This is a genomic window from Streptomyces sp. CB02400 (genome assembly GCF_001905725.1).
Lineage (GTDB): Bacteria > Actinomycetota > Actinomycetes > Streptomycetales > Streptomycetaceae > Streptomyces > Streptomyces atrovirens.
In genome coordinates, this window is the sequence record NZ_LIWB01000018.1 from 71616 (window position 1) to 185511 (window position 113896).

Below are 113896 nucleotides of genomic sequence, written 5' to 3' on the forward strand. Positions count from 1 at the left end.
CGGCACGACTGCCCGCAGCTAGGGGGGCGCAGCCCCGGCGGTGCGGCTGGCCGCGGCTAGAGGGGGGCGCAGCCCCGGCGGTGCGGCTGGTCGTGGCTGCGGCGGTACGCGGCGCGGCGGTGGGTGTTACGCGCCCGTCGGGTCCTCGCCCCTGTCCAGGGCCTTCCAGAGGTCCTCGGGGCGGTCGGGGTCGACGGACACCGGCTTGCGGCGTGGGCGTGGGGCGCCGCCCCGTTCGTAGCGGCCGGACATGGCCGGCCAGAGGCGGCCGTAGCGCAGGGCGAGCAGGCCGGCCAGCAGCAGCAGGACACCGCCCACGGCGGCCACGTACGGCCACGCCGTGTGGCTCAGGGCCTCCACGGTCGCGGACGTGTCACCCGACGCCTCCGCCGCCTTCTCGTCGAGCGCCCCGCTGTCCGACGCCCCGAACAGCGCCGCCGCCACCGTGCCCGCCCCCGACAGCGCCAGCAGCGCCGCGACGGCGAAGCGGCCGGCCCGGCGCACGGCGAACACAGCGACCAGCGCCGCCAGCCCCACGACGGCCAGGGCGGCGGGCACACCCGTCACGTCGCTGCCCTTCGCGGTCAGCGGGAACGCGCCGCCGGCCACCGTGGCGGTGCCCTCCGACCACTGCTGCCGGGTGGCGAGCAGGGCCACGGCCGCGCCCAGGGCGCCGCTCAGCAGGGCGACGGCGAGGCTGAGGCGGCCACTGCGGGCGGAGCCGGCGGCCTCGGAACGGGGGGTAGGTACAGCAGTCACGCCCTCCACTATCGCCTGAACCCCGGGCGAACCGACACCCGGGGTTCACCTCGGACGCCCCTCAGGCCGTTCCCAGCCGGTTCGCGGTGTGCACCGCGCGCAGCACCGCCGCCGCCTTGTTGCGGCACTCGGTGTCCTCCGCGACCGGGTCGGAGTCGGCCACGATCCCCGCTCCGGCCTGCACGTACGCGGTGCCGTCCCGCAGCAGGGCGGTACGGATCGCGATCGCGGTGTCGGAGTCGCCCGCGAAGTCGAGGTAGCCGACGCAGCCGCCGTACAGCCCGCGCCGGGACGGTTCGAGTTCGTCGATGATCTGCAGCGCACGGGGCTTGGGCGCCCCGGAGAGCGTGCCGGCCGGGAAGCAGGCGGTGAGCACGTCGAACGCGGTGCGGCCGGCGCCGACCCGGCCGGTGACCGTCGAGACGATGTGCATGACGTGCGAGTACCGCTCGACGGACATGAAGTCGACGACCTCGACGGAGCCGGGTTCGCAGACCCGTCCGAGGTCGTTGCGCCCGAGGTCGACGAGCATCAGGTGCTCCGCGCGCTCCTTGGGGTCGGCGAGCAGTTCGTCACCGAGGGCCTGGTCCTCCTGCGGGGTGGTGCCGCGGTGCCGGGTGCCGGCGATGGGGTGGACCATGGCGTGCCCGTCCTCGACCTTCACCAGCGCCTCGGGGGACGAGCCGACCACGTCGAAGCCGTCGAAGCGGAACAGGTACATGTACGGGGACGGGTTGGTGGCCCGCAGCACCCGGTAGACGTCGAGGGCGCTCGCCGTGCACGGCGTCTCGAACCGCTGGGAGGGGACGACCTGGAAGGCCTCCCCCGCGCGGACGCGTTCCTTGATGTCCTCCACGGCCTGCCGGAAGTCGGGGCCGCCCCACCGCGCGGTGTACTCGGGCAGCTCGGAGGGCGGCAGCACGGCGGGCGGCTGGGCCACCGCGCGGGTGAGGTCGGCCTCCATGGCGTCGAGCCGGGCCACGGCGTCGGCGTACGCCTCGTCGACGCCGGTCTCCAGGTCGTTGTGGTTGATCGCGTTGGCGATCAACCAGACGGCGCCCTCCCAGTGGTCCATGACGGCGAGGTCGCTGGTGAGCAGCATGGTCAGCTCGGGCAGCTTCAGGTCGTCCCGCTCGCCGGGGCCGACCTTCTCCAGGCGGCGCACGATGTCGTAGCCGAGGTAGCCGACCATGCCGCCGGTGAAGGGCGGCAGGCCCAGGTCGTGGGCGAGGTCGCGCGGGGTGTGCAGGGTCTGGAGGGTCGTGCGCAGCGCGGCGAGCGGGTCGCCGTCCACGGGGACGCCGACGGGCGGGGTCCCTTCCCAGTGCGCCTGTCCGGCGCGCTCGGTGAGGGTGGCGGCGCTGCGGACGCCGACGAAGGAGTAGCGGGACCAGGAGCGACCGTTCTCCGCGGACTCCAGCAGGAACGTGCCCGGGCGCTCGGCGGCGAGCTTGCGGTAGAGCGCGACCGGGGTGTCGCCGTCGGCGAGGAGCTTGCGGGTGACCGGGATGACCCGGCGGTCGGTGGCGAGCTTGCGGAACGTCTCGAGGTCCATGGCGGCAGACCTTACTGATCCGAGGCGGGGGCGTCCGCCACCGCCAGCACGTCGGCGTCGAAGCAGGTGCGGGCGCCGGTGTGGCAGGCGGCGCCCACCTGGTCGACCTTGACCAGCACGGTGTCGGCGTCGCAGTCCAGGGCGACCGACTTGACCCACTGGAAGTGGCCGGAGGTGTCGCCCTTCACCCAGTACTCCTGACGGCTGCGCGACCAGTAGGTGCAGCGGCCGGTGGTGAGCGTGCGGTGCAGCGCCTCGTCGTCCATCCAGCCCAGCATCAGCACCTCTCCGGTGTCGTACTGCTGGGCGATGGCGGGCAGGAGGCCGTCGGGGCTGCGCTTGAGCCGCGCGGCGATCTCCGGGTCGAGGCGGCTGGGCCGGGACGTGCTGCTGGTCATGCCGACCATTGTGCCGCGCCCCGGTCACCGGGCCCTGACGATGTCCACTGATTGGAAACAGTGGCGCGATGGGGGTGCCCCCAGGCCGTTCAGGCACTGGGGGAGGCGCGTTGAGGGGCGGTGGTCGGGTGACGGGTGGGCGGACTTCCCGCCCGGCCGTAGGCTGGCATGCATGTCGACCCATGCCAAGCGTGAACGACTTCTCCTGGCCGATCTGCTGGAGACCACGGGCCCGGATGCCCCCACCCTCTGCGAGGGCTGGACGGCCCGGGACCTCGCCGCCCACGTGGTGGTGCGCGAGCGCCGGCCCGACGCGGCCGGCGGCATGCTGGTCAAGCAGCTGGCGGCGCGTCTGGAGCGGGTGACGGCGGAGTTCACCGCCAAGCCGTACGAGGAGCTGATCCAGCTCATCCGGACGGGTCCGCCGCGCTTCTCACCCTTCTCGCTCAAGCAGGTCGACGAGCTGTCGAACATCGTCGAGTTCTACGTCCACACCGAGGACGTGCGCCGCGCCCAGCCCGACTGGACGCCGCGTGAGCTCGACCCGGTGTTCCAGGACGCCCTGTGGTCGCGTCTGGAGCGCTCCGCGCGGTTGATGGGCCGCGGGGTGCCGACGGGTCTGGTGCTGCGCCGTCCGGACGGCCAGACGGTGGTGGCCCACCGCGGCACCCCGGTGGTCACGGTGACCGGGGAGCCGTCCGAGCTGGTGCTGTTCGCCTACGGCCGGCAGAGCGCCGCCAAGGTCGAGCTGGACGGCGACGAGGACGCGATCGCGAAGCTGCGCGAGACCAAACAGCTCGGCATCTGATCCGCACGAAAGGCGCAGCTCGTGATCAAAGTGGCCATGACCAGTGTGTACGTCGACGACGTGGCGAAGGCGCACGCCTTCTACACCGATGTCCTCGGCTTCGAGACCCGTACCCACATGGATCTGGGCGGCGGCACGCTGTTCGTCACCGTGGGCGCGAAGGAAGGCGCCCAGCGGGACCTGGAGCTGCTGCTGGAGCCGGGGCAGGGGCCTATAGCGGAGCCGTACCGCAGGGCGGTGCGCGAGGCGGGGCTGCCCGCGATCGTGTTCTCCGTGGACGACCTCCGCGCGGAGTTCGAACGGCTCCGCGGGGAGGGCGTCCACTTCGTCCAGGACCCGCAGGAGCAGGGCCCGGTGATCGCCGCCGTCCTGGACGACACGGTCGGCAATCTCATCCAGTTGGCCCAGCCGACCGGCTGAGCCTCACCGCACCGGGTGACCGGCTCCCCGTAGCGTCTCCTTGACCTGGCCGATGCGCAGGTCGCCGAAGTGGAAGACGGAGGCGGCCAGCACCGCGTCCGCGCCCGCCGCGACCGCCGGCGGGAAGTCGGCGAGCTTTCCGGCGCCACCGGAGGCGATCACCGGGACGGTGACGTGCTTGCGGACGGCGGCGATCATCTCCAGGTCGTAGCCGTCCTTGGTGCCGTCGGCGTCCATGGAGTTGAGCAGGATCTCGCCGGCGCCCAGCTCGGCGGCCCGGTGCGCCCACTCGACGGCGTCGATGCCGGTGCCGCGACGACCGCCGTGCGTGGTGACCTCGAAGGAGCCGGATTCGGTGCGCCGGGCGTCGACCGAGAGGACGAGCACCTGCCGGCCGAAGCGTTCCGCGATCTCGCGGATGAGGTCGGGCCGGGCGATGGCCGCCGTGTTGACGCCCACCTTGTCGGCGCCCGCGCGGAGCAGCTTGTCCACGTCCTCGGTGGTGCGGACGCCGCCGCCCACGGTGAGCGGGATGAACACCTGCTCGGCGGTGCGGCGCACCACGTCGTACGTCGTCTCGCGGTTGCCCGACGAGGCGGTGATGTCCAGGAACGTCAGCTCGTCGGCGCCCTCGGCGTCGTACACCTTGGCCATCTCGACGGGGTCGCCCGCGTCGCGCAGGTTCTGGAAGTTGACGCCCTTGACGACCCGGCCGTTGTCCACGTCCAGGCAGGGGATGACTCGGACCGCCAGGGTCATGAAGTCACGGCTCCTCTGAATGCTTCGAGTTCCACTGAGACCAGCACGCGCGAGTCGACGAAGCCCTCGACCACCAGCAGGGTGGTGACCGGGCGCACCGCGTCGAACAGCTCCTTGTGGGCGCGTCCGGCCGCGTCGACGTCCCGCGCGTGGGCGAGGTGGAGGCGCGTGCGGATCACGGACTCGATGCCGAGCCCGAACTCGCCGATCGCCTCCAGCGCGCTGGTGAAGGCCACCTTGGCCTGCTCGTACGGGTCGCCCTCCCCGTACAGCACATCGCCCCGGAACGCGGTCGTGCCCGCCACCAGGACGCGGTCACCCGCCGCCACGGCACGTGCGGAGCCGAGGGTCTCCTCCCAGGGATTCGTGCCCTGCACGCGCCGTACGGCATCGGATGTCATCGGGCTGTGTCCTTTTTCAAGAGGTGGCCTCCAGGGCCTCTTCCAGGGTGAACGCCTTGGCGTACAGGGCCTTCCCGACGATGGCGCCCTCGACACCGAGCGGCACGAGGCCGGCGATGGCGCGCAGGTCGTCCAGGGAGGAGACGCCACCGGAGGCGACCACGGGGCGGTCGGTGGTGGCGCAGACGTTCTTCAGCAGCTCCAGGTTGGGGCCCTGGAGGGTGCCGTCCTTGGCGATGTCGGTGACGACGTAGCGGGCGCAGCCCTCCTTGTCGAGGCGCTCCAGCGTCTCGTAGAGGTCGCCGCCGTCGCGGGTCCAGCCGCGGCCGCGCAGCGTGGTGCCGCGTACGTCGAGACCGACGGCGATCTTGTCGCCGTGCTCGGCGATGATCCTGGCGACCCACTCGGGGGTCTCCAGGGCGGCGGTGCCGAGGTTGACGCGGGTGCAGCCGGTGGCGAGGGCGGCGGCGAGGGTGTCGTCGTCGCGGATGCCGCCGGACAGCTCCACCTTGATGTCCATCGCCCCGGCGACCTCGGCGATCAGCGCGCGGTTGTCGCCGGTGCCGAACGCGGCGTCGAGGTCGACCAGGTGCAGCCACTCGGCGCCCGAGCGCTGCCAGGCGAGGGCGGCCTCCAGGGGGGAGCCGTACGAGGTTTCCGTCCCGGACTCGCCGTGCACCAGGCGGACGGCCTGACCGTCGCGGACGTCGACGGCGGGGAGGAGTTCGAGCTTGGCCATGTCTCTACAGGGTTCCGATCCAGTTGGTGAGGAGCTGGGCACCGGCGTCGCCGGACTTCTCGGGGTGGAACTGGGTGGCCCACAGGGCGCCGTTCTCCACGGCCGCCACGAAGGGCTTGCCGTGGGTGGACCAGGTGACCAGCGGGGCGCGCATCGCCGGGTTGGTGGTCTCCAGGGTCCAGTCGTGGACGGCGTAGGAGTGCACGAAGTAGAAGCGGGCGTCCGCGTCGAGGCCGGCGAACAGCTCGGAGCCGACCGGGGCGTCGACGGTGTTCCAGCCCATGTGGGGCACGATGTCGGCCTGGAGCGGCTCGACGGAGCCGGGCCACTCGTCGAGGCCCTCGCTCTCCACGCCGTGCTCGATGCCCCGCGCGAAGAGGATCTGCATGCCGACGCAGATGCCCATCACCGGGCGCCCGCCGGAGAGCCTGCGGTCGACGATCCAGTCGCCGCGCGCCTCCTTGAGGCCCTTCATGCAGGCGGCGAAGGCGCCGACGCCGGGCACCAGCAGCCCGTCGGCGTTCATGGCCTTGTCGAAGTCGCGGGTGATCTCGACGTCGGCTCCCGCGCGGGCGAGGGCGCGCTCGGCGGAACGGACGTTGCCGAAGCCGTAGTCGAAGACCACGACCTTCTTGGTGGTGCTCAAGGGTTCACACCTCCAGCCTCAGAAGCCCCGTGCCGAGGCACATCACGGCGCCGATGGAGAGCAGCACGATGAGGCTCGTGGGCATCTTCTGCTTGACGAAGGAGATGATCCCGCCGACGAAGAACAGGCCGACGACGATCAGGACGGTGGACAGACCGTTCATGGCTTACAGCGCGCCCTTCGTGGAGGGCAGGATGCCGGCCGCGCGGGGGTCGCGCTCGGAGGCGTAGCGCAGGGCGCGGGCGAGGGCCTTGAACTGGCACTCCACGATGTGGTGCGCGTTGCGCCCGTAGGGCACGTGCACGTGCAGCGCGATCTGGGCCTGGGCGACGAAGGACTCCAGGATGTGCCGGGTCATCGTCACGTCGTACTCGCCGATCATCGGCGCCATGTTCTCGGGCTCGGTGTGCACGAGGTAGGGGCGGCCGGAGAGGTCGACGGTGACCTGGGCGAGGGACTCGTCCAGCGGGACCGTGCAGTTGCCGAAGCGGTAGATGCCCACCTTGTCGCCGAGTGCCTGCTTGAAGGCGGCGCCGAGCGCGAGGGCGGTGTCCTCGATGGTGTGGTGGGAGTCGATGTGCAGGTCGCCCTCGGTCTTCACGGTCAGGTCGAACAGACCGTGCCGGCCGAGCTGGTCGAGCATGTGGTCGTAGAAGCCGACCCCGGTGGAGATCTCGGTCTTTCCTGTGCCGTCGAGGTCGATCTCGACGAGGACGGACGTCTCCTTGGTGGTGCGTTCCACACGTCCTACGCGGGTCATGCGCTCTGCTCCTGTTCCTTCTTGAGATCACGGACCGCGTCGAGGAACGCGTCGTTTTCGGCCGGGGTGCCCGCGGTGACCCGCAGCCATCCCGGTACGCCGTTGTCCCGGACCAGGACACCCCGGTCGAGGATCTTCCGCCAGGTGGCGTGGGAGTCCTCGAACCGTCCGAACTGGACGAAGTTCGCGTCGGACTCGGTCACCTCGTAGCCGAGGGCGCGCAGTTCGGCGACGAGCCGGTCGCGCTCGGCCTTGAGCTGCTCGACGTAGCCGAGCAGTGTGTCGGTGTGCTCCAGGGCGGCCAGCGCGGTCGCCTGGGTGATCGCGGAGAGGTGGTACGGCAGCCGGACGAGCTGGACGGCGTCGACGACCGCCGGGTGCGCGGCGAGGTAGCCGAGGCGCAGGCCGGCCGCGCCGAACGCCTTCGACATGGTGCGGGAGACGACCAGGTGGGGGCGTCCGTCGAGCAGCCGCAGCAGCGAGTCGCCGTGGCTGAACTCGATGTACGCCTCGTCGACGACCACCATCGACGGCTTGGCCGCCTGGGCGGCCTCGTACAGCGCGAGGACCGTCTCCGGGGGGACCGCGTTGCCGGTGGGGTTGTTGGGGGTGGTGACGAAGACGACGTCGGGCCGGTGCTCGGCGATCGCCTTCTCGGCGGCGGCGAGGTCGATGGTGAAGTCCTCGTTGCGCGGTCCGGAGATCCAGCCGGTGCCGGTGCCGCGCGAGATGAGGCCGTGCATCGAGTACGACGGTTCGAAGCCGATCGCGGTACGGCCCGGCCCGCCGAAGGTCTGCAGCAGTTGCTGGATGACCTCGTTGGAGCCGTTGGCGGCCCACACGTTCTCGACGCCGACCGGGTGTCCGGCGGTCTTCGTCAGGTATTCGGCCAGCCTGGTGCGCAGTTCGACCGCGTCCCGGTCGGGGTAGCGGTTGAGGTGCCGGGCGGCCTCGCGGACCCGCTCGGTGATCCGCTCGACCAGCGGCTCGGGCAGCGGGTAGGGGTTCTCGTTGGTGTTCAGCCGTACGGGGACGTCCAACTGGGGAGCGCCGTAGGGGGACTTGCCGCGCAGCTCGTCCCGTACGGGGAGATCGTCGATTCCGAAGCTCACTTGTTCTCAGGCACCTTCCACCCGAACCTCGCCTTGATCGCCGCGCCGTGCGCGGGCAGGTCCTCCGCCTCCGCCAGCGTGACCACGTGGTGCGCGACCTCGGCCAGCGCGTCCTCGGTGTAGTCGACGATGTGGATGCCGCGCAGGAAGGACTGGACGGACAGGCCCGAGGAGTGGCAGGCGCAGCCGCCGGTGGGCAGGACGTGGTTGGAGCCGGCCGCGTAGTCGCCGAGGGAGACCGGGGACCAGGGGCCGACGAAGATCGCGCCCGCGTTGCGCACCCGGCCGGCGAGTGCGGCGGCGTCGGCGGTCTGGATCTCCAGGTGCTCGGCGCCGTAGGCGTCGACGACGCGCAGACCCTCGTCGAGGCCGTCGACCAGGACGATCGCGGACTGGCGGCCGGACAGGGCCGGGACGATCCGGTCGTCGATGTGCTTGCTGGCCTTGACCTGCGGTTCCAGCTCCTTCTCGACGGCGTCCGCGAGCTCCGCGGAGTCGGTGACGAGGACGGCGGCGGCCAGCGGGTCGTGCTCGGCCTGGCTGATCAGGTCGGAGGCGACGTGCACCGGGTCGGCGGTGGAGTCCGCGAGGACCGCGATCTCGGTCGGGCCCGCCTCGGCGTCGATGCCGATCATGCCGGTGAAGTAGCGCTTGGCGGCGGCGACCCAGATGTTGCCGGGGCCGGTGACCATGTTCGCGGGCGGGCAGGACCCGGTGCCGTACGCGAACATCGCGACGGCGGTGGCGCCGCCGGCCGCGTACACCTCGTCGACGCCGAGCAGGGCGCAGGCGGCGAGGATGGTCGGGTGCGGCAGGCCGCCGAAGTCGGCCTGGGCCGGGGAGGCGAGCGCGAGGGACGGGACGCCGGCCTCCTGGGCGGGCACCACGTTCATGATCACGGAGGACGGGTAGACGGCCCGGCCGCCCGGCGCGTACAGCCCCACGCGGTCGACCGGCACCCACTTCTCGGTGACCGTGCCGCCGGGCACGACCTGGGTGGTGTGCGTGGTGCGGCGCTGCTCGCGGTGGACCAGCCGGGCGCGGCGGATGGACTCCTCCAGGGCCGCGCGCACGGCCGGGTCCAGCTCTTCCAGCGCGCGCTCGATCGCGGCGGCCGGGACCCGTACCCGATCCAGCTTCACGCCGTCGAACCGCTCGGCGAAGTCGATCAGCGCCGCGTCACCCCGATGATGCACGTCCTCGCAGATGGGCCGCACCTTCTCCAGGGCGGCCGCGACGTCGAAGTCGGCTCGGGGCAGCAGGGCGCGCAGGGCGGGGCCCTCGGGGAGGGCGTCGCCGCGCAGATCGATACGAGAGATCACGTGCTCAATTCTCTCAGACCGGCACAGCGGGCCGTCCGCCCGTTCCAATGGCTGATACGTCACGCCCCCGGTGACGGTCCGCGCACATTTCCGAGATCCTCTTCACTTTCCGTGTTCGACACGTCACTTCACCGGGCATGAACGGTTGTACGAAGGGACGAACCGACGAGTAGGTGAGAAGGAGGGGAGTCACGTGACCGAGGGGGTGGGACCGGGCGGCGGAGAGCCGCCGGAGGACCTGACCGCCACGGAGGCCGGGATGTGGCAGGCCTTCCGCAACGGCAGTGTGTACGACCTGAGCAGCGGTGACACGGCCGTCGACGACCCGCACGGGGGGCATCCGTGGGGCTCCGAGCGGACGGTCCGGGCGCGCGTCGTGTGCTGGCTGCTGCTGGACGGGCCGCCCGCCCTGGCCGGCCGGGTCTCGTCGCTGAAGCTGGTCGGGGTGCAGATCAGCGGCGCGCTGGACCTGGCGGGCGGCACGGTGGTGCCGTACCTGGAGATGCGGGCCTGCCGCTTCGAGCGGGACGTGCTGCTGCCGGAGGCCCGTTTCACGACCGTGCGGATGGTGGACTGCTCGATACCGCGCCTGGAGGCGGCCCGGCTGCACACCGAGGGCGATCTGCACCTGCCGCGCTGCCGGTTCCTGGGCGGCATACGGCTCACCGACTCGCGGATCGGTACGGATCTGCTGCTCAACCAGGCGATCGTGCACCGGGACCGCAGCGGCCGCTCGATAGCGGCCGACGGGATGAACGTGGGCCAGGACCTCCAGGCGGAGATGCTGGAGTCGCACGGCGAGCTGAGTCTGCGCAGTGCGACGATCGGCGTGTCGCTGAGCCTGCGCGGGGCCCGGCTGGTCAACCCCTACACCCGGCTCGCGCTGAACGCGCCGCAGCTGACCGTGGAGCGCTCGCTGTATCTGACCCCGGCGGGGGTGGGTGCCCAGGCGCGCAGCGGGATGACACCGGCTCGCGGGACGCGGATACAGCGCTTCGAGTGCCAGGGCGGGGTGCGCCTGGACGACGGGCGGTTCGGGGACGCGGTCGACTTCGAGGGGGCCCGGTTCACCTTCACCGACGAGCAGGAGCTGTCGCTGCGCCGGGTGCAGACGCCGGAGCTGCGCTTCCTCGGGGAGCGGCCGGTGCGCGGCAGGGTCGTGCTGTCGGGGGCGAAGGTGGTCAACCTGATGGACCGGGCGGACAGCTGGCCCGGCCCCGGCCGGCTGCACATGGGCGGCTTCACCTACGAGAACCTGGTGCCGCGCGGGCCGTTCCCGCTGGCGCTGCGGCTGCGCTGGGTGGACGCGGCGAGCGCCGAGTACAACCCGGAGCCGTACGAGCGGCTGGCCGCCGTGCTGCGGGAGGGCGGGGAGGACGAGGACGCCCGCGAGGTGCTGCTCGCCAAGCAGCGCCGGCGCCGCGAGAGCCTGCCGTTGGCGGCCAAACTGTGGGGTTACATGCAGGACTGGACGGTCGCCTACGGCTACCGTCCGGGCCGGGCCGCGGTGTGGATGGCGGTGCTGTGGGCGGCCGGTTCGCTGGCCTTCGCGCGGGCCGACGCCCCGCCCCTGAAGAGCGGTGAGCACCCGGCGTGGAACCCGCCCCTGTTCACCCTGGACCTGCTGCTGCCGGTGATCGACCTCGGCCAGGTCGGCTTCTGGCAGCTGCGCGGCGGCTGGCAGTGGCTGTCGGCCGCGTTCATCCTGCTGGGCTGGATCCTGGCGACGACGGTGGCGGCGGGGGCGACACGGACACTGCGCCGTACGTGAGAACCCTGTGGCCGACGGGGGCGCGAGAAGTGCGCGCAAGGTGAAGAGCGCTCTGCTTTTTGCCGGGCCTTGACCGAACCCCGTACAACCTTCCATGACTTCCGTGTCGCCTCTGGCGCCGCTGTGACCTGCGGTCTTTCAATGGTCGACACCATGGCTCTGATGGACGCGTTCACCCGCACATCCCGGGTGCGAGGAAAGACGACGGGCGCCACGTCTCCCGCCCCCGTCGTGCTGCCCGCCGACGACGAGGTGCTGCTCGACGCACCCGACGAGGTGCTGGGCCCGGCGCTGGTCGGGGCCGCGGGCGGTGACCACACGCCCGTCGCCGAACTGCTCGCCGCCACCCGGCGCGGCGGCGCCTGGGAGCACCGCGACCGGTATGTGCGGCGGCTGGCCGCCTTCGCGCGCTCGCGCCCCGAGTGGCTGGACACCTGGCGCGCCCACGACCCGCGCGACCCCGACGGGCTGCTGGTGGACGCCCAGCGGGCGGTGGACCGCGCCTGGGACTCACCGGCCCGCGTCGAGCTGCTGCGCGGGGTGAGCCCGCTGATCACGGCCGCCGCCCGGGCGGACAACCGCGACCCGGTGCCCTGGCGGCTCGCCCTGGACCACGCCCGTGGCGCGCGCGCCGGGCACACGTACTTCGAGGAACTGTGGGAGGCGGCGGTCCGGCGGACCCCGCACCACCACGGCTGCCATGTGGCGGCCCTGCACTATCTGGCGTCCTCCTGGCACGGTTCGCACCACGAGTGCTTCACCTTCGCGGACCTGGCCGCGCAGGACGCGCCGGAGGACTCGCTCACCCAGTCGCTGCCGCTGCGGGCGGCGTTCGGCTACCTCACCGACCGCTGTGGTCCCGAAGTGCCGCGCGCCCGGCTGGAAGCGGCGGCCGACCGCGCCGTGGCCCTGTCCGCCCGGCTGCCGGCGGGCCAGTCCTGGCCGGCCGAGCTGCGCAATCTGCTGACGTACGTCCTGGTCCGGCTGGAACGCCGGCGGGACGCCCTGGAGCAGCTACGGCTGACCGGCCCGTACGCCACGTCCTTCCCCTGGGACCGGGAGGCGGACGATCCCCTCGGCCGGTTCCTGGAGGTCCGTCAGAACGTGCGCGCGGCGGTCACGACCGGCTGTCCCTAGCCGGGATCCGGCTCCCCGGCACCGGTCCCGGACCGACCGAGGAGTGAACAGGGCGGTCGGCTCCGCTTCGGCGACCATTAGGCTCTTGACCCGTGACCACCGTCCGGCTCCCGCTCTTCCCCCTGAACACGGTGCTGTTCCCGGGGCTCGTGCTTCCGCTCAACGTCTTCGAGGAGCGCTATCGCGCCATGATGCGCGAGCTGCTGAAGACCCCGGAGGACGAGCCGCGCCGGTTCGCCGTCGTGGCGATCCGCGACGGGCACGAGGTGGCGCCGAGCGCGCCCGGCCTGCCCGATCCGACGGCCGTGCCCGACCGGGGCCCGGCGGCGGGCTTCGGCACCGATCCGCTGCGCGCCTTCCACAAGGTGGCCTGTGTCGCCGACGCGGCGACGATCCGGGAACGGGCCGACGGCACCTTCGAGGTGCTGGCGACCGGTACGACCCGGGTGCGGCTGCTGTCCGTCGACGCCTCGGGGCCGTATCTGACGGCCGAGGCGGAGCCGCTGGCCGAGGATCCCGGCGACGAGGCGGGGGCGCTGGCCGAGGGGGTGCTGCGGTCCTTCCGCCAGTACCAGAAGCGGCTGGCGGGGGCGCGGGAGCGGTCGCTGACGACCGGCGCGGAGCTGCCGGACGAGCCGGGTGTCGTCTCCTACCTGGTCGCCGCCGCGATGATGCTGGACACGCCGACGAAGCAGCGGCTGCTCCAGGCGCCGGACACGGCCTCACGGCTCCGTGACGAGCTGAAACTGCTGCGCGCGGAGACGGCCGTCATCCGTCATCTGCCGTCGCTGCCGGCCGCGGAGCTGACGCGCGGTCCGACGAGTCTCAACTGACGTACGAAATCGACCGGGGTACAGGCGGGTATGGCGAAGAAGTCCAAGAAGCAGCAGCAGTCGGGAGGCACGCCCGCGACGGTGGCGCTCACCGCGGCCGGGGTGCCGTTCACGGTGCACTCCTACGAGCACGACCCGGCCCACCCGTCGTACGGCGAGGAGGCGGCCGAGGCCATGGGGGTCTCGCCGGACCGGGTCTTCAAGACACTGGTGGCGGACGTCGACGGCACGCTGACGGTGGCGGTGGTGCCGGTGGCGGGCCAACTGGACCTGAAGGCCCTGGCGTCGGCGGTGGGCGGCAAACGGGCCACGATGGCCGACCCGACCCTGGCGGAACGCACCACGGGCTACGTCCGCGGCGGCATCTCCCCCCTGGGCCAGCGCAAGAAACTCCCCACGGTGGTGGACGATTCGGCCACCCGGCACGAGACGATCTGCGTCTCAGCGGGCCGCCGCGGCCTGGAGGTAGAACTCACCCCGACCGACCTGACCACCCTGACCTCGGCGACCCTGGCACCCATCGGCCGCCCATAGCGGCGCAACCACGGGCAGTCGCGCCGTCGCCCCCACCCCCGCCCTACGCGGGCAGTCACGCCACCGCCCCACCGCTTCCGCGGGCAGTCACGCCACCGCCCCGCCATTTCCGCGGGCAGTCGTGCCGCTGGGGCGGCACGGGTGGGCGCGACGGCACCCCGCAAGCGCCGGGCCGCGCAAACACCCCCGGCCCACACCAACACCGGGGCACCCGGAAACCTACGCCCCCGGCGACACATACGGCTCAGCCGGCGGAAACTGCTCCGGATCCCGCGGCCCGAACAACCCCGTCAACCCCAGGTGCAACACCAGCGCCGCGAACGGCCACGCCAACAACGCCCCCTTCGCACTCAGCTTCAACGGCGCGTCGAACGTGACCCCCTCACCGACACTCCGAGCCTGCGCGATCACATCCTGCGCGGGACCGAGCCACACCCCCAGCCACCAGGCCAGCAACGACCCCAGCAGCCCACCGACCGCCAGCGCCACCACCAACGGCACACCCCCGCGCCGCCGCACCAGAAACACGACAAGCGCGCTCACCGCCCCGAACCCCAGCGCGAGCAGCGAGAACGTCCCGTCCACCCCGATGACCTGCTCGCCCTCGGAGTCCTTGAGGTAGACGACCCAGCTGTCGCCGATCACGTTGCCCACGTACGGCACGCGCGGCGCCAGCCACCACCACAGCACCCCGAGCAGCACCCCGCCGAGCGCCACCGCCACCGTGGTCACGGCGGCCTCACGTATCTCCGCCTTCATCCCGGGGCCGTCCTGTTCGTCCCACCAGCCGTGCCGTGGATACGCGGCGTCGCCGGCCTTCCCGTACGGGTGCGAGGCGGCCGCCTGCTCGTGGTCGTGCGGAGGCGGTGGTGGTGTCAGAGGTGCGCTCACCCTGCCATCGTGCCAGGCCCGGCTGTGCGGCGCGTCACCGGACGGCCGCCCTGCGGTACGCCCAGGTCGCGACGGCCAGCGAGAGGACACCGACGACTCCGCACACGGCGAGGTCACCGAGCACCCGCGCCCAGTCGGGGTGCGGTCCGAAGGTCCGCGCGAAGGCATCGACCCCGTACGTCGACGGCAGCAGGTCCCGGGCGAGGCGCACCGCCTCCGGCATCCGCTCCGCCGGCAGCACACCGAGCAGCAGCGCGGCCGACATGCCGAGCTGCCCCAGCAGCGTGGCCAGCTCCGCGCGGGGCGCGAGCAGGCCGAGCGCCGCGCCGAGTCCGGCGAGCGCGGCCCCGGCGAGCGGGATCACGGCGGCCAGCACCCACAGGTTCGCTAGCGGCAGCCCGAACAGCACGCACCCGAAGACCGCGGTCACCACGGTCCCCGGCACGGTGAACGAGGCGTACGCGCCCGCCGCGCCCAGCACCACCGCGGCCGGCGGCACCGGCAGGGTCGCGTAGTGGTCGAGCCCGCCGCTGGCCCGTAGCTGCCCGAAGTACTGGGCGAGCAGGTTCAGCGCGACGAAGGCGACGACCAGGACCGCCGAGCCGGCGACCACGGCCTGTGCCTCGCCGCCGCCGTCCACGACCCCGCGCATCAGGATCATGATGCCGACCGACTGGAAGGTCGCCACGAACAGCAGCGGTATCCGCGCGACCCGGGCCCGGGAGAGCTGCGCCCGGTACACGGCCGCCAGCGACGGCCACAACCGCGCCCGGGGGCCGAGTCCGGCCGGTTGCGGCGCGGCCTCCTCCACGGCCAGGGCGCCGCCCGGCACGACATCGGCGGGTACGACACTCACGTCGTGCTGCTCCCCTTCGCTCGGAGGTTCGCCCGGATCCACTGCGGCCCTGTTCCGTACGGATGACGCGGCCCGTGTGCTCACGCCTTCACCAGTCCCTGTCGTACGGCGCCGCCCAGCGCCAGGTAGACGTCCTCCAGGCTGGGCGTGGCCAGCGTGAAGTCGTCCAGCGCGGCGAAGGCGGCCCCGCCGGTGACGGTGGCGACGACCGTACGGGCCTCCTCGGGTGCCAGTCGCAGGGTCCAGCGGCGGCCCGACTCGACGACCCGGTCGCGCAGCGCGGCGACCTCGGGCACGTGCAGGGGTGCCGCCTCGCGCCACACCAGGTCGACCCGGACCTCGCCGGCGACCCGCTCCTTGAGTCCGGCCGGGCTGTCGCAGGCGATGACCCGGCCCCGGTCGAGCACGGCGACCCGGTCGAGCACGGTCTCGGCCTCGATCACGTTGTGGGTGACCAGCAGCACGGTGGTGCCGTGTCCGGCGCGGCGCCGGTCGACGGCGGACCACACGGCACGCCGGGCCACCGGGTCCATGCCGGTGGTGGGCTCGTCCAGGACGAGCAGGGGCCGCTCCCCCACCAGCGCGGCGGCGAAGCAGGCCAGCCGGCGCTGGCCGCCGGAGAGTTTCTTCAGCGGGCGCCCGGCGATCGGGGTGAGCCCCAGTTCGTCCAGGACGTCGTCCCGCTCGGCCCGCGCCCGCCGCACGTCGAGCCCGCGCAGCCGGCCGGTGGTCTCGGCGGCGAGGGACACGGTCAGTTCGTCGAGGGCGCTGGACTCCTGGCCGAGGTAGGCGAGGATGCGCGCGGCACGCTCGGGGTGGCGCACGATGTCGTGGCCGAGGATCTCGACGCTGCCGCGGTCGGGCCGCATCAGCCCGGTGAGCTGGCGTACGAGGGTGGACTTGCCGGCGCCGTTCGGCCCGAGCAGTCCGAAGATCTCACCGCGCCGGATGTCGAGCCCCACGTCGTCGGTGGCCCGGACCTCGGGCGTCGCGGGAACCCCGCGCCGGCCGCGCACCGCCGGATAGGTCTTGGTCAGCCCGCGCACCGCACACACGACATCACCACCGTGCCGGAATCCCTGTGCCGCGCGCGTACTCACAAGGCACGAGCCTACGGGGTCCAGAACCCCGCCCCACCCTCGGGTCACCCCACCACCCACAAACCCACCCCAACCACCCACCGCCCCACCGCCTCGCCGCACCGCCGAGCCGCCGAGCCGCCGAGCCGCCGAGCCGCCGAGCCGCCGAGCCGCCGAGCCGCCGAGCCGCCGAGCCAGGGCAACGCATCGGCACACGCCGGGAACACGGCCCACCTCCCAGCCCACCGAGCCGATCCAGCGCCCGCACACGCCGGGTCCGTGGCCCACCTCCCGACCCACCGAGTCGGGAGGTGGGTGGGCATAGGCCGGGGGTCCAGGGGGCGGGAGCCTCCTGGCGGGGGCGCGGGGGCGGAGCCCCCGACACGGGGCGCAGGGGCAGCCCCCCGCCTACTCCCCGGCGGGAGCCCTCTCCGTACCGGTACGAAGATCCAGCTCACGCCAGAACCCCGCCCGAATGGCGTAACGATCACGCTCGTCGATCTGATCGTCCTTGTGGGCGAGCAGCCCGAAACGCGCCGCGTACCGCAACAGCTCCCCGTCGACACGGTGCGGAATCCGGGGATACATCCCGGACAGCTTCTGGATGTGCCCCTGGTCCCCGAGCCGCTCCACCCAGCGCCGCGCGAACACCTGCCCCACCTCGAAGGGATCCCCACCGACGGTGGTGATGTCCTCCTCCCGGTCGGCCCACCGCTGCTCCGCCGTGGTCAACTGGGCGAGCGTCGGCATGGACACCGCGTCCGGCGGCTCGGCGGCCGGACGGTCGACCCAGCCCTTGTCGGAGGACCAGCGCAGAGTCGCGGAGGCGGGCTGCTGGGGCGGGTGCGGGCCGGGGCCGCGCAGCGCGGCCAGGTCCTTGGGGGTGGGTACGCCCTTCGCCGTGGCCGCCCGCTCGGCGGTGCCGTTGTGCCCGGCGGCAGCCGGGTGCCGCGGCTCCTCGACGGTCCGCTCGGCCGTCGCGCCGAGCGCGGACTCCGGCAGCGGGGCGGAGAGGATCGCGGCGATCTCGGGCCGCGGCACGGGCGGCGGGGCGCACACCCCGGTGTACTCCTTGGCCCGTACGGCCCGGGTGATCCACGCCCGGTCCAGCACCCGGCGCTCGTCGGCCTCGGCGACCAGGTCCTCGGACTGGTTGTAGTCGCCGTCGGCGGCCTGCACGGCCCACAGGTGCACGGCGACGCCGTGTTCCTTGGCGGCCATCATGCCGGGCAGCAGGTCACCGTCCCCGGTGACCAACACGATGTCGGAGCAGGCGCGATTGCGGGCCAGCTCGGTCAGCTCGGCGTGCATCGCGGCGTCGACGCCCTTCTGCGCCCAGCGGCCGTCGCTGCGGGTCAGCGCGCCGAGCCGGACGGTGACCCGGGGCATCACGCGCAGCCTGCGGTGCTCGGGCTGCGGGACGCGGTCGGGGGCGCCGTCGAACCAGTAGATGCGCAGCAGCGGCTGACGCGTGTCGGACTCGGCGCGTTCCCGCAGCCCCTGGATGAGGGCCGCGTGATCGACGGTGATGCGGGACCGCGACGGTTCCCCGGCGAGGAGACTGGCGGCGGCCCCCAGCAGATACCCGGCGTCCACCAGGACGATGCAGCGGTCCACGCGATCCACCCTCTTTCCGGGAGGTTTGCTTCGGGCTTGCTTCGAGTCTGCCCGACCACGCCGGGGTTAACGGCCCGAACTCGATCTTCGGCGTGGCGTTTCCACACTTCCTCCCCGATCACCCTGGTCACACACGGTAATTGTCCAACGTGCGCCTGTTATCGGGCTGTGTGAATCTGGTCCCGGCCCTGGCCCCTAGTCCCCCACAGGAGGCACCACCATGGCCAAGAACAAGAACCGTGACCGTAAGCAGCCGCAGGCCGAACGCGCCCAGCGGGCGGCGCAGGCGTCCACGATGGAGACGCCGGACGAGCAGCGCACCACACAGGCCGTGCCCGGCGAGGTCGGCCGGGGCAAGGGCCGGCAGAAGCGCTTCGGCCACAACTGACATCTTCGCAACGGCCCGTCGCGGCCCGGGCACATGAAGACCCGGGCGCACAAAGGCCCAGGCACATGAAGAGGGGCGCACCCACCACAGGGTGCGCCCCTCACGCGCGCCGGCCGGACGAGCCCGCTAGCCCGCCAGGCAGGACGGTCCGAGGAGGACCTTCAGATCACCGAACAGGGCCGGGTCCGGCTTCACCCGGTGCCGGTCCAGGCGCAGCACCGTCGTCTTCGTCGGCCCCTGGAGCTTGATCCGCACCTCGCTGTCGCCCTTGTGGTGGGTGAGGATCTCGCCGAGCCGGCTGACCATCGGCGGGGTCACGCGGGTGGCCGGGATGGTGAGCACCACGGGCGCGTTGGTGCCGGCGTTGGACAGGTCGGGGACCATCAGCTCCATCGCGACCAGCCGCGGCACGTCCTCCCGCTTGTCGAGCCGGCCCTTGACGAACACCACGGCGTCCTCGACGAGTTGCGTCGAGACGAGCTGGTACGTCGCCGGGAAGAACATGCACTCGATGGAGCCCGCGAGGTCCTCCACGGTGGCGATCGCCCAGGCGTTGCCCTGCTTGGTCATCTTGCGCTGGAGGCCCGAGATGATGCCGCCGATGGTGACCACCGCGCCGTCGCCGAAGTCGCCGCCGGTGAGCTGGGAGATGCCCGCGTCGGCCTTGTCGGACAGCACGTGCTCCAGGCCGAACAGCGGGTGGTCGGAGACGTAGAGCCCGAGCATCTCGCGCTCCTGGGCGAGCAGGTACGTCTTGTCCCACTCGTCGTCGGTGAAGGTGACGTCGAGGCCGAAGCCGGGCTCGCTGGTCTCCTCCTCGCCCATGCCGCCGAAGAGGTCGAACTGTCCCTCGGCCTCCTTGCGCTTGACCGCGACCACGTTGTCGATCATCGGCTCGTAGTGGGCGGTGAGGCCCTTGCGGGTGTGTCCCAGCTCGTCGAAGGCGCCGGCCTTGATCAGCGACTCCGTGGTGCGCTTGTTGCAGACGACCGCGTCGACCTTGTCGAGGTAGTCCGGGAAGGAGGTGTACTTCCCCTTGGCCTTGCGGCACTTGATGATCGACTCGACCACGTTGGTGCCGACGTTGCGCACGGCCTCCAGGCCGAAGAGGATCACGTCGTCGCCCTGGGCGGCGAAGTTGTGCACCGACTCGTTGACGTTCGGCGGGAGCACCTTGATGCCCATGCGGCGGCACTCGTTGAGGTAGATCGCCGACTTGTCCTTGTCGTCCTTCACCGAGGTGAGCAGCGCGGCCATGTACTCGGCCGGGTAGTTCGCCTTGAGGTAGGCGGTCCAGTAGGACACCAGTCCGTACGCGGCGGAGTGCGCCTTGTTGAAGGCGTAGCCGGCGAAGGGCACCAGCACGTCCCAGAGGGCCTGGATGGCCTCGTCGCTGTAGCCGTTCTTGCGGGCGCCGGCCTGGAAGATGGTGAAGTTCTTCGCCAGTTCCTCGGGCTTCTTCTTGCCCATGACGCGGCGGAGGATGTCGGCCTCGCCGAGCGAGTAGCCGGCGATGATCTGGGCGGCCTTCTGCACCTGCTCCTGGTAGACGATCAGGCCGTAGGTGACGTCCAGGACCTCGGTGAGCGGCTCCTCAAGCTCCTTGTGGATCGGGGTGATCTCCTGGAGCTTGTTCTTGCGCAGCGCGTAGTTGGTGTGCGAGTCCATGCCCATCGGGCCGGGACGGTAGAGCGCGGAGACGGCGGAGATGTCCTCGAAGTTGTCCGGCTTCATCAGCCGCAGCAGCGAGCGCATCGGTCCGCCGTCGAACTGGAAGACGCCGAGGGTGTCGCCGCGCTGGAGGAGTTCGAAGGTCTTCGGATCGTCGAGCGGCAGGCCCAGCAGGTCCAGGTCGACGCCCTTGTTGGCCTTCACCATCTTGACGGCGTCGTCCATGATGGTCAGGTTGCGCAGGCCGAGGAAGTCCATCTTCAGCAGGCCCAGCGACTCGCACTGGGGGTAGTCCCACTGCGTGATGGTCACGCCGTCGGTGTGCCGCACCCAGATGGGGGCGTGGTCGACGATGGGCTCGCTGGACATGATCACGCCGGCGGCGTGCACGCCCATCTGCCGGACCAGGCCCTCGACGCCCTTGGCGGTGTCGATGACCTTCTTCACGTCCGGCTCGTTCTCGTACATCGAGCGGATCTCGCCGGCCTCGCTGTAGCGGGGGTGCGAGGGGTCGGTGATGCCGTTCAGGTCGATGCCCTTGCCGAGGACGTCGGCGGGCATCGCCTTGGTGAGGCGGTCGCCCATCGCGTACGGGTAGCCCAGCACGCGCGCGGAGTCCTTGATGGCGTTCTTCGCCTTGATCTTGCCGTAGGTGCCGATCATGGCGACCTTGTCGGCGCCGTACTTCTCCGTCACGTACCGGATCACCTCGACGCGCCTGCGCTCGTCGAAGTCGATGTCGACGTCGGGCATGGAGACGCGCTCGGGGTTGAGGAACCGCTCGAAGATCAGTCCGTGCGGGATCGGGTCGAGGTCGGTGATGCCCATGGCGTAGGCGACGATCGAGCCGGCCGCGGAGCCACGGCCGGGGCCGACCGCGATGCCGTTGTTCTTGGCCCACATGATGAAGTCGGCGACGACGAGGAAGTACCCCGGGAACCCCATCTGGATGATGACGTCCATCTCGTAGTCGGCCTGCTTCTGGCGGTCGTCGGGGATACCGCCGGGGAAGCGGCGCTCCATGCCGCGGCGGACCTCCTCCTTGAACCAGCTCACCTCGGTGTACCCGTCCGGGATGTCGAACTTGGGCATCAGGTCGCGCTTCTCGAACATGCCCGTGGTGTCGACCATCTCGGCGATCAGCCTGGTGTTGGCGCAGCCCTGCTGCCAGGCGTCCGAGGAGTCGATGGCGTACATCTCGTCGGTGGACTTGAGGTAGTAGCCGGTGCCGTCGAACTTGAAGCGGTCGGGGTCGGAGAGGTTCTTGCCGGTCTGGATGCACAGCAGCGCGTCGTGGGCGGTCGCCTCGTGCGCGTACGTGTAGTGCGAGTCGTTGGTGACCAGGGGCGGGATGCCGAGCTTCCGGCCGATCTCCAGGAGGCCGTCGCGGACCCGGTGCTCGATCTCGATGCCGTGGTCCATCAGCTCCAGGAAGTAGCGGTCCTTGCCGAAGATGTCCTGGTAGTCGGCGGCGGCCTTGAGGGCCTCGTCGAAGTGGCCGAGGCGCAGCCGGGTCTGCACCTCGCCGGAGGGGCAGCCGGTGGAGGCCACGATCCCCTCGGACCACTGGCTGATGGTCTCCTTGTCCATCCGGGGCCACTTCTGCAGCCAGCCCTCGGCGTAGGCGTCGGAGGAGAGCCGGAAGAGGTTGTGCAGGCCGGTGCTGTTCACGGCCCACATCGTCTTGTGGGTGTAACCACCGGAACCGGAGACGTCGTCCCGCTTCTGGTGCGGCTGGCCCCACTGGATCTTGCGCTTGTTGCGCCGGGACTCGGGCGCGACATACGCCTCGATCCCGATGATCGGGGTGACTCCGGCCTTCTGCGCGGAGTGGAAGAAGTCGTACGCCCCGTGCAGGTTGCCGTGGTCGGACATGGCGATGTGCGACATGCCCATTTCATTGCAGGCGTTGAACATGTCCTTCAGCCGCGCGGCACCGTCCAGCAGCGAGTACTGGGTGTGGACGTGCAGGTGCGTGAACGGCGGCTTTGACACGGTGCGGCCTCCAAGGAAAACAGCCTGTGACGGGCAGGCGGACGGTCTGGGGGACAGCGTCGAAGTCTATGCCCAGACGCTGACACGCGGAGGCCGCCACGACGTACCTTCGAGCGGGGCGCGGGCACTCCCGCGCGCCGTCGCACGTTGGACAGGGGACGGACCAGCCGTCCCGAAACATCCCGCACCTGGAGGCACAAAGCGATGTCGGTACCGCAGCTCAACGACGAGCACCGCGGTGAGGAGATCCTCGCCGTCCTCGACACCGCCTTCGGCGAGCTCCTGGCCGCCGACCCGGCCGCGTTCCGGGTGAAGTTCCGCAAGATGGCGGCCTCGGCGTTCGCCTTCTACCGCGGGACGGCGTGCCTCTTCTACCACGATCTGGACGCCGAGAAGCGCGGCGGGCCGTACCTGGACGACCGCACCTCGCGGGTGTGGATCCACGGCGATCTCCACGCGGAGAACTTCGGCACCTACATGGACTCCAACGGCCGCCTGGTCTTCAACGTCAACGACTTCGACGAGGCCTACGTCGGCCCCTTCACCTGGGACCTCAAGCGCTTCGCGGCCTCCGTGGCGCTGATCGGCTACGCGAAGGCGCTCAGCGACGAGCAGATCACCGAGCTGGTCACGATCTACGCGGCCGCCTACCGGGAGCGGATCCACGCGCTGGCCACCGGCGCGAAGAGCGACGAGGTGCCGCCGTTCACGCTGGACACCGCCCAGGGGCCGCTGCTCGACGCGCTGCGCGACGCCCGCTCGCTGACCCGGTTCGGGCTGCTGGACTCGATGACCGACATCCGTGACTTCGAGCGCCGCTTCGCCTCCGGCGGCGGCGCGGTCGAGCTGGACGCCGCCACCCGCTACAAGGTGCTCGCCGCCTTCGACGGCTATCTGGAGACGCTGCCGGACGCCTCGCTGGCCCGTCCGGACTCCTACCGCGTGAAGGACGTCGTGGGCCGCCGCGGCATCGGCATCGGCTCGGCCGGGCTGCCGTCGTACAACATCCTCCTGGAGGGCCACAGCGACGCCCTGGAGAACGATGTGGTGATCTACATCAAGCAGGCCCAGACCCCGGCCGTCTCCCGGCACATCACGGACCAGGCGATCCAGGACTACTTCCAGCACGAGGGGCACCGCACGGTGATCTCCCAGCGCGCCCTCCAGGCGCACGCCGACCCGTGGCTGGGCTGGACCGAGCTGGACGGCGCGGGCCAGCTCGTCGCCGAGGTCTCGCCGTACGCCGTGGACCTGGACTGGGGCGACATCGACGACCCGGAGGAGATCGCCCTGGTCGTCGCCGACCTCGGCCGGGCCACGGCGACGATGCACGCGGCGGCGGACGACACCTCCGGCGAGTCCCTGGTGCCGTTCTCCACCGAGCGCGCCATCGACGCGGCGATCGCCGCCGACGAGGACTCCCTGATCCCCCTCCTGGTCGAGTTCGCGCACGACTACGGCGCCCGCGCGCGCGGCGACCACCAGATCTTCCTGGACCTGTTCCGCAACGGCCGGATTCCGGGCCTGTAACCATCCGCACATCCACAGGAACCCTTTAGGGATCCCTTACCGGAGCACGTGACACACTCGTTCCCGCCATGGACATATCCGGAACCCAGCTCAGAGCCGTACGCGCGGCGCTGTTCACGGCAGTCGTCGTGACGCTCAGCGCCGCGTCGCACGTGCTGCTGTCCGGGGTCCCGCTGCCGCTGAACACGGTGGCCGCGATCGCCGCCGCCGTGTTCCTGCTGGCGTACGCCCTGGCGGGGCGGGAGCGTTCCTTCGGGCGGATCGCCGCCCTGCTGATCCCGCTGGAGCTGGCCGCCGACACCGTCTTCACCACCGGCCAGCACGTCTGCTACGGCCGGATGGGCGGACCCGTCGCGGGCCCGTTGCGCTCCGTCGGCTTCGACGTGCTGTGCGGCGACGGCACCAGCGTGGGCGCACCGCTCGCCCGGGCCACCGGGCACGCCGCCGAGGGCGGCGACCGGCTGGCGGCCCTGCTCGCCCAGGCCGACCCGGCGACCGCCTGGGCGCTGCTCGGCGCGCACATCGGGGTCGGTCTGTTCGCCGCCGCCTGGCTGCGCCGCGGCGAGCGGGCGCTGGCCCAGCTGCTGGGCGCGGTGGCGGCCACGACCTTCCGGCCGCTGCTGCTCGCGGTCGCCGCGGTGGCCGTGCGCCGGGCCCCGGAGGTCCGCCGTCCGGCCCGCCCGGTCCGCCGTACCGCCGCGGCCCGCACCCTGCTCCTCGCGCACTCCCTGGGACGGCGCGGACCGCCGTGCTCCGTCACCTTCGCCTGAGGGCGGCCCCCGCCCCGGCGAACCCTCCGAGCACCAGCATTCCCATACGTATCCCGCACACGACACGACCGTGTGCGTCCCCCGTGGAGACATCACCATGAGCAAGCGGAACAGCCAGGCGGCGAAGTCGGCGGCCCGAGAGCGGCTGCGCGTGGAGCGCGAGCGCCAGGCGAAGAAGGCGAAGGTCAGGCGGCAGCTCATCGTCGCCGCCTCGGTGGTCGGCGTGCTGGCCGCGGCCGGCGGCATCGGCTACGCGGTCGTCCAGGCCAACCAGCCCGACTACTGGGAGTCCGCGAAGGACGCCAAGCTCGTCAAGCCGGCCAACACCAGCGGCAAGAACGGCACGACCGTCGTCATCGGCGAGTCCGACGCGAAGAAGACCCTGGAGCTGTACGAGGACCCGCGCTGCCCGGTCTGCGCCTCCTTCGAGCAGACGGTCGGCAAGACCATCGAGAAGGACGTCGAGGACGGCAAGTACAAGATCCGCTTCATAGGCGCCTCGTTCCTCGACCGCAACCTGACCGGCGAGGGCTCCAAGAACGCCCTGAGCGCCCTGGGCGCCGCGCTGAACGTCAGCCCCGACGCGTTCCTCGCCTACAAGGGCGCGCTCTACTCGGCCGAGTACCACCCCGAGGAGACGGACGACAAGTTCAAGGACGACGCGTACCTGATCAAGATCGCCAACACGGTCGACGCCCTGAAGAACAACAAGGAGTTCCAGGCGGACGTGAAGGACGGCACCTACGACAAGTGGGCGCTGGAGATGTCCGACGTGTTCGACAACAGCGAGGCCCAGGGCACGCCGACGCTGATGATGGACGGCAAGAAGCTCACCGGCTCCGACGGGCAGAACGCGCCCATGACGGTGGACGAGTTCAACACGGCGGTCGACGCGGCCCTCAAGGCCTGACCCCCGGCCGGCCGACGGCACGCCGAAGAGCGGGCGAACTTTCGCGAGTTCGCCCGCTCTTGCGTGTACCTGTCAGTAACCTGATCGGCTGTGACCAGTCGACACAGATCATCCGAGAGCGCCGTCTCCGCCACCGCGGACCCCGGCTTCCCGTCCCCGCGCCGCCGTACGGTCGTCAGGGCGGCCGCCGCCACCGCGGTGCTGGCCGGACCGCTCGCCGCCGCCCTCCCCGCACGTGCCGCGACCGCGCAGGCGCCCGCCTTCCTGCACGGCGTCGCCTCCGGCGACCCGCTGCCGGACGGCGTCCTGCTGTGGACCCGCGTGACACCGGTGCCGGAGGCGATACCCGGCTCCGGGCTCGGCCCGGACACCGAGGTGAGCTGGACCGTCGCCCGGGACAGGGCGTTCACCGACGTCGTCGCGAAGGGTTCGACCCTCGCCACCGCCGCCTCCGACCACACCGTCAAGGCGGACATCCGCGGCCTGCGTCCGGCCACCGACTACTGGTTCCGCTTCTCCGCCGACGGCACCGACTCGCCCGTCGCCCGCACCCGCACCGCCCCGGCCGCCGACGCCGCCGTGACCGGCCTGCGCTTCGGCGTGGTCTCCTGCGCCAACTGGGAGGCCGGCCACTTCGCCGCGTACCGCCACCTCGCGGCCCGCGGCGACCTGGACGCCTGGCTGCACCTGGGCGACTACGTCTACGAGTACGGCACCGGCGAGTACAGCGCCCGCGGCGAGGTCGTACGGCCGCACACGCCCGCCCACGAGATCGTCACCCTCGCCGACTACCGGCTCCGGCACGCCACGTACAAGACCGACCCCGACCTCCAGGCCCTGCACGCCAAGGCGCCGGTCGTCGCGATCTGGGACGACCACGAGTTCGCCAACGACACCTGGTCGGGCGGCGCCGAGAACCACACCGAGGGCGCGGAGGGCACCTGGGCGGCCCGCCAGGCCGCCGCCAAGCAGGCCTACTTCGAGTGGATGCCGGTACGGCCCGCGCTCGCCGGCACCACCTACCGCCGGCTCCGCTTCGGCAAGCTCGCCGATCTGTCCCTCCTCGACCTGCGGTCGTTCCGTTCCCAACAGGTCTCCCTGGGCGACGGCGAGGTCGACGACCCGGACCGCACCCTCACCGGGCGCGCCCAACTGGACTGGCTGAAGGCCGGTCTGACGGCGTCCGACACCACCTGGCGGCTGGTCGGCACCCCGGTGATGATCTCGCCGTTCGCCCTCGGCTCCCTTCCCGCGAGCCTCCTCAAGCCGCTCGCGAAGCTGCTGGGCCTGCCGCAGGAGGGGATCGCCCTCAACACCGACCAGTGGGACGGCTACACCGACGACCGCCGCGAACTCCTCGCCCATCTGCGGGCGAACGCCGTCCGCAACACGGTCTTCCTCACCGGCGACGTCCACATGGCGTGGGCCAACGACGTGCCGGTGAACGCCGGTACCTATCCGCTGTCGGCGTCGGCGGCCACGGAGTTCGTGGTCACCTCGGTCACCTCCGACAACCTCGACGACATCGTGAAGGTCCCCGAGGGCACCGTCTCCGCGCTCGCCGCACCGCTGATCCGGGCGGCCAACCGGCACGTCCACTGGGTCGACACCGACCGGCACGGCTACGGCGTACTGGACATCACCGCCGAGCGGGCGCAGATGGACTACTACGTGCTGTCCGACCGTACGGCGGCGGACGCCACGTCCGAGTGGGCCCGCTCCTACCGCACCCGCAGCGGCACGCAGAAGGTCGAACGCGTCCACGACCCGGTGTAGCCCCACTGCCCAGGGGCGATTTTCGGCCACTTCCGACCGCGTGACGCGCCAGTGAGGGCCGATCGGACCGCTACGGCGGGTGGTGCGGACGGGGAACCGAATCCGGACACACCACCCGCCCGGTGACCGAATCGATGACGTCGCGTCTTCAAACACCGGGCGCCGTAACGTTTCCGCACTCATCAGGCTCCCTGTTGCCCCTGTTTGACGGGTGACCGATTGGGCTTGATCACTCCTCTTGGCGATTAGTCATGTCCACGTAATCTCCCGGCGGCGGCCAGGAAGATCCCTGGCCCGGTCCCCACCGCATCCGCCAGGAGCTCCCATGCGCACGTTCGCCCGGATATCGTCCCTGTCGCACAGACGCCTGCTCGGTACGGCCGTCGTGGCCGGAACCCTGATGCTCACCCCGCTGTCCGCGCCCACGACGGTGGCCGCGGCCGGAACCCGGGCCGCCGAGTGCGCCGACGACACCTCCGCCACGGCACGCAAGGCCCGTCCCGGTCACGACGGGCACGCCGCCGAGCCGAACGAGATCAGCCAGGCCCGCGCCCAGGCCATGGACGCCGATCTGCGCGCCAAGCTGGACAAGCTGCGCACGGCAGGCCGGAGCAGCGCGACCACCGCCTCGGCGACCATTCCTGTCTACTTCCACGTCATCCACGACGGTGAGACCGGCAAGCTCGGCTCCGCCGACATCACCGCCCAGATGAACGTCCTGAACGCGGCCTACGCCGGCCAGGGCACCGGCAACACCGACTCGGGCTTCCAGTTCACGCTGGCCGGCACCGACTACACCGACAACGCCGCCTGGTACACCGTCGGCTACGGCTCGCCGGAGGAGAAGGCGATGAAGTCCGCCCTGCACCAGGGCGGCGCGAACGCGCTCAACTTCTACACCGCCAACATCGGCGACGGTCTCCTCGGCTGGGCCACCTTCCCCAGTTCCTACCGGTCCAGCCCGGAGATGGACGGCGTCGTCGTCCTGAACTCCTCGCTGCCGGGCGGCTCGGCCACGAACTACGACGAGGGCGACACCGCCACCCACGAGGTCGGCCACTGGATGGGCCTGTACCACACCTTCCAGGGCGGCTGTAACGGCAACGGCGACTACGTCGACGACACCGCGGCCGAGAAGAGCCCCGCCTACGAGTGCCCCGAGGGCCGCGACACCTGCACCCGCAAGACGGGCGCCGACCCGATCCACAATTTCATGGACTACACGTACGACGCCTGCATGTACCAGTTCACCGCGGGTCAGGTGACGCGCATGCAGGAGAGCTGGACCGCCTACCGCGCCGGCTGATCCGGTTCGAGCGAGTCGAGGAAGCCGAGCGCCACCCGCCAGGTGGCCTCGGCGGCCTCCTCGTCGTAGTCGGGGAGATCGGGGTCGGTGTAGAGGTGACCGGCGCCCGCGTATCGGTACACCTCGACCTCGGCACCGGCCCGGCCCATCCGCAGGTACCAGGCGGTGAGCCAGTCGTCCGTCTCGAACGGGTCCGGCTCGGCGACGTGCAACTGCACCGGCAGTTCGTCCACCGAGGCGTTCTCCGCGATGTCCGACGTGCCGTGCAGGAGCAGCAGTCCGCGCGCCTTGTCGTCGCCGAGGGCCAGCGTCTGGGCGACGGAGGCGCCGAAGGAGAACCCCGCGTACACCAGCCCCCGCTCGGAGTAGGGCGCGGCGGCCAGCACGGCCCGCTTCAGCAACTCGTCCTTGCCGATCCCGTCCTTGTACGCCATGCCGTCCTCGACCGTGTCGAACGTGCTGCCCTCGAAGAGGTCGGGCGTCCACACCTCGTGTCCGGCCGCGCGCAGCCGGTCCGCGGCCCGGTGCACCGCGGGCCGCAGGCCGTAGGTCGAGTGAAAGAGCATGATGTTCATGCGGTCCATGGTGCCAGCCCGGTGTGACGACGCCGGCTCACGGCCCTACCCGCGATCGCGCGGAAGTCACATGTTCATGCCCGCCCGGGCCGGTTAGGTTCGGGAGCATGGATGACGTGCTCCGCCCATTGATCGTGGTCGGCGGCTCGGTCGTGCTCACACTGCTGATCGGCTGGGCCACCGACCTGCTGCTGCGCAAGGCCGACGAACGCCACCACGAGACTCCGCTGTGGGGGCTGCTGCGCCGTGGCCGGATCCCCTACCAGCTCGTGCTGTTCGCGGCCCTGTTGAGAGGGTCGTACGACGAGGCGGAACTGCTGCCGGACCACGAGACCGCCATCGGCCGGACCCTGACCCTGGTGCTGATCGGGTCGGCCGCCTGGCTGGCGATCCGGATCGCGGCCGCGGTCGTCGAGACCACGTACACGCGGTACGCCAGCAGCCATCGCGAGCGCGACCCCGCGCGGGTCCGCCGGGTGCGCACCCAGGTGACGCTGATCCGGCGGGTGGTCTCGGCGATCGTCGGTGTGGTGGCGGTGGCCGCGATGCTGCTGACCTTCCCCGCGATGCGGGCGGCCGGTGCGTCGCTGCTGGCCTCGGCCGGGATCCTCGGCATCGTCGCCGGTGTGGCCGCCCAGTCCACGCTCGGCAACATGTTCGCCGGGCTGCAGATCGCCTTCGGCGACATGGTGCGCATCGGCGACACGGTGGTCGTGGACGGCGAGTGGGGCACGGTCGAGGAGATCACGCTGACCTTCCTGACCGTGCACACCTGGGACGAGCGCCGGATCACCATGCCGGTGTCGTACTTCACGTCCCAGCCGTTCGAGAACTGGTCGCGCGGGACGCCGCAGATGACGGGCACCGTCTTCTGGCACCTCGACCACTCGGCCCCGCTGGACGCGATGCGCGACAGGCTCCGCGACATCCTCCGGGAGTGCCCGGCCTGGGACGGCCGGGCCTTCAACCTGACCGTGACCGACAGCACGCCCAGCACCATGGAGGTGCGCGCCCTGGTGACGGCCAAGGACGCGGACGACATCTGGACGGTACGGGTCGAGGTCCGCGAGGGGATGATCCGCTGGCTGGGCGAGGAACACCCCTATGCCCTGCCCCGGGTCAACACGGCCGACGCGGTGCTGCCGCCCGCCCGGCGCGATCACCGCTCCGCCGACGGCGTACCGGCGGCCCGCCGCGTGCACACCCATCCGAGGGAACGCTGACCGGGTCTCAGTGGCCGCGTTCGGCGCCGCCGTTGACCTGGATGATCTGCGAGGTGACGTGTGCGGCGCCCGGGGAGGCGAGCCAGTGCAGGGTCGCGGCGACGTCCCCGGGTGTTCCGGCACGCCCGTCCAGGGTCTCCTCGATCAGCCGGGCGCGCAGTTCCTCGTCGATGCCTTCACCGAAGAAGGCGGTGTCCTCGATGTAGCCGGGGGCGACCACGTTCACGGTGATGCCGTGCGGGCCCAGTCTCCGGGCGAGGTCATGGGCGTACGGGTGCAGGCCGGCCTTGGCCGCCCCGTACGCCACCTGTCCGTGGCCCCGGTAGGCGGCGATGGAACCGATGAACAGCACGCGCCCGCCTGGTTCGGCGAGCCGGTCGCGCAGGGCCTCGGTGAGCAGTGCGGCGGTCAGCAGGTTGAGCCGGAAGTTGACCGTCCAGGAGCGGGCGACGGCGTCGAGCGGGTCGTCGCCGTCGGCCGGAGGTTCGAGGAGCCCGTTGCCTCCGGCGCTGTGGACCAGCACGTCCACGGCCCCGAACTCCCGCCCCACGAAGCCGGCGACACCGCGCACGGCCTCGGGGTCGGCGAGATCGGCGGCGTACGTCAGCGCACCCGGCACCCCGGCCCGCTCCAGCACGTCCCCCCGCCGCCCGAGCAGCAGCACCCGGTCCCCGTCGGCGGCGAACACCCGCGCGGCGGCGAGCCCGATCCCGGTACCGCCCCCACTGATCACAACATTCCGAGTCATACGAGGACTCTACGAACGAAAAGCCGCCAACGGCGCCAATCCCCCACGGAAAACGCCCATTTCTCGACAAACCGAGACGAGTAGTGCGCGGGTGGGAGGACAAGCAAAAATCAGCGCAGACTGCGCACATCCAGATGCCGCAACACCCGGTCCACGACCTCCGGATCCGCCCCCGCCTCACTCCGCGCCGCGAGCACTTCGTGCCGAGCCGCGCTCAACATCTCCCGCTGGATCCCCCGCACCCGCTTCAGCCGCCGCGCCCGCTGCCGGTGCGCCTCCCGCCGCTCGTCGTCCGCGAGGTCGGGGCTGATCCGCACCCCGATGTCGAAGGCGCTGCGCAGCATCTGCTCGGACAGCTCCTCCGGCAGGTCCTCGGCCTCCTCGATCTCGCGCAGCCTGCGCTTCGCCGCCTTCGCCGCCCGGACCGCCAGGTCGTGCTCGAGCTGCTTCTCCCGCCCGGCGTCGGCCCGCACCCCCAGCCGCCCCACCAGCCACGGCAGGCTCAGCCCCTGCACCAGCAGGGTCGCCATGATCACGCCGAACGCGATGAAGATGATCTCGCTCCGGCCGGGGAAGTCGCCCCCGGTGCCGGTCTCCAGCGGAATCGCCAGCGCCAGCGCGACGGAGGCCACCCCGCGCATCCCGGACCACCACATCACCACGGTCTCGCGCCAGCTCACCGGGATCTCCTCGGCGGTGTCCCGCGCGGCGTGCAGCCGTTTCGTCAGCCAGGTCGCCGGCAGCAGCCACAGCAGCCGGACCAGGACGACCACGCCCACGATCACCGCCGCCCAGCCGAGCAGTTCGCCCCAGTGGCCGGACGCGGTCCGCAACGCGTTGTGCAGTTCGAGCCCGACCAGCCCGAACGCGACCCCGGTGACCAGGGTGTCGACGATGTCCCAGAAGGTGTGCCCGGCCAGCCGGGTCATGACGTCGTCGGCGTCGGTGGCGTACTCGACGAGGAACAGCGCGGTGGTGAGCACGGCGAGCACGCCCGAACCGTGCAGTTCCTCGGCCGCGACGTAGGAGGCGTACGGCACGAGCAGGCTCAGCCCGATCTGCAGGGTCGCGTCACCGAGGAGATCCATCAGCTTGTTGGCGCCCCAGCCCAGGGCGAGCCCGACCGCCACCGCCACCACGGCCGACAGCACCAGGTCGAGCCCGGCCTCCCAGGCGGAGAAGCTGCCGCTGACGGCGGCGGCGATCGCCACGTTGTAGAGGACGATCGCCGTGACGTCGTTGAAGAGCCCCTCGCCCTCCAGGATCGACACCAGCCGGCGCGGCAGCCCCAGCTTCCCGGCGACGGCGGTCGCCGCGACCGGGTCGGGCGGCGCGACCAGCGCGCCGAGGGCGAAGGCGGCGGCCAGCGGCAGCCCCGGCACGACCGCGTGGGCGACGGTGGCCACGCACAGCATGGTGACGAAGACCAGCGCCACCGCGAGCAGCAGGATCGGTCTGACGTTCGCCGCGAACTGCCGCCAGGAGGTCCGTCGTACGGCGGCGTAGAGCAGGGGCGGCAGCAGCAGCGGGAGGATCAGGTCGGGCGGGATGTCGACGTTCGGCACGAACTCCAGCAGGGCCAGTACCGCCCCGAGGACCGTCATCAGCACCGGCGCCGGCAGCCCCAGCCGCTCCCCGACCGGGACACTCACCACGGCCCCGAGCAGCAGGGCGAACAGCAGGGTCAACTGATCCACGGTCACGGCTCCGGGCGGATCGACGATCGGCGGGCGGATCTCCACCCTGCCACGCCGACGCCCTCACCCGGCCGTTCGCGGCCCCCGCTACAGAACGCGCCGCATGGCCCGGTGCGGCATCCCCGCGTCCGGGAACTCGGGCCCGTACGCCTCGTAGCCCAGCCGCTCGTAGAAACCGAGGGCGTGCGTCTGCGCGTGCAGGTCGACGGCGGTGAGGCCCCGGCCGCGGGCCGCCTCCTCGATGGCCCGCACCAGCGCCGCGCCGACGCCGAGGCCCCGCGCCTCCCGCGTCACCGCGAGCCGGCCGAGCGAGCCGACCGCCGGGTCGCCGCCGTTCTTCGCCGCGGCGGCCTCGCCGTGCAGCAGCCGTCCGGTGCCGAGGGGTATGCCGTCCGCCGCGACCGCCAGCACATGGACGGCGCCGGCGTCGTAGGCGTCGTACTCGATGTCCTCGGGGACGCCCTGCTCGGCGACGAAGACCTCCTTGCGGACCGCGAAGCACGCCTCGCGGTCGGCGGACTCCTCCGCCACCCGGACCACGTAGCCGACGCTCATGCGTAGGTCTCCTCGCGGACCTGGTCCAGCGCCTGCTGGAGGTCGTCGGGGTAGTCGCAGGAGAACTCCGCCCACTGCCCGTCGCCGGGGTGCTCGAAGCCCAGGCGTACGGCGTGCAGCCACTGGCGGGTCAGGCGGAGCCGCTTGGCGAGCGTGGGGTCGGCGCCGTAGGTGAGGTCGCCGACGCAGGGGTGCCGGTGGGCGGCCATGTGGACGCGGATCTGGTGGGTGCGGCCGGTCTCCAGCTTGACGTCGAGCAGGGAGGCGGCGCGGAAGGCCTCGATGAGGTCGTAGTGCGTGACGGACGGCTTGCCCTCGGCGGTGACCGCCCACTTGTAGTCGTGCTGCGGGTGACGGCCGATGGGGGCGTCGATGGTGCCGCTGGTCGGGTCGGGGTGGCCCTGGACGAGCGTGTGGTAGCGCTTGTCGACCGTGCGCTCCTTGAACTGGCGCTTCAGTGACGTGTACGCGTACTCCGACTTGGCGACGACCATCAGGCCGGAGGTGCCGACGTCGAGGCGGTGCACGATGCCCTGGCGCTCGGCGGCGCCGGAGGTCGAGATGCGGTACCCGGCGGCGGCGAGGCCGCCGATCACCGTCGGGCCGGTCCAGCCCGGCGAGGGGTGGGCGGCGACGCCGACGGGCTTGACGATCACGACCACGTCGTCGTCGTCGTGCACGATCTCCATGCCCTCGACCGGCTCGGCGACCACCCGCACCGGCGCGGGCGCCTGCGGCATCTCCACCTCGAGCCAGGCGCCGCCGCTGACCCGCTCGGACTTGCCGACCACCGACCCGTCGACCGTGACCTTCCCCGCGGCGGCGAGCTCGGCCGCCTTGGTGCGGGAGAAGCCGAACATGCGGGAGATGGCGGCGTCGACGCGCTCGCCCTCCAGGCCGTCCGGCACGGGCAGGGTACGGATCTCGGGAATCGTGCTCACCCGTCGAGTATGCCGGACGGGTCCGACAACCCCGTACGCGCGTTCAGTCCTTGTGGACGGTGCCGTCCGGGTCGAGACCCCGGAACGACAGCAGCACGATCAGGATGCCGCCGCACACGATCGCCGAGTCCGCCAGGTTGAACACGGCGAAGTGCTTGGGCGCGATGAAGTCGACCACCGCGCCCTCGAAGACGCCCGGCGAGCGGAAGATCCGGTCGGTGAGGTTGCCGAGGGCGCCGCCGAGCAGCAGGCCCAGCGCGATCGCCCAGGGCAGGCTGTAGAGCTTGCGGGCGAGGCGGATGATCACCACGATCACGGACGCGGCGATCACCGTGAAGATCACGGTGAAGGCCTCGCCGAAACCGAAGGCCGCGCCCGCGTTGCGGATCGCCTCGAAGCGCAGCCAGTCCCCGATGATCTCGATGGGCTCGTGGTGCTCCAGCTTGGCGACCACGATCATCTTGCTGATCAGATCGAGGGCGTACGCGAACACGGCGACGGCGAACAGCACGGCGATCCGCCGCTTGCCGCGGGGCCGCTCGGCCTCCGCCGCCGTTGTCCCGGTGTCGGCCCGTTCCTGCTCCTCCCGGTCCGCGTCCGGGGTGTCCGGCGTACCGATGATGCGCTCCGCCTCTGCCACGTGAGTCCCTCAACCTAGGTACCTGACTGAAGGACGAGGGTACGGCACGCCCCGCGAGCCCGCCGATCAGTACCGTCGCTCCTGCTTCTGCTTGCACTCGACACACAGGGTGGCCCGGGGAAAGGCCTGCATACGGGCCTTTCCGATGGGGTCGCCGCAGTTCTCGCAGAGGCCGTAGGTACCGGCGTCGAGGCGCTGGAGGGCGCGCTCGAACTGGGTGAGCATCTCGCGCGCGTTCGCGGCGAGCGCGAGTTCGTGCTCGCGCGTGATGTTCTTGGTGCCGGTGTCGGCGTCGTCGTCGCCCGCGCCGTCGCCGGAGTCCCGCATCAGGCCGGCCAGCGACTGCTCGGAGGAGGTGATCTCCTCGCGCAGCCGCAGCACCTCGGACGTCAGCTCGGCCCGCGCCTCCTCGACCTCTTCCGGAGTCCAGGGCTCCTCCCCCGGACGCACCGCGAGGTCGCCCGGCTCCGCCGCGCCGATCCGGGCCTTGGGTACGGGGCTCTTCGCCGCCGTGGCCGTGCCAGGAGTCTTCTTCGCACCCACCGTCGTCACTCCCGTCTGCGCCGCGGCATCCACCGCGCCCGCGTCATCGGCCGTGCTGTGCCCGGCCACATCCTGTACGGGCCCACCGGCCCCGCTCCCCGAGGGCCCGGCCTCCCGAGAGCCCGCGGAAGCCGCCTCCCGGACGGCGCCCTTCCCCGGCACCTTCTTCCCCACCGCGCCCCCACCAGGCACCACCGCCTCGGCGGCCACCTTTTTGGCGGCCTGCTTCTTCGCCGCGGCCTTCCCGGCGGACGCCCCCTCGACAGGCGACTTCCGCGCGGTGGCCTTTTCCGCGGGTGCCTCCTCGACGGGCGGCTTCCGCGCGGTGGTCTTTTTCGCGGGTGCCTCCTCGACGGGCGGCTTCCGCGCGGTGGTCTTTTTCGCGGGTGTCCTCCTGGCCGCGATCTTTCTCGTGGGTGTTCCGGCGGGGGGCTTCGATGCCACCGGCTCGCCGTCGTGTGCTGTCCGCGCCGCCGTCTTCCCCGCCGCCTTCCTGGCGGGCGACCCCGTCTTCGTGCCCGTCGCCTTCTTCGTCGCCGCCGCGGTCCGCGTGGGTGCCTTCGCCGCCGTCGCGGCTCCGGCCGTCCCACCCGCCCTCTCGGCCCCGCCGCCGGCGGCGGCCCCGGACCTGCCGGACGGTGCCGGCTGCTGTACGGCGGTCTTCTTCGCCACCATGGCCGCGGCCCCTTCACATATTGTGATCTTGCGCGCGAATCGTGCTGGGACGATAAATCGACTCGAGTCCCGCGGCAACGGGGCGCACCGCCCGATTCCCTCGCCCCGCGGACGCCGCGCGGCGAACCTGCATGCGTTGTGCCCAGCTCCCCGCCGGGTATGCCACCGACACGGACGTCCCGGGATCCGGACGGGCGCACTTCGCCATTCGAGGTACGCCGGGTCGTACGGCGAACGGAAATCCGGTCGGCCGCTGTCCCCGCCGCGCCGTACACTGGGCGGAGCGAAAAGCGTGGATGGGGACGAGTAGCGGCGTACGCAGCCCAGAGCGACCCGGGGACGGTGTGAGCCCGGGGGCGAGCGCGACGTGAAGATCACCCCGGAGCCGCCGGAAGAAACCCCTGTACGGGGCGGTAGAACCGGCATCGCGACCCCAATGAGGGGGCTCACCGGAGCACACGACGCACCGGGGGGCCAAGGAGGGTGGTACCGCGGGAGCGCGCCGACGGCGGCGCAGGGATCGACACAGCTCTCGTCCCTCCGGACGGAAGGCAGCAAGTCCGCCGGAGGAAGCCCGCTGATGACAACGCCGACGTACCGCCAGGTACCCGCCCAGGTCGACCTGCCCGCCCTCGAGCACGCGGTGCTCGAGTTCTGGCGCGAGCAGAAGATCTTCGCCAAGAGCCTGGAGCAGTCCGAGGGCCGCCCCGAATGGGTGTTCTACGAGGGCCCGCCCACCGCCAACGGCATGCCCGGCGCCCACCACATCGAGGCCCGCGTCTTCAAGGACGTCTTCCCCCGCTTCCGCACCATGCGCGGCTACCACGTCGCCCGCAAGGCCGGCTGGGACTGCCACGGCCTCCCGGTGGAGCTGGCCGTCGAGAAGGAGCTCGGCTTCTCCGGCAAACAGGACATCGAGGCGTACGGCATCGCCGAGTTCAACGCCAGGTGCCGCGAGTCGGTGACCCGGCACACCGACGCCTTCACCGAGCTGACGACCCGCATGGGCTACTGGGTCGACCTCGACGACGCCTACCGCACCATGGACCCGGAGTACGTCGAGTCCGTCTGGTGGTCGCTGAAGGAGATCTTCGACAAGGGCCTGCTGGTCCAGGACCACCGCGTCGCCCCCTGGTGCCCCCGCTGCGGCACCGGCCTGTCCGACCACGAGCTGGCGCAGGGCTACGAGACGGTCGTCGACCCGTCCGTCTACGTCCGCTTCCCGCTCACCTCAGGACCGCTGGCCGGCGAGGCCGCGCTGGTCGTCTGGACGACGACCCCGTGGACCCTGGTCTCCAACACGGCCGTCGCCGCGCACCCCGAGGTCACCTACGTCGTCGCCACGAACGGCGAGGAGAAGCTGGTCGTCGCCGAGCCGCTGGTCGCCAAGGCCCTCGGCGAGGGCTGGGAGACCACCGGCCAGTCCTTCACCGGCGCCGAGATGGAGCGCTGGACGTACCGGCGCCCCTTCGAGCTCGTGGACTTCCCGGAGCCCGCCCACTACGTGGTGAACGCCGACTACGTCACCACCGAGGACGGCACCGGCCTCGTCCACCAGTCCCCCGCCTTCGGTGAGGACGACCTCAAGGTCTGCCGCTCCTACGGCCTGCCCGTGGTCAACCCGGTCCGCCCCGACGGCACCTTCGAGGAGGACGTCCCGCTGGTCGGCGGCGTCTTCTTCAAGAAGGCCGACGAGAAGCTCACCGCCGACCTCGACGAGCGCGGCCTGCTCTTCAAGCACATCCCGTACGAGCACAGCTACCCGCACTGCTGGCGCTGCCACACCGCGCTGCTCTACTACGCGCAGCCGTCCTGGTACATCCGCACCACCGCCATCAAGGACCGGCTGCTCCAGGAGAACGAGAACACCAACTGGTTCCCGGACACGGTCAAGAACGGCCGCTACGGCGACTGGCTGAACAACAACATCGACTGGGCCCTCTCCCGCAACCGCTACTGGGGCACCCCGCTGCCGATCTGGCGCTGCGAGGACGACCACCTCACGGTCGTCGCCTCCCGCGCGGAGCTCACCGAGCTGACCGGCACCGACCAGTCGGGGCTCGACCCGCACCGCCCGTACATCGACGAGGTCACCTTCGCGTGCGCGCAGGGCGGCTGCGGCAAGACGGCCACGCGCGTGCCGGAGGTCATCGACGCCTGGTACGACTCGGGCTCGATGCCGTTCGCGCAGTGGGGCTACCCGTACAAGAACAAGGAGCTGTTCGAGGCCCGCTACCCGGCGCAGTTCATCAGCGAGGCCATCGACCAGACCCGCGGCTGGTTCTACACGCTGATGGCGATCGGCACCCTGGTCTTCGACAAGTCGTCGTACGAGAACGTCGTCTGCCTCGGTCACATCCTCGCCGAGGACGGCCGCAAGATGTCCAAGCACCTGGGCAACATCCTGCAGCCGATCCCGTTGATGGACCAGCACGGCGCGGACGCGGTCCGCTGGTTCATGGCGGCCGGCGGTTCGCCGTGGGCGGCCCGCCGGGTGGGCCACGGCACCATCCAGGAGGTCGTCCGCAAGACGCTGCTGACGTACTGGAACACGGTCGCCTTCCAGGCCCTGTACGCCCGTACGTCGAACTGGGCGCCGTCGGCGGCCGACCCGGCCCCGGCCGACCGCCCGGTCCTGGACCGCTGGCTGCTCTCCGAACTGCACGCGCTCACCGACCAGGTGACCCAGGCGCTGGAGGGGTACGACACCCAGCGCGCCGGCAAGCTGCTCTCCGCGTTCGTCGACGACCTGTCGAACTGGTACGTCCGCCGCTCCCGGCGCCGCTTCTGGCAGGGCGACAAGGCCGCGCTGCGCACGCTGCACGAGGTAGTGGAGACGGTCACCAAGCTGATGGCCCCGCTGACCCCGTTCATCACCGAGCGGGTCTGGCAGGACCTGATCGCCCCGGTCACCCCGGGCGCCCCGGAGTCGGTGCACCTGTCCGCGTGGCCGGAGGCCGACCTGTCCGCCATCGACCCCGAGCTGTCGAAGCAGATGGTGCTGGTGCGCCGGCTCGTGGAGCTGGGCCGGGCCACCCGCGCGGAGTCGGGCGTGAAGACCCGCCAGCCGCTGAAGCGCGCGCTGATCGCGGCGGGCGGCTTCAACACCCTCGACCCCGAGCTGCACACGCAGATCACGGAGGAGCTGAACGTCGAGTCGCTGGCGTCGCTGTCCGAGGTGGGCGGCTCGCTGGTGGACACCACGGCGAAGGCCAACTTCCGTGCGCTGGGCAAGCGGTTCGGCAAGCGGGTCCAGGACGTGGCCAAGGCGGTCGCGAACGCGGACGCCGCCGCGCTCTCCCTGGCGCTGCGCGAGGGCACGGCCTCGGTGGAGGTCGACGGTGAGACGATCACCCTGGCCCCGGACGAGGTGATCATCACGGAGACCCCGCGCGAGGGCTGGTCGGTGGCGTCCGACGCCGGTGCCACGGTCGCCCTCGACCTGGAGATCACCGAGGAGCTGCGCCGCGCGGGGCTCGCGCGGGACGCGATCCGGCTGATCCAGGAGGCCCGCAAGAACAGCGGCCTCGACGTGGCCGACCGGATCGCCCTGCGCTGGACGGCGACGGAGCCGGCGACCGTCGCCGCGCTGGCGGAGCATGCGGGACTGATCGCGGACGAGGTCCTCGCCACCGACTTCGCTCAGGGTGAGGCGGACGACACGTACGGTGTCCCGTTCACCGACGAGGGGTTGTCGCTGACGTTCCGCCTGCGGAAGGCGTAGGACGTCGCTGGGGGGGCGCTGCGTCTGCCACGCGAGGTGTCCCCTGCGGCTGCGGGTAGTCCTTGGCTGGTCGCGCAGTTCCCCGCGCCCCTTAAGGGGCGCGGGTCCTCTCCCCCACACGCAAGGCCCGGGTCCGCCAAGAAAAATCTTGGCGGACCCGGGCCTTCGGCATTGCGTACGTCGGACACCGCACCCAAGCCCGAACAAACGCCGCACCCCCATGAACACGCACAGCGAAAGGGCGGGGCCCGGGTTCGTGAACCCGGGCCCCGCCCTGAACGCTGCCGACTGCTACGCCGTACTCATGGCCACAGGGCCGTCAGTTGTCGTCCTCGTCGATCAGGAAGCCGCGCATCGGCGAGGGAGCCTGACCCATCGGCGACGGGCCCTGCGGACGCACCGGCGCCATCGGCTGGGTCATCGCCGGCTGCATCTGCTGCTGACCGCCACCGTAGGAGGGGCCGCCCTGACCGCCGGGAGCGCCACCCATCGTCTGGTTGCCGCCGTAGGACGGCGCACCGGCACCGGCGGGAGCCATCGAGGGCGCCGGGGACGGCGGCAGCGACGGCGCGGAGCTGGCGGGCTGGCGCGGCGGGGCGAGCGAGTCGTCCGCCTGGGTCTCCAGCTGGCGCAGCTGCGACTCCAGGTAGGACTTCAGCCGCGTGCGGTACTCGCGCTCGAAGCCGCGCAGGTCCTCGACCTTGCGCTCCAGCGTGGCGCGGGCGGACTCCAGGGAGCCCATCGCGACGCGGTGCTTCTCCTGCGCGTCCCGCTCCAGGGCGTCCGCCTTGGCACGGGCGTCCCGCTCGAGACCCTCGGCACGCGAACGCGCCTCGCCCACGATCTTGTTGGCCTCGGAACGGGCCTCCGCGATCGCCTGGTCCGCGGTCTGCTGGGCCAGCGACAGGACGCGCGCGGCGCTGTCACCACCGGGACCGCCCTGACCGGGCATACCCGGGCCGCCCTGACCGGGCATACCGGGACCGCCCATGGGTCCGCCCATCGGGCCACCAGGACCCATCTGCCCCTGCATCGGACCGCCCTGACCCATCGGGCCCTGACCCATCGGGCCCTGGCCCATCGGCCCGTGACCCTGACCCATGGGGCCGGGACCCTGCGGGCCGCCCTGTCCGCCGGGGCCGGCGGGCAGCTGAGGAGCACCGCTCGGCAGCTGGGGCGGACCACCCATGGGGCCACCCATCTGCTGCTGCGGCGGGCCCGATATGCCGGCGGGCACCGGAGCGCCGGGACCTCGCATGCCCTGCTGGGGCATGCCCTGAGGCGGCCCCTGCTGGGGCATGCCCTGGGGCGGCCCCTGCTGTTGCTGCTGCTGGTCCTGCGGCTCAGGGGGCTTGCGCATGTTCTGCTGGTTCTGGGCAGCGGCGCGCGTGGCCGCGGCCAGCTTGGCGCGCAGGTCCTCGTTCTCGCGGAGCAGGCGCGTCAGTTCGGCTTCGACCTCGTCGAGGAAGGCATCGACCTCGTCCTCGTCATAGCCTTCTCGGAGGCGGACGGTCGTGAACTGCTTGTTCCGCACGTCCTCGGGGGTCAACGGCATCTCTTCACCTCAACGTAGTCATCGGCAGTCGGCAAGACCGTATCGTCCACAGTCACCTCGCGAGATTGCCCACGATTGAGATCAGGATGTAGACGATGATCATCAGTACGAAGAAGGACAGGTCTAGCGCCACGCCCCCGAGACGCAGCGGCGGGATGAACCGCCGCAGAAGCTTCAGCGGTGGATCGGTGACAGTGTAAGTGGCCTCCAGGACGACCACCATCGCCTTGCCGGGTTGCCATGAGCGGGCGAACTGGAACACATAATCCATGACCAAACGGAAGATCAGCACGATGAGAAACACCATCAGCGCGATGTAGATCACCTGCGCGAACACGCTCATGGCCTGCTTTTCCCTCTCCCCTGTACCGCTCTTGGTCCGGTCCTGCGTCTCAGCTCTGGTTGAAGAACCCGCCCTCTGCGATGCGGGCCTTGTCCTCCGCCGTGACATCGACGTTAGCAGGCGACAACAAGAACACCTTCTGCGTCACCCGCTCGATGCTGCCGTGAAGACCAAACACCAAACCGGCCGCAAAGTCGACAAGTCGCTTCGCGTCCGTGTCGTCCATCTCGGTCAAGTTCATGATCACCGGCGTGCCCTCACGGAAGTGTTCCCCGATGGTACGGGCCTCGTTGTAGGTCCGGGGGTGAAGCGTGGTGATCCGGTAAGGCTCTCGTTCCGACACGACCTTGGGCATGATCACCGGTGCGTTCTTCTCCAGGCTCGCGCGTTCTTGTGTGATGGATGCCACGGGCGCGATCCGCGCCGGGCGTGGCGATTCCGCGGGGAGCGAAGCGGATCGGGCGATCGGTTCGCGCGGCGCGGGAGGATGGACGACTCGTACCTCTTCGTCCCTTTGGGGCTGGTGTGAGACGTGTGGCTGGTGCGACGGCTCGTGCCGCCGGTGGTCCCGCTCGGGCTCCGGGTCGAGTTCGGGTTCGAAGTCGTCGTCTGGGTCGAATCCGCGGCCGTCGTACCCATCGTCCTCCACGAGGCCGAGGTAGACCGCCATCTTGCGCATCGCGCCGGCCATGCTCCTAGTCCTCCGCTCTGTGGTGGATCCGCTGACGACCGCCAAGTGCCCGCGATCCACTGGGTCTTTATGTCCGCTGTTCGGCGGAACTGACCATATTTTCTGCTGTGGTCCGACTTCTTGGCGACGTTACCCGAGCCCGGGGCGGACTCCGAGTACCGCACTGCCGACGCGCACATGTGTCGCTCCGGCGGCCACGGCCTGTTCGAGGTCCGCACTCATCCCTGCCGAGACCATGTTCGCAGCCGGATGGGTCCGGCGCAGGTCGGTCGACAAATCCATCAACCGCTCGAAGGCCGCCTGTTCGCGTCCCGCGTACTCCCCGGTGAGCGGGGCGACGGTCATCAGTCCGCCGAGCCTCAGCCCCTCGGACCGCGCGACCATGTCGGCCAACTCCGCGACACCTGCGGGCGCCACACCTCCGCGCTCACCCCGGCCGCTCGCGCCGGCGTCGAGCGCCACCTGGATCAGACAGCCGATCTCACGTCCGGCCCGCACGGCCTCCTTGGAGAGGGCCGTCACCAACCGGGAACGGTCGACGGACTGCACGAAATCGGCGTAACCCACCACAGAACGCACCTTGTTGGTCTGAAGTTGACCGACGAAGTGCCAGGTAAGGGGCAGGTCCGCGCATTCGGCCGCCTTGGGGGCGGCGTCCTGGTCCCGGTTCTCGGCCACATGACGCACCCCGAGTCCGGACAGGATCCGCACATCGTCCGCGGGGTAGGTCTTGGTGACCACGATCAGGGTCACCTCGTCCCGCCCGCGTCCGGCGGCGGCGCACGCGGCGGCGATCCGCTCTTCCACTTTCGCCAGGTTCGCGGCGAGTTCGTCCTTACGGTCCGTCATGTCCCATCAGTCCAGCCACACGTAGCCCGCGAGCCGCCCGGTGGCGCGGTCGCGGCGGTACGAGAAGTGATCAGCCGACTCCAGCGTGCACACCGGCGACTGCTCCCGGTCGCGCACCCCGAGCCGTTCGAGCTGCGCGTGCACGCCCGCGGCCACGTCGACCGCCGGTGTTCCCCAGCTCGTGGTGGCGTGCGCCGCCGGTTCGACGGCGGCCACCTCGTCGCGCATCGCCTCCGGCACCTCGTAGCACCGGCCGCAGACGGCGGGCCCGGTGCGGGCGACGATCCGCGCGGGGTCGGCGCCGAGTTCCGTCATGGCCCGTACGGCGGCGGGAACGACCCCGGCGGTCATGCCGGGCCGGCCCGCGTGGGCCGCGGCCACGACTCCGGCGACCGGGTCGGCCAGCAGTACCGGCACGCAGTCGGCGGTGAGCACCGCGAGGGCGAGTCCGCGCCGCGCGGTGACGATCGCGTCGACCTCGGGGGCCGGGCTCTCGCCCCAGGGTTCGTCGACCACGACCGCGTCGGCCCCGTGCACCTGGTTCATCCAGACCACCCGGGCCGGGTCCACGCCGAGCGACTTGGCGGCCAGTTCGCGGTTGACGCGTACGGCGCCGGGGTCGTCGCCGACGGCTCCGCCGAGGTTGAGCTCCTCATACGGAGCGGCGCTCACCCCGCCCCACCGGTCGGTGAAGGCGAAGTGCGCGCCGCTCACGCTCTCGCGCCGTCCTATCACTTCAGGAAGTCCGGTACGTCCAGTTCCTCGACCGGGCTGTCGTAGGTCCGCGACGGCGGGACCGGCGGCTGGACGGCCGGGATGTCGCGCACCGGCTCCGGCGCCGGCGGCTCCGGGTCCTCCTTCGGCGTGACGCTGCCGAGCGAGCCGAAGGACGGGCGGCTCTCCGGCTGCCGCGCCGGGGCGGGCTCCTCGCGCTTGGCCGAGGACGAGCCGAGGACGTTGTCCCGCTTGGCAGGCGGCTGGCCGCCGTCGAAGCCGGCCGCGATCACGGTGACCCGGACCTCGTCGCCGAGGGCGTCGTCGATCACCGCACCGAAGATGATGTTGGCCTCGGGGTGGGCCGCCTCGCTGACCAGCTGGGCGGCCTCGTTGATCTCGAACAGACCGAGGTCGGAGCCGCCGGAGATGGAGAGCAGCACGCCGCGGGCGCCGTCGATGGAGGCTTCGAGGAGCGGCGAGGAGATGGCCATCTCGGCTGCGGCCACCGCGCGGTCGTCGCCGCGGGCCGAGCCGATGCCCATGAGGGCCGACCCGGCCTCGGACATGACCGACTTGACGTCGGCGAAGTCCAGGTTGATCAGGCCGGGCGTGGTGATGAGGTCGGTGATGCCCTGGACACCGGAGAGCAGCACCTGGTCCGCCGACTTGAAGGCGTCGAGAACCGACACCTGACGGTCCGAGATGGACAGCAGCCGGTCGTTCGGGATCACGATGAGGGTGTCGACCTCTTCGCGGAGCTCGGCGATGCCGTCCTCGGCCTGGTTCGCGCGACGCCGCCCCTCGAAGGTGAACGGGCGGGTGACCACGCCGATGGTGAGGGCGCCGAGCGAGCGGGCGATGTTGGCCACGACGGGCGCGCCGCCGGTGCCCGTGCCGCCGCCCTCGCCGGCCGTCACGAAGACCATGTCGGCCCCCTTGAGGACCTCCTCGATCTCCTCGCGGTGGTCTTCCGCGGCCTTGCGGCCGACGGCCGGGTTGGCTCCGGCGCCGAGTCCGCGGGTGAGTTCACGGCCGACGTCGAGCTTGACGTCGGCGTCGCTCATCAACAGGGCTTGCGCGTCGGTGTTGATGGCGATGAACTCGACGCCCTTGAGACCGACCTCGATCATCCGGTTGATGGCATTGACACCACCGCCGCCGACACCGATGACTTTGATGACTGCGAGGTAGTTCTGCGGTGCTGCCACGTCGAAGGCCTCTCGCCTCGAGTTACGTGTCGTCCGACCGCTGAAGCACTGCTGCCCCCGCGTTCCGACGACTGATGCCGAATGGGACGGTCCGTAGCGCCGACCCGAACCCTAACGTTGAAGTTTAGGGTTACCAGTGTGTCCGTTCCCTGGAGTCTTCTGAACAGGACACTAAGTCGACAAGTGGCGCCCGTTCAACGAACACGCCGAACCTCCCGTTTTTCTTTTCACCCTATGTGATCAGCCGTAGCGCTGCCCAACCAGGGTGCTGGCCTGCGCTGATGTGCGTCAACTCCCCGCTGACGCCGGGGCCGTGGGCACGCTGACGTCGAAGTGCCGCGCGCCGGGCTCCGCTTTCATCAGTGCGGTGAGAGTACGGCTCTTCTCGGCGCCCTTCTCACTGCTTCCCCAGTCGACCGTACGGCCGTCCGTCAGTTCCAGCGAGATGTCGTCGTAGGAACGGACCTTGACGCTGCGGGTGGCGTGCGCCACGGAGGCCGGGATCGCGCCGGCCACCCGCACCGCCTCCCGGGTCAGCCGGTCCTCGCCGAAGCGGCGCAGGCTCGCCGCCGCGGAACCGCTCCTGGAAACGGTCATTTTCAGCGCCGGTACCCCTTTGGGGGCCTTGGAAACCGTGGCGAACCGGACACCCTCCTCGTCCACTTCGATGAATTTCCCGCCTTTGTGGACGAGGAGGACAGCGGTGCGTTCCGTCACTTTCAGCGTGATCCCACTCGGCCAGGAACGGACCACATCAACCGTGTCGATCCGGGGCAGTGCCTCGGAAAGCCGCGCCTCGATCGCGTCGGTGTCGACGGAGACCAGTTGTTCCCCGAGGGGGACGTCGGCGGCCTCGCGCACCTCCGCGGGCGTCAGGACCCGGGTCCCCGACACCGATACGCGCTCCACGCGCACCAGGTCCGACCCGTACAGCAGCCAGAACGCCCCGCTGCCGAGGAACACCAGGACGACGGCCGATGCGATGATCCGACGAACCTGTCGCCGTCCGAGCCGCCGGACGGGCGGCGGCGGGCCGGACGACTCCCGCTTGCGTTCACCACGCTCGGCGGTGGTCGATCCGGCCATGGCTGCCTGCCTTCCGTCAAACGCGTCTAACGATGCGCACGGGCGGCGATCGCCTCGTACACCATGCCGACGAGCAGGTCGTCGGCGTCCCGGCGGCCGAACTCGGCGGCGGCGCGGGACATCTCGTACAGCCGGTGCGGGTCGGCGAGCACGGGCAGCACGTTCTGCTGGACCCAGTCGGGCGTCAGCTCCGCGTCGTCGACCAGCAGTCCGCCGCCGGCCTTGACCACCGGCTGGGCGTTGAGCCGCTGTTCGCCGTTGCCGATGGGCAGCGGGACGTAGGCGGCCGGGAGCCCGACGGCGGAGAGTTCGGCGACGGTCATCGCGCCCGCGCGGCAGAGCATCATGTCGGCCGCGGCGTACGCGAGGTCCATCCGGTCCAGGTAACTTACCGGGATGTAGGGGGGCATGCCCGGCATCTGGTGCACCTGCGGCAGTTCGTTCTTCGGGCCGACCGCGTGCAGGATCTGGATCCCGGCCTGCTGGAGCCACGGAGCGACCTGCTGGACCACCTCGTTGAGCCGACGGGCGCCCTGCGAGCCGCCGGAGACCAGCAGCGTGGGCAGATTGGGGTCGAGCCCGAACGCGGCGCGGGCCTCGGGGCGCACGGCGGCCCGGTCCAGGGTGGAGATGGAGCGGCGCAGCGGGATGCCGATGTAACGGGAGTTGCGCAGCTTGCTGTCGGGCGTGGAGACGGCGACCTGGGCGGCGTACCGGGAGCCGATCTTGTTGGCCAGTCCGGGCCGGGCGTTGGCCTCGTGGATCACGATCGGCACGCCGAGCCGCTTGGCCGCGAGGTAGCCGGGCAGGGCGACGTAGCCGCCGAAGCCGACCACGGCGTCCGCCTTGGTGCGCTCCAGGATCTGCTCGGCCGCCTTGATGGTGCCACGCAGCCGGCCCGGAACGGTGATCAGCTCGGGGGTGGGCTTGCGCGGCAGCGGTACGGCGGGGATCAGCGCCAGTTCGTACCCGCGCTCGGGTACGAGACGGGTCTCCAGGCCGCGCTCCGTGCCCAGGGCCGTGATGCCCACGGTCGGATCCTGCCTGCGCAGGGCGTCCGCGAGGGCGAGCGCGGGCTCGATGTGGCCCGCGGTTCCTCCGCCGGCGAGTACGACATGCACCGAAATTCACCGCTCTCCGGACGAACGCGCCACCGGGGCACGCCGTCGCATCGTGTTCCATCTGCGGGGCCGCTGTGAACCCCCGTTCCGCTTTCTACCAAAGCGGGGTTGCCGCATGGCAAGCGCCATCCGTGCAGCGGGGTCCTCACGCGCGAACGCGATCAGCAGCCCGATGGCGAACATGGTCGGCAGCAGGGCGGATCCCCCGTAGGAGAACAGCGGGAGCGGGACTCCGGCGATCGGCAGCAGACCGAGCACCGCACCGATGTTGATCACGGCCTGGGCCGTGATCCAGGTGGTCACGCCTCCCGCGGCATACCTGACGAAGGGGTCCTCCGTGCGTCCGGCCACGCGGATACCCGCATAGCCTAGAGCCGCGAACAGGGCGAGCACCGACAGTGTCCCCGCCAGGCCCAGTTCCTCACCGGTGATGGCGAAGATGAAGTCCGTGTGCGCTTCGGGCAGTTGGCCCCATTTCTCCACGCTCGCACCAAGTCCGGAACCGAAAATTCCGCCGGAGGCGAGGGCGTAGATCCCGTGCACCGCCTGCCAGCAGTCGACCGGTCCCGTCTGGGGCTCGGTGGCGCCGAGGCAGGTGAGCCGGGCCATGCGGTTGGGGCTGGTGCGGATGAGGATCGCGCCGAGCAGCGCGGCGATCGACAGCACGCCGACGAACAGCCGGGTCGGCGCCCCCGCCAGCCACAGCAGGCCGAAAAGGATCGCCGTCAGGATGATCGCCGTACCCATGTCGCCGCCGAGCATGATCAGCCCGAGCAGCATGAAGGCGGCCGGGACGAGCGGCACCAGCATGTGCTTCCACTGGGACAGCAGCCGCTTGTCCTGCTTGCGGGCGAGCAGATCGGCGCCCCACAGCACCAGCGCGAGCTTGCCGAACTCGCTGGGCTGGAGCTGGAAGGAGCCGCCGAGGGCGATCCAGTTCTGGTTGCCGTTGACCGCGACCCCTATCCCCGGTACCTGCACCAGGGCCATCAGGACGACGGCGCCCGCGAGGATCGGGTAGGCCAGGGCGCGGTGCAGCTTCACCGGCATCCTGGAGGCCGCCAGCAGCAGCACGCAGCCGATCCCGGCGGCCAGCAGCTGCTTGCGGAAGAAGTAGGAGCCCGGCAGCGACATCTGCAGCGCCGTGATCTGGGAGGCCGAGTAGACCATCACCAGGCCCAGCACGGTGATCAGCGCGCTGCCGCCGAGGATCAGGTAGTACGCGGTCAGCGGCCGGTCCCAGGCCCTGCGCGCCCGGGTGACCAGGGTGCGCAGGGGGTTCTCGCGCGGGGGCCCGGGTACGACGGGTCCGCGTACGGCCCGCCGCACGGGCGGGCGGCCGGTACGGCTACCGGTCATCCGGGCCTCCGCTGTACGCCGTCGACGGTCCCACGCGTCCCTCCCAAGGTCGCCCGGCGCCAGGCGGGCCGGGGTCAGGCGCCGAGCTCGCGCACCGCCTGTGCGAACGCGTCACCGCGCTTGTTGTAGTTGGCGAACATGTCCATCGAGGCGCAGGCCGGGGCCAGCAGCACCGTGTCGCCGGGCCGGGCGAGCCGCCGCGCCTCCTGGACCGCCCGGAGCATCGCCCCAGTGTCGGTCCGGTCGAGGTCGACGACGGGTACTTCCGGGGCGTGTCGCGCGAGGGCTTCGCGGATCAGGGCACGGTCCCGGCCGATCAGTACGGCACCGCGCAGCCGCTTCGCCGAGCCGGCGACCAGTTCGTCGAAGGTGGCGCCCTTGGCGAGCCCGCCGGCGATCCACACGATCGACTCGTAGGCCGCCAACGAGGCTTCGGCGGCATGCGTGTTGGTGGCCTTGGAGTCGTCGATGTACGCGACCCCGTCCACGTCGGCGACGTGCGCGATGCGGTGGGCGTCCGGGGTGAAGGCCCGCAGGCCGTCCCGTACGGCGCTCGCGGGCACCCCGTAGGCCCGCGCGAGGGCCGCGGCGGCAAGGGCGTTGGCGATGTTGTGCGGGGCGGGCGGGGTGACGTCGGAGACCTCGGCGAGCTCCTGGGCGTTCTTCTGCCGGTTCTCGACGAAGGCGCGGTCGACCAGGATGCCCTCGACGACGCCGAGTTGGGAGGGGCCCGGCGTGCCGAGGGTGAAGCCGACGGCGCGGCAGCCCTCCTCGACGTCGGCCTCGCGGACCAGGTCCTCGGTGGCCTTGTCGGCCACGTTGTAGACGCAGGCGACGCGGTTGCCCTCGTAGATACGGCCCTTGTCCCTGGCGTACGCCTCCATGGAGCCGTGCCAGTCGAGGTGGTCGGGGGCGAGGTTGAGCACGGCCGCCGAGTGGGCGCGCAGGGAGGGCGCCCAGTGGAGCTGGTAGCTGGACAGCTCCACGGCGAGCACGTCGTACTCCTCCTCGCCGAGCACGGCGTCCAGGAGGGAGACGCCGATGTTGCCGACGGCGGCGGTGCGCAGGCCCGCCGCCTTCAGGATGGAGGCGAGCATCTGGACGGTCGTGGTCTTGCCGTTGGTGCCGGTGACCGCGAGCCAGGGGGCCGCGCCGGGCTTCCTGAGCCGCCAGGCGAGTTCGACGTCGCCCCACACCGGCACCCCGGCCGCGTCCGCCGCCGCGAACAGCGGCTTGTCCGGCTTCCAGCCGGGGGCCGTGACGATCAGCTCGGTGCCTTCCGGCAGGGTCGCCCCGTCGCCGAGGCGCACGGTGACGCCCAGCGCCTCCAGTTCGGCGGCCTGCTCACGGGCGCGCGGGTCGTCCCCGTCGTTGACGACGGTGACCTTCGCGCCGAGCCCGTGCAGCACCTTGGCCGCCGGGACGCCGGAGACGCCGAGTCCGGCGACGGTGACGTTCTTCCCCTGCCAGTCGGTCACTTGTCCGCTGCCCATCCCGCGTAGAAGAGGCCCAGTCCGACGATCACACAGATGCCCTGGATGATCCAGAAGCGGACCACCACGAGGACTTCGGACCAGCCCTTGAGTTCGAAGTGATGCTGGAGCGGTGCCATCCGGAAGACCCGCTTCCCGGTGAGCTTGAACGAGCCGACCTGGATGACCACCGACATGGTGATGAGGACGAACAGACCGCCCAGGATGGCCAGCAGCAGCTCGGTGCGGGAGCAGATCGCGAGACCCGCGAGCACACCGCCGAGCGCCAGCGAACCGGTGTCACCCATGAAGATCTTGGCCGGAGAGGTGTTCCACCACAGGAAGCCCAGGCAGGAACCCATCAGCGCGGAGGCGACGACCGCGAGGTCCAGCGGGTCGCGCACCTCGTAACAGGCGCCCGGGTTGGTCAGCGTCTCGCCGTTGGCGCAGGACTCCTGGAACTGCCAGACGCCGATGAAGGTGTAGGCGCCGAAGACGAGCACGGAGGCGCCGGTGGCGAGACCGTCCAGACCGTCGGTCAGGTTCACGCCGTTCGACATCGCCAGGATCATGAACAGCGCCCAGACGACGAACAGCACCGGGCCGATGGTCCAGCCGAAGTCCGTGATGAACGACAGCTTCGTGGAGGCCGGGGTCTGCCCGCGGGAGTCCGCGAACTGCAGCGAGAGCACCGCGAAGGCGATGCCGACGATGAGCTGGCCGGCCATCTTCGCCTTGGCCCGCAGACCCAGCGAACGCCGCTTGACGATCTTGATGTAGTCGTCCAGGAAGCCGACCAGGCCCATGCCGACCATCAGGCCCAGCACCAGCACGCCCGAGTACCTCGGCGGCTCGCCGCTGATCACCTTGCTGAGGAAGTACGCGGCGACCGTCGCCAGGATGAAGGCGATACCGCCCATGGTCGGCGTACCGCGCTTGCTGGCGTGCTCGCGCGGGCCGTCGTCACGGATGTACTGCCCGTACCCCTTGCGCGCGAGCAGCTTGATCAGCAGCGGGGTGCCGATCAGCGTCAGGAAGAGGCCAATGACTCCTGCGAACAGGATCTGATTCATCATCGGGCGGCGACCTCACCCTCGGCACCGGTCTCGAGCAGCGCCTGCGCCACGCTCTCGAGCCCGACCGAACGGGACGCCTTCACGAGTACGACATCCCCCGGGCGCAATTCGCTGCGCAACAGGTCGACCGCCGCCTGTGCGTCGGACACGTGCACCGACTCCTCACCCCACGAACCCTCGTTATATGCGCCCAGTTGCAGCCAGGCGGCTTCCCTGCCCCCGACCGCGACGAGCTTGCTGACGTTGAGCCGGACGGCGAGCCGTCCGACCGCGTCGTGCTCGGCGAGCGCCTCGTCCCCGAGCTCGGCCATCTTGCCGAGCACCGCCCACGTACGGCGTCCCTTGCCCATGGCCGCCAGCGCGCGCAGCGCTGCCTTCATGGACTCGGGGTTCGCGTTGTAGGCGTCGTTGACGACCGTCACGCCGTCCGGGCGCTCGGTGACCTCCATCCGCCAGCGGGAGAGGGAGCCCGCCTCGGAGAGCGCGGTGGCGATCTCGTCTGCGGACATGCCCAACTCGTGGGCGACGGCGGCCGCGGCGAGCGCGTTCGACACGTGATGCTCACCGTACAGGCGCATGGTCACATCGGATGCACCGGAGGGTGTGTGAAGCCTGAAGGAAGGCTGTCCGCTGTCCGTGAGTCGCACGTTCTCGGCCCGAACGTCCGCTTCGTCGGACTCTCCGAAAAGGATCACCTTCGCCTTCGTACGGGACGCCATGGCCCGTACGAGGGGGTCGTCCGCGTTGAGGACCGCGGCGCCGCCCTCCTCGGCCGGGGGCAGGGCCTCCACCAACTCGCCCTTGGCCTGGGCGATCTGCTCCCGGCCGCCGAACTCGCCGATGTGGGCGGAGCCGACGTTCAGGACCAGTCCGACCTTCGGGGGCGTCAGCCCGGTGAGGTACCGGATGTGGCCGATTCCGCGCGCTCCCATCTCCAGCACGAGGAACTTCGTCTCCTCGGTGGCGGTGAGCGCGGTGAGCGGCAGGCCGATCTCGTTGTTGAGCGAGCCGGGGGTGAAGACGGTCGGCGCCTCGCGCCGCAGGACCTGGGCGATGAGGTCCTTGGTGCTGGTCTTGCCGGCCGAGCCGGTGAGCGCGACGAGGGTGGTGCCGAGCAGGCCGACGACGTGCCGGGCGAGGGCGCCGAGGGCCGCCTGGACGTCCGCCACGACGATCGCGGGAACACCGACGGGCCGGGAGGCGAGCACGGCGACCGCGCCCGCCTCGACGACCCGCTCCGCGAAGTCGTGGCCGTCCACGCGCTCGCCGGCGAAGGCGACGAACAGGCTGCCCGGAACCGCCTCCCGCGAGTCCCGGACGACCGGTCCGGTGACCCGGACGGACGGGTCCGGTATGTCGTGCGTCTGCCCGCCGACGACTTCTGCGATCTCGGCGAGGGAGAGGGCGATCACAAGTTCATCCCTGGGTTTTCTTGATGGCTTCCCGAAGCACCTGGCGGTCGTCGAAGGGACGCACCACCCCGGCGATGTCCTGCCCCTGCTCATGGCCCTTGCCGGCGACCAGCACCGTGTCGCCGGGCCGCGCCCGTGCGACGGCGGCGGCGATCGCGGCGGCCCGGTCCTCGAAGACCTGCACCTCGCCGCGCTCGTGCGCGGGCACGGAGGCGGCGCCGTGGAGCATGGTGGCGAGGATCGCGAGGGGGTCCTCGGAGCGGGGGTTGTCGGAGGTCAGTACGGCGGTGTCGGCGAGCCGCGCGGCGGCGGCGCCCATGGGCATCCGCTTGGTCCTGTCGCGGTCGCCGCCGCACCCCAGCACGACGTGCACCCGGCCCTCGGTGACCTTGCGCAGGGCGCGCAGCACCGATTCCACGGCGTCGGTCTTGTGGGCGTAGTCCACCACCGCGAGGTACGGCTGTCCGGCGTCCACGCGCTCCAGCCGGCCCGGCACGCCCGGTACGGCGGCGACGCCGTCGGCGGCGGCCTGCGGGTCGAGTCCGGCGGCGGCGAGGGCGACGATCGCGGCGAGGGTGTTGGCCACGTTGAAGGGCCCCGGCAGCGGCGACCTGGCGCCGATCCGCTCGCCCTCGGGGCCGATCACGGTGAACGTCGAGTCCATCGGGCCGACCTCGACGTCCTCGGCGCGCCAGTCGGCGTCGGGGTGGCCCTCGGCGGAGTAGGTGACGACCGGGACGCCGGCCTCCTTGGCGAGCCTGCGGCCGTACTCGTCGTCCACGTTGACCACGCCGAGCCGGCTGCGCTCCGGCGTGAAGAGCTGCGCCTTGGCCCGGAAGTAGTCCTCCATGTCGGAGTGGAACTCCATGTGTTCCGGGCTGAGGTTGGTGAAGACGGCGATGTCGAAGACGCAGCCGTCGACCCGGCCGAGGACCAGGGCGTGGCTGGAGACCTCCATGGCGACCGCGTCGGTGCCGCGCTCGCGCATGACGGCGAACAGGGCCTGGAGGTCGGTGGCCTCGGGCGTGGTGCGCTCGGACTTGATGCGCTCGTCGCCGATGCGCATCTCGACGGTGCCGATCAGCCCCGTGCTGTGCACGGTCCTCAGACCGCCCTCGACGAGGTAGGCGGTGGTGGTCTTGCCGGAGGTGCCGGTGATGCCGAGCTGGAGCAGGTCGCGGCCCGGACGGCCGTAGATGGTGGCCGCCAGTTCGCCCATCCTCGCGCGCGGGTCGTCGACCACCAGCGCCGGCAGTCCGGCCGCGGCGACGCGCTCGGCGCCGGACGGGTCGGTCAGCACGGCGACCGCGCCGAGGCCGGCGGCCTGGGTGACGAAGTCGGCGCCGTGGACGCGGGCGCCCGGGAGGGCGGCGTACAGGTCGCCGGGGCGGACGGCGCGCGAGTCATGGGTGATGCCCGTGACGTCGGCGGCCTGTTCCGGCGTGGGGGCACCCAGCTGACCGGCGAGTTCCGCGAGGGGTGTGGCGGAGACCTGAACCGGACGGGGCGGTCCCGGATATGTCACGGGGTGGCCCTTCTGGGTGGTTTGGGACTGATCAGCGTGTGGCACGGCGGTGAGCGTACCGGGCGTACCGGCTCGGGGGCTAAGCGAGGGGCGGGGGGTGTGCTGGTTCCCGGGGTCGGGGGTGATCGTCGTCACGGGGTGGTTCCTGGTGGCTCGGTGCTCGGTACGGGTCAGGGCTTGAAGGTGACCGGGAGGTCGGCGGGGTCGGCGCCGGTCGGCGGCACCTGAAGGGTCTTCAGGGCGAACTCCATGACCTGCTTGTACACGGGTCCGCAGATCTGGCCGCCGAAGTAGCTGCCCTCGGTGGCGTTCTGGATGACGCAGTAGACGGTGATCCTGGGCTTGTCGGCGGGGGCGAAGCCGGCGAAGGACGAGGTGTAGCCGTGGTATCTGCCGGTGGCCGGATCCACGCGGTTCGCCGTACCCGTCTTCCCCGCGACCCGGTAGCCCGGGATGCGTGCCTTGGTGCCGGTGCCCTCCTCGTCGTCGACGACCGACTCCAGCATCCGGGCGAGCGTCTTCGCCGTCTTCTCGCTGACGACCCTGGTCTTCTCGGGCTCCGGGGCGGGGGTGAAGCGTCCGTCGGGGCCCGTGGAGCCGCGTACGAGGGTGGGTTCGACGCGGACGCCGCCGTTGGCGATGGTCGAGTAGACGGAGGCGGCCTGCATGGCGTTCACGGAGACGCCCTGGCCGAAAGGAATCGTGTACTGCTGCGAGGTGGACCACTCGTCCGGCGGGGCGAGGATGCCCTTGGTCTCACCGGGGAAGCCGAGCCCGGTGTGGCTGCCGAGGCCGAACTTGCGCAGGTACTTGTAGAGGACCTTGTTGGCCTGGGCCTGGGTCTTGCCGAGCTGGCCGGTGGCGAGGATGGTGCCGATGTTGCTGGACTTGGCGAGTACGCCGTTGAGCGTCAGGTACCAGGTCGGGTGGTCGATGTCGTCCTTGAAGAGCCGGTCGCCGCGGTGCAGCCGGTTGGGCACGACGACGTGGGTCCCCGGGGTGGCGGCGTTCTCCTCGAGGACGGCCGCCATCGACAGGACCTTGGCGGTGGAGCCGGGTTCGAAGGCGTCCTGGACGGCCGCGTTGCCGAGCGCGTCCGGGTCGGCCTCGGAGAGGTCGTTGGGGTCGAAGCCGGGCGCGTTGGCCATCGCGAGGACCTCGCCGGTGCGGGTGTCCTGGACGATGACGTAGCCGCGGTCGGCCGCGGACTCCTTCACCTGCTCGCTGATGGCGTTCTGCGCGGCCCACTGGATGTCGCGGTCGATGGTGAGCTCGACGTCGTTGCCGGGTACGGCCGGGGTCTCGGTGGAGCCCGCGGTCGGGACGAGACGGCCGCCGGACTGGGCGTAGCGGATCTTGCCGTCCTCGCCGGCCAGCCGCTCGTCGAGCTGGAGCTCGATGCCGCCGCCGCCCTTGCCCTCGGCGTTGACCCAGCCCAGTATCCCGGCGGCGAGTTCCCTGTTGGGGTACACCCGCTTGCTGGTGGGCACGGAGAAGACGCCGGCCAGGACGTTGGCGGTGGACTCGTCGGTCTCGGCCTTCTTGGCGAGCGCGGCCTTCAGGTCCTTGATCTGCTTCCAGGTCTGCGGGGTCTGGCGGCCGGCCAGTTTGACGTAGCGCAGGGCCTTGTTCTCCGGGCGCAGCTTCTCGACCAGGTCGTCCTGGTCCTGGCCGAGGATCGGGGCGAGGAGGGCGGCGGCCTGCTCGGGGCCGTCGGCGATCTCCAGCTCGTCCGGGGCGAACATCGTGGGGTCGGCGGTGATGTCGTAGGCGTCCTCGGTGGTCGCCAGGGTCACGCCGTGGCGGTCGGTGATCCCGCCGCGCTCGGCCTCCAGCACCTGGCCGACGTAGCGGTTGCGGTCGGCCTTGGCGGCGTAGGTGCTCGCGTCGACGGCCTGCACCTGGAACAGCCGTACGACGAAGGCGAGCAGGACCAGGGTCAGGGCGACGCCGATCAGGCGCAGCCGGGGGCGGGGGCTGCCCAGCCGGATGGCCTTCGGGGGCGCGGGGCGGGGTCCCGAAGGCCTGCGGGCCGGGCGGGCGCCGGGGCCCGGTCGCTGTCCGCCGGCCGGGCGGGCGGGCCTGGCGGGGCCGGGCACCCGGCGGCGGGGAGGCTGCCTGTCGGACACTTCCGTCACCTGCCGGGGGTCGATGAGGAGGAGGGCGTGGAGGCGGTGGGCGGCGGGACCGTCGCGGTGGCCAGCGCCTCGGGCGCGAGGACCAGGGGCGCGCGGGCGGCGGAGGCGGCACCGGGTACGCCCTTGACCTTGCCGTCGGGGCCGAGGAAGGCGGGGTCGCCGCCGGGCACCATGCCGAGTTCGCGGGCACGGCGCTGGAGGGCGTCGGGGGCGGAGTAGGCGTCGATGTCCCGCTGCAGTGCCTGTTCCTCGTCGGTGAGGTTCTTGGTCTCCCGCTGGAGGTCGTCGAGCTGGAACGCGCCCTCGCTGAGGGCGGAGTTCAGCACCAGGAGGCCGATCAGACCGCCGCCGAGGAGGGTGACGACGAGGAGGACGAAGGGGGTGCGCGCCGCCTGGGCGCGCCCGGTGGGCAGGAGATGCGTGAGCCGGGCCGCCCGCCCCTTCAGCTCGGGCCGCCCCTTCAGTTCGGGTTTCCTACTCACTCACGCTCCCCTGAGTTCGCTTTTCCCACCCGTCCGCCCGGCCGCCCGTCACCCGCCTCGTGCGCCGTCCGTGCCTCACCGTCCGTGCCTCAATCGACGTCCTCCCGGATCCGCTCGGCGCCGCGCAGCCGCGCGGGGGCCGCGCGCCGGTTCTCGGCGATCTCCTCCTCGGTGGGAAGTTCGGCACCGCGCGTGAGCAGCTTGAGCCGGGGCTGGTACTGCTCGGGGACGACCGGGAGCCCGGGCGGGGCGGTGGTCGCGGCGCCGGCCGCGAACACCTGCTTGACCAGCCGGTCCTCCAGGGAGTGGTACGACAGCACGGCGATCCGTCCGCCGACGTCGAGGGCCTTCACGGCCGCGGGGATCGCCCGCTCCAGCACCGACAGCTCGCCGTTGACCTCGATCCGCAGGGCCTGGAAGGTGCGCTTGGCCGGGTTGCCGCCGGTGCGCTTGGCGGCCTGCGGCAGCGCGTCGCGGATCAGCTCGACCAGACGGGCGCTGTTGGTGAACGGCTCCTTCTCGCGTTCGCGCACGATCGCGGAGACGATGCGCTTGGCCTGCTTCTCCTCGCCGTAGGCGCGCAGGATGCGGACGAGTTCGCCGGGCGGGTAGGTGTTGAGGACCTCGGCGGCGCTGACGCCGGTCGTCTGGTCCATGCGCATGTCGAGGGGGGCGTCCTGGGCGTAGGCGAAGCCGCGGTCGGCCTCGTCGAGCTGCATGGAGGACACCCCGAGGTCGAACAGGACGCCCCGCACGCGCGGGAGCCCGAGCCGGTCGAGGACGTCGGGGAGCTCGTCGTAGACGGCGTGCACCAGGGTGGCCCGCTCGCCGTAGGGCGCGAGCCGCTCGCCGGACAGGCGCAGGGCCTCCTTGTCGCGGTCCAGGGCGACGAGCCGCGCCTCGGGGAACCGCTGGAGCAGGGCCTCGCTGTGGCCGCCGAGCCCGAGCGTGCAGTCGACCACCACCGCTCCGGGCCGCTCCAGGGCGGGCGCCAACAGGTCCAGGCACCGCTGGAGCATCACCGGGACGTGTCGACTCTGGCTCAAGTGGCCCTCTCAGGTCCGGCACGGCGCTCACGCACCGCCGGGTTCCCGCCCTCCCCCGGTGAGGGGCGGCCGACGCCGTCAGGCGCAGGCCGGGCGGCGGCGGGAGGAGGCCGAGCCGTACGTGCGCGCCGCGCACGCGGGGAGACCCCCCGGTCGTCGCCGGGGGATCCGGGGAAAGTCAGTGCAGCGGGTGCTCTCGCCTCCCGCTTCGCGCCACTTTAGTCCACGGTCCCGCCCGGTCAATCAACCGGCCTGCGCGTCGCGGCCCGCGCGGCGGGTCAAGGGGCGGATCGGACACATCACCCGTAGGAGGGGGCTCACACCACCCCTGTGGATTACCTCACACCAAGACTCACTGACGTTCTTTGTCGCCTCTCACAACGGGCCCGATGCCCTGGTGACCAGTAACGTCATGGGTATGACGACTTCCGCATCGGTTCCCACCGGCCCCCAGAACGCCACCACCGGCCACGGCACGGTCACCGACCGTCTGGTCGACGCCAACCAGCAGTACGCGGCCGCCTTCACCGACCCCGGCATGGACGCCCGCCCGGTCCTGAACGTCGCCGTGGTGGCCTGCATGGACGCCCGCCTCGACCTGCACGCCGCGCTGGGCCTGTCGCTCGGCGACTGCCACACCATCCGCAACGCGGGCGGCGTCGTCACCGACGACGTGATCCGCTCGCTGACCATCAGCCAGCGCGCCCTGGGCACCCGCAGCGTGGTCCTCATCCACCACACCGGCTGCGGTCTGGAGTCCATCACCGAGGAGTTCCGGCACGACCTGGAGATGGAGGTGGGCCAGCGTCCCGGCTGGGCCGTGGAGGCCTTCCGGGACGTGGACCAGGACGTACGGCAGTCGATGCAGCGCGTGCGCACCTCGCCGTTCCTGCTGCACACCGACGACGTGCGCGGCTTCGTCTTCGACGTGAAGTCGGGCCGGCTGCGCGAGATCGACCCCGCCTGACCTGGCCGCCCACCCCGGAGAGAACCCGGACTCCGGACTCAGTCCGACGTCGTAAGACCTGACATATCGCTGTCAGTTGTCCACAGGCGAGTGACACGAATCGGTAACGGCGGCAACAATGCGGGAGTGGTGCCACGCGGAACTTTTCCCGCGTGGTGTCCGTGATTCGGGGTGGGCCGGTCCGCACAGCAAGGCGTCGGCCCGGGACATTTGGGGTCCCCCGCTCCTTGGGGAGCGCGGGGAAGGGCCGAGGAGGGCCGGGTGACGACCTATGACGATCGAGCGAGCCTCACTGATCTGACCGCCGTGGTGGAGCGCGTGCGGAATTCGGTGGAAGGCGTGATCGAGGGAAAGCCCGAGGTCGTACGGCTCTCGCTGACCGTGCTGCTCGCCGAGGGACATCTGCTCATCGAGGATGTCCCGGGAGTCGGCAAGACGATGCTGGCCAAGGCACTGGCGCGGTCCATCGACTGCTCGGTGCGGCGGATCCAGTTCACGCCGGACCTGCTGCCCTCGGACATCACCGGCGTGTCCATCTGGGACCAGCAGCGCCGTGACTTCGAGTTCAAGCCGGGCGCCATCTTCGCGCAGGTGGTGATCGGCGACGAGATCAACCGCGCGTCGCCGAAGACCCAGTCCGCGCTGCTGGAGTCGATGGAGGAGCGCCAGGTCACCATCGACGGCAAGACCTACGAACTGCCCAGCCCGTTCATGGTCGTGGCGACGCAGAACCCGGTCGAGATGGAGGGCACCTACCCGCTGCCGGAGGCCCAGCGCGACCGTTTCATGGCCCGCGTCTCGGTCGGCTACCCGAGCGCGGAGGCCGAGCTGCAGATGCTGGACGTGCACGGCGGCGTCTCCCCGCTGGAGGACCTCCAGCCGGTGGCGCACGCGCACGAGATCCTGAAGCTGATCGAGGCGGTGCGCGACGTGTACGTGGCCGAACCGATCCGCCGGTACGTGGTGGACCTGGTCGCCGCCACCCGCACGCACCCCGATCTCAGACTCGGCGCCTCACCGCGCGCGACCCTGCATCTGCTGCGCGCGGCGAAGGCGTCGGCGGCCCTCGGCGGCCGGGACTACGCGCTGCCGGACGATGTGCAGGCGCTCGCCGTGGCCGTCCTCGCCCACCGGCTGCTGCCCACCGCCCAGGCCCAGCTCAACCGCCGTACCTCCGAGCAGGTGGTGCAGGAGATCCTCCAGCGCACCCCGGTGCCCGCGGAGCGCACCCGAACGCCCGCGGACGCCCCGCAGCAGAGCGGCCTCGGCCGCGGCGGGCCGGGCTACGGCCAGCAGCCGCCCCGGAGGCTGTGATGACGACCGCGGGCCCCACCGCGGGCGCGGTCCACGCGGAGGGCGACCGGGGCGACCGGAGCGGCGTCAGGACGGCCCTGGCGGGACTCACCACCCGCGGGCGCTCCTTCCTGGCCGCCGGTGTGGCCGCCGCGATCTGCGCGTACGTGCTCGGGCAGAGCGATCTGCTGCGGGTCGGGCTGCTGCTGGCGGTGCTGCCGCTGGTGTGCGCGGCCGTGCTCTACCGCACCCGTTACCGGGTCGCCGGCAGCCGCCGGCTCTCCCCCGGCCGGGTGCCCGCCGGCTCCGAGGCGCGGGTGCACCTGCGGATGGAGAACGTCTCGCGGCTGCCCACGGGCCTGCTGATGCTCCAGGACCGGGTGCCCTACGTGCTCGGCCCGCGCCCGCGGTTCGTGCTGGACCGGGTGGAGGCGGGCGGGCGCCGCGAGGTGTCCTACCGGGTCCGCTCCGATCTGCGCGGCCGCTATCCGCTGGGGCCGCTGCAACTGCGGCTGTCCGACCCGTTCGGGATGTGCGAGCTGACCCGGTCCTTCTCCACGTACGACACGCTGACGGTGATCCCGCGCGTGGAACCGCTGCCGCCGGTGCGGCTGAGCGGCGAGGCGAAGGGGTACGGCGACGGGCGGCAGCGCGCGCTGGCGCTGGCCGGCGAGGACGACGTGATTCCGCGCGGCTACCGCTACGGCGACGACCTGCGCCGGGTGCACTGGCGCTCCACCGCCCGCTACGGCGAGCTGATGGTGCGCCGCGAGGAACAGCCGCAGCGCGCCCGGTGCACGGTGCTGCTCGACACCCGGGCCGTCGCCTACGCGGGTGCCGGGCCGGACTCGGCGTTCGAGTGGGCGGTGTCCGGTGCGGCCTCCGTGCTGGTGCACATGCTGGAGCGCGGCTTCTCGGTGCGGCTGCTGACCGACACCGGCACCTCGGTGCCCGGCGAGGGCTCCGACGGGTTCGCGGGGGTGAGCCAGGAGTCGGCGGACGCGGCCGGGCTGATGATGGACACCCTCGCCGTGGTGGACCACTCCGACGAGGAGGGCCTGTCCCGCGCCTACGACGTGCTGCGCGGCGGGAACGAGGGGCTGCTGGTCGCCTTCCTCGGCGACCTGGACGAGGAGCAGGCCGCGGTGCTCGCCCGGATGCGGCAGCGCGGCGGGGGCGCGCTCGCCTTCCTGCTGGACAGTGGGACCTGGCTGCGGGAACCGGCCGACGTGCCCGGCGCGTCGGACCGGCGCGGGGAGCGGCTGCGGATGCTGCGCGAGGCGGGCTGGACGGCGCTGGGCGTGCCGCCGGGCGCCTCGCTGGACGAGCTGTGGCGGCAGGCGGACCGGGAGCGTTCGGGCCTGGCCGCGGCGAGCGGTGGGGAGGGACCGTGATCAGCGGACGGGCGAGGCTGACGCTGTGCGCGTGGGCGGCCACACTGATGGCGGCGTGCGCCCTGCTGCCGCTGGTCGACCCGGCGACCTGGATCCTCCAGGCGGCGTTTCTGCTGGCGGTGCAGTCGGGCGTGGGCGCGGCGGCCCGGCGGGTGCCGCTGGCGCGTCCGCTGACGGTGGCGGCGCAGTTCCTGGTGACGCTGGTGCTGCTGACCCTGATGTTCGCGCGTGAGCACGCCTTCGCCGGGCTGATACCCGGCCCCGACGCCGTCCGCTTCTTCGCCGAGCTGCTGGAGCAGGGCGGCGACGACGTCAGCCGGTACGCGATCCCGGCGCCGCTGTCCGACGGCATCCGGCTGATGCTGGTCGGCGGCGTGCTGGTGATCGGGCTGCTGGTGGACACCCTCGCGGTGACCTTCCGCGGCGCGGCCCCGGCCGGGCTGCCGCTGCTCGCCCTGTACTCGGTGGCCGCGGGGCTGGCCGACAACGGCATCGACTGGCTGTGGTTCCTGCTGGCGGCGGCCGGCTACCTGATGCTGCTGCTCGCCGAGGGCCGGGACCGGCTCTCCCAGTGGGGGCGCGTGTTCGGCGGGGCGCCCGGCCCGGGCGGGGACTCGCCCGGCGCCGTCGCACCGGTGCGCACCGGGCGGCGGATCGGCGCGGTCGCGCTGGGCATCGCCCTGGTGGTGCCGCTCGCCCTGCCCGCGATGAACGGCGGTCTGCTGGGCCCCGCCGGTACGGGGGTCGGCTCGGGCTCCGGAGGGGGCGGCACCATCTCCGCGGTGAACCCGCTGGTGTCGCTGCGCGACTCGCTGAACCAGGACGAGGACCGACAGGTCATGTCGGTGCGCTCCGAGATGACGGACGTGTCGGACCTGTATCTGCGGATCGTCTCCCTGGACGACTTCGACGGCACCACGTGGAAGCCGTCGAAGCGGTCCATCACCACCGTCCCCGACGGCACGTTCCCGACCCCGCCGGGCCTCGGCCCCGAGGTCGCGCGCACGGAGATCGGCACGACGATCTCGACCGCCGACTCGTACGGCCAGGACTGGCTGCCGATGCCGTACCCGCCGAGCGGGGTGAGCATCCGGGGCAACTGGCGCTACGAACCCGTCGGCATGACGCTGGTCGGCGACCACGGGCAGAACACGCGCGGTCTGACGTACGAGGTGCGCAGCCTCCACGTGCGGCCCACGGCGGAGCAGCTCGCCGGCGCGCCGCAGCCGCCGCCCGCGCTGAAGCGCGAGTACACCGAGCTGCCGGACTCGCTGCCGGCCGTGGTGTCCCGCACCGCCCGCGAGGTCACCGAGGGCGCGACCAACGCCTACGACCAGGCGGTCAAGCTCCAGGAGTACTTCACGCTGTACGGCGGCTTCGAGTACGACACCGAGGTCGACGTCGGCAGCGGCTCGCAGGCGATCGCCCGCTTCCTGCGGGACAAGCAGGGCTTCTGTGTGCACTTCTCCTTCGCGATGGCGTCGATGGCCCGTTCGCTCGGCATACCGGCGCGGGTCGCGGTGGGCTTCGCGCCCGGGACCCGGCAGCCGGACGACACGATCGCGGTCACGCTGCGGGACGCGCACGCCTGGCCGGAGCTGTACTTCGAGGGTGTGGGCTGGACCCGGTTCGAGCCGACCCCGACCCGTGGTTCGACGCCGTCGTACACCGTGCAGGACACCGCGGAGAACACGGTGCCCGATCCCGCCCGGCCCTCACAGACCGCGTCCGCGGAGCCGTCGGCGGAGCCCTCGGAGAGCGAGAGCTGCACGGCGGAGCGGAGGAGGCTGGGGGCGTGCGAGAGCGAGTCGCCGCAGGCGGCCCTGCCCGCGGGCGGTGACGGGCCGAAGTGGTACGCGCTGCTGGGATGGGCGCTGGCCGGTCTCGCGGTGCTGGTGCTGCCGCTGTCGCCGATGCTGTGGCGGGCGAGGACCCGGGCGGTGCGGCTGGGCGGGCACGGCCGGTCGGAGGCGGAGGCGGTGCCGTACGTCCTGGCCGTCTGGGACGAGCTGACCGACACGGCGTGGGACTACGGCATCGCGCCGGACGAGTCGCTGACACCGCGCGGGGCGGCGGACCGGATCGTGCGGCTGGGCCGGCTCGGGCCGGGTGCGGCGGCGTCGGTGCACCGGGTGGCCGACGCGGTGGAGCAGGTCCTGTACGCGCCCCGGCCGCGGCCGGTGGTGGGGCTGGCGGAGGAGGTGCGGGGGGTTGCCGCGGGGCTGCGGGCCTCGGCCGGTGGCCGGCGGGTGCGGGCGCGGGCGGTGTTCGCTCCGCGGTCGAGTGTGCGGGTGGTGTGGGCGGTGTCGGCGTGGTGGGCCGGGGTGCGTGCGCGTCTGCTGGCGCTTCGTCCGGCCTGGCGCCGGCCGTCACGGCAGCGGGGCTGAGCCCCGCCGGCCGCGCGGGGGCCGGCCCTCGCGGTGTTGCGCGGTACCCGGCGTGAGGGCTGGGCGGGGGTCGGTCGCGCTGCCCGGCGCTTACGGGGTGCCGTCCGCGCCCGCCCGTGCCGCCCCAGCGGCACGACTGCCCGCGGGCCGCGGAGAGGCGGGTGCCGTTGCCCGCGGATCGCGGAAGGGGCGGGTGCCGTTGTCCGTGGGAACGGCGAAGGGGGCGGCCACCTCGTGGTGGTCGCCCCTTCGGCAAGTTCTCGGTCGGCTAGTGGCCGCCCTGTTCGTCACGGCGGCGTTGCCAGCGTTCCTCTATGCGGTCCATCACCGAGCGGCGTTGTCTGGCCTGGCGGCCCGCCTGTGGCGTGCCCGTCGCGCCGGCGGCCTGCTCTCCCGGCTTGGGTGCCTTGCGCCAGCCGGTCACCGCGAGAACCGCGCAGCCCAGCATCACGAGGAACCCCACCACACTGAGCCAGACCTGCTGGGCGACCATACCGGCCATGAGGAGCGCAATACCCACGAGGAAGCCCGCGACCGCCTGGTAGACCCGTCGCCGGGTGTACGTACGCAGCCCGCTTCCCTCGAGCGCCGTCGCGAACTTGGGATCTTCGGCGTACAGCGCTCGCTCCATTTGCTCGAGCATGCGCTGCTCGTGCTCCGAGAGCGGCACGGAGTCCTCCTCATCGTGCAGTCGCCGGGGCGACCCGGGGGGTCCCTTCAGGATAGGCAGGGAATCGCCCCCGTGAAACCCGCCCCTCTGCGCCAATTGGCCAACCGGTACCAGCCATCACGTCCCGGTCCGCTGAGGCTTCTCATTCCCCGGCGGCCGACCCGTCATGCCCGGCGGTCTCCCTCGATCATACGGCGCCAAGCCGCCATTCGGGGGGCCTGTGGCGCACTCCATGCGCGGCGGGGCCACCGGACGCGTCGCTGATCAGCGGCGCGTCCCGGCAGCCGCTCAGGCCTCCGGGGTCCCCCGCGTCTCACCGAGCACATGAAGTTGCGTGGCCACGGAGTGGAAGGCGGCGAGCTCGGCCGCCGCGGCCTCCAGCTTCAGCAGCGCGTCCAGGGCTCCGGGCTCGGTGTCGACGAGCACACCGGGGACGAGGTCGGCGAAGACCCGCACGCCGTGCACGGCGCCGACCGTCAGGCCCGCGCCCTCCACGAGCGCGGTGAGCCGGTCGGCGGTGAAGCGGCGCGGCACGGGGTCGCCGGTGCCCCATCGGCCGTTCGGGTCGTCGAGCGCCTGCTTGGCCTCCGTGAAGTGACCGGCGAGGGCGCGGGCGAGCACGGCGCCGCCGAGGCCCGCGGCGAGCAGGCTGAGGACGCCGTCGGGGCGCAGGGCCGCCACCGCGTTGCGGACGCCTTCGGCGGGGTCGTCGACGTACTCCAGGACGCCGTGGCACAGCACGACGTCGTAGCCGCCGCGCTCGGCCACGTCGAAGAGGCCCCGGGCGTCGCCCTGGACGCCCCGCACCCGGTCGGCGACGCCGGCCTCGGCGGCGCGGCGTTCCAGGGCGAACAGCGCGTTGGGGCTGGGGTCGACGACGGTCACCTGGTGGCCGAGGCGGGCGAGGGGCACCGCGAAGTTGCCGCTGCCGCCGCCGGTGTCGAGGACGTCCAGCGCCTGCCGTCCGGTCGCCTTGACCCGGCGTTCCAGGGCGTCCTGGAGGACCTCCCAGACCACGGCGGTACGGAGGGCGGCGCGGGGCCGCATCGGGTCCGACACGGTAGTTGACTCCTCGGCGGGGCGATCGGGTTCAGGCGGTGTCCACCCTATGGCCTGCGCCGTGGTTCCCGGCCACCTGGCTGGGGGCTAGGGGGCTGCGCGCGGTGTTTCGCCCCCTCCGCCCCTTCCCTTCCCTTCCCCGGGGGCTTCGCCCCCGGACTCCCCTCGCGCAGCCCCCCGCGCCCCTGGGAGGGGCAGGACCGGTTGGAGGACCAGCATCTGTTCGACCAGGCGGAGGAACATCGCGACGTCGCGTATCAGGTCGTCGGCGTCGCGGACGGTGGCCGCGCCCTGGATGCCGGCCTCGGCGCGGGCGCGGCGCCGGGCCCCGGAGGCGAACAGCGCGCTCCACTCGGTGAGCTCGGGCGCGATCTCGGGGAGCACTTCCCAGGCGCTCCGTATTCTGGCCCGGGCCCGGGGCGAGGTCTCGGGCCGGCCGCGGGCGGCGAGCACGGCGGCGGCGGTGCGCAGGGCGGCGAGGTGGGCCGTCGCGTAGCGCTCGTTGGGTGTCTCGAGGACGGCGGCCTCGTCGAGTCCGGCACGGGCCTGGGCGAGCAGGTCGAGGGCGGCGGGCGGGGCCGTGGCGCGGCGCAGCACGGGGTGGATGTCGCTCGCCGGGCCGTTCAGTGAGGGGGCAGGGCCGGTTGCGCGGCGCCGACGGGCGGCGGCTGCGGACGAGTGGGCCATGACGAACCTCCTGTCGTCTTTGTGACGGCTCCCCTACTAAGAGGTGCCGTATGTACACATCGTGAGGTATGCCACTGACAATCCGTTCTGACCTGGGCTTTTGCTTCGATCGACTGTTCGCGTTAGTTTTTGCACTGACCAGTCAGTTCAAAAACAGGGGGACTTGGTGGACGGTCCGTCCGGACTCGCCGTCACGGCCCGCGGCTTCGGCCTGAAGGGGCCCCGGGGATGGGCGTTCCGCGGGGTCTCGGCCGACGCGGGGCCCGGCTCGCTGATCGCGGTGGAGGGGCCGTCCGGGTCGGGCCGCACCTGCCTGCTGCTCGCCCTCACCGGCCGGATGCGGCCCACGGAGGGCCTGGCCTCCGTGGGCGGGCTGGAACTGCCCAGGCGCATGTCCGCCGTACGCCGCCGCAGCGCGCTCGCGCACGTCGCCGGGGTCACCGACCTGGACCCGGCCCTCACCGTCGGCGAGCACCTGCGGGAACAGGTCCTGCTGCAGCGCCGTTTCGGCGGCCCGCGACCGCGCCCGCGCGTCGACGACGCGCTGACCACCGCCGGTCTGGACCTCACCTCCCTCCCCAAGGCCGCGCGGACCGCCGTACGGGATCTGGAGCGGGTGGAGGCGCTGCGGCTGTCGCTCGCGCTGGCGCTGCTGGGGCGCCCCCGGCTGCTCGGTGTGGACGACACCGACCTGAAGCTCTCGTCCGCCGAACGGGACGCTGTCTGGGCCCTGCTGCGGTCCATCGCCGGCGCCGGCACCACCGTGCTGGCCGTGTGCAGCGAGGCACCGCCCGGCGCGACGCCCGTCCGCACGGGAACCGACCGGCACGACGACGAGCACGACGACGGGAAGGAGGCCGCCGATGCGATCGCCTCGACTGGCCGCTCTTGAGCTCCGCCGCTTCGGCCGGGGCAGGCTGCCGCGCGCGGCCCTGGTCGCCCTGCTGGTGCTGCCGCTGCTGTACGGCGCCCTGTACCTGTGGTCGTTCTGGGATCCGTACGGCCGTCTGGACCGGATCCCGGTGGCGCTGGTGAACGACGACAAGGGGGCCGGTGCCGACGGGAAGCGGATCACCGCGGGCGACGACATCGCCGAGGGGCTGCGCGACAGCGGCACCTTCGACTGGCGGGAGGTGAGCGCGGACGAGGCCCGGCGGGGCGTCGAGGACGGCACGTACTACCTGTCGCTGACCATGCCCGCCGACTTCAGCCGCCGTATCGCCTCCAGCTCGGGCGGCTCCCCCGAGACGAGCGCCCTCCAGGTGCGGACGAACGACGCCAACAACTACATCGTCGGGCAGATCTCCCGGACGGTCTTCGGCGAGGTGCGCCGGGCCGCGTCCACGAAGACGTCGCGCTCCTTCCTGGACCGGATCTTCGTCTCGTTCTCGGACATCCACGGCGAGACCGTGAAGGCGGCCGAGGGGGCCGACAAGCTGAGCGGCGGCATCGGGAAGGCGGAGAAGGGCTCCAAGGACCTCGCCGACGGCCTGGCGGACGCCCGCAAGGGCAGCGGGAAGCTCTCCAAGGGCCTGAAGACCCTCCACAAGGGCGCCGGCGACCTGGAGGACGGCTCGAAGAAGGTCGCGGACGGCACGCGGAGGCTCGCCGACAAGGTGAACGCGGTCGACGCCGAGGTGGGCCCGTTCCTCGAGAAGAACGAGAAGGCCATCGGCGACACCGCGCGGTTCGTCGCCGACTCGGCCGGAAAGCTCCGCGCGGACCTCGACTCCCTGGAGGAGGAGGCGCCGGCCGCCGTGAAGGACGCCCGCGCGGCGTCCGACACCATGGACGGCATCCACAAGGCGCGCTGCGAGGACCCCGTCCTGCCCGACCCCGCCTGCCCGGACCTGAAGAAGGCCAAGGACGCGGCGGCCACGGCGGCGGACGTCGCCGGCGACGTCGGTTCCCTGGTCACCGGCCACCACGACGACCTGAAGAAGCTCGACACCCACCTCGCCGCCCTGGAGAAGCAGGCCCGGACGCTCGCCGACCGCGCCCCGCACCTCTCCGAGGACCTCGACGACGCCGTCACCAGGATCAACAAGCTCGACGCCGGGGCCGGCAAGGTCGCCGCCGGCGCGAAGAAGCTGAACAAGGGACTCGGCACCGCCGAGACCGGCGCAGCGGACCTGGACAAGGGCGTCGGCGAGCTGAAGACCGGCGCGGACGATCTGAACGGCGGCCTCTACAAGCTCGTCGACGGCTCCGGCGAACTCGCCGGCGGCCTGCACGACGGTGCCGGGAAGATCCCCGACTACGACGAGCGGGACCGCGACCGGCGCACCGAGGTGATGGCCGACCCGGTCCGGCTCGTCTCCCACGACCTGCACAAGGCGCCCGACTACGGCACCGGCTTCGCCCCGTACTTCATCCCGCTGTCGCTGTGGGTGGGCGCGATGGTGGCGTACATGCTGATCGCGCCGATGAACCGGCGCGCGCTCGCGGCGGGCGCCTCCGCCTGGCGGATCGCGCTGGCGGGCTGGCTGCCGGTGGTGGCGATCGGGGTGCTGCAGACGCTGGCGCTGATGGCGGTGCTGCACTGGGCGCTCGGGCTGCAGATGGCGCGGGCGGCCGGCACGGTGGGCTTCCTGTGCCTGGTGACGGCGTGCTTCGCGGCGATCGTGCAGTGGCTGAACGCGCGCTTCGGCGCGGCCGGCCGGATCCTCGTCCTCGCGCTGCTGATGCTCCAGCTCACCTCGGCGGGCGGCACGTACCCCGTGCAGACCAGCCCCGGCTTCTTCAACGCGCTGCACCCGTTCCTGCCGATGAGCCATGTCGTCGAGGCGCTGCGGCGGCTCATCACGGGCGGCGGCCTCGGACCGGTGTGGCAGGCGTGCGCCGTGCTCGCGGCCTTCACCGCGGGCGCCCTCGCGCTCACCGCGCTGTCGGCCCGCCGCCGCCAGGTGTGGACGATGGACCGGCTGCACCCGGAGCTGACCTTGTGAACGGACGGATCGGCGTTCCTGTGACAATCAGGGCCATGGAACGCAGCAGCACCACGCCGGGCGGCAGTGCCCGTCGCGAGGCCACCCGGCAGAAGCTCTACGAGGCGGCCGTCACCCTCATCGCCGAGCAAGGTTTCTCCGCCACCACCGTGGACGAGATCGCCGAGCGGGCGGGGGTCGCGAAGGGCACGGTCTACTACAACTTCGCGAGCAAGTCGGTCCTCTTCGAGGAGCTGCTGCGGCACGGGGTCGGTCTGCTGACCGCCTCTCTGCGGGAGGCGGCCGAGCGGACGGCCGCGGAGGGCGGCGGCGGGGTCGACGCCCTGGACGCGATGATCCGCGCGGGGCTCGTCTTCATCGACCGCTACCCGGCCTTCACCCAGCTGTACGTGGCCGAGCTGTGGCGCACCAACCGGGCCTGGCAGTCCACGCTGATGGTGGTGCGGCAGCAGGCCGTGGCGGTGGTCGAGGGCGTGCTGCGCGAGGGGGTGGCGAACGGCGAGTTCAGCGAGGAGATCGACGTCCCGCTGACGGCGGCGGCGCTGGTCGGCATGGTGCTGGTGGCCGCGCTGGACTGGAAGTCCTTCCAGCCGGAGCGCTCCCTGGACGACGTGCACTCCGCCCTGTCCCGGCTGCTGCAGGGGCGGGTCAGCGGCCGCCGCTGACCCCCGGACGGACGAAAGCGCCGGTCCGGCGGTGGCCGCGTCCCCCGCGGGCCACCGTCGGACCGGCGCCTTCCTCACTCCCCCGTGCGTTCCCCCAGAACCCCGTTGCGGTCGTCCCCCGGGTTCCCCCGTGCCTCGCTCCCGCCGACGGTGCCGGCGGAAGGAGCGGATCGTGGGCCCTTACCGTTCCGGCGCCCCGTGTCGCCGGTTCCGGGACCGGGCCCCTCTCCGTGGTCTCCACTCTCCCGTTCCCGGGGGCCGGCCCCCATCCGCGCGCGTACTCAACTCGGCGGCTAGGTACGGGTACTCAGGGCTGCGCACGCGCGCCCACGGCCCGGTGCCGCCGCCCGGAGTCCGGGGGCCGGGGCGGGGCGCGGGTACTCGGGCACGGGCTGTCGGTGGCGGCGGATAAAGTCCCTGGCATGGCACGGATTGCGGTGATCGGCGCCGGGATGGGCGCGATGGCGGCCGCCGCCCGGCTGGCCGTCGCGGGCCACCGGGTGGCGGTGTACGAGCGGACGGAGACCTATGGCGGCGCGCTGCGCCGTCTGGAGCGGGACGGGTTCGCCTTCGACACCGGGCCCGGGCTGCTCCCGCTGCCGGCGGTCTACCGGGACCTGTTCGTGAAGACCGGCAAGGAGCCGCTGGAGACGTGCGTCGAGCTGGTCCAGGTCGACCCGTCGTCGCACCACGTGTTCGCGGACGGTACGCGTGTGTCGCTGCCGAACGCCTCCCGCGCGGGTGTCGTCTCCGCGCTGGAGGAGGGCCTCGGGGCGGACGCGGCCCGGCGCTGGGGGGACTTCCTGGTACGGGCCCGGGAGGCCTGGGACCGGTCGCGCAGGCCGCTGCTGGAGGAGCCGCTGTGGCCCAACTGGCAGGTGCTGGCCGAGCGTGAGCCGTATCCGGCGGTCCCGCACAGGAAGTTCCTGCGCACGCGCACGGCGGGCACGCTCGCGGAGGTCGGTGCGTGGGAGCTGCGCGATCCCCGGCTGATCGCGCTGCTGGAGAGCCACGCCCTGGCGTACGGCCTCGATCCCCGCGCCACCCCGGCGAGCGCGGCGGTGCTGCCGTACATGGAGCACGCCTTCGGCATGTGGTACGTGCGCGGCGGCATGCGGGAGCTGGCGCGGGCGGTGTACGAGCGGTGTCTGGCCCGCCGGGTGGAGTTCCGCTTCGGCGCGGAGGTCACCGGGGTGACGGAGAAGGACGGCCGGGCGGCGGGGCTGGAGCTCACCGACGGCACCGTCGCGGAGGCGGACCTCGTGGTCGCCGGGGTGGCTCCCGGGGTGCTGGAGCGGCTGGGCCGGGGGACGCGGGTACGCGGTGCCGGAGAGGTCCCGGCCCGTCGTGGGACGGCGAGCAGGGTGACGGTGGCGCTGGCGCTGCGGGGCGGGCGCCCGGAGGGGACCCCGCACCGTACGGTCGTGCACACGGAGGACCGGGAGGCCGAACTGGAGTCGCTGTCCGGTGCGCCCGGGGGCCTGCCCCCGCGGCCCACGGTCACGGTGCTGCGGCCGGACGACCCGGCGCTGGTCCCCGACGCCGGCCACGAGGCGGTCACGGTGACGTCGGTGGTGCCCGCCGGGGCCGAGGAGTCCTGGGACGCGTACGCCGAGCGTCTGATCGCCGTCGCCGAACGTGCGGTACCCGGCCTGCGCGACCGGCTGCTGTGGCACGAGGTGCGCACCCCGGCCGACATCGCCGGGGAGACCGGCGCGGAGGGCGGCGCGGTGCCGGTACCGGCGCTGGCCGCGGCGGGCGGGCGGCTGCTCCACCCGGCCAACAGCACCGGGCTGACGGGGCTGTTCACGGCCGGCGGCTGGTCCCACCCCGGCGGCGGGCTCCCGCACGCCGGGATGTCGGGGGCGCTGGTCGCCGGGCTGATCGTGGAGGGGCCGGAGTTCCGCGGGTCGCAGTGAGGGCGCTCAGTAGCGGTACTGCTCGTCGTACCCGCTGCCGTTGCCGTGCGTCTGCCCGTCGCCCTGGTACGGGTACTGCTGCTGCTCGGGCGGGAGTTCACCGCCGTACGGGTCGTCGGCGCTGCGCTGCTGCGGGACCCACAGGCCGCCGGCCGGGGTCTCGCCGCCGTAGCCCTGCTGGGCGTACGGGTCCTGCCCGTAGCCCTGCTGGGAGTACTGCTGCGGGTCGGCGTAGCCGGTGTCGTACGAGCTGTCCCCGTAGGCCGAGTTGCCGATGTACGGGTCGGAGTAGGCCGCGTACTGCTGCTGGCCCGTGGTGTCGTAGCCCTGTTGCTGTCCGTAACCGGAGTAGTCGTAGGCGTAGTTGGGGTCGGCGCCCTGGGTGGCCGCCGCGTACTGGTCCTGGGACGGGGCCGCGTACCCGGTGTCGCCGCCGTAGACGCCGTAGGAGCCTGTGTCGTCGGGCATGGGCTGCGGCTCGTAGACGGCGGTGGTCCCGTCGGCCGCCGGCTGGTCGGGGCGGGCGGCGGGGGTGAACACGTCGTCGCGGTCGTAGTCGTCGTCCGCGTGGTGGCCGGCCCGGTCGCGGGGGGCGTCGTCCTCGTCGCCGTAGCCGGCGCCGGACTCCTCCAGGCCGGAGACCTCCAGGGTCGGCTCCTGGTGCCCGCGGTCGCCGCGGCGGCCCCTGGCGGCGGCCAGCATGGGCGCGTTGACCGCCCAGCCGGCCGCGAAGCCGCGGCGGAACGACAGCGTCACATAGGTCTGGCCGACCGCGAAGGCCGCGGCGCCCAGACCGATGACGACCACGGACGGGATCAGCACACCGAGCACGACACCGAGGAAGCCGGCGAAGGCGAGCAGCCGCCAGCGCAGGCGTGCCTTGTACTGCAGCAGCACCTCACCGAGCAACCACAGCGCGACGATGCCGAACGCGATGTAGAGGACCGCCCAGCCCATGTACGCCCCTCTCCCAGTGGTCGCTACGCAGTGTGTCGTATATCCGTGCGACCGGTCTAGGCCCGCGGTGGGTGGTGCAGGCCCAGGTTCTCGTAGATTTCCAGGGTCGCCGTGGAGTTGTTGAGCGTGATGAAGTGCAGTCCGGGCACTCCCTCGGCCAGCAGCCGGGCGCAGAACTCCGTGGCGAACTCGATACCGATCGAGCGTACCGCCGCCGGATCGTCCTTCGCTGCGAGGATCCGCTCTTCGAGGGCCTCCGGGAACACGGCGTTACTGAGCTTTGGCAACCTCTCCAGCATCTTCACGCTGGTCACCGGCATGACCTCGGGAATCACCGGGGTCTCGCAGCCCGCCGCGTGCACTCGGTCACGCAGCCGCAGATAGGACTCGGGCTGGAAGAACATCTGGGTGATCGCGTAGTCGGCGCCGGCCCGGCACTTGTCGACGAAGCGGGCGACGTCGGTGTCCCAGTCGGCCGAGCGCGGGTGCATCTCCGGGAAGGCGGCGACGCCGACGCAGAAGTCGCCCGACTCCTTGATGAGCCGGACGAGTTCGGCGGCGTAGGTCAGTCCCTGCGGGTGCGGCACCCAGTCGCCCATCGGGTCGCCGGGCGGGTCGCCGCGCACGGCGAGCATGTTGCGGATCCCGGCGTCGGCGTACTGGCCGATGATGTTGCGCAGTTCGGCGATGGAGTGGTCGACCGCGGTGAGGTGGGCGACCGGGGTGAGGGTGGTGTCGGCGACGATCTGCTGGGTCTCCTTGACCGTGCCGGCGCGCGTGGAGCCGCCCGCGCCGTAGGTCACGGAGACGAAGTCCGGCGCGACCGCCTCGACCCTGCGCAGCGCGCTCCACAGGTTCCGCTCGCCCTTGGGGGTTTTCGGCGCCGAGAACTCGAACGAATACGTCGTTTTGCCGGCGGCGAGCATGTCGCGCACGGTGCGTGCGCGATCAGTCCTGGTGGATGCGGTTCCGAGGGCCATACCGGCAGGTTAGCCAGGGGGCGGCGGTCCCCCAACCGGATGCAGGATATTTGTCCGAAATGCCGACTTGTTGTCCACCCCTTGGACAAACCTGAGACGCGCGGGGGTCATCCGGCGTCCGAGGGCGCCGGATGCCGCAGCCGCTTCGCGAACTCGGCCGCCGCCGCGCCCGGGTCGTCCGCCTCGGTGACGGCCCGTACGACGACGACCCGGCGGGCACCGGCGTCCAGCACCTCGTCGAGGTTGCCGAGGTCGATGCCGCCGATGGCGAACCAGGGGCGTTCGGTGCCCAGGGCGGCGGTGTACCGGACGAGGTCCGGGCCGGGGGCGTGGCGGCCGGGCTTGGTGGGGGTGGGCCAGCAGGGGCCGGTGCAGAAGTAGTCCACGCCGGGCTGGACGGCCGCCGCGGCGGCCTCGGACTCGGCGTGGGTGGAGCGGCCGATCAGGACGTCGTCGCCGAGGATCGCGCGGGCGGCGGGGACGGGCAGGTCGCCCTGGCCGAGGTGGAGGACGTCGGCTCCGGCGGCGTGGGCGACGTCCGCGCGGTCGTTGACCGCGAGCAGCTTGCCGTGCCGGGCGCAGGCGTCGGCGAGGACCGCGAGATGCTCGAGTTCCTCGCCGGCCTCCATGCCCTTGTCCCGCAACTGCACGATGTCGACCCCGCCGGCCAGGACCGCGTCCAGGAACTCCGGAAGATCGCCCTGCCGCCTGCGGGCGTCGGTGCACAGATAGAGCCGGGCGTCGGCGAGCCGGGCGCGAGCGGTGGCGGTCACAGGAAGGTCCCCCAGGATGTCGGCGGCGTACGGACCCGGCGGGCCCGGTATGTCATGGGCGCACACCCCCGGCCGTCACGAACCGACGGAGCGCACACCGCAACGGACCCTATGCCGCCACGCCGGCAACCGCGAGACACCCCTCACCGACCACCGCACCGCCCCGAACACCACGAGACACCCATACCCGGCGCACAAGGCCGCCCCACCCGGCCCCCCTCCCGCCATCCGCCCCGGACGCCGCGCCGACACGGCTTCCCACGGCCGGGGCCCGTGCCCCGGCCGGTGGTGTTCGGTTCCGGTCGGTCGGGGGCGGTCAGACCGCGAGCGCCTGGGCGCGGCGCTTCACCTCCGTGCCGCGGTTCTCACTGAGTGCCTGGGCGGGAGTGCCCGGCAGGGAGGGGTCGGGGGTGAAGAGCCATTCCAGCATCTCTTCGTCCGTGAAGCCGTCGTCCCGCAGGAGCGTCAGAGTCCCGGTCAGGCCCTTGACGACCTTGTCCCCGTCGATGAAGGCGGCGGGCACGTGCAGCGCGCGGTTCTCACCTCGGCGTACGGCGATGAGCTGGCCCTCCTTGACCAGCTGCCGGACGCGCGTCACCTCGACACCGAGCATCTCGGCGATGTCGGGCAGGGTGAGCCAGGCGGGGACGAGAGCATCGATCTTTGCGTCAATCTCGGTCACGGGACAAGCGTGCCATCTGCCACTGACAGTCGGAAGTCAGCCCCGCCCGCCTGGGCGGACGCGCCGGGCCGGGAGCGTCACGCCGTCGCCGACTTCAGGGGCCGCGCCGGGTCCGCCAGCAGCTCCGCGTCCATCGCCGTGCCCGCCTCGATCAGCCTGCGTCCCTGCGTCAGGTCCCGGGGCCGTCCCACCGCGAGCAGCGCGACCAGGCGGGACCCCCGCAGCCAGCAGACGCTCCACGCCGCCTCGGCGGGGTCCCCGCGCCACACCGTCCGGTCGGCGTCCGCGTGGTGCCCCGCGTATTGCACGAAGCGCCCGAACTGCTCGGACCAGAAGTACGGCACCGGGTCGTAGACCACCGGCTCCCGGCCGGTGGCCGTGCCGAGGATGTTCACGGCGACCGTGCGCGGCCCCTGGAGGGCGTTGTCCCAGTGGTGGACCAGCAGACGCTCGCCGTAGCGCCCGGACGGGAAGGACGCGCAGTCGCCGACCGCGTACACGTCCGGCAGGGAGGTCGTCAGATGGCGGTCGGCGACGACCTCGCCGTGCGCCCCGAGCCCGATCCCGGAGCCCGCCAGCCAGGCGGTGGCGGGCCGGGCCCCGATGCCGACGACCACGGCGCCCGCGGGCAGCCGCGTGCCGTCGTCCAGGACCGCGGCGCCGGGTTCGACGCGCTCCACGCGCGCGTGCGTGCGCAGCGTGACGCCCGCCTCGGCGTACCAGGCGGCCATCGGGGCGGTCACCTCGGCGGGCAGCGCCTCGACGAGCGGCCGTTCCCCCGCCTCCACGACGGTGACCGCGCAGCCCGCCTCGCGGGCCGCCGTGGCGAACTCCGCGCCGATCCAGCCGGCGCCGACCACCACGATGTCGTGCTGCCGCGCGAGCACGGGACGCAGCCGCGCGACGTCGTCCAGGGTGCGCAGCAGATGCACACCGGGCACACCCTCCGCGCCCGGCAGCCGGACCGGTTCCGCACCGGTGGCGACCACCAGGACGTCGTACGGGACGGGCCCGGTCTCCGTGTCCAGTTCGTGGTCGGCGGGACGCAGGCCGAGCACCTCGCAGCCGAGCCGCAGTTCGATGCCGGCGTCCTCGAAGTCGACGTCGAAGGCGGAGTCCTCGGCCTTGCCGAGCAGCAGCGCCTTGGACAACGGCGGCCTGTCGTACGGCTGGTGGGGTTCCGCGCCGATCAGGGTCACGGTGCCGGTGAAACCCTGCTCCCGCAGGGCGAGGGCGGTCTGCACACCGGCCATGCCCGCGCCCGCCACCACCACCCGCCCCGGCTCGGACCGTCCCGGTCCCTGCGTCTGCTCGCTCACCCGATCACCTTAGACACCTGACGCGGCGTCGATCAGCCGAGCTGTTCCACCACGCTCGTCCCGCTGCCCGGCTGCGACTCCCACCGCCAGCTCTCCTCCAGCCGTACCCGTCCGTCGGGCAGTTCCACGACCGTCGACACGCAGTGCCCCGAGGAGGTCGTGCCGTCCCGCTTGAGCTGCACGTACCGGAAGTCCAGCCGGTCCCCCGCGCGGGTGCCCACCAGGTGTCCGCGTACGACGTCGCCGCCCGCGTACTCGGCCCAGACCTCGCCGTCCCGCTCGTGGTAGACGAACCGGGTGCGGGTACCGACCTGGCCGGGGGCCTGGTCGGCCACGGGGGCGAGGACGAGTCCGTCGAGCGATGGTGCCACGCGGAGGCTCCCTTACAAGCGCGGTGCCCTGAGGGCTAGGGTGGCCAACGTACAAGCACTCGCGGGAGCCCGGACGCACCGGGCTGAGAGGGAGGCTGGCGGCCTCCGACCGTACGAACCTGATCCGGGTCATGCCGGCGAAGGGAGGGGCTGGACGCCCATGTCGCCCACGCGTACCTCAGACGTCCTCGTCGTCGGGGGCGGAATCATCGGTCTGGTCACGGCCTGGCGGGCCGCGCAGCGCGGTCTCGCCACGGCCGTGGTGGACCCCGAGCCGGGCGGCGGCGCCGCCCGGGTGGCCGCCGGGATGCTGGCCGCCGTCACCGAACTGCACTACGGCGAGGAGACCCTGCTCGGTCTGAACCTCGCCTCCGCGCGGCGCTATCCCGGCTTCGCGGCCGAACTGACCGAGCTGACCGGCCACGACCTCGGCTACCGCGCGTGCGGCACGCTCGCCGTGGCACTGGACGCCGACGACCGCGCCCACCTGCGGGAACTGCACGCCCTGCAGCAGCGCTCCGGGCTGGACTCGCAGTGGCTGTCCGGGCGGGACTGCCGGCGCCTGGAGCCGATGCTCGCGCCGGGGGTGCGCGGCGGCCTGCGGGTGGACGGCGACCACCAGATCGACCCCCGGCGGCTGGCGGCCGCGCTGGTCACCGCCTGTGAACGCGCGGGCGTGACCGTCCACCGCGCGCGGGCCGAGCGGCTCGTCGTCGCGGGAGACCGCGCGACGGGCGTGGTCACGGCCGACGGCACCGAGCTGGGCGCCGGACAGGTGGTACTCGCCGCGGGCAGCCTCAGCGGGCGGCTCGCGGGCGTCCCGGCGGACGTACTGCCTCCCGTGCGTCCCGTGAAGGGGCAGGTGGTGCGGCTGACGATGCCCGCGCGGCACGGCCCCTTCCTGAACCGGACCGTGCGGGCCGTGGTGCGCGGCAGCCATGTCTATCTGGTGCCGCGCGAGAACGGCGAGCTGGTGATCGGGGCGACCAGCGAGGAGATGGGTTGGGACACCACCGTGACCGCGGGCGGCGTGTACGAGCTGCTGCGCGACGCCCACGAGCTGGTCCCCGGCATCACCGAGCTGCCGCTGACCGAGACCCTGGCCGGGCTGCGGCCCGCCTCCCCCGACAACGCGCCGCTGCTCGGCCCGACGGAGCTCGAGGGGCTGCTGCTCGCCACCGGCCACCACCGCAACGGTGTCCTGCTGACACCGGTCACCGGCGATGCCATGGCGGAGGCCCTGACCACCGGCGCCCTGCCGGAGGTGGCCCGCCCGTTCACCCCCCGGCGCTTCGGCGCCGCCGTCCGCACGGAGCAGCCCGCATGAACATCTCGGTCAACGGGGAGCGCCGGGAGTTCGCGCCCGGCACGGCTCTCGACCTCGTCGTGAAGTCGCTCACCGCGGCACCCTCGGGGGTGGCCGCCGCCCTCAACGAAACCGTCGTCCCGCGCGCGCAGTGGCCCGCCACGCCCCTCTGTGAGGGTGACCGCGTGGAAGTCCTGACCGCCGTCCAGGGAGGTTGACCATGGCCGACGATCCGTTCCTCCTCGGTGGTACGTCCTTCACGTCCCGCCTGATCATGGGCACCGGCGGGGCGCCGAGCCTCGACGTGCTGGAGCGGGCGCTGGTGGCGTCCGGGACGGAGCTGACGACCGTCGCGATGCGGCGGGTGGACCCCTCGGTGCACGGGTCCGTGCTGTCGGTGCTGGAGAAGCTGGGCATCCGGGTGCTGCCGAACACGGCGGGGTGCTTCACCGCCGGGGAGGCCGTGCTCACCGCGCGCCTCGCGCGGGAGGCGCTCGGCACGGAGATGGTCAAGCTGGAGGTCATCGCCGACGAGCGGACGCTGCTGCCGGACCCGATCGAGCTGCTGGACGCGGCGGAGACGCTGGTCGACGACGGGTTCACGGTGCTGCCGTACACCAACGACGATCCGGTGCTGGCGCGGAAGCTGGAGGAGGTGGGGTGTGCGGCGATCATGCCGTTGGGGTCGCCGATCGGGTCGGGGCTGGGGATCCGGAATCCGCACAACTTCGAGTTGATCGTGGAGCGGGCGGGGGTGCCGGTGATTCTCGATGCGGGGGCCGGGACCGCGTCGGATGTGGCGTTGGCGATGGAGTTGGGGTGTGCGGGGGTGATGCTGGCGTCGGCGGTCACCCGGGCGCAGGAGCCGGTGGTGATGGCTTCCGCCATGCGGTGTGCGGTGGAGGCGGGGCGGTTGGCTCGGCTGGCGGGGCGGATTCCTCGGCGGTGGTTCGCTACGGCGTCGTCTCCTGCGGAGGGGCTTGCTGTGCTGGATCCTGAGCGGCCTGCTTTCTAGGCGCTGCTTGCTGAGGGTGGGCGGGGGTGGGTTTCGCTTACCGGCGCTCACAGGGTGCCGCCGCGCCCACCCGTGCCGCCCCAGCGGCACGATTGCCCGCAGTTACGGCGGCGGGGGCGCCCGCAGTCACGTAGCGGGGCGATACACGTCACAGGTCCGCTTCAACGGAGGGTGAAGCGGCTGGGGGTGTCGGTGGGGGCTCGTAGACTCGGGGCGTGGATACGACCCTTCAGGACCCCCTGGTCGGGCAGGTGCTCGACGGCCGGTATCGCGTCGAGGCGCGGATCGCGGTCGGCGGGATGGCCACGGTCTACCGGGCCGTGGACACCCGTCTGGACCGCATCCTCGCGCTCAAGGTGATGCACCCCTCCCTCGCGGCCGACGGCTCGTTCGTCGAGCGGTTCATCCGCGAGGCGAAGTCGGTCGCCCGGCTGGCCCACCCGAACGTGGTGCAGGTCTTCGACCAGGGCACCGACGGGGCGTACGTCTATCTGGCGATGGAGTACATCGCCGGCTGCACCCTGCGCGACGTGCTGCGCGAGCGCGGTGCGCTCCAGCCGCGCGCCGCGCTGGACATCCTGGAGCCGGTGCTGGCCGCGCTCGGCGCCGCGCACCGGGCCGGGTTCGTGCACCGCGACATGAAGCCCGAGAACGTGTTGATAGGGGACGACGGCCGGGTCAAGGTCGCCGACTTCGGGCTGGTCCGCGCCGTGGACTCGGTGACGAACACCACGGGCACCGTACTGGGCACGGTCTCGTACCTGGCCCCCGAGCAGATCGAGAACGGCGTCGCCGACCCCCGCGTGGACGTCTACGCCTGCGGCATCCTGCTCTACGAGATGCTGACCGGCGAGAAGCCGCACGACGGCGACTCCCCCGCGATCGTGCTCTACAAGCACCTGCACGACGACGTGCCGGCCCCGTCGGCCACCGTGCCCGGCATGGCGTACGAGCTGGACGAGCTGGTCGCGTCGGCGACCGCCCGCAACCCCGAGATCCGCCCGCACGACGCGGTGGCACTGCTCGCGCGGGTCCGCGCGGGGCGCGGCCGGCTCACCGCCGAGCAGCTCGACGCGGTCCCGCCGCAGGCGCTGACCTCGGAGCACGACAACGCGGAGGACCGTACGAGCGTCATCCCGCGCTCGCTGAACGTCCCCCGCCCGCTGCCCGTCAACGAGGACGACGAGGCCGCGGGCCCCCCGCACCACACCAGCCGGTTCCGGTCCCCGCCGCCGCTGCCGCCCCGGCGCCGGGCCGCGCTGCGGCGCGGACCGATGGCGATCGTCGTGGCCGTGCTCCTGGTCCTCGGGGTCGGCACGGGGATCTGGTACATCAACTCCGGTCAGTTCACCAAGGTCCCGCCGTTGCTGGGGAAGACCGAGCAGGAGGCCAGGGACCGGCTGACGGACGCCGGGCTGGAGGCCGGCCAGGTCAAGGAGGCGTACAGCGACACCGTGGAGCGGGGCACGGTGATCAGCACCGACCCGAAGGCGGGCGCCCGTGTCCGCGGCAGCGACTCGGTGTCACTGACCCTCTCCAAGGGCCCGCAGACCGTGCGGGTGCCCGACCTCGACGGCTACCGGCTGGACAAGGCGCGGGAGCTGCTGAAGGACGAGGGCCTGGAGCCGGGCATGGTCACCCGTGAGTTCAGCGACTCCGTGCCCCAGGGCTCGGTGATCTCCACCGAGCCGGGCAAGGGCACCAAGGTCCGCGCGGACTCCGCCGTGGCGCTGACCGTGAGCAAGGGCAGCCCGGTGGACGTGCCGGACGTGACCGGCGACGACGCGGAGGACGCCCGCGCGGAGCTGGAGGGGGCCGGTCTCAAGGTGAAGATCGCCGCCGAGCGGGTCAACTCCGAGCACGACGCCGGTCGGGTGGCCCGGCAGACCCCGGGCGCGGGGCGGCAGGCCGCCGAGGGCGACACCGTGACGCTGACGCTGTCCAAGGGCCCGGAGATGATCGAGGTGCCGGACGTGATCGGCGACAGCGTGGACGAGGCCAAGCAGAAGCTGAAGGACGCCGGGTTCGGCGTGGACGAGGACCGCGGACTGCTCGGACTCTTCGGCGACACCGTCAAGGGCCAGTCCGTGGACGGCGGGGACACCGCGCCCAAGGGCTCGACGATAACCATCGAGATCCGCTGACGGACGGGACCGGCGCACATGACACCCTTGACGGGTGAAGAGTCACCTGTCCGGTCCCGCCCGCAACCCGGTCGGCGGCCATGTCCCCGTGGCCGGCGGTCTGCACTCCGTCGGCCTGTCCTACGCCCGTGAGCTGAACGCCGAGACGGTGCAGGTCTTCGTCGCCAATCCGCGCGGCTGGGCCACCCCGGCCGGCAACCCCAGGCAGGACGAGGCGTTCCGCGCGGCCTGTGCGGCCGGTTCGATCCCGGCGTACGTGCACGCCCCGTACCTGATCAACTTCGGGTCCCACACCGAGGCGACCGTCGAGCGGTCCGTGGAGTCGCTGCGGCACTCGCTGCGGCGCGGCCGGGAGATCGGCGCGCTGGGCGTGGTGGTGCACACGGGCAGCGCGACCGGCGGGCGGGAGCGGGCGGTGGCGCTGCGGCAGGTACGGGAGCACATGCTGCCGCTGCTCGACGAGCTCACCCATGACGACGACCCGTTCCTGCTGCTGGAGTCCACGGCGGGACAGGGCTCCTCGCTGTGCTCGCGGACCTGGGACTTCGGGCCGTACTTCGAGGCGCTGGACGCCCATCCGAAGCTGGGCGTCTGCCTGGACACCTGCCACATCTTCGCGGCCGGCCACGACCTGACCGGGCCGAGCGGGATGCGCCAGACGCTGGACCTGCTGGTGGACACCGTCGGCGAGGGCCGGCTGAAGCTGATCCACGCCAATGACTCCAAGGATGTGGTCGGCGCACACAAGGACCGGCACGCGAACATTGGCGCCGGACACATCGGCGAGGACCCGTTCCGGGCGCTGATGACGCACCCGGCGACCGAGGGCGTACCGCTGGTCATCGAGACGCCCGGCGGCAAGGAGGGACACGCCGCGGACGTGGAGCGGCTGAAGAAGCTCCGGGACTCCTGACGAGCTCCCCCAGGTCTACAGCTCGGGACCGTCCCCGGGCTCCTCCTGGTAGGAGTAGCGCTGCTCCGTCCAGGGGTCGCCGACGTTGTGGTAGCCGCGCTCCTCCCAGAAGCCCCGGCGGTCGGCGGTCATGTACTCCACACCGCGCACCCATTTGGGGCCCTTCCAGGCGTACAGATGGGGGACGATCAGCCGCAGCGGGAAGCCGTGCTCGGCGGTGAGCAGCTCGCCGTCCTTGTGGGTGGCGAAGAGGGCGCGCTCGGAGGTGAAGTCGGCCAGCCGGAGGTTGGAGCTGAATCCGTACTCCGCCCAGACCATCACATGGGTGACGTCCGACGCGGGCGGGGCGATGTCCACGATGGTGCGCGCCGGGATCCCGCCCCACTCGGCACCGACCATGCTGAACTTGGTGACGCAGTGCAGGTCGGCCTCGACGGTGGTGTACGGCAGGGCCGTGAACTCCTCGTGGCTCCAGCAGTGTTTCGCACCGTCGGCGGTGGCGCCGAAGACCCGGAACTCCCAGCGTTCGGGCCGGAACTTGGGGACCGGCCCGTAGTGCGTGACCGGCCAGCCCTTCTGCAGCCGCTGCCCCGGCGGGAGCTCGAACCGCGCCGCTCCTTCTGGTGTGCGCTCCCCCGATTCGCGTTCCGCCGGCTGACCCATGCCTCCATCCTGACAGACCGGTGGCGATGCCCCTGAACCGGGCCCCGCAGATTCGGTCAAACAGGTACAGAAACGACCAAGCATGCACTTACTTACTAAGTCAAGACTTACTGGACGATCTTCTCCGCCGGTGCAATCATGCGGCCCAACCTGCCAGTTCCCCCGCGCGGAAGGAGCCCATGCGATGCAGGGCGACCCCGAGGTCATCGAATTCCTGAACGAGCAGCTGACCGCCGAGCTCACGGCGATCAACCAGTACTTCCTGCACTCGAAGCTGCAGGACCACAAGGGCTGGACGAAACTCGCCGAGTACACGCGCGCCGAGTCCTTCGACGAGATGCGCCACGCCGAGGTGCTCACCGACCGCATCCTGCTGCTCGACGGCCTGCCGAACTACCAGCGGCTGTTCCACGTCCGGGTCGGGCAGACCGTGACCGAGATGTTCCAGGCCGACCGGGAGATCGAGCTGGAGGCGATCGACCGGCTGCGCCGCGGGGTGGAGGTCATGCGCAACAAGGGCGACATCACGTCGGCCAACGTCTTCGAGGCGATCCTGGCCGACGAGGAGCACCACATCGACTACCTGGAGACCCAGCTCGACCTGATCGAGAAACTGGGCGAGTCGCTGTACCTGTCGACGGTCGTCGAGCAGTCCCAGCCCGACTCATCGGGTCCGGGGACGAGCGGCTTCTCGACCCACTAGGGCGGGCCCGCCCGCCGGGACTAGGCGGCTTCCGGGAGCTTCGCCGTGAGCGGCGGCTCGCCCTGGTCGACGAGCTGCCGGCGCGGGCAGGAGCCGCGGCCGAGCAGTGCCTGGATGCGCCGTACGCAGCCGCCGCAGTCGGTGCCGGCCTTGCAGGCGGAGGCGATCTGCCGGGGCGTGCACGCTCCGGCGTCCGCGTGACTCTTCACCTGTTCCTCGGTCACACCGAAGCAACTGCAGACGAACACGCGGTTCACCTCCCGGAAAGGTACTGGGCCGAGCCGTTCCGACCCCTGGTCGGTGAGGCTAACCTAACCTTACCTGTCGCCCGAAGGGCACAAAAGTGGGGTGGGGCGCGATCCTGTGTGATACACGCCCCACCCCTCAGCCGGTGTCACCGGCCGCGCCGATCACTGGTCGCGGTACATCTCCGCGACGAGGAACGCCAGGTCCAGCGACTGGCTGCGGTTGAGCCGCGGGTCGCAGGCCGTCTCGTAGCGCTGGTGCAGATCGTCGACGAAGATCTCGTCGCCGCCGCCCACGCACTCGGTGACGTCGTCGCCGGTGAGCTCCACATGGATGCCGCCCGGGTGGGTGCCGAGCCCCTTGTGCACCTCGAAGAAGCCCTTGACCTCGTCGAGCACGTCGTCGAAGCGGCGGGTCTTGTGGCCGGAGGCCGCCTCGAAGGTGTTGCCGTGCATCGGGTCGGTCACCCAGGCCACGGTGGCGCCGGACGCGGTGACCTTCTCGACCAGCTCGGGGAGCTTGTCGCGGATCTTGTCCGCGCCCATCCGGACGATGAAGGTCAGCCGGCCGGGCTCGCGCTCGGGGTCGAGGCGCTCGATGTACTGAAGCGCCTCCTCGGCCGTGGTGCTCGGGCCGAGCTTGATGCCGATCGGGTTGCGGATCCGCGAGGCGAACTCGATGTGCGCGTGGTCGAGCTGCCGGGTGCGCTCACCGATCCACACCATGTGCCCGGAGACGTCGTAGAGCTGCCCGGTGCGCGAGTCGACGCGGGTGAGCGCGGACTCGTAGTCGAGCAGCAGCGCCTCGTGCGAGGAGAAGAACTCGACGGTCTTGAACTCCTCCGGGTCGGTGCCGCAGGCCCGCATGAAGTTCAGCGCGTTGTCGATCTCCCGGGCGAGCTGCTCGTAGCGCTGGCCGGACGGCGAGGACTTCACGAAGTCCTGGTTCCAGGCGTGCACCTGGCGCAGGTCGGCGTAGCCGCCGGTGGTGAAGGCGCGCACCAGGTTCAGCGTGGACGCCGACGCGTGGTACATGCGCTTCAGCCGCTCGGGGTCCGGGATCCGGGCCTCTTCGGTGAAGTCGAAGCCGTTGACGGAGTCGCCCCGGTAGGTGGGCAGCGTCACGCCGTCGCGGGTCTCGGTCGGCTTGGAGCGCGGCTTGGAGTACTGGCCGGCGATCCGCCCGACCTTCACGACCGGCACCGAGGCGGCGTACGTGAGTACGGCGCCCATCTGGAGCAGCGTCTTGAGCTTGTTGCGGATGTGGTCGGCGGACACGGCGTCGAAGGCCTCGGCGCAGTCGCCGCCCTGGAGGAGGAACGCCTCTCCCTTGGCGACGGACGCCATCCGGGCGCGCAGCTGGTCGCACTCGCCCGCGAAGACGAGCGGCGGATACGACTCGAGGTCCGCGATCACTGCGCGCAGAGCCTCGGTGTCGGGGTACTCGGGCTGCTGCGCCGCGGGCAGGTCTCGCCAGGTGTTGCCAGCGCTCGGGCTGGTCTTAGCGTTCACGGTCACGCCCTCAACACTACGGGGTGCTCTCGCCGCCTCCGGGCCATGCCCAGAAAGTGAGACAGGCGATACGTTCCGTGGACATGGGGTAGGGTGCGTCACATGTTCGCGCACTCGACCCAGAACTGGTGGTGGCCCGCTTCTCCGGCGGCCCACTGACTGCGCGTACGCACAGACTTCGCGAAGGCCGCCCGAGGGGCGGCCTTCGGTGTTTCCCGGGGCCGTTCCTCACGCTCATGACAGCGACGAAACGAGGAAGGCCCATCATGGACCTGGCACAGCTCCCGCACGACGACCGCCCCTTCGCCCTGCTGCGCCGCCGCACGCCGGGCCACGACCACGACGTGGTCGAGCTGCTGATCGGCCCGGTCGGCACCCGTGACCTCCTGGCCGACCTGCCCGACGAGTGCCTGGCGGTCGTCCCCTTCCGGCAGATCCGTGAGCGCGGCTTCGACGTCCGTGACGACGGCGCCCCGCTGCTGGTGCTGACGCCCGAGGAGCGGTACGAGTTCCCGCTCGCCGAGGCCCTCGACCGGCTCCCCGCGCACGACGTCCGGGTGGAGGGCGGCGGCTTCGACGTCGGCGACGAGGAGTACGCGCGGATCGTCGGGCGCGTCCTGGACGAGGAGATCGGGCGGGGCGAGGGCGCCAACTTCGTGATCCGGCGGACGTACGAGGGTGAGATCCCCGGGTTCGGACGGGCCGACGCGCTCGCGCTGTTCCGGCGCCTCCTCGAAGGGGAGCGGGGCGCGTACTGGACGTTCGTGGTGCACACCGGTGAGCGCACGCTGGTCGGGGCCAGCCCCGAGGTGCACGTCCGGGCGTCGGGCGGGACGGTCGTGATGAACCCGATCAGCGGCACCTACCGCTATCCCGCCGAGGGTCCGACCCCCGAGCACCTGCTGGAGTTCCTCGCCGACGGCAAGGAGATCGAGGAGCTGTCGATGGTCGTCGACGAGGAGCTCAAGATGATGTGCACCGTCGGCGACATGGGCGGGGTCGTGGTCGGGCCCCGGCTGAAGGAGATGGCGCACCTCGCGCACACCGAGTACGAGCTGCGCGGCCGGTCCTCGCTGGACGTGCGCGAGGTGCTGAAGGAGACCATGTTCGCGGCGACCGTCACCGGGTCACCGGTGCAGAACGCCTGCCGGGTGATCGAACGGCACGAGGTCGGCGGGCGCGGCTACTACGCGGGCGCGCTGGCCCTCATCGGCCGCGGCGAGGGCGGCGCCCAGACGCTGGACTCCCCCATTCTGATCCGTACCGCCTACATCGACCCGGCCGGCGGGCTGCGGGTGCCGGTCGGGGCCACGCTGGTGCGCGGCTCGAACCCGGCGGGCGAGGTCGCGGAGACCCACGCCAAGGCGGCCGGGGTGCTGGCCGCGCTGGGGGTGCGTCCGGGGCGCCCGCGCGAGGAGTCCGTACGGCCGAAGCTGGCCGACGACCCCCGGGTGCGGGCGGCGCTGGACGGACGGCGGGCCTCCCTGGCGCCGTTCTGGCTGCGGATGCAGGAGCGGTCGGACGAGCTGACCGGGCACGCCCTGGTCGTCGACGGGGAGGACACCTTCACCGCGATGCTCGCCCACGTGCTGCGCGCCGCCGGACTGGACGTGACCGTCCGCCGGTACGACGAGCCCGGACTGCGGGAGACGGTCCTGGCGCACGAGGGGCCGCTGGTGCTGGGCCCCGGACCGGGCGACCCGTCCGACACGGCCGACCCGAAGATGCGGTTCCTGCGCGCCCTGACCGCCGAGGTGATCCGGGAGAACCGGCACGGCGTCCTCGGCGTCTGCCTCGGCCACGAGCTGATCGCGGCCGAGCTGGGCCTGGAGACCGTGCGCAAGGAGGTGCCGTACCAGGGGGCGCAGACGGAGATCGACCTGTTCGGGCGGCCGGAGACGGTCGGCTTCTACAACAGTTTCGTGGCGCACTGCGACGAGGACACCGCGCGGGAGCTGGCCGCGCACGGCGTCGAGGTGAGCCGCGCCGCCAACGGCGAGGTGCACGCGCTGCGGGGGCCGGGCTTCGCCGGGTTGCAGTTCCACCCCGAGTCGGTGCTGACCCTCAACGGTACGGCGATCGTCCGGGAGCTGGCGGGTCAGCTCCGGGGCACCAGCACGTTCTCGGAGCGGCGGCCGGCGGTGTAGTCGAGGACGTTGTCCACCGTGGTCCCGACGATCTGCCCGACGGCGTCCACGGTGTAGTACGCCTGGTGGGAGGTGACCAGCACGTTCGGGAACGTGACGAGGCGGGCCAGGGTGTCGTCGTCGACGGCCTCCAGGGACTTGTCGAGGAAGAACAGTCCCGCCTCCGCCTCGTACACGTCCAGGCCGACGCCCGTGAAGCGGCCCTCGCGCAGCTCGGCGACGAGGGCCGCGGTGTCGATGAGGCCGCCCCGGCTGGAGTTCACCAGGATCGCGTCGTCCCGCATGGCCTTCAGGGCGTCGGCGTCGATGAGGTGCTGGGTCGCGGGCAGCAGCGGGACGTGCAGGCTGATCAGGTCGGACTCGGCGAGGAGCTGCTCCTTGGGGACGTAGGTCATGCCGAGGTCCAGGCAGGCGGGGTTCTCGGTGACGTCCCAGCCGAGCAGCCGCATGCCGAAGCCGTGGGCGATCCTGGCGAACGCCTCACCGATCTTCCCGGTGCCGAGGATGCCGGCGGTGCGGCCGTGCAGGTCGCGGCCCATCAGTCCGTCGAGCCGGAAGTCGAAGTCGCGGGTACGGATGGAGGCGCGGACGACCCGGCGGTTGACGGCCATGGCGAGCGTCCAGGCGAACTCGGCGACCGAGTACGGCGAGTAGTACGACACCCGGGCGACCGTCAGGCCGAGCCGTTCGGCGACCTCCAGGTCGATGTTGTTGAAGCCGGTGGAGCGCTGGGCGACCATCCGGGTGCCGCCGGCCGCGAGGTCGGAGAGCACCTCGGCGCCGAGGTCGCAGTTGACGCTGGTGGAGACGATCTCGTGGCCCGCGGCGATGGGGGCGGTGTCCGCGTTGAGGAAGACGTCGAGGCCGCGCACCTCGTGGTGCCCGGCGAAGGCCCGCTCGATCAGGGGCTTCTCGTCGGCCTGCACTCCGAACGCCAGGATCTCCACGGTTCCCTCCGGGGTCGTGCCGGGTCGTGTACTGCCGTACCTGCGAATATACGGGCGCCTCGGAGGGTGCGCCTGGGCCGTACGGGGCACGCCTGAAGGACCGTCTGCCCGTCCCGCCCGTCCTACTCGTCGTCGAGGCCGCGCTCTATGGCGTAGCGGACGAGTTCGACGCGGTTGTGCAGTTGGAGCTTGCCGAGGGTGTTCTGCACGTGGTTCTGCACGGTGCGGTGGGAGATGACGAGCCGTTCGGCGATCTGCTTGTAGCTGAGGCCCTTGGCGACCAGGCGCAGCACCTCGGTCTCGCGGTCGGTCAGCCGGGGCGCGCCCGGTTCGCCGTCGGCGGGGGCGGGCCCGGCCGGTTCGGAGGCGAGGCGGCGGTACTCGCCGAGGACCAGTCCGGCCAGGCCGGGGGTGAACACCGGGTCGCCGACTGCCGTACGGCGCACCGCGTCCCGCAGGTCCTCGGTGGAGGCGGACTTCAGCAGATAGCCGGTGGCGCCGGACTTGACCGCCTCCAGGACGTCGGCGTGCTCGCCGCTCGCCGAGAGCACCAGCACCCGGACGGCGGGGTTCGCGGCGACGACCTCCTTGCAGACCTGGACGCCGGGCTTGCCGGGCAGGTTCAGGTCGAGGACGAGGACGCCGGGTGCGGCGGCCTTGGCGCGGCGCACCGCCTGGTCGCCGTCGCCGGCGGTGGCGACGACCTCGAAGCCGGACTCGGACAGGTCGCGGGCGACGGCGTCGCGCCACATGGGGTGGTCGTCGACCACCATGACCCTGATCGGATCCCCGTGGTCCCCGTGGTCCTTGTGCTCCCCGGTGCTGTCCGTCATCGCTGCTCCGCCTTCCCCCGCGGGTCGTCCGCTTCCCGCTTGTCCTTGGGCACCTTCAGTTCGACCTCCGTGCCCTGCCCCGGCACCGAGATCAGGTCCGCGCTGCCGCCGAGGTCGCGCAGCCGGCCCCGGATGGACAGGGCCACGCCGAGCCGGCCCTCGCCCTCGGCCTGGGCGAGCCGGCCCTCGGGGATGCCGGGTCCGTCGTCGCGGACGGTGACGATCACCTCGTCCGGTTCGTCCTCGACCAGGATCCAGGCGCGTGCCTGCTCCCCCGCGTGCTTGCGGACGTTGTCCAGGGCGGCCCCGACGGCGGCGGCGACCTCCCGCGCGGCGACCGGTGCGAGCCGGACCGGCGCTCCGGGCTCGGCGAGGCCGACCAGGGAACCGGCGTAGGGGGCGAGCAGGGTGCGCAGGTCGACCGGCCCGCCGTCCCCCGTGTCGTCCTCGTCCACGGCCCGTACGACGGCGCCCTCGGCGGTGTCCTCCGAAGCCCGGGAGACGGGGACGAGCCCGCCGGAGACCAGGGTGCGCAGGGCGATCTCCTGCTCGCCGGCCAGCCGGCCCAGCTCGGCGGCCTCACCGCCGATCACCGCACCCCGGCGCTGCACCATGGCCAGCACCTGGAGCACGCTGTCGTGGATGTCCCGCGCGAGGCGCTCCCGCTCCCTGGTCGCGGCCTCGATCTCCAGGGCGCGGGCGAGGGTGCGCTCGGAGGCGCGGGCGACCTCGACGACGTAGCCGATGGCGATGGAGGCGACCCAGACGAGGATCACGTTGTGCACGGTGTCGCGGGCTGGGTTGCCGCGCTCGATCAGGTTGGCGACGGCGACGAGGGTGGAGGCGAGGGCCGCCCAGCGCCAGCCGCCCTTGACGGCGAAGGCGAGCACCGAGCCGGCGGTCCAGATCGACGGCAGGGTCGGGCCGCCCGCCTCGACGCGTGCGGGCGCGTCGGCGACGGGCGTGAGCAGGATGCCGACGAGCGCGATGGTCAGGTCGGCGGTGAGGAAGCGCTTGGTGCAGGCGGCGGCACTCGCGGTCCTGGGCAGGGTGGCCAGGGTCCACACCGCGAGGACGGCGAAGTAGCCGACGGCCAGCCAGGGGCGGGGGAACTCCTCGTGGGCGGTGGCGAACAGGCCGATCGCGTACACGAGGGTGAGGATCCGGTAACCGGTGAGGGCACGCCACAGCGGCTGCTCGACCGACATGCGCATGACTCGCTCGCGCCTGGCCATGTCCCCCACTCCCCCTCTGCGCCCCGTCCAGGGGCCGGACCGTCGCCCGTTCTACCGCTCCTGGCCGTCCTGCTCCATCGCGGCCCTCAGCTTCTCGGCCTGTTCCTTCTCCGCGCGGGCGAGCGCGGCCTTCGCCGCCCGCTCCGCCTCCTTCTCGGCCTTGGCCGCCTCCGAGAGCTGCCGCTTCATGGCGGTGGCGTACATGTCGACGTACTCCTGGCCGGACAGCTTCATGATTTCGTACATGACCTCGTCGGTCACCGCGCGGAGCACGAAACGGTCGTGCTCCATGCCCTGGTAGCGGCTGAAGTCCAGCGGCCTGCCGATCCGGATGCCGGGCCGCATCAGCTTCGGCATGACCTGTCCGGGCGGCTGGATCTTCTCCGTGTCGATCATGGCGACCGGGATCACGGGCGCGCCGGTGGCCAGCGCCACGCGCGCGAGGCCGCCCGGCTTGCCACGGTAGAGGCGGCCGTCGGGCGAGCGGGTGCCCTCCGGGTAGATGCCGAACAGCTCGCCGCGCTCGATGACCTCGATGCCGCTCTTGATCGCCGCCTCGCCCGCGCCGCGCGCGCCGGAGCGGTCCACCGGGAGCTGGCCCACGCCCTTGAAGAAGGCGGCCGTCAGCCGGCCCTTCACGCCCGGCGTGGTGAAGTACTCGGCCTTGGCGATGAAGGTGACCTTGCGGTCCAGTACGGACGGCAGGAAGAAGGAGTCGGAGAACGACAGGTGGTTGCTGGCCAGGATGGCCGGGCCCTCGGCGGGGATGTTCTCCCGGCCCTCCACCCAGGGCCTGAAGGCGAGCTTCAGCGGCCCTCCGATGGCGACCTTCATCGTGCCGTACAACAACCGAGTGCCTCCTGTGCGTGTTCGTCAGACCATATCCCGGAGCGCGGTCAAAGGCCCCGACGGCCCTGGTCGGTGTCAGTGCGGTCGCGTACGGTGAAGGTCCTGCAACCCGTGTGCGGCGCCTGCCGCGATCATCGTGACCTTCCTACGAACAGGAGGCCGAAGGTGCCGCTCCTGACCGGAGCCGAGCCGTTCCGCCACGAGGGCGGGGAGACCGCCGTTCTCCTCTGCCACGGCTTCACCGGTTCACCGCAGTCGCTGCGCCCCTGGGCGAAGCACCTCGCCGCCCGCGGCCTGACCGTCTCGCTGCCGCTGCTGCCCGGGCACGGCACCCGCTGGCAGGACCTCGGGGTCACCGGCTGGCAGGACTGGTACGCGGAGGTGGACCGCGAGCTGCGACTGTTGCGGGACCGCCACGAGCGGGTGTTCGTCGCCGGTCTGTCGATGGGCGGCGCGCTGGCGCTGCGGCTGGCCGCGAGGCATGGGGACACCGTGAGCGGGGTGGTGGTCGTCAACCCCGCGAACAAGGTGCACGGGGTGGCCGCGCACGCCCTTCCGGTGCTGCGCCATCTCGTCCCCGCGACGAAGGGCATCGCGAGCGACATCGCGAAGCCGCTGAACAGGGAGCTCGGCTACGACCGGGTGCCGCTGCACGCGGCGCACTCCCTGCGGAACTTCTTCCGGCTCGTCGACGGCGAGCTGCCCCGGGTCACCCAGCCGTTGCTCCTGCTGCGCAGCCCCCAGGACCATGTGGTGCCGCCCGCGGACTCGGCGCGGATCCTCGGCCGTGTGTCGTCGACGGACGTCACGGAGATCCTGCTGGAACAGAGCTACCACGTGGCGACGTTGGACTACGACGCGGAGCGGATCTTCCAGGAGAGCACCGCGTTCATCGGCCGGCTCGCACCCGGCGCCGTCAAGGAGCCCGGTCTCGGCAAGGAAGGGACGACCGCAGGTGGCTGAGCACGACTCGGACCGCGAGGACCGCGAGGACCGTGAAGGCCGTGAGCCGGAGGAGAAGGAGGTTCCCTTCGACGAGGCCGCCGCGTGGGCGGCGATCGTCGCCGGGTACGGCGAGGAGCCGCCGGACCCGCCGGGCGCCAAGCCGTTCAAGTCCGTCGAGGACCTGGCGCTGCTGGAGCCCGAGACGAACGAGGGCGAGGTGGAGGCGGAGGCGCCCCGTAAGGCCGAGGACAAGCCGGCCAAGCCGCTGGGCGGCTCCGTCTCCTTCGCCCCCGGCGTCGGCGGCCCGCGTGACTACAGCGTGGCAGAGCCCTCGGACGACGACCTCGACGAGACCGACGAGGGCCACTTCGTCCCGCCGGAGCCGCCCCCGCTGCCGGACGCCGACGTCACGTCGAAGTTCGCCTGGCTGGGAGTGCTCGGCGGCCCGATCCTGCTCCTGCTGGCGATCCTGCTCGGCTGGGAGATGACCTGGTGGCTGACCACCCTGTGCATCGGCGGCTTCCTGGGCGGCTTCGCCACACTGGTGATGCGCATGCGCACGGACGACGAGGACGACGACGATCCGGGGCGGGGCGCGGTGGTCTGACCGCTTCTGCGCGGCGGGAATCCTGTTCCACGCGACCGGGAATCCTGTTCTACGCGGCGGGAATCCGGAGGGCGGCCAGGACCGGAAGGTGGTCCGTGGCCGCCCTCAGGTCCGCCGCGCTCACCCCCGGCTGCCCGAGCGGAACCCCGCACCCCAGCACCTCGACGCCCTTGGTGGCGAAGAGGGCGTCGATCCGCCGCCGCGGTTCGTCACGGACCCAGGTGTGCTCACCGCCCCAGGGCGCCGCGGCCCAGCAGTCGGTCAGGGACTCGGTCAGCCGCCGGAAGGTCCGCCCGCCCGGCCGCTCGTTCACATCCCCGCCCACGACCGCGTGCTCGACGCCCATCCCGGCGAGCCGGTCGAGGAGCATGCCGCCCTGCTCGTACCGCTCGTTCTTCTCCAGGGAGAGATGACAGCTCAGCACGCCGATCCGGGCACCCCCGAACCGTACGACGGCGGTGGCGAACCCGCGCCGGTGCTGCCCGGGGGTGAGCGGCAGCAGCACGTCCTCGGTGCGCTCGACGGTCGCCCGCAGCGAGCAGAGCATCGCCGGCCCGGCGGCCGTGGCGCCCCCGGAGAGGATGACGAGGCCCGTCTCCGAGGCGAGCCGGGCCAGCTTCTTGCGCCAGCGGAAGAACCGCGGCGCCTCCTGGAGCAGGACGAGATCGGGAGCGCAGGCGGTGATCACCCGGGCGAGGGCGTCGGTGTCGTCGCGCATGGAACGGATGTTGTAACTGAGCACCCGGATGACGGCCGAACCGTCGGACTCGGTCCGGGAGTCGGGCAGCAGCGGAGTCGTCGCCATGCGGATCAAGATACGCCGCCCGGCGCGGCGTGACGCGGGTCGGCGCTCCACGCGCCCCAGGAGGTCGTGCCACGCGGCGGAGGAGACGGCGATCCGTTGCTCCAGTCGCTCCCCGGAATGAGGAACTACGGCCCTGGGACCCAGTGGTGCGTCGCACCGAGCGCTCTTGGGTCAGCCCGGGAGCGATCGACGAGATTCCGCCAGCCAGCGTCGGACGTCCGCCATCGCCGTGCCGTCACTGTCGATGTCGATGGCGGCGGCCAGGTCCGCGATCGACACGGCGGTGAGGGCGCGGTACCACGCCTCCTGCGCCGCCGCCATGGCACGAGCGATGGCGCACGGGCGTTCGCACTGCTCGGCGGGGACGGCCAGCGGTCCGCGTTGCCGGATCTCGGTGCACCGGTACGCCGGCTCGATGCCGTCGATGGCCTGGACCACTTCGAGCATGGTGACCGAGGCCGCAGGCCGGGTGAGGGCGTAGCCGCCGACCTGACCGGCTGTCGCGTGGACGATTCCCGCGCGGGACAGCGCTTGCAGGTGTTTGGCCAGGTAGGCCCGCGGGATGCCGTGCAGCTCCGCGAGCCTGGTGGCCTGTACCGGTTCGCGGCTCTGACTGAGGGTGACGCAACTGTGCAGTGCCCACTCCACGCCATTGGACAGCTTCATGGCGCCACCCTAACGGTTCCCGGATATTTCTTGTCCGCGTTGTGGTACAAACTCGGATAGAAAATATCCGAGATCATCTCGAAGGGTTCACGATGCATACCCAGGGCCATCCGACCGTCTCGGCGCGCTCGGCGCTCGGACTGACCGCCGTAGCACTGTTCGTCACGGCGGCCAACCTCCGGCCGGCGATCGCGGCGGTGTCACCACTGGCCGACCACATCCGCTCGGACCTGGACTTATCGGCGACCGGCCTGTCGTTGCTGACCACCGTCCCCACGCTGGCCATGGGAGTCTGCGCGCCCCTCGCCGCGCCCGTCGCCCGCCGGTTCGGGCTGCATCGCGGTGTGCTGCTGGGGCTGGCCGTCATCACCTCGGCCACCGCGGCGCGTGCCGTCGGCGCGTCCTCCTGGCTGCAACTGAGCTGCTCCGCTGCGGCCGGAGCCGGGATCGCGATAGCCCAGACCCTGCTGCCCGCCGTGGTCAAGGCCCGTTTCGCCGACCGGGTGGGTCTGGTCACCGGTATCTACACGGCCGGCCTCGGGCTCGGCGGCGCGGTCGCGGCCGGGGTCAGTGCGCCGCTGGCCGACGCGATCGGCTCCTGGCCGGGCGCCCTGGCCTCATGGGCGGTGCTCGCGCTGGCCGGCGGCGTGCTGTGGTCCGTGACCGGACGCACCCTCGGACCGGACGGCGTCGCCGCGCCGTCGGGACCGGTGACCCGCGGTCTGCCCTGGCGCAGCGCCAAGGCATGGCGCATCACCGCGCTGGCCGCGGGGAACTCCGCGCTGTACTACTGCGAACTGGCCTGGGTGGCGGCACTGTTGCAGGACGACGGTGGCCACAGCGCCGCGGGGGCCGGTCTGCTGCTGACCGTGATGATCTCCATCCAGGTCGTGTCCATGCTGGCCGTGCCGGCGCTGCTGGGTGAAGGCCGGAGCACACGCCAGGGCCTGGTGTGGACGACCACGCTGACGGCCGTCGGGTTCCTGGGCCTGGCCTTCGCCCCGGGCGCGGCGACGTGGCTGTGGATCGTCGCGTTGGGCATCGGTCACGGCGGTCTGTTCACCCTCGTCCTCACCCTGCCGGTGGTGTCCGGCCGCGACTCCGCCGAGGCCGGCCGGATCAGCGCGATGGCCTTCTTCGTCGGCTACGCCTGTGCCGCACTGGCACCGGTACTGGTGGGTGTGCTGCGCGACTCCACGGGCGACTTCCACCTCGCCTTCGGCCTGCTGGGCGGACTGGCCGCCCTGATGCTGCTTCCCATAGCCCGGATGTACGGCGGCGGCGACACGGAGGCGCAACGGTGAGGGACATACGAAGCTTCGGCCCCGGGGTCCTCGGCGTTCTGGATGCCCTCAGCGACACCTACGTCGAGATCTTCACCGCTCCGCCCTGGGCCCACCGCTCCCCGGCCGCCGCGCGGCACGACTTCCGGGAACGCCTGAAGGGGGATGCGCACCGCCCCGGATTCCGGGCCGTCGTCGCCACGGACGAGTCCGGTGCCGTGGCGGGGTTCGCCACAGGGTGGATCACCCAGGCTCCGTTCCCCACAGACCGGGCCTACGGCAAGGTGCGGCGACGCCTGGGTGCCGACCGGGTCGATGAACTGCTGATCGGTTCCTTCGAGGTCGACGAGCTGGGGGTTCGTCCCCACGCCCGCGGGACCGGTCTGGGCGGGCGACTGTTGTCCGACATCACCACCGCCGTGCCCGGCGGCCGATCCTGGTTGCTGACCTGGGGCCGGGCACATGACGCGCTCGCCTTCTACCGTCGCCGGGGGTGGGAGGAGCCCGAGGCCGTGCACGGCGAAGAGACGGACATCGTCGTGTTCCTGTCGCCGCCGTAGCGACTCCCCTCGGCCGCCGGCCTCGCAACCGTCACTCACGGGCGGCGGAGGAGGCCGGAATGCCATAGGCATCCCCTATATCCCCTACTCATATTTCGTCTTTGCCTCTCGTTGTTTTCCGGACCTACCGTGAATCAGCAATTACGCGACGGAGAGGGAGGGCGAGATGACCGAAATCGAGAACGGATCGGGAATTCGGGAACTTGCGGGAAAGCGGGCCCTGGTGACGGGTGGCTCTCGCGGAATCGGAGCCGCCGTCGTGCGCCGGCTCCTGGACGCGGGAGCCGAGGTGCTCACGACCGCCCGGTCGGCGGCGAGCACCGTACCCGAGGGCGCCCACTTCGTGGCGGCCGACGTACGGACCCGGGCGGGGATCGAAACGCTCGCCGCGACCGCGCGGGAGGTCCTGGGCGGGGTCGACATCCTGGTCGACAACGCGGGCGGTGCGCGACCGCACGAGGGCGCCACGGCCATCCCCGACGAGGAGTGGCAGAACGCGCTCGACCTGAACCTCCTGGCGGCGGTGCGGCTGGACGCGCTGCTGATACCGGGGATGCGCGAACGCCGCTCGGGGGTGATCGTGCACGTCTCCTCGGCCGCGGTGTCCACCCCGGGCCCCCTGTTCCTGCACTACACGGCGGCCAAGGCGGCGCTGGAGAACTACAGCCGGGGGCTGGCCACCGAGCTGGCCCCCTCCGGGGTCCGGGTCAACACCGTGACTCCCGGCAGGACCGCCACCCCCGGCGGCGAGGCGACGCGGGAGCAGTGGGCGCGCCTGAACGGGGACGCCGACGCGACCGGCACCACACCGCTGGGACGCGACGGCCGACCCGACGACATCGCCCACGCGGTGCTGTTCCTCGTGTCCGACCGGGCGGGCTGGCTGACCGGAAGCAATATCGTCGTGGACGGCGGCGAATTCCCCAGAGGATGACGCCGACGGGATTCCGGAAACAATTTCCGATAAATAGAACGAAGGATTCCGGCATGGGTAAATACAGCGGAAAGAACGCGGTGGTCACGGGCGGCGGCAGCGGGATCGGGTTCGCCACGGCGAGACTGCTGGTGGACGGCGGAGCACGTGTGGCGATCACCGGTCGCTCCCGGGACGCGCTCGACGCCGCGCGGGAGCGGCTCGGCGGGAACGCGGTGGCCGTCCGGGGCGATGTGGCCTCGTTGCCCGACCTGGACGCTCTGGCCGACCGTGTGAAGGACGGACTCGGCACGGTCGACGCCCTGTTCATCAACGCCGGCGTCACACTCCCGACACCCTTCGAGTCGACGACCGAGGAGGACTACGACCAGCTGTTCGCGATCAACGTCAAGGGTGCCTTCTTCACCGTGCAGAAGCTCGCCCCGCTGCTGAGCACGGGCGCCGGCGTCGTCCTCACCACCTCGGCCGCGAACGTCATGGGCCTGCCGGAGACCAGTGTCTACGCGGCCGGCAAGGCGGCCCTGCGCTCGATGGCCCGCACCCTCTCCCGCGACCTGCTGTCACGCGGGATCCGTGTCAACGCGGTCAGCCCCGGTCCCGTGGACACGGGAATCCTGGAGAGGACGATGACGGCGGAGGCCGCCGAGCAGTTCAAGACGGAGCGGGTCGCGGACAATCCCATGCGGCGTTTCGGCACGCCCGAGGAGATCGCCGGGGCGGCCGCCTTCCTCGCCTTCGACGCCACGTACACCGCCGGTGCCGAGCTCGCCGTGGACGGAGGCGCCACCCAGCTCTGAGCCGGCCGCGCCCCGCCACGGGCTCGCACCGGCCGTCAGGACACGGAGGAGAAGGAAGCGAATTCGAACTCGGGCATGGGTTCGGACACGGACTCGGGCTCGGTTCCGGGCTCGGACCAGGTCTCCTGGCGCAGGAGTTCGAGCAGAGCCGTCTCCGCCGGGCCCGCGTCCTGCCGGACCACGGCGATGACGGGCTGGGACAGAGGCGGGGACACCGGGCGCACGAGGTGCTCGTACCCCTGCGGCACCGCCGAGGCCGGGACGAGGGTCACCCCCAGCCCGTGGGCGGCCCAGCGCACGGCCGTCGCCGCCTGGGACACGCGGGCGGCCGTGGCCGGGGCCAGACCGTTGTCCCGCAACACCTTCAGCAGTACGCCGTCGAGCGTGCTGTCGCGGTCGAACCGCACCCAGGGCTCCCCGCCCAGTTCACGCAGCTCGACCCGGTCCTCGGCCAGCTGCCGGTGCCCGGCGCCCATCACCACGACGAGCTCCTCGTCGCCGAGGTGATGGGCGTCGGCGGGGCTCTGCTCGCACGCCGCCATCAGGGCGAAGTCCAGCGTGCCCCGGCGGCACAGCCGGTCCAGCTCGGCGGCGCTCGGCTCTTCGAAGACGCTGACCTCCAGCTGTGGGAAGCGGCGACGCAACGCACCCAGCGCGCGCGGCAACTGCCGTGTGCCGAAGCCCATCTGCACCGCGACCACCAGCTCACCCACCAGGTCGTCGGCACCGGCCCGCGCCGTCGCCCGCGCCCGCCGCGACGCACTGACCGCGACCTGTGCCTCCCGCAGGAACGCACGGCCGACCATGGTGGGCACCAGACCGGTCGGTGTGCGGGCGAACAGCTTCACGCCGAGTTCCCGCTCCAGGCCGCGGATCTGCTGGGACACCGACGGCTGGGCGACGTGCAGCCGCTCCGCCGCCGCCGTCACCGAGCCCTCCTCGGCTATGGCCAGGGCGTACTCGTACTGACGAAGACTCATCGGTTCCCGTCCCCTCCCCGCGGTGGACCGCCGTCCATCGCGTCGTCACCGTGAGCAACCCGGTTCCGCCGTCGGGGATTCCCTTGGGGACGGTCACGGCCGCGCCCGCCGTCCCCGGAAGGGGGCAGGCGGGCGCGGCCGTGCGTACGGGCAGGGGTGTCACATGACCGGGTCGGGCTCCCGGGCCAGGTCCGCCGCGCCCACCAGGCCCGCCTTGTTGCCGAGCTGGGCGCCGAGGACCTCGGCGACCGGGCGCCAGTTGCCGCCGACCAGCCAGCGCTTGTAGGACTTGCGGATCGGGCCGAGGACCAGTTCGCCCTCGTCGGAGAGGCCGCCGCCGACGATGAACGCGGAGGGGTCGAAGAGGGAGGCCAGGTCTGCGAGGCCGGCGCCGACCCAGCGGGCCAGCTCGCGGTAGGAGTCGACGGCCACCCGGTCGCCCTGGCGGGCGGCCATGGAGACGTGCTTGCCCTCGATGCCCTCGGGCGTGCCGTTGCCGAGGGAGAGCAGGGTCTCGGCGTTCTCGGGGGTGGCGTTGGCGCGCTGCTTGGCGTAGCGGACGAGGGCGCGGCCGGAGGCGTACTGCTCCCAGCAGCCCTGCGAGCCGCAGCCGCACAGCAGGCCGTCCGGCACCATGCGGATGTGGCCGAACTCGGCGGCCACGCCGAAGTGGCCGCGGCGCAGCTTGTTGCCGATGATCACGCCGCCGCCGAGGCCGGTGCCGAGCGTGATGCAGATGACGTTGCGGTGGCCCTTGCCCGCGCCGAACTTGTACTCGCCCCAGGCGGCGGCGTTGGCGTCGTTCTCCACGACGACCGGGAGACCCGTACGGGCCTCGACCTTCTCCTTGAGCGGCTCGTTGCGCCAGTCGATGTTGGGCGCGAAGTACACCGTCGAACGCTGGCGGTTGACGTACCCGGCCGCACCGATGCCCACGCCGACGATCTCGTGCCCCGCGCGTGCTCCCTCCACCGCGGAGGCGATGGCGTCCACGATGCCCTCGGGCGTACCCGGGGTCGGCACCTTGTGGGTCGAGAGGATGTTGCCTTCCTCGTCGACCACGCCGGCCGCGATCTTCGTGCCGCCGATGTCGACGCCGATGGTGAGTCCCATGAATCCCTCAGTTCCGGTCGAGCCCCGCTACCGCCAACGGTACCCGAGGCGCTGCCCTCGGGGCCCCGGCGTCCGTACGGTGAGCGGTCCGGCGGGGATCATGGGCGCCCCCGCCGAAGGCCCGCGGAGGGCCGCGTCAGTCCAGGTCGATGCGTTCGCCGGGGCCGGTGCCGGGGTCGTCGCCCCGGTCCCGGCGCTCGTCGAGGTCGCGGGGGTCGGACTCGCGGGCGGTCCAGCGGCGCTCCTGGTCCTGTACGGCGGAGCGGTAGGCGGCGAGGAGTTCGTTGCCGGCGGCGGCGAGGTGGTCGAAGACGTCGGGGTTGCGTTCGATGACGGGTTCGACGGCGGCCTTGGCCTGCTGGACGACCTGCCGCACCACCTGCTGCGCGGCGGGTCCGGCGACCGCGCCGAACAGCGGGGACTGCAGACCGGAGAGCTTGTCGGCGACCGCGTCGACGAGCTTCTTCAGCTCCTCGGCGGCGGAGCCGGGGGGCGGTCCGTACTGTGCGCGGCGGCGGGCCTTCTCCGCCTCGAGGTCCTCGGCGGCGGCGGTCGCCCAGGCGTCGGCGTGGGTCTCGGCATGGGTCTCGGCCGCCCGTACGTCGTCCACCGGCTTGTCGACGATCTCGTCCTCTGCGTCGTCGGACGGGGGGAGCTGTTCGCTCATGACGGACTCCTGACTACGGATGGCACCTTCGACGGTACCCGAACGGTGGCCGTCGCTTCAGTGGGTGCGCGGCCACAGTGCCGGATCCGGCCGGAAGCGGATGCGCAGCTCGTCCTCGCGCAGGGCGGCGCCGGCGACGGTGCAGCGGCGCAGCGCGGAGGGCAGCGGGACGATGCGGCGGAACGGTCCTGCGGTGACGACGATCTCGTCGCCGCGCCGGATCAGGTCGAGTTCGTCGCGGCGGGCGCCGGGGAGGGGGAGGTGCCAGATCAGGACGCCGTCGTCGGCCAGGCGGTCGGTGACCGGCCAGTCGACGGTGGCGGGGCGCGTCGTGACGCCCGGCACGGCGAGTGCGGTCAGGTCGTCGGTGCCGCGCGGGTCGCGGCCCAGGTGGGCGACGGGGCGGACGTCGTACGACTCGCGCCACTCGTCCAGGGTCTTGCGCTGCTGGGCTACGGGGCCGGCGAGCCAGCCGGCCGCCTCGCTCTCCGGCAGGACGCGGGTCGCGATCAGGGCGTCGGTGCGCAGGCCGCGCAGGGCGAGTCCGAGGGTGGCGGTGCGTACGGCGTCGGCACCGGCGGGGCCCGGTTCGGCGACCAGTCGTACGACGGTGTCGCGGTCGGCGAGCACGGCCTCGACGGCGGCGAGCTGGAGGTCCAGGCGGGCCGCCGTGCCGTACAGCCACTCGGCCGGCATGGGGACGCCGGCGAGGCGGCCGAGGACGGGGCGCAGGGCGCGGGCGGCCTGCCGTTCGGGCGGGAGGAGGCGGCGCAGGTAGCGGCGGAGTTCTTCGGGGAGGGCGAGGAGGGAGAGGGCTCGGGGGGTGGGTGGGAGGTCGACGACGAGGAGGTCGTACGACTCCGAGAGCGCGGCGTCGCGCAGGGCGCGCAGGACGGCGAGTTCCTCGGCGCCGGGGAGGAGGCTGGTCTCCTCGGGTTCCAGGCGGGAGGCGCCGAGGAGGTCCAGGGCGGAGGCGGCCCGGTCCTGGAGGGCGGCGAGGTCGGTGCGGAAGTCCGTGTCGGGGTCGACGCGCTTCACTGTGAGGCGGGGGGTGGCCTCGGTGCCCAGTACGGGGCCCAGGGTGTCCGTGCGGTCGGTGCCGAGGAGCAGGGTGCGGGCACCCTCGCGGGCTGCGGTGAGCGCGGTGGCGGCGGCGGTCGTGGTGCGGCCGCTGCCGCCGGGGCCCGTGATCAGGAGGGTGCGCATGGGGGTGAACCGTAGTGGACGCTGGGCGGGGGGTGTTGCGCAGCCCGGCGTCCGCGGGGTGCCGCTGCGCCCACCCGTGCCGCCCCAGCGGCACGACCGCCCGCAGTCACGTACGTACGGCTGCCCGCAGCTGCGGGGGTGGGCGCCGCCCCAGCGGCACGCCCGCCCGCAGTTGCGGGGGGGCTACTTCGGGCTCGACTCCACTCGCTTCTTCAGGCCTGCCAGGGCTCGGTCGATGATGACCTTCTCCGCCTTGCGCTTGATCATGCCGAGCATGGGGATCTTGACGTCGACCGTCAGGCGGTAGGTGACCTCCGTCGTGCCCGGGGCGGCCGGGGTGAGGACGTAGGAGCCGTCCAGGGAGCGGAGCATCTGGGACTTCACCAAGGTCCAGGAGACCTCGTGCTGCCCGGTCCAGGTGTACGCCAGGGTCTGGTCGTCCTTGATCGCGCCGGCGTCCATGACGAGACGCACCTGTTCGGCGCGGCCCTCGGCGTCGGTCGCGAGGACCTCGGCCTCCTTCACCTCACCGGTCCAGTCCGGATAGCGGGCGAAGTCGGCGATCACTCCCATGACGTCGGCCGCCGCCGCCTCGATCGTGATGCTCGAGCTGGTGTGTTCCGCCATCGCCGTGGCTCCTCCAGATGCGGGCCGGTAGTCGTCGTCGCCGTGCGCCGGGCACACAGCGCACGCGCGTGCAGCGGAAGGCTACCGCGCGCCCGGCCGGCGCAACTCATCCGACCTGGGACGTCGTCACCATTCCAGCCGCCAGGGCCGCCCGCTGCTCGCGAAGTGCCCCACGTTCACGCACTCGGTGGCGCCGATCCGCATCCGCCGCACCAGCGGCTGGTGGACGTGTCCGAACAGGGAGTAGCGGGGCCGGGTGCGGCGGATGGCGTCCAGCAGGGCCCGGCTGCCGCGTTCGAAGCGGCGCGCGACGGTGTCGTAGACCAGCTCGGGCACCTCCGGCGGGATGTGCGTGCACAGCACGTCGACCTCGCCCACGGCCTCGATCTTCGCCGCGTACTCCTCGTCGTCGATCTCGTACGGCGTGCGCATCGGGGTGCGCAGGCCGCCGCCGACGAAGCCGAAGGTCCGGCCGCCGATCTCCACCCGCTGCCCGTCCAGCACGGTCAGGCCGGGACCCGCGTACTCCTGCCACAGGGGCGGCACGTCGACATTGCCGTACGTCGCGTACGTCGGGGTGGGGAACGCGGCGAACAGCTCGGCGTACTGCTTGCGCACCGCCTTCTCGATCGCGGCGGCCTTGTCCATCCCGATGTCCGCCCACAGCCGGCGCTGGAACTCGCGCGCCTCCTCGAAGCGGCGGGCGGTGCGCAGCTCCACGATGAGGTCGGCGTTCTCGGTGCCGAACAGGTCGGGGAAGATGCCGCGCGAGTGGTCGGCGTAGTCCAGGAAGAGCACCAGGTCGCCCAGGCAGATCAGGGCGTCGGCGCCCTCCCCCGCGCGGGCCAGGTCGCGGGCGTTGCCGTGCACGTCACTGACCACGTGGACGCGTGTGCGCCGGTTTCCGCCTGGTGTGGATGCCATGGCGATCAAGGGTAAGCGTGTGCGGCCCGCGTGAACAACGGCGGGCCTACCTGCGGTTACTGGCTCGTCGGTGAAGGGGTGGACTACTGTGCGCAATGAAACACCAACCTGTGTGACGCAGCGAACATCTCGCCGGGACCCCCTGTCGTAGACGCCATACCGGCGGGTAACGTCCGGGCAGTCCAGTCGTGCTCGGGATTTCAACATGTGAATTCGCGAGCACCCGTCCGAGCCTTGGACCGCACCGTCGCATCGCACAACGTCGTGGCGCCGGCGCCCTAAGAGGAGCAGCAGTCTTGCGCGAGTTCAGCCTTCCGGCTTTGTACGAGGTCCCCGCGGACGGAAACCTGACCGACATCGTCCGCAGAAACGCCGCGCAGCACCCCGACGTCGCCGTCATCGCCCGCAAGGTGGGCGGGACCTGGCAGGACGTGACGGCGACCGCCTTCCTGGCGGAGGTGCGGGCGGCCGCCAAGGGCATGATCGCCGCCGGTGTGCGGCCCGGCGACCGGGTCGGCCTGATGTCCCGCACCCGCTACGAGTGGACACTGCTGGACTTCGCGATCTGGAGCGCCGGCGCGGTCACCGTGCCGGTGTACGAGACCAGCTCGCCGGAGCAGGTGGCGTGGATCCTCGGCGACTCCGGCGCCACCGCCTGCTTCGTGGAGCTCGACGCCCACGCGGCGACGGTGGAGTCCGTGCGCGACCGGCTGCCCGCGCTGAAGAACCTGTGGCAGATCGAGGCCGGCGGGATCAAGGAGCTGGGCCGGCTCGGGCAGGGCGTCGACGACGGGACGGTCGAGGAGCGCAGCTCGTTCGCGAAGGCGGACGACCCGGCGACCATCGTCTACACCTCCGGTACGACCGGACGGCCCAAGGGCTGTGTGCTCACCCACCGCAGCTTCTTCGCCGAGTGCGGCAACATCGTGGAGCGGCTGCGTCCGCTGTTCCGCACCGGCGAGTGCTCGGTGCTGCTGTTCCTGCCGCTCGCGCACGTCTTCGGGCGGCTGGTGCAGATCGCGCCCATGATGGCGCCGATCAAGCTGGGCTGCGTGCCCGACATCAAGAACCTCACCGACGAGCTGGCCGCGTTCCGCCCGACGCTGATCCTGGGCGTGCCGCGGGTCTTCGAGAAGGTCTACAACTCGGCGCGGGCCAAGGCGCAGGCCGACGGCAAGGGCAAGATCTTCGACAAGGCGGCGGACACGGCGATCGCCTACAGCCGGGCGCTGGACACGCCGTCCGGGCCGTCGCTCGGCCTGAAGATCAAGCACAAGGTGTTCGACAAGCTGGTCTACGGCAAGCTGCGCGCGGTGCTGGGCGGGCGCGGCGAGTACGCCATCTCCGGTGGCGCCCCGCTGGGTGAACGCCTGGGACACTTCTTCCGCGGCATCGGCTTCAGCGTGCTGGAGGGGTACGGGCTGACCGAGTCCTGTGCGGCCACCGCGTTCAACCCGTGGGACCGGCAGAAGATCGGCACGGTCGGCCAGCCGCTGCCCGGATCCGTCATCCGGATAGCGGACGACGGCGAGGTGCTGCTGCACGGCGAGCACCTGTTCAAGGAGTACTGGAACAACCCGGGCGCGACCGCCGAGGCGCTCGCCGACGGGTGGTTCCACACCGGGGACATCGGCACGCTGGACGAGGACGGCTATCTGCGGATCACCGGCCGCAAGAAGGAGATACTGGTGACGGCGGGCGGCAAGAACGTCGCCCCGGCGGTGATCGAGGACCGGATCCGGGCGCACGCGCTGGTCGCGGAGTGCATGGTCGTGGGGGACGGGCGGCCGTTCGTGGGGGCGCTGGTCACCATCGACGAGGAGTTCCTGGGGCGGTGGTGCGCGGAGCACGGGAAGCCGGCGGGGTCGACGGCGGGGTCGCTGAGCGAGGATCCCGATCTGCTCGCGGCGATCCAGGCCGCCGTCGATGACGGCAACTCGGCGGTTTCCAAGGCGGAGTCGGTACGGAAGTTCCGGGTTCTGCCGGCGCAGTTCACCGAGGAGTCGGGACATTTGACTCCGTCGTTGAAGCTCAAGCGGAATGTTGTCGCCAAGGACTACGCCCACGAAATCGAGGCGATTTACGCCAAGTAGGTTCTGCTTGGGCGCAGTTCGGGGTGCCACTTGAGCGCCGTGGGCGGGTGCGGGTCGGGTGTGGCTTGTCGCGCCCACGCGGCGGAGCCGCACAATGTCACAGCCCCGCGCCCCTGGGGAGCTGCCCCTGACGGCGTTCTTCAGAACAGCCCCGTCAGAGCAGCCTCTTCCGAGCAGCTTCTTCAGAGCAGCTTCTTCAGGTGCTCGGCCAATAGGTCCCAGCGCCACTTCTGTTCGACCCATTCCCTGCCGCGCTCGCCCATCCTTCGGCGGAGTTCCCCGTCGCCCAGGAGGGTGATGACGCGGTCCGCGGTCTGGTCGGGCGCGTTGCCGGGGACGACCCAGCCGGTTTCGCCTTCGAGGACCGCGTCGGGGGCGCCGCCGGAGTCGCCGGCGACGACCGGGAGGCCGGTCGCGGACGCCTCCAGGTAGACGATGCCGAGCCCTTCCACGTCCAGGCCCCCGCGCCGGGTGCGGCACGGCATCGCGAAGACGTCGCCGGCGCCGTAGTGGGCGGGCAGCTCGGACCAGGGGACGGAGCCGGTGAAGCGGACGGAGGCGGCGACGCCCGTGTCGTGCGCGAGGCGGCGCAGGTCCTTCTCGTAGGGGCCGCCGCCGACGACCAGCAGGACGGCGTCCGGTTCGGCGGCCAGGATCGCCGGCATCGCCCGGATCAGCGTGTCCTGCCCCTTGCGCGGCACCAGCCGGGAGACGCACACGACCACCGGCCGGTCGGTCAGCCCGAGCCGGGCCCGGACCTCGTCGCCGCCCGAACCGGGGTGGAAGGTCTTCTCGTCGACGCCAGGCGGCAGTTGCACCATCCGGGAGGCCGCCTCGGGGGTCAGCGCGCCGGCGATGCGGGAGCGCGTGTACTCGCCGAGGTAGGTGATCGTGTCCGTGGAGTCCCCGATACGGCGCAGGAGTTGCCGCGCGGCGGGCAGCTGGGCCCAGCCGGCCTCGTGGCCGTGGGTGGTGGCCACGATCCGCTCGGCGCCCGCCCGGCGCAGCGCCGGTGCCATCAGCCCGAGCGGTGCCGCCGCCCCGAACCACACCGAGGTGCACCCGTGCTCGCGCAGCAGCCCGACGGCCCGCCGGGTGGCGGCCGGGGTCGGCAGCAGCATCGTCGTACGGTCGCGTACGACGGTGAAGGGCTGCTCGGCGTCGAAGGCGGCGGTGGCCTCGACGCCCTCCCGGGAGCGCTTCCAGGTGGAGGCGTAGACGACGAGCCGCTCCGGGTCGAGCCGCAGCGCCATGTTGTGCAGGAACGCCTGGATGCCGCCGGGGCGGGGCGGGAAGTCGTTGGTCACGATCAGGGTCTTGTGCATCGCCGCCGACCCTACCGAACGGGGGGTGCGCCGTTCGCCGCGGCGGCGCTCTGTGGCACGTACACAGGTGTCCGGGACATCATGGCCCCTCACGACCGCGCACCGGACGGGCAGGGAGCACAGCACATGAGGACGACGGCCGTGCGGGGCTCCCTCGCCCCGCTGCTGCTTCTGTGGGGGCTGACACGGGCCGCCCTGCTGCTGTGCGTGCTGAAGGTGATCGTCTTCCCCGGGCCGGACGTGACCAGCGACGTGTCGGTCATCTACCGGGGCTGGTACGACGTCCTGCGCACCGGGACGTTCCCGCTGGACGACGTGACCTGGCAGTACCCGCCCGCCGCGGCCCTGGCGATCCTCTCCCCCGGCCTGCTGCCGTTCCTGGAGTACGCCACCGCCTTCTTCGTCCTGGCCTGTCTCGCCGACCTGGTCACCCTGTGTTTGCTGCTGTACGCCGGCCGTCGTCCCGGACGGTCGCCGCGCGGTGCCTGGGTGTGGGTGGTGGGCGTGCCGCTGCTCGGGCCGACGGTGTACGCGCGCTACGACGTGATGGTGACCGCGGTCGCCGTGGCCGCGCTGCTGGCGGCCGCCCGGTACCCCCGGCTGGCGGGGGCGCTCGCCGGTTTCGGGGCGCTGGTGAAGGTGTGGCCGGCGCTGCTGCTGCTCGCGGTGCGGCGGCGTGGTGCGTGGGTGTCGGCGGCGGTGACCGGTGCCGGTGTGGCCGGCCTGTTCGCCGTACTGATGCCGGGGGCGTTCGCGTTCCTGGCCTTTCAGCGGGACCGGGGGACGGAGGTGGAGTCGCTGGGGGCGCTCGTCTTCCATGTGGCGCGGCATCACGGCTGGGAGGGGGAGGTGCTGCTCAACTACGGCTCGGTGGAGTTCCTCGGGCCGTATGTGGGCTGGGTGAGCACGGGGGCGTTGCTGCTGAGCGGGGCCGCGCTGGGGTGGCTGGTGCTGTGGCGGGTGATGGCCGTCCGGTTCTCGGCGCACAGTGTCGCCGACGCGGCGTTCGTGGCGGTGCTTCTGTTCACGACGACGAGTCGGGTGATCAGTCCGCAGTACATGGTGTGGCTGGTGGGGCTCGGGGCGGTGTGTCTGTGCTTCCGTGAGAGCCGGATGGGGGTGGCGGTGGGGCTGGTGCTGGGGGCTTCGTTGGTGACGGTGCTGGAGTTTCCCGTGTGGTTCGCCCATGTGGTCGCCAGCGACTCGCTCGGGATCGCCCTGCTGGTTCTGCGCAACGGGCTGTTGGTGGCGGCGACGGTTGTGGCGGCGCGGGTGCTGTGGTGTGCGACGGTTCCCCGGCGGCGGTCTGTACCTACGGTTCCCGGGCCGGCCCGCGCTGCCGGGACGCCGGTCTCGTCCTGACCTCGGGCGGTGCGCGGACCAGCGCTCGCAGGTGCCCCCGCGTCGGTGCGGGCCGGGGGGTGTCCACGCAGTCCGGCGTTTACGGGGTGCCGTCGCGCCCACCCGTGCCGCCCTGGGGTACCTCCCAGGCCCTTGAGGCACTGGGGGAGGCACGACTGCCCGCGGATCGCCGGGGGCGGGGGACGGCGGCTGCCCGCGGATCGCTGGGAGTGGTGGGCAGGCCGCGGAGGTTCGGGCTTGGGCTCAGCCCAGGGTGTTTCTCATGTACTCCTGCCACTGGGCCGTGAACTCCTCGCGGGTTGTGTCGAGGACTTGGTGCATCGCGGCCTCCACCGCGCCCTCGCGGTGTTCGTGTGTGCCCACCGCGCGGTAGAACTCGTCGAGGCGGTCCTCGCCCCAGTGGTCGGCGATGAGGCGGCAGGCCAGCCAGCCGCTCTCGTAGGCGCGGGCGAGGTGGTCCGCGTCGCCGGAGAAGCCGAAGTCCTCGTCGTCCGGCAGTCCGGCGGGCATCTCGCCCCGGCCCACCGCGTAGGCGAGCTCCGGTGCGATCTCCGCGGGGGCGCGGTCGCCGTCGCGGTAGCCGACCCAGTCGGCGAATCCCTCGGACAGCCACAGCGGGGTCGCGGCGGAGGTGTGGGCGCGGGTGGCGACGTGGGTGGTCTCGTGGGTGAGGACGACCTGCCGGCCCGAGTCGCCGAGCATTCCGAAGGCGTCCGGGTTGACGATGATCCGGTCCGCCGGGGCCCGACCGTCCGCGCCGGTGGCGCCGGTGGTGACCGCCGCGATCCCCCGGTAGGAGGAGGCGGGCGAGCCCAGCAGGCCCGCCATGCCCTCCAGGTTCTCCGGGACGAGGACGACCACGCGCCGGGCCCATCGCGGGCCCCACGCGTCGGACACCGCGGGCACCGCGCGGTCGGCCAGTTCGGCGTAGTCCCGCAGCTTCTCGTCGGGCTGTCCGACGCCCAGCACCAGGCTCCGCTCGCCCCGCACGGCGCGGGCCGTGCCCTGGTCCCACAACTGCTGGCCGGACTTCTTCGCGGGCCGGTCGGAGTCGACGGACCAGCGGCCGTCGCGGTCCCGGCTCAGGCTGAGGGAGCGGGCGGTGGTGACCGGGGACCGGTCGTGGCCCTCGACGCGGTAGCTCAGGTCGGCGGAGGCGGTGGCGGTGTCACCGGTGCGGTCGAGGGCGGTGACGCGGTAGGACCAGTCCGCGAGCGGCACCGCGCGCAGGTTGGCGAACCCGGCCCGGGTGCCGGTGCGGGCGTACGCGGCGGCGTCACGGTCGAGGACGGCCTCCGCGCGGCGGTCGAGGAGGGACTGCACATCCGCGTGTACGGCGTCGACGGCAGGCCCCCCGCCGCACCCCACCAGGGAGACGAGCAGCAGACACAGCGCCATCACCGACGCACCCGACACCCGCCTTCGACCAGCCACCTTCCCGAGGGTACGGGCGCCGGGCCGGCGCGGTCAGACCCTGGTGACCGACGAGACGGGCATCATGCCGACCGGGTCGTAGCGCACCGGGGCGCCGGGATGGGGCGCGTGGATCACCTGGCCGTTGCCCATGTACATCCCGACGTGGGAGGCGTCGGAGCGGTAGACGACCAGGTCACCGGGGCGCGCCTCGGACAGGGGGATCCGTCGGCCGGCGTACCGCTGGGCCTGCGAGGTGCGCGGCAGCGCGACCCCGGCCTGGGCGTACGACCACTGGGTCAGTCCGGAGCAGTCGAAGGCGGACGGGCCCTCGGCGCCCCAGACGTAGGGCCTGCCGAGGGCGGAGCGGGCGGCGGCGACGGCGGCCGCGGCGCGGGCCGAGGCGGGCGCGCCGGACGGGCCGAGCAGGTCCGCGCGCGCGGAGCGGGTGGCGCGGTCCCAGGCGGCGCGTTCGCCGGCCGGGAGGGAGGCGAGCAGCCGGCGGGCCTCGGTGAGCTTGCGCTCGACGGTCCGTTTGTGCGCGGCGACGGCCTTGCGGCTCCTCTCCAGTGCGCCGAGCTTTCCGGCCGCCTCCGCGCGGTCCTGGGCGAGGGAGCGCAGGGCGCCCCTCAGTCTCCTCAGCTCGGCGGCCTGGTGGACGGTGATCCGGTCCAGTACGGAGGCCTTCTCGAGGTAGTCCTCCGGGTCGTCGGAGAGCAGCAGGGCGAGGGCGGGGTCGAGGCCGCCGGAGCGGTACTGGGCGCCGGCGAGCGAACCCAGCGACTCCCGCATGGTGTTGACGCGTGCCTGCTGCCGGGCGATGCCGTCCTGTGCGGTGGCGATCTGCCGGCGCAGTCCGTCGGCGCGCTCGTCGGCCTCGTTGTACGCCTCGGTCGCCTTCTCGGCCTCCCGGTAGAGGCGGTCCACCTCGGCCCGGGTGACGTCGTGCGGCGTGGCCGCGGCCGGTACGGCGGCGAGGGCGGTGGCCGCCGCGGACAGCAGACCGAGGGCGACGGTGGCGCTCCGGTCGGATCCGGACGACGGTGCGGTACGGCGATGGGACCCCACGGGAAGCCGCGCTCCTTCCGCTGGCGGACAGGGAAACGCGGCAGACAGTAGCCTCACGACGCCGGGCGAACCCTTGGCCGAGGCGACCGCACACAGTGACGCCCCGCCTGTGACCTGCGTCAGAGGCGGGGCGCGGGGAAGATCGGCGCGGCGGGGAATCCCCCGAACGGCGGCAGCTAGACGCGGACGCCGAACATGAACGGGCCGCCGATGGTGTTCATCGACTCGTAGCGCACGACGGTGCCGGTGCGCGGGGCGTGGATGATCTGGCCGTTGCCCGCGTAGAGGCCCACGTGGTGCAGGTCGTTGAAGAAGAAGACGAGGTCGCCGACCTTGAGCTGGCTCACCGAGTAGATCCTGGTGCCGTCGTTGGTCTGGGCCTCGGAGGTGCGCGAGATGCCGACGCCGGCCTGCGCGTACGCCCAGGAGGTCAGGCCGGAGCAGTCGAAGGAGGACGGGCCGGTGGCGCCGTAGACGTAGGGGGTGCCGAGCTTGCTCTGGGCGGCGGCGAAGGCGGCGGCGGCGCGGCCGGAACCGGCCGGGACGTTGACGTTGAGCGCCTCACGCTCGCTGGCGCGGGTGGCGCGGCTCTCCTCCTGGGCGAGCTGCTGCTTCTCCGCGGCGGTGAGGGTGTTGAGCAGCTTCTGCGCGGAGGAGAGCTTGCTCTGGACTTCCTTCTTCTTCTTGCCCAGTTCGGTGCGGGTGGCGGAGAGGTCCTTGAGCTTCTCGGACGCCTCGGAGCGCTGCTGGGCGAGCTCGCGCTGCTTCTCCTGGATCTCCTTGAGCGCGTCGACCTGCTGGGTGCTCAACTGGTCGAGCGTGGACGCCTTGTCGAGGTAGTCGTCCGGGTCGGCGGAGAGGAAGAGCTGGACGGAGGGGTCGATGCCGCCGCTGCGGTACTGGGCGCTGGCCATCGAACCGAGGCCGTCGCGCAGCTCGTTGAGCTCCTGCTGGCCCTTGGCGACGTTGTCCTGGATCGTGGAGATCTCCTTCTGGAGCTTCTCCTGCTTCTCCTTGGCGCCGTTGTACTTCTCGGTGGCCTGCTCGGCCTGCTCGTAGAGCTTGTCGACCTTGGCCTTGACCTCGTCCTTGCTCGGCTTCTCGCTCGGCGCGGCGTTGGCGGCCTGCGAGCTCATGACGACAGCGGCTGCGGCAGCGGTGGTGAGCACGGTGACGCGTGCGCGGCTCGGCTGCTTGGGACGACGGTGGGACGCCACGGAGACGAGCTCCTTCTCGAGAGTGATCGCGCGAGCGAGGGTTCGAAGGAAGACCCTAGTGATTCTCTTGTGATCAGTTCAAATCCCCGGACACAAAATCTCCGTTACAGCGGGTTTATTCGGTCCGAACTCACCTGCGGTGACGTCCCTTTGACGCTACGTTGCGTGACGGTTCCGTCAATTCGGGCAAAGATCCTGTACGTTGCACGGGGGACGGATGGGAATCAGATATTAGGAAAGCCTCTTGAGGAGCATCGCCGACGCGACGGGGCGTGCGCCCGCGCGGGCCACCCCGTCGGCGACCTCGCGGTCGGTGGAGGCGACGATGACGGGCCGCCCCGGTGGCTCGGCGCGCACCAGCTGGCGGATCAGCTCGTCGGCGGTGACGCCCGGCTTGGAGAACAGCACCCGCACCCCGCGCGGCGGCGCGAGCAGCACCGGCGCGACCAGTTCGGCGCCGTCGAAGACACAGGTCACCTCGGCGCCGGTCTGGGCGGCGAGCTGGGCGAGCTGGCCCAGGAGCCTGAGCCGCTGCTTCTCCAGGGGCATCTGGGGATAGCCGGTCTTGGTGACGTTGTAGCCGTCGACGACCAGATGGGCCTGCGGCAGCGCCAGCAGCTGGTCGAGGACGGCCGGGTCGTGCTCGGACAGCGCGCGGTTGGCGATGTCCTTCGGGGTCATGCGGCCGGGCTCGACGGCGTCCACGGTCTCGGCGGGCCGGACGGACACGGGGGGCAGCGCCAGCTCCCGGCGGAGCCCCTGAGCGGCGTCAAGGACGGTGTCGAGGAGCAGCCGGACCCGCATGTCCTCCACGCTGCGGCCCTCCCGGGCGGCCCGGCGGGCGGCCTCCAGCGCGGCTTCGGTCTCCCCCAGCCGGGCCTTGAGACGCCGGCTCTCGCTCTCGGCGGCCGACACCTGGGCATGCCCCTCGGCGCGCACGGTCTCCATCTCGCCCCGCAGCTTGCGCACGGCGGCCTCGCCGCGCTTGACGTCGCTGAGGGCGGAGCGCAGCTTGCGGTGCAGCGACTCGGCTTCCTTCTTCGCCGACTCCAGCTCGGTGCGCAGCCGCTCGGTCTCGGACTTGGTGTGCTCACGGGCCCGGCCGAGTTCGGCGCGCAGCCGCTCCAGCTCGGCCCGGGTCTCCTCGTCGGCGCGCTCGGCGTCGGCGCGCTGGGCCTCCTCGCCGGCGGCGGTCACCAGCTTGACCCAGCCGGCCGGACGGAGCACATAGGCCGCGGCCGCCACGTCGAGCGGGTCCGCGGCCGGGGGCGGGGAGCCGGAGTCGAGGGCGCCGGTCAGTTCCGGCTGGGCCTCTCTGAGCTTCTCCCCGATGCGCTGCCGGAACAGCGGATCGGTCTCCAGCGCCGCGGCCATGGCGTTGCCGGCGAACTTGGCACGCCGGTTCGGGGCGAAGCGCGCGTACTGCCGGAGCTGGGCGGGCAGCTCGGCGACCGTGAGCCCGCCGAAGCCGTCGGCGACGATCTGGACGACCCGGCGGCGCACTCCGTCGGGCAGCGGACGGTCGAGCACCTCGGCGGCGCCGTCCCGCGGCCCCCCGCCCGTGGTCTCCACCATCC

105 protein-coding genes, 1 pseudogene and 1 riboswitch are annotated in these 113896 nt (G+C 72.0%); of the genes and pseudogenes, 38 read left to right on the forward strand and 68 right to left on the reverse strand.

All coding sequences use genetic code 11. The features are described 5' to 3' along the window. Window positions 1-126 precede the first annotated feature (126 nt). The 3 genes from AMK33_RS32205 to hisI are packed head-to-tail and all read right to left on the reverse strand — an operon-like array spanning window position 127 to window position 2721. Window positions 127-768, reverse strand: coding sequence for a TIGR02234 family membrane protein (locus AMK33_RS32205; RefSeq protein ID WP_073936532.1), 642 nt, complete (start codon window positions 766-768; stop codon window positions 127-129). 52 nt (window positions 769-820) lie between these two features. Then, on the reverse strand, window positions 821-2314 hold the full coding sequence (locus AMK33_RS32210) for an anthranilate synthase component I (protein ID WP_073936533.1): 1494 nt from the start codon (window positions 2312-2314) through the stop codon (window positions 821-823). Window positions 2315-2325: 11 nt separating this feature from the next. Beyond that, window positions 2326-2721, reverse strand: a complete 396-nt coding sequence (hisI, locus tag AMK33_RS32215; protein ID WP_073936534.1) for a phosphoribosyl-AMP cyclohydrolase — start codon at window positions 2719-2721, stop codon at window positions 2326-2328. A 163-nt stretch (window positions 2722-2884) separates the two neighbouring features. Between hisI and AMK33_RS32220 the strand changes: the two genes are divergently transcribed. After that, window positions 2885-3520 (forward strand): TIGR03085 family metal-binding protein, encoded by a 636-nt coding sequence (locus AMK33_RS32220; RefSeq protein ID WP_073936535.1) that lies wholly within the window; start codon window positions 2885-2887, stop codon window positions 3518-3520. Between the two features lie 21 nt (window positions 3521-3541). Beyond that, a complete protein-coding gene (locus AMK33_RS32225; RefSeq protein ID WP_073936536.1) occupies window positions 3542-3940 on the forward strand; it encodes a VOC family protein in 399 nt (132 codons plus the stop codon). Between the two features lie 3 nt (window positions 3941-3943). On the opposite strand, the gene hisF is transcribed toward AMK33_RS32225, so the two are convergent. The 8 genes from hisF to hisD are packed head-to-tail and all read right to left on the reverse strand — an operon-like array spanning window position 3944 to window position 9679. After that, on the reverse strand, window positions 3944-4699 hold the full coding sequence (gene hisF, locus AMK33_RS32230; RefSeq protein WP_073936537.1) for an imidazole glycerol phosphate synthase subunit HisF: 756 nt from the start codon (window positions 4697-4699) through the stop codon (window positions 3944-3946). Then, window positions 4696-5100, reverse strand: a complete 405-nt coding sequence (locus AMK33_RS32235; RefSeq protein WP_073936538.1) for a Rid family hydrolase — start codon at window positions 5098-5100, stop codon at window positions 4696-4698. Before AMK33_RS32235 ends, hisF begins: the two co-directional genes overlap by 4 nt. Before the next feature lie 16 nt (window positions 5101-5116). Further along, window positions 5117-5839, reverse strand: a complete 723-nt coding sequence (priA, locus tag AMK33_RS32240) for a bifunctional 1-(5-phosphoribosyl)-5-((5-phosphoribosylamino)methylideneamino)imidazole-4-carboxamide isomerase/phosphoribosylanthranilate isomerase PriA (RefSeq protein WP_073936539.1) — start codon at window positions 5837-5839, stop codon at window positions 5117-5119. Between the two features lie 4 nt (window positions 5840-5843). Further along, entirely contained in the window at window positions 5844-6485 is a 642-nt protein-coding gene (gene hisH / locus AMK33_RS32245; protein WP_073936540.1) for an imidazole glycerol phosphate synthase subunit HisH, read from the reverse strand. 4 nt (window positions 6486-6489) lie between these two features. After that, window positions 6490-6648: a hypothetical protein gene (locus tag AMK33_RS43105; protein WP_030858893.1), complete on the reverse strand. Its 159-nt coding sequence runs from the start codon at window positions 6646-6648 to the stop codon at window positions 6490-6492. 3 nt (window positions 6649-6651) lie between these two features. Beyond that, window positions 6652-7245 carry an imidazoleglycerol-phosphate dehydratase HisB gene (gene hisB, locus AMK33_RS32250; protein ID WP_019525453.1) on the reverse strand — a complete coding sequence of 198 codons (594 nt, stop codon included), beginning with the start codon at window positions 7243-7245 and terminating at the stop codon, window positions 6652-6654. After that, window positions 7242-8357, reverse strand: coding sequence for a histidinol-phosphate transaminase (locus AMK33_RS32255; protein ID WP_073936541.1), 1116 nt, complete (start codon window positions 8355-8357; stop codon window positions 7242-7244). Before AMK33_RS32255 ends, hisB begins: the two co-directional genes overlap by 4 nt. Then, complete coding sequence (hisD, locus tag AMK33_RS32260; RefSeq protein ID WP_073936542.1) at window positions 8354-9679, reverse strand: histidinol dehydrogenase; 1326 nt, start codon at window positions 9677-9679, stop codon at window positions 8354-8356. Before hisD ends, AMK33_RS32255 begins: the two co-directional genes overlap by 4 nt. A 193-nt stretch (window positions 9680-9872) precedes the next feature. On the opposite strand from hisD, the gene AMK33_RS32265 reads away from it, so the two are divergent. The 4 genes and pseudogenes from AMK33_RS32265 (at window position 9873) to ybaK (ending at window position 13954) form a co-directional block, all read left to right on the forward strand. After that, window positions 9873-11450, forward strand: a complete 1578-nt coding sequence (locus AMK33_RS32265; RefSeq protein ID WP_073936543.1) for an oxidoreductase — start codon at window positions 9873-9875, stop codon at window positions 11448-11450. Window positions 11451-11591: 141 nt separating this feature from the next. Next, window positions 11592-12668 (forward strand): annotated as a pseudogene (locus AMK33_RS32270) (hypothetical protein). An 11-nt stretch (window positions 12669-12679) separates the two neighbouring features. Continuing rightward, entirely contained in the window at window positions 12680-13420 is a 741-nt protein-coding gene (locus AMK33_RS32275; protein ID WP_073936545.1) for an LON peptidase substrate-binding domain-containing protein, read from the forward strand. Between the two features lie 30 nt (window positions 13421-13450). Beyond that, on the forward strand, window positions 13451-13954 hold the full coding sequence (gene ybaK / locus AMK33_RS32280; protein ID WP_073936546.1) for a Cys-tRNA(Pro) deacylase: 504 nt from the start codon (window positions 13451-13453) through the stop codon (window positions 13952-13954). Between the two features lie 219 nt (window positions 13955-14173). Here the strand turns inward: ybaK and AMK33_RS32285 are convergent, their stop codons facing one another. The 4 genes from AMK33_RS32285 to AMK33_RS32300 form a co-directional block, all read right to left on the reverse strand. Further along, complete coding sequence (locus AMK33_RS32285) at window positions 14174-14845, reverse strand: AAA family ATPase (RefSeq protein ID WP_073936547.1); 672 nt, start codon at window positions 14843-14845, stop codon at window positions 14174-14176. A 34-nt stretch (window positions 14846-14879) separates the two neighbouring features. Continuing rightward, complete coding sequence (locus AMK33_RS32290) at window positions 14880-15701, reverse strand: ABC transporter permease (RefSeq protein WP_073936642.1); 822 nt, start codon at window positions 15699-15701, stop codon at window positions 14880-14882. Between the two features lie 80 nt (window positions 15702-15781). Further along, window positions 15782-16756, reverse strand: a complete 975-nt coding sequence (locus tag AMK33_RS32295) for an ABC transporter ATP-binding protein (protein WP_073936643.1) — start codon at window positions 16754-16756, stop codon at window positions 15782-15784. Window positions 16757-17188: 432 nt separating this feature from the next. Then, window positions 17189-18397, reverse strand: coding sequence for an NYN domain-containing protein (locus AMK33_RS32300; protein WP_073936548.1), 1209 nt, complete (start codon window positions 18395-18397; stop codon window positions 17189-17191). Window positions 18398-18617: 220 nt separating this feature from the next. Between AMK33_RS32300 and AMK33_RS43110 the strand changes: the two genes are divergently transcribed. Further along, window positions 18618-18785 carry a hypothetical protein gene (locus AMK33_RS43110; RefSeq protein ID WP_167748606.1) on the forward strand — a complete coding sequence of 56 codons (168 nt, stop codon included), beginning with the start codon at window positions 18618-18620 and terminating at the stop codon, window positions 18783-18785. A gap of 126 nt (window positions 18786-18911) precedes the next feature. On the opposite strand, the gene dnaE is transcribed toward AMK33_RS43110, so the two are convergent. Beyond that, window positions 18912-22451 (reverse strand): DNA polymerase III subunit alpha, encoded by a 3540-nt coding sequence (gene dnaE / locus AMK33_RS32305; protein ID WP_073936549.1) that lies wholly within the window; start codon window positions 22449-22451, stop codon window positions 18912-18914. 204 nt (window positions 22452-22655) lie between these two features. Here dnaE and AMK33_RS32310 point away from each other — a divergent pair, with 204 nt between their 5' ends. The 5 genes from AMK33_RS32310 (at window position 22656) to AMK33_RS32330 (ending at window position 28743) form a co-directional block, all read left to right on the forward strand. Next, entirely contained in the window at window positions 22656-23981 is a 1326-nt protein-coding gene (locus tag AMK33_RS32310; protein WP_073936550.1) for a DUF2252 domain-containing protein, read from the forward strand. A 68-nt stretch (window positions 23982-24049) separates the two neighbouring features. After that, window positions 24050-24751, forward strand: a complete 702-nt coding sequence (locus AMK33_RS32315; protein ID WP_073936551.1) for a hypothetical protein — start codon at window positions 24050-24052, stop codon at window positions 24749-24751. A 97-nt stretch (window positions 24752-24848) separates the two neighbouring features. After that, entirely contained in the window at window positions 24849-25661 is an 813-nt protein-coding gene (locus AMK33_RS32320; protein WP_073936552.1) for a DsbA family protein, read from the forward strand. Between the two features lie 90 nt (window positions 25662-25751). Then, a complete protein-coding gene (locus AMK33_RS32325; RefSeq protein ID WP_073936553.1) occupies window positions 25752-27437 on the forward strand; it encodes an alkaline phosphatase D family protein in 1686 nt (561 codons plus the stop codon). Between the two features lie 325 nt (window positions 27438-27762). Beyond that, on the forward strand, window positions 27763-28743 hold the full coding sequence (locus AMK33_RS32330) for a zinc metalloprotease (RefSeq protein ID WP_073936554.1): 981 nt from the start codon (window positions 27763-27765) through the stop codon (window positions 28741-28743). Here the strand turns inward: AMK33_RS32330 and AMK33_RS32335 are convergent. Further along, entirely contained in the window at window positions 28728-29318 is a 591-nt protein-coding gene (locus tag AMK33_RS32335) for a dienelactone hydrolase family protein (protein WP_073936644.1), read from the reverse strand. The genes AMK33_RS32330 and AMK33_RS32335 overlap by 16 nt on opposite strands. A gap of 107 nt (window positions 29319-29425) precedes the next feature. On the opposite strand from AMK33_RS32335, the gene AMK33_RS32340 reads away from it, so the two are divergent. After that, window positions 29426-30541: a mechanosensitive ion channel family protein gene (locus tag AMK33_RS32340; RefSeq protein WP_073936555.1), complete on the forward strand. Its 1116-nt coding sequence runs from the start codon at window positions 29426-29428 to the stop codon at window positions 30539-30541. Window positions 30542-30548: 7 nt separating this feature from the next. Here AMK33_RS32340 and AMK33_RS32345 read toward each other — a convergent pair whose 3' ends face one another. From AMK33_RS32345 to AMK33_RS32370, 6 genes are all read right to left on the reverse strand, one after another. Beyond that, window positions 30549-31289 (reverse strand): SDR family NAD(P)-dependent oxidoreductase, encoded by a 741-nt coding sequence (locus tag AMK33_RS32345; protein WP_073936556.1) that lies wholly within the window; start codon window positions 31287-31289, stop codon window positions 30549-30551. A 110-nt stretch (window positions 31290-31399) separates the two neighbouring features. Then, on the reverse strand, window positions 31400-32986 hold the full coding sequence (locus AMK33_RS32350; RefSeq protein ID WP_073936645.1) for a Na+/H+ antiporter: 1587 nt from the start codon (window positions 32984-32986) through the stop codon (window positions 31400-31402). An 87-nt stretch (window positions 32987-33073) separates the two neighbouring features. Beyond that, the gene (locus AMK33_RS32355; RefSeq protein WP_073936557.1) at window positions 33074-33541 is read right to left on the reverse strand and encodes a GNAT family N-acetyltransferase; all 468 of its coding nucleotides are present in this window, start codon (window positions 33539-33541) and stop codon (window positions 33074-33076) included. After that, window positions 33538-34482 carry an RluA family pseudouridine synthase gene (locus tag AMK33_RS32360; RefSeq protein WP_073936558.1) on the reverse strand — a complete coding sequence of 315 codons (945 nt, stop codon included), beginning with the start codon at window positions 34480-34482 and terminating at the stop codon, window positions 33538-33540. The genes AMK33_RS32355 and AMK33_RS32360 overlap by 4 nt, the downstream gene beginning before the upstream one ends. Before the next feature lie 43 nt (window positions 34483-34525). Further along, window positions 34526-35122: a signal peptidase II gene (gene lspA, locus AMK33_RS32365; RefSeq protein WP_073936559.1), complete on the reverse strand. Its 597-nt coding sequence runs from the start codon at window positions 35120-35122 to the stop codon at window positions 34526-34528. A 66-nt stretch (window positions 35123-35188) separates the two neighbouring features. Continuing rightward, the gene (locus AMK33_RS32370; RefSeq protein ID WP_073936560.1) at window positions 35189-36340 is read right to left on the reverse strand and encodes a TraR/DksA family transcriptional regulator; all 1152 of its coding nucleotides are present in this window, start codon (window positions 36338-36340) and stop codon (window positions 35189-35191) included. Window positions 36341-36920: 580 nt separating this feature from the next. Here AMK33_RS32370 and ileS point away from each other — a divergent pair. Next, complete coding sequence (ileS, locus tag AMK33_RS32375) at window positions 36921-40064, forward strand: isoleucine--tRNA ligase (RefSeq protein WP_073936561.1); 3144 nt, start codon at window positions 36921-36923, stop codon at window positions 40062-40064. Window positions 40065-40383: 319 nt separating this feature from the next. Here the strand turns inward: ileS and AMK33_RS32380 are convergent, their stop codons facing one another. From AMK33_RS32380 to rsmH, 16 genes are all read right to left on the reverse strand, one after another. Further along, window positions 40384-41619, reverse strand: coding sequence for a DivIVA domain-containing protein (locus AMK33_RS32380; RefSeq protein WP_073936562.1), 1236 nt, complete (start codon window positions 41617-41619; stop codon window positions 40384-40386). A 52-nt stretch (window positions 41620-41671) separates the two neighbouring features. Next, the gene (locus tag AMK33_RS32385) at window positions 41672-41962 is read right to left on the reverse strand and encodes a YggT family protein (RefSeq protein ID WP_004932337.1); all 291 of its coding nucleotides are present in this window, start codon (window positions 41960-41962) and stop codon (window positions 41672-41674) included. Window positions 41963-42011: 49 nt separating this feature from the next. After that, window positions 42012-42653, reverse strand: a complete 642-nt coding sequence (locus AMK33_RS32390) for a cell division protein SepF (protein ID WP_073936563.1) — start codon at window positions 42651-42653, stop codon at window positions 42012-42014. Window positions 42654-42782: 129 nt separating this feature from the next. Next, window positions 42783-43502 carry a YggS family pyridoxal phosphate-dependent enzyme gene (locus tag AMK33_RS32395; RefSeq protein WP_073936564.1) on the reverse strand — a complete coding sequence of 240 codons (720 nt, stop codon included), beginning with the start codon at window positions 43500-43502 and terminating at the stop codon, window positions 42783-42785. A 6-nt stretch (window positions 43503-43508) separates the two neighbouring features. Then, window positions 43509-44237, reverse strand: a complete 729-nt coding sequence (gene pgeF, locus AMK33_RS32400; RefSeq protein ID WP_073936565.1) for a peptidoglycan editing factor PgeF — start codon at window positions 44235-44237, stop codon at window positions 43509-43511. Then, window positions 44234-45427 (reverse strand): cell division protein FtsZ, encoded by a 1194-nt coding sequence (gene ftsZ / locus AMK33_RS32405; RefSeq protein WP_030858954.1) that lies wholly within the window; start codon window positions 45425-45427, stop codon window positions 44234-44236. The genes pgeF and ftsZ overlap by 4 nt, the downstream gene beginning before the upstream one ends. A 288-nt stretch (window positions 45428-45715) precedes the next feature. After that, window positions 45716-46513, reverse strand: coding sequence for a cell division protein FtsQ/DivIB (locus AMK33_RS32410; RefSeq protein ID WP_073936566.1), 798 nt, complete (start codon window positions 46511-46513; stop codon window positions 45716-45718). A 26-nt stretch (window positions 46514-46539) separates the two neighbouring features. Next, entirely contained in the window at window positions 46540-47634 is a 1095-nt protein-coding gene (gene murG / locus AMK33_RS32415; RefSeq protein WP_073936567.1) for an undecaprenyldiphospho-muramoylpentapeptide beta-N-acetylglucosaminyltransferase, read from the reverse strand. 6 nt (window positions 47635-47640) lie between these two features. After that, entirely contained in the window at window positions 47641-48993 is a 1353-nt protein-coding gene (ftsW, locus tag AMK33_RS32420) for a putative lipid II flippase FtsW (protein ID WP_073936568.1), read from the reverse strand. Window positions 48994-49067: 74 nt separating this feature from the next. Further along, entirely contained in the window at window positions 49068-50486 is a 1419-nt protein-coding gene (murD, locus tag AMK33_RS32425) for a UDP-N-acetylmuramoyl-L-alanine--D-glutamate ligase (RefSeq protein ID WP_073936569.1), read from the reverse strand. Continuing rightward, window positions 50468-51541, reverse strand: a complete 1074-nt coding sequence (gene mraY / locus AMK33_RS32430; RefSeq protein WP_030820598.1) for a phospho-N-acetylmuramoyl-pentapeptide-transferase — start codon at window positions 51539-51541, stop codon at window positions 50468-50470. The genes murD and mraY overlap by 19 nt, the downstream gene beginning before the upstream one ends. After that, window positions 51538-52953 (reverse strand): UDP-N-acetylmuramoyl-tripeptide--D-alanyl-D-alanine ligase, encoded by a 1416-nt coding sequence (locus AMK33_RS32435; protein ID WP_073936570.1) that lies wholly within the window; start codon window positions 52951-52953, stop codon window positions 51538-51540. Before AMK33_RS32435 ends, mraY begins: the two co-directional genes overlap by 4 nt. 4 nt (window positions 52954-52957) lie before the next feature. Continuing rightward, entirely contained in the window at window positions 52958-54478 is a 1521-nt protein-coding gene (locus AMK33_RS32440) for a UDP-N-acetylmuramoyl-L-alanyl-D-glutamate--2,6-diaminopimelate ligase (protein WP_073936571.1), read from the reverse strand. A gap of 170 nt (window positions 54479-54648) precedes the next feature. Next, window positions 54649-56607, reverse strand: coding sequence for a penicillin-binding transpeptidase domain-containing protein (locus tag AMK33_RS32445; RefSeq protein WP_327380210.1), 1959 nt, complete (start codon window positions 56605-56607; stop codon window positions 54649-54651). 5 nt (window positions 56608-56612) lie between these two features. Next, window positions 56613-57098 carry a septum formation initiator family protein gene (locus AMK33_RS32450; protein WP_073936573.1) on the reverse strand — a complete coding sequence of 162 codons (486 nt, stop codon included), beginning with the start codon at window positions 57096-57098 and terminating at the stop codon, window positions 56613-56615. 89 nt (window positions 57099-57187) lie between these two features. After that, window positions 57188-58144 carry a 16S rRNA (cytosine(1402)-N(4))-methyltransferase RsmH gene (gene rsmH / locus AMK33_RS32455; protein WP_073936574.1) on the reverse strand — a complete coding sequence of 319 codons (957 nt, stop codon included), beginning with the start codon at window positions 58142-58144 and terminating at the stop codon, window positions 57188-57190. A 418-nt stretch (window positions 58145-58562) separates the two neighbouring features. On the opposite strand from rsmH, the gene AMK33_RS32460 reads away from it, so the two are divergent. The 4 genes from AMK33_RS32460 to AMK33_RS32475 all read left to right on the forward strand — a co-directional run bounded on the left by AMK33_RS32460 (window position 58563) and on the right by AMK33_RS32475 (window position 64185). Next, on the forward strand, window positions 58563-59111 hold the full coding sequence (locus AMK33_RS32460; RefSeq protein ID WP_073936575.1) for a beta-class carbonic anhydrase: 549 nt from the start codon (window positions 58563-58565) through the stop codon (window positions 59109-59111). A gap of 261 nt (window positions 59112-59372) precedes the next feature. After that, window positions 59373-60425 carry an AAA family ATPase gene (locus AMK33_RS32465; RefSeq protein ID WP_073936576.1) on the forward strand — a complete coding sequence of 351 codons (1053 nt, stop codon included), beginning with the start codon at window positions 59373-59375 and terminating at the stop codon, window positions 60423-60425. Then, on the forward strand, window positions 60425-61798 hold the full coding sequence (locus AMK33_RS32470; RefSeq protein WP_073936577.1) for a DUF58 domain-containing protein: 1374 nt from the start codon (window positions 60425-60427) through the stop codon (window positions 61796-61798). Before AMK33_RS32465 ends, AMK33_RS32470 begins: the two co-directional genes overlap by 1 nt. Before the next feature lie 47 nt (window positions 61799-61845). Continuing rightward, window positions 61846-64185 carry a transglutaminase TgpA family protein gene (locus AMK33_RS32475; protein WP_201263122.1) on the forward strand — a complete coding sequence of 780 codons (2340 nt, stop codon included), beginning with the start codon at window positions 61846-61848 and terminating at the stop codon, window positions 64183-64185. A gap of 268 nt (window positions 64186-64453) precedes the next feature. On the opposite strand, the gene AMK33_RS32480 is transcribed toward AMK33_RS32475, so the two are convergent. From AMK33_RS32480 to AMK33_RS32490, 3 genes are all read right to left on the reverse strand, one after another. Next, entirely contained in the window at window positions 64454-64855 is a 402-nt protein-coding gene (locus AMK33_RS32480) for a DUF3040 domain-containing protein (protein ID WP_073936578.1), read from the reverse strand. A gap of 288 nt (window positions 64856-65143) precedes the next feature. After that, window positions 65144-65914, reverse strand: a complete 771-nt coding sequence (locus AMK33_RS32485; protein ID WP_167748607.1) for a methyltransferase — start codon at window positions 65912-65914, stop codon at window positions 65144-65146. An 87-nt stretch (window positions 65915-66001) separates the two neighbouring features. Further along, window positions 66002-66601, reverse strand: a complete 600-nt coding sequence (locus tag AMK33_RS32490) for an SAV_6107 family HEPN domain-containing protein (RefSeq protein ID WP_073936580.1) — start codon at window positions 66599-66601, stop codon at window positions 66002-66004. A 166-nt stretch (window positions 66602-66767) separates the two neighbouring features. On the opposite strand from AMK33_RS32490, the gene AMK33_RS32495 reads away from it, so the two are divergent. From AMK33_RS32495 to AMK33_RS32510, 4 genes are all read left to right on the forward strand, one after another. Continuing rightward, window positions 66768-67493, forward strand: coding sequence for an ATP-binding cassette domain-containing protein (locus AMK33_RS32495; protein ID WP_073936581.1), 726 nt, complete (start codon window positions 66768-66770; stop codon window positions 67491-67493). After that, a complete protein-coding gene (locus tag AMK33_RS32500) occupies window positions 67465-69549 on the forward strand; it encodes a YhgE/Pip domain-containing protein (RefSeq protein ID WP_073936582.1) in 2085 nt (694 codons plus the stop codon). The genes AMK33_RS32495 and AMK33_RS32500 overlap by 29 nt, the downstream gene beginning before the upstream one ends. Before the next feature lie 35 nt (window positions 69550-69584). Beyond that, entirely contained in the window at window positions 69585-70214 is a 630-nt protein-coding gene (locus tag AMK33_RS32505; RefSeq protein ID WP_073936583.1) for a TetR/AcrR family transcriptional regulator, read from the forward strand. Between the two features lie 422 nt (window positions 70215-70636). Beyond that, a complete protein-coding gene (locus tag AMK33_RS32510; protein ID WP_073936584.1) occupies window positions 70637-72133 on the forward strand; it encodes a phytoene desaturase family protein in 1497 nt (498 codons plus the stop codon). 6 nt (window positions 72134-72139) lie between these two features. Here AMK33_RS32510 and AMK33_RS32515 read toward each other — a convergent pair whose 3' ends face one another. The 6 genes from AMK33_RS32515 to AMK33_RS32540 all read right to left on the reverse strand — a co-directional run bounded on the left by AMK33_RS32515 (window position 72140) and on the right by AMK33_RS32540 (window position 77215). Further along, window positions 72140-73090, reverse strand: coding sequence for an SCO2102 family sporulation regulator (locus AMK33_RS32515; RefSeq protein WP_073936585.1), 951 nt, complete (start codon window positions 73088-73090; stop codon window positions 72140-72142). 56 nt (window positions 73091-73146) lie between these two features. Continuing rightward, window positions 73147-74070: a methylenetetrahydrofolate reductase [NAD(P)H] gene (metF, locus tag AMK33_RS32520; RefSeq protein WP_073936586.1), complete on the reverse strand. Its 924-nt coding sequence runs from the start codon at window positions 74068-74070 to the stop codon at window positions 73147-73149. Window positions 74071-74177: 107 nt separating this feature from the next. Next, complete coding sequence (thiE, locus tag AMK33_RS32525; protein WP_073936647.1) at window positions 74178-74858, reverse strand: thiamine phosphate synthase; 681 nt, start codon at window positions 74856-74858, stop codon at window positions 74178-74180. Between the two features lie 301 nt (window positions 74859-75159). Beyond that, window positions 75160-75525 carry an Rv2175c family DNA-binding protein gene (locus tag AMK33_RS32530; protein WP_073936587.1) on the reverse strand — a complete coding sequence of 122 codons (366 nt, stop codon included), beginning with the start codon at window positions 75523-75525 and terminating at the stop codon, window positions 75160-75162. A gap of 77 nt (window positions 75526-75602) precedes the next feature. Then, complete coding sequence (locus tag AMK33_RS32535; protein ID WP_201263118.1) at window positions 75603-76844, reverse strand: NAD(P)/FAD-dependent oxidoreductase; 1242 nt, start codon at window positions 76842-76844, stop codon at window positions 75603-75605. Window positions 76845-76876: 32 nt separating this feature from the next. Continuing rightward, window positions 76877-77215, reverse strand: coding sequence for a hypothetical protein (locus AMK33_RS32540; RefSeq protein WP_073936588.1), 339 nt, complete (start codon window positions 77213-77215; stop codon window positions 76877-76879). A 51-nt stretch (window positions 77216-77266) separates the two neighbouring features. Further along, window positions 77267-77378: riboswitch (TPP riboswitch) on the forward strand. Here AMK33_RS32540 and thiO point away from each other — a divergent pair. From thiO to AMK33_RS32565, 5 genes are all read left to right on the forward strand, one after another. Beyond that, window positions 77376-78542, forward strand: a complete 1167-nt coding sequence (thiO, locus tag AMK33_RS32545; RefSeq protein ID WP_073936589.1) for a glycine oxidase ThiO — start codon at window positions 77376-77378, stop codon at window positions 78540-78542. Its footprint overlaps the riboswitch before it by 3 nt. After that, a complete protein-coding gene (gene thiS, locus AMK33_RS32550; protein WP_073936590.1) occupies window positions 78539-78739 on the forward strand; it encodes a sulfur carrier protein ThiS in 201 nt (66 codons plus the stop codon). The genes thiO and thiS overlap by 4 nt, the downstream gene beginning before the upstream one ends. Window positions 78740-78741: 2 nt before the next feature. Further along, window positions 78742-79536, forward strand: a complete 795-nt coding sequence (locus tag AMK33_RS32555; protein WP_073936591.1) for a thiazole synthase — start codon at window positions 78742-78744, stop codon at window positions 79534-79536. Window positions 79537-79751: 215 nt separating this feature from the next. After that, window positions 79752-81680 (forward strand): Stk1 family PASTA domain-containing Ser/Thr kinase, encoded by a 1929-nt coding sequence (gene pknB, locus AMK33_RS32560; RefSeq protein WP_073936592.1) that lies wholly within the window; start codon window positions 79752-79754, stop codon window positions 81678-81680. A gap of 34 nt (window positions 81681-81714) precedes the next feature. Further along, complete coding sequence (locus tag AMK33_RS32565) at window positions 81715-82593, forward strand: deoxyribonuclease IV (RefSeq protein ID WP_073936593.1); 879 nt, start codon at window positions 81715-81717, stop codon at window positions 82591-82593. Between the two features lie 15 nt (window positions 82594-82608). Here AMK33_RS32565 and AMK33_RS32570 read toward each other — a convergent pair whose 3' ends face one another. Then, the gene (locus AMK33_RS32570; RefSeq protein WP_073936594.1) at window positions 82609-83256 is read right to left on the reverse strand and encodes a sulfite oxidase-like oxidoreductase; all 648 of its coding nucleotides are present in this window, start codon (window positions 83254-83256) and stop codon (window positions 82609-82611) included. A 184-nt stretch (window positions 83257-83440) separates the two neighbouring features. Between AMK33_RS32570 and bfr the strand changes: the two genes are divergently transcribed. Continuing rightward, the gene (gene bfr, locus AMK33_RS32575; RefSeq protein ID WP_073936595.1) at window positions 83441-83959 is read left to right on the forward strand and encodes a bacterioferritin; all 519 of its coding nucleotides are present in this window, start codon (window positions 83441-83443) and stop codon (window positions 83957-83959) included. Window positions 83960-83979: 20 nt separating this feature from the next. Here bfr and AMK33_RS32580 read toward each other — a convergent pair whose 3' ends face one another. After that, entirely contained in the window at window positions 83980-84216 is a 237-nt protein-coding gene (locus tag AMK33_RS32580; protein WP_201263119.1) for a (2Fe-2S)-binding protein, read from the reverse strand. A gap of 153 nt (window positions 84217-84369) precedes the next feature. Further along, window positions 84370-85722: a class II 3-deoxy-7-phosphoheptulonate synthase gene (locus tag AMK33_RS32585; protein ID WP_073936596.1), complete on the reverse strand. Its 1353-nt coding sequence runs from the start codon at window positions 85720-85722 to the stop codon at window positions 84370-84372. 96 nt (window positions 85723-85818) lie between these two features. Between AMK33_RS32585 and AMK33_RS45325 the strand changes: the two genes are divergently transcribed. Together AMK33_RS45325 and AMK33_RS32590 are read left to right on the forward strand one after the other, a co-directional pair. Further along, the gene (locus AMK33_RS45325) at window positions 85819-85875 is read left to right on the forward strand and encodes a trp operon leader peptide (protein WP_107062014.1); all 57 of its coding nucleotides are present in this window, start codon (window positions 85819-85821) and stop codon (window positions 85873-85875) included. A 107-nt stretch (window positions 85876-85982) separates the two neighbouring features. Further along, window positions 85983-87863, forward strand: a complete 1881-nt coding sequence (locus AMK33_RS32590; RefSeq protein ID WP_073936597.1) for an anthranilate synthase family protein — start codon at window positions 85983-85985, stop codon at window positions 87861-87863. On the opposite strand, the gene AMK33_RS32595 is transcribed toward AMK33_RS32590, so the two are convergent. From AMK33_RS32595 to AMK33_RS32610, 4 genes are all read right to left on the reverse strand, one after another. Next, on the reverse strand, window positions 87815-88810 hold the full coding sequence (locus AMK33_RS32595; protein WP_073936598.1) for a 2-hydroxyacid dehydrogenase: 996 nt from the start codon (window positions 88808-88810) through the stop codon (window positions 87815-87817). The genes AMK33_RS32590 and AMK33_RS32595 overlap by 49 nt on opposite strands. Before the next feature lie 122 nt (window positions 88811-88932). Next, window positions 88933-89643 (reverse strand): response regulator, encoded by a 711-nt coding sequence (locus AMK33_RS32600; protein ID WP_073936599.1) that lies wholly within the window; start codon window positions 89641-89643, stop codon window positions 88933-88935. Beyond that, a complete protein-coding gene (macS, locus tag AMK33_RS32605; protein WP_073936600.1) occupies window positions 89640-90878 on the reverse strand; it encodes a MacS family sensor histidine kinase in 1239 nt (412 codons plus the stop codon). The genes AMK33_RS32600 and macS overlap by 4 nt, the downstream gene beginning before the upstream one ends. Before the next feature lie 51 nt (window positions 90879-90929). Continuing rightward, a complete protein-coding gene (locus tag AMK33_RS32610; protein ID WP_073936650.1) occupies window positions 90930-91712 on the reverse strand; it encodes a lysophospholipid acyltransferase family protein in 783 nt (260 codons plus the stop codon). A gap of 180 nt (window positions 91713-91892) precedes the next feature. Here AMK33_RS32610 and AMK33_RS32615 point away from each other — a divergent pair, with 180 nt between their 5' ends. Both AMK33_RS32615 and AMK33_RS32620 read left to right on the forward strand, forming a co-directional pair. Continuing rightward, window positions 91893-92690, forward strand: a complete 798-nt coding sequence (locus AMK33_RS32615) for an alpha/beta hydrolase (protein ID WP_073936601.1) — start codon at window positions 91893-91895, stop codon at window positions 92688-92690. Continuing rightward, window positions 92683-93279 carry a hypothetical protein gene (locus AMK33_RS32620; RefSeq protein ID WP_073936602.1) on the forward strand — a complete coding sequence of 199 codons (597 nt, stop codon included), beginning with the start codon at window positions 92683-92685 and terminating at the stop codon, window positions 93277-93279. The genes AMK33_RS32615 and AMK33_RS32620 overlap by 8 nt, the downstream gene beginning before the upstream one ends. Window positions 93280-93328: 49 nt before the next feature. Here the strand turns inward: AMK33_RS32620 and AMK33_RS32625 are convergent, their stop codons facing one another. Then, window positions 93329-94084, reverse strand: a complete 756-nt coding sequence (locus AMK33_RS32625) for an endonuclease/exonuclease/phosphatase family protein (RefSeq protein WP_073936603.1) — start codon at window positions 94082-94084, stop codon at window positions 93329-93331. A gap of 171 nt (window positions 94085-94255) precedes the next feature. Then, window positions 94256-94750 (reverse strand): RrF2 family transcriptional regulator, encoded by a 495-nt coding sequence (locus AMK33_RS32630; protein WP_073936604.1) that lies wholly within the window; start codon window positions 94748-94750, stop codon window positions 94256-94258. Window positions 94751-94842: 92 nt separating this feature from the next. Between AMK33_RS32630 and AMK33_RS32635 the strand changes: the two genes are divergently transcribed. The 4 genes from AMK33_RS32635 to AMK33_RS32650 all read left to right on the forward strand — a co-directional run bounded on the left by AMK33_RS32635 (window position 94843) and on the right by AMK33_RS32650 (window position 98324). Beyond that, window positions 94843-96054: an MFS transporter gene (locus tag AMK33_RS32635; RefSeq protein ID WP_073936605.1), complete on the forward strand. Its 1212-nt coding sequence runs from the start codon at window positions 94843-94845 to the stop codon at window positions 96052-96054. Beyond that, a complete protein-coding gene (locus AMK33_RS32640; protein WP_073936606.1) occupies window positions 96051-96593 on the forward strand; it encodes a GNAT family N-acetyltransferase in 543 nt (180 codons plus the stop codon). The genes AMK33_RS32635 and AMK33_RS32640 overlap by 4 nt, the downstream gene beginning before the upstream one ends. Before the next feature lie 166 nt (window positions 96594-96759). Continuing rightward, on the forward strand, window positions 96760-97527 hold the full coding sequence (locus AMK33_RS32645) for an SDR family oxidoreductase (RefSeq protein ID WP_073936607.1): 768 nt from the start codon (window positions 96760-96762) through the stop codon (window positions 97525-97527). Between the two features lie 53 nt (window positions 97528-97580). Beyond that, window positions 97581-98324 (forward strand): SDR family oxidoreductase, encoded by a 744-nt coding sequence (locus AMK33_RS32650; protein ID WP_073936608.1) that lies wholly within the window; start codon window positions 97581-97583, stop codon window positions 98322-98324. A gap of 35 nt (window positions 98325-98359) precedes the next feature. Here AMK33_RS32650 and AMK33_RS32655 read toward each other — a convergent pair whose 3' ends face one another. The 6 genes from AMK33_RS32655 to AMK33_RS32680 form a co-directional block, all read right to left on the reverse strand. After that, window positions 98360-99304, reverse strand: a complete 945-nt coding sequence (locus AMK33_RS32655; RefSeq protein ID WP_079195053.1) for a LysR family transcriptional regulator — start codon at window positions 99302-99304, stop codon at window positions 98360-98362. 159 nt (window positions 99305-99463) lie between these two features. Then, window positions 99464-100417, reverse strand: coding sequence for an ROK family glucokinase (locus AMK33_RS32660; RefSeq protein ID WP_073936609.1), 954 nt, complete (start codon window positions 100415-100417; stop codon window positions 99464-99466). Window positions 100418-100553: 136 nt separating this feature from the next. Beyond that, window positions 100554-101084, reverse strand: a complete 531-nt coding sequence (locus tag AMK33_RS32665) for a DUF5304 domain-containing protein (RefSeq protein WP_073936610.1) — start codon at window positions 101082-101084, stop codon at window positions 100554-100556. A gap of 57 nt (window positions 101085-101141) precedes the next feature. Beyond that, window positions 101142-102290, reverse strand: coding sequence for an ArsA family ATPase (locus AMK33_RS32670; protein WP_073936611.1), 1149 nt, complete (start codon window positions 102288-102290; stop codon window positions 101142-101144). A gap of 183 nt (window positions 102291-102473) precedes the next feature. Next, the gene (locus tag AMK33_RS32675; RefSeq protein WP_073936612.1) at window positions 102474-102917 is read right to left on the reverse strand and encodes an SRPBCC family protein; all 444 of its coding nucleotides are present in this window, start codon (window positions 102915-102917) and stop codon (window positions 102474-102476) included. Window positions 102918-103043: 126 nt separating this feature from the next. After that, the gene (locus tag AMK33_RS32680; RefSeq protein WP_073936613.1) at window positions 103044-103841 is read right to left on the reverse strand and encodes a metallophosphoesterase family protein; all 798 of its coding nucleotides are present in this window, start codon (window positions 103839-103841) and stop codon (window positions 103044-103046) included. 296 nt (window positions 103842-104137) lie between these two features. Between AMK33_RS32680 and AMK33_RS32685 the strand changes: the two genes are divergently transcribed. Beyond that, the gene (locus tag AMK33_RS32685; RefSeq protein ID WP_073936614.1) at window positions 104138-105934 is read left to right on the forward strand and encodes an AMP-dependent synthetase/ligase; all 1797 of its coding nucleotides are present in this window, start codon (window positions 104138-104140) and stop codon (window positions 105932-105934) included. A 182-nt stretch (window positions 105935-106116) separates the two neighbouring features. On the opposite strand, the gene AMK33_RS32690 is transcribed toward AMK33_RS32685, so the two are convergent. Next, entirely contained in the window at window positions 106117-107259 is a 1143-nt protein-coding gene (locus AMK33_RS32690) for a glycosyltransferase family 4 protein (protein WP_073936615.1), read from the reverse strand. A gap of 126 nt (window positions 107260-107385) precedes the next feature. Between AMK33_RS32690 and AMK33_RS32695 the strand changes: the two genes are divergently transcribed. Then, the gene (locus AMK33_RS32695; RefSeq protein WP_073936616.1) at window positions 107386-108621 is read left to right on the forward strand and encodes a glycosyltransferase family 87 protein; all 1236 of its coding nucleotides are present in this window, start codon (window positions 107386-107388) and stop codon (window positions 108619-108621) included. 243 nt (window positions 108622-108864) lie between these two features. On the opposite strand, the gene AMK33_RS32700 is transcribed toward AMK33_RS32695, so the two are convergent. The 4 genes from AMK33_RS32700 to AMK33_RS32715 form a co-directional block, all read right to left on the reverse strand. Further along, window positions 108865-110055 carry a hypothetical protein gene (locus AMK33_RS32700; protein ID WP_383458145.1) on the reverse strand — a complete coding sequence of 397 codons (1191 nt, stop codon included), beginning with the start codon at window positions 110053-110055 and terminating at the stop codon, window positions 108865-108867. 33 nt (window positions 110056-110088) lie between these two features. After that, a complete protein-coding gene (locus AMK33_RS32705; protein ID WP_073936618.1) occupies window positions 110089-111102 on the reverse strand; it encodes a C40 family peptidase in 1014 nt (337 codons plus the stop codon). Window positions 111103-111278: 176 nt separating this feature from the next. Next, a complete protein-coding gene (locus AMK33_RS32710; RefSeq protein ID WP_073936619.1) occupies window positions 111279-112319 on the reverse strand; it encodes a C40 family peptidase in 1041 nt (346 codons plus the stop codon). 231 nt (window positions 112320-112550) lie between these two features. Then, window positions 112551-113894, reverse strand: a complete 1344-nt coding sequence (locus AMK33_RS32715; protein ID WP_073936620.1) for an NYN domain-containing protein — start codon at window positions 113892-113894, stop codon at window positions 112551-112553. Window positions 113895-113896: the final 2 nt, after the last annotated feature.

What these genes read in the sequence shown, in the direction of transcription:
- AMK33_RS32715 (WP_073936620.1), bottom strand. Translation starts at nt 113,894, where the DNA reads ATGGTGGAGACCACGGGCGGGGGGCCGCGGGACGGCGCCGCCGAGGTG.
- AMK33_RS32410 (WP_073936566.1), bottom strand. Translation starts at nt 46,513, where the DNA reads ATGGCCGGATCGACCACCGCCGAGCGTGGTGAACGCAAGCGGGAGTCG.
- AMK33_RS32505 (WP_073936583.1), top strand. Translation starts at nt 69,585, where the DNA reads ATGGAACGCAGCAGCACCACGCCGGGCGGCAGTGCCCGTCGCGAGGCC.
- AMK33_RS32645 (WP_073936607.1), top strand. Translation starts at nt 96,760, where the DNA reads ATGACCGAAATCGAGAACGGATCGGGAATTCGGGAACTTGCGGGAAAG.
- AMK33_RS32690 (WP_073936615.1), bottom strand. Translation starts at nt 107,259, where the DNA reads ATGCACAAGACCCTGATCGTGACCAACGACTTCCCGCCCCGCCCCGGC.
- AMK33_RS32210 (WP_073936533.1), bottom strand. Translation starts at nt 2,314, where the DNA reads ATGGACCTCGAGACGTTCCGCAAGCTCGCCACCGACCGCCGGGTCATC.
- AMK33_RS32630 (WP_073936604.1), bottom strand. Translation starts at nt 94,750, where the DNA reads ATGAAGCTGTCCAATGGCGTGGAGTGGGCACTGCACAGTTGCGTCACC.
- AMK33_RS32600 (WP_073936599.1), bottom strand. Translation starts at nt 89,643, where the DNA reads ATGACGGACAGCACCGGGGAGCACAAGGACCACGGGGACCACGGGGAT.
- AMK33_RS32500 (WP_073936582.1), top strand. Translation starts at nt 67,465, where the DNA reads ATGCGATCGCCTCGACTGGCCGCTCTTGAGCTCCGCCGCTTCGGCCGG.
- AMK33_RS32515 (WP_073936585.1), bottom strand. Translation starts at nt 73,090, where the DNA reads ATGGGCTGGGCGGTCCTCTACATCGCGTTCGGCATCGTCGCGCTGTGG.
- AMK33_RS32635 (WP_073936605.1), top strand. Translation starts at nt 94,843, where the DNA reads ATGCATACCCAGGGCCATCCGACCGTCTCGGCGCGCTCGGCGCTCGGA.
- AMK33_RS32610 (WP_073936650.1), bottom strand. Translation starts at nt 91,712, where the DNA reads ATGAAGGTCGCCATCGGAGGGCCGCTGAAGCTCGCCTTCAGGCCCTGG.
- AMK33_RS32475 (WP_201263122.1), top strand. Translation starts at nt 61,846, where the DNA reads ATGGCGGCGTGCGCCCTGCTGCCGCTGGTCGACCCGGCGACCTGGATC.
- AMK33_RS32460 (WP_073936575.1), top strand. Translation starts at nt 58,563, where the DNA reads ATGACGACTTCCGCATCGGTTCCCACCGGCCCCCAGAACGCCACCACC.
- AMK33_RS32355 (WP_073936557.1), bottom strand. Translation starts at nt 33,541, where the DNA reads ATGAGCGTCGGCTACGTGGTCCGGGTGGCGGAGGAGTCCGCCGACCGC.
- AMK33_RS32390 (WP_073936563.1), bottom strand. Translation starts at nt 42,653, where the DNA reads ATGGCCGGCGCGATGCGCAAGATGGCGGTCTACCTCGGCCTCGTGGAG.
- ileS (WP_073936561.1), top strand. Translation starts at nt 36,921, where the DNA reads ATGACAACGCCGACGTACCGCCAGGTACCCGCCCAGGTCGACCTGCCC.
- AMK33_RS32660 (WP_073936609.1), bottom strand. Translation starts at nt 100,417, where the DNA reads ATGGGACTCACCATCGGCGTCGACATCGGCGGCACGAAGATCGCGGCC.
- AMK33_RS32395 (WP_073936564.1), bottom strand. Translation starts at nt 43,502, where the DNA reads ATGACGGACCGTAAGGACGAACTCGCCGCGAACCTGGCGAAAGTGGAA.
- AMK33_RS32670 (WP_073936611.1), bottom strand. Translation starts at nt 102,290, where the DNA reads ATGCGCACCCTCCTGATCACGGGCCCCGGCGGCAGCGGCCGCACCACG.
- bfr (WP_073936595.1), top strand. Translation starts at nt 83,441, where the DNA reads ATGCAGGGCGACCCCGAGGTCATCGAATTCCTGAACGAGCAGCTGACC.
- murD (WP_073936569.1), bottom strand. Translation starts at nt 50,486, where the DNA reads ATGGGCAGCGGACAAGTGACCGACTGGCAGGGGAAGAACGTCACCGTC.
- hisI (WP_073936534.1), bottom strand. Translation starts at nt 2,721, where the DNA reads ATGGTCGGCATGACCAGCAGCACGTCCCGGCCCAGCCGCCTCGACCCG.
- AMK33_RS32315 (WP_073936551.1), top strand. Translation starts at nt 24,050, where the DNA reads ATGGACATATCCGGAACCCAGCTCAGAGCCGTACGCGCGGCGCTGTTC.
- AMK33_RS32320 (WP_073936552.1), top strand. Translation starts at nt 24,849, where the DNA reads ATGAGCAAGCGGAACAGCCAGGCGGCGAAGTCGGCGGCCCGAGAGCGG.
- AMK33_RS32655 (WP_079195053.1), bottom strand. Translation starts at nt 99,304, where the DNA reads ATGAGTCTTCGTCAGTACGAGTACGCCCTGGCCATAGCCGAGGAGGGC.
- AMK33_RS43110 (WP_167748606.1), top strand. Translation starts at nt 18,618, where the DNA reads ATGGCCAAGAACAAGAACCGTGACCGTAAGCAGCCGCAGGCCGAACGC.
- AMK33_RS43105 (WP_030858893.1), bottom strand. Translation starts at nt 6,648, where the DNA reads ATGAACGGTCTGTCCACCGTCCTGATCGTCGTCGGCCTGTTCTTCGTC.
- AMK33_RS32220 (WP_073936535.1), top strand. Translation starts at nt 2,885, where the DNA reads ATGTCGACCCATGCCAAGCGTGAACGACTTCTCCTGGCCGATCTGCTG.
- ybaK (WP_073936546.1), top strand. Translation starts at nt 13,451, where the DNA reads ATGGCGAAGAAGTCCAAGAAGCAGCAGCAGTCGGGAGGCACGCCCGCG.
- AMK33_RS32335 (WP_073936644.1), bottom strand. Translation starts at nt 29,318, where the DNA reads ATGAACATCATGCTCTTTCACTCGACCTACGGCCTGCGGCCCGCGGTG.
- AMK33_RS32370 (WP_073936560.1), bottom strand. Translation starts at nt 36,340, where the DNA reads ATGGTGGCGAAGAAGACCGCCGTACAGCAGCCGGCACCGTCCGGCAGG.
- AMK33_RS32675 (WP_073936612.1), bottom strand. Translation starts at nt 102,917, where the DNA reads ATGGCGGAACACACCAGCTCGAGCATCACGATCGAGGCGGCGGCGGCC.
- AMK33_RS32570 (WP_073936594.1), bottom strand. Translation starts at nt 83,256, where the DNA reads ATGGGTCAGCCGGCGGAACGCGAATCGGGGGAGCGCACACCAGAAGGA.
- priA (WP_073936539.1), bottom strand. Translation starts at nt 5,839, where the DNA reads ATGGCCAAGCTCGAACTCCTCCCCGCCGTCGACGTCCGCGACGGTCAG.
- AMK33_RS32555 (WP_073936591.1), top strand. Translation starts at nt 78,742, where the DNA reads ATGGCCGACGATCCGTTCCTCCTCGGTGGTACGTCCTTCACGTCCCGC.
- AMK33_RS32380 (WP_073936562.1), bottom strand. Translation starts at nt 41,619, where the DNA reads ATGCCGTTGACCCCCGAGGACGTGCGGAACAAGCAGTTCACGACCGTC.
- AMK33_RS32510 (WP_073936584.1), top strand. Translation starts at nt 70,637, where the DNA reads ATGGCACGGATTGCGGTGATCGGCGCCGGGATGGGCGCGATGGCGGCC.
- ftsW (WP_073936568.1), bottom strand. Translation starts at nt 48,993, where the DNA reads ATGACCGGTAGCCGTACCGGCCGCCCGCCCGTGCGGCGGGCCGTACGC.
- thiS (WP_073936590.1), top strand. Translation starts at nt 78,539, where the DNA reads ATGAACATCTCGGTCAACGGGGAGCGCCGGGAGTTCGCGCCCGGCACG.
- AMK33_RS32340 (WP_073936555.1), top strand. Translation starts at nt 29,426, where the DNA reads ATGGATGACGTGCTCCGCCCATTGATCGTGGTCGGCGGCTCGGTCGTG.
- AMK33_RS32650 (WP_073936608.1), top strand. Translation starts at nt 97,581, where the DNA reads ATGGGTAAATACAGCGGAAAGAACGCGGTGGTCACGGGCGGCGGCAGC.
- AMK33_RS32665 (WP_073936610.1), bottom strand. Translation starts at nt 101,084, where the DNA reads ATGAGCGAACAGCTCCCCCCGTCCGACGACGCAGAGGACGAGATCGTC.
- thiO (WP_073936589.1), top strand. Translation starts at nt 77,376, where the DNA reads ATGTCGCCCACGCGTACCTCAGACGTCCTCGTCGTCGGGGGCGGAATC.
- AMK33_RS32235 (WP_073936538.1), bottom strand. Translation starts at nt 5,100, where the DNA reads ATGACATCCGATGCCGTACGGCGCGTGCAGGGCACGAATCCCTGGGAG.
- AMK33_RS32490 (WP_073936580.1), bottom strand. Translation starts at nt 66,601, where the DNA reads ATGGCCCACTCGTCCGCAGCCGCCGCCCGTCGGCGCCGCGCAACCGGC.
- AMK33_RS32345 (WP_073936556.1), bottom strand. Translation starts at nt 31,289, where the DNA reads ATGACTCGGAATGTTGTGATCAGTGGGGGCGGTACCGGGATCGGGCTC.
- AMK33_RS32695 (WP_073936616.1), top strand. Translation starts at nt 107,386, where the DNA reads ATGAGGACGACGGCCGTGCGGGGCTCCCTCGCCCCGCTGCTGCTTCTG.
- macS (WP_073936600.1), bottom strand. Translation starts at nt 90,878, where the DNA reads ATGGCCAGGCGCGAGCGAGTCATGCGCATGTCGGTCGAGCAGCCGCTG.
- AMK33_RS32680 (WP_073936613.1), bottom strand. Translation starts at nt 103,841, where the DNA reads ATGGCATCCACACCAGGCGGAAACCGGCGCACACGCGTCCACGTGGTC.
- AMK33_RS32330 (WP_073936554.1), top strand. Translation starts at nt 27,763, where the DNA reads ATGCGCACGTTCGCCCGGATATCGTCCCTGTCGCACAGACGCCTGCTC.
- AMK33_RS32470 (WP_073936577.1), top strand. Translation starts at nt 60,425, where the DNA reads ATGACGACCGCGGGCCCCACCGCGGGCGCGGTCCACGCGGAGGGCGAC.
- metF (WP_073936586.1), bottom strand. Translation starts at nt 74,070, where the DNA reads ATGGCCCTCGGAACCGCATCCACCAGGACTGATCGCGCACGCACCGTG.
- AMK33_RS32590 (WP_073936597.1), top strand. Translation starts at nt 85,983, where the DNA reads ATGGACCTGGCACAGCTCCCGCACGACGACCGCCCCTTCGCCCTGCTG.
- AMK33_RS32385 (WP_004932337.1), bottom strand. Translation starts at nt 41,962, where the DNA reads ATGAGCGTGTTCGCGCAGGTGATCTACATCGCGCTGATGGTGTTTCTC.
- AMK33_RS32625 (WP_073936603.1), bottom strand. Translation starts at nt 94,084, where the DNA reads ATGGCGACGACTCCGCTGCTGCCCGACTCCCGGACCGAGTCCGACGGT.
- hisB (WP_019525453.1), bottom strand. Translation starts at nt 7,245, where the DNA reads ATGACCCGCGTAGGACGTGTGGAACGCACCACCAAGGAGACGTCCGTC.
- mraY (WP_030820598.1), bottom strand. Translation starts at nt 51,541, where the DNA reads ATGATGAATCAGATCCTGTTCGCAGGAGTCATTGGCCTCTTCCTGACG.
- hisF (WP_073936537.1), bottom strand. Translation starts at nt 4,699, where the DNA reads ATGACCCTGGCGGTCCGAGTCATCCCCTGCCTGGACGTGGACAACGGC.
- AMK33_RS32310 (WP_073936550.1), top strand. Translation starts at nt 22,656, where the DNA reads ATGTCGGTACCGCAGCTCAACGACGAGCACCGCGGTGAGGAGATCCTC.